This is a genomic window from Photobacterium lipolyticum (assembly GCF_003026475.1).
Lineage (GTDB): Bacteria > Pseudomonadota > Gammaproteobacteria > Enterobacterales > Vibrionaceae > Photobacterium > Photobacterium lipolyticum.
The window spans coordinates 57,672-139,713 of sequence record NZ_PYMC01000013.1; the positions used below are offsets into that span (position 1 = coordinate 57,672).

At 45.1% G+C, this 82,042-nt stretch carries 67 protein-coding genes and 1 riboswitch (1 of these 68 running past the window's edge); of the genes, 30 read left to right on the plus strand and 37 right to left on the minus strand.

Translation table 11 applies throughout. The features are described from left to right. Positions 1 to 694, minus strand: partial view of a purine nucleoside transporter PunC gene (punC, locus tag C9I89_RS16555; protein WP_107284429.1) — the 5' portion only. The gene continues 515 nt to the left of window position 1, outside the view; only the first 694 of its 1,209 coding nucleotides appear in the window; its start codon is at positions 692 to 694; the stop codon falls past the left edge of the window. Positions 695 to 800: 106 nt separating this feature from the next. Between punC and punR the strand changes: the two genes are divergently transcribed. After that, positions 801 to 1,703, plus strand: a complete 903-nt coding sequence (punR, locus tag C9I89_RS16560) for a DNA-binding transcriptional activator PunR (protein WP_107284430.1) — start codon at positions 801 to 803, stop codon at positions 1,701 to 1,703. A gap of 86 nt (positions 1,704 to 1,789) precedes the next feature. Here punR and C9I89_RS16565 read toward each other — a convergent pair whose 3' ends face one another. The 12 genes from C9I89_RS16565 to torC all read right to left on the minus strand — a co-directional run bounded on the left by C9I89_RS16565 (position 1,790) and on the right by torC (position 16,947). Next, positions 1,790 to 2,398 (minus strand): CDP-alcohol phosphatidyltransferase family protein, encoded by a 609-nt coding sequence (locus C9I89_RS16565; RefSeq protein WP_107284431.1) that lies wholly within the window; start codon positions 2,396 to 2,398, stop codon positions 1,790 to 1,792. Further along, positions 2,391 to 3,041, minus strand: a complete 651-nt coding sequence (locus C9I89_RS16570) for an ATP-binding cassette domain-containing protein (protein WP_107284432.1) — start codon at positions 3,039 to 3,041, stop codon at positions 2,391 to 2,393. Before C9I89_RS16570 ends, C9I89_RS16565 begins: the two co-directional genes overlap by 8 nt. Continuing rightward, the gene (locus C9I89_RS16575; RefSeq protein WP_107284433.1) at positions 3,007 to 4,716 is read right to left on the minus strand and encodes an ABC transporter permease; all 1,710 of its coding nucleotides are present in this window, start codon (positions 4,714 to 4,716) and stop codon (positions 3,007 to 3,009) included. Before C9I89_RS16575 ends, C9I89_RS16570 begins: the two co-directional genes overlap by 35 nt. Positions 4,717 to 5,085: 369 nt before the next feature. Next, complete coding sequence (locus C9I89_RS16580; RefSeq protein WP_107284434.1) at positions 5,086 to 6,261, minus strand: ABC transporter substrate-binding protein; 1,176 nt, start codon at positions 6,259 to 6,261, stop codon at positions 5,086 to 5,088. Next, positions 6,258 to 8,537, minus strand: a complete 2,280-nt coding sequence (locus tag C9I89_RS16585) for an FAD-dependent oxidoreductase (protein ID WP_107284435.1) — start codon at positions 8,535 to 8,537, stop codon at positions 6,258 to 6,260. Before C9I89_RS16585 ends, C9I89_RS16580 begins: the two co-directional genes overlap by 4 nt. A 14-nt stretch (positions 8,538 to 8,551) precedes the next feature. After that, positions 8,552 to 9,139 (minus strand): carboxymuconolactone decarboxylase family protein, encoded by a 588-nt coding sequence (locus C9I89_RS16590; RefSeq protein WP_107284495.1) that lies wholly within the window; start codon positions 9,137 to 9,139, stop codon positions 8,552 to 8,554. Between the two features lie 120 nt (positions 9,140 to 9,259). Beyond that, a complete protein-coding gene (locus C9I89_RS16595; RefSeq protein ID WP_245905508.1) occupies positions 9,260 to 9,652 on the minus strand; it encodes a hypothetical protein in 393 nt (130 codons plus the stop codon). A 220-nt stretch (positions 9,653 to 9,872) separates the two neighbouring features. Continuing rightward, positions 9,873 to 10,463, minus strand: coding sequence for a TfoX/Sxy family DNA transformation protein (locus C9I89_RS16600; RefSeq protein WP_107284436.1), 591 nt, complete (start codon positions 10,461 to 10,463; stop codon positions 9,873 to 9,875). Positions 10,464 to 10,586: 123 nt separating this feature from the next. Beyond that, positions 10,587 to 10,689, minus strand: a riboswitch (cyclic di-GMP riboswitch). Between the two features lie 190 nt (positions 10,690 to 10,879). Then, positions 10,880 to 11,884: an HTH-type transcriptional repressor PurR gene (gene purR / locus C9I89_RS16605; RefSeq protein WP_107284437.1), complete on the minus strand. Its 1,005-nt coding sequence runs from the start codon at positions 11,882 to 11,884 to the stop codon at positions 10,880 to 10,882. Positions 11,885 to 12,324: 440 nt separating this feature from the next. Further along, positions 12,325 to 12,978: a molecular chaperone TorD gene (torD, locus tag C9I89_RS16610; RefSeq protein ID WP_107284438.1), complete on the minus strand. Its 654-nt coding sequence runs from the start codon at positions 12,976 to 12,978 to the stop codon at positions 12,325 to 12,327. Between the two features lie 195 nt (positions 12,979 to 13,173). Next, positions 13,174 to 15,705 carry a trimethylamine-N-oxide reductase TorA gene (gene torA, locus C9I89_RS16615; RefSeq protein ID WP_107284439.1) on the minus strand — a complete coding sequence of 844 codons (2,532 nt, stop codon included), beginning with the start codon at positions 15,703 to 15,705 and terminating at the stop codon, positions 13,174 to 13,176. 75 nt (positions 15,706 to 15,780) lie between these two features. After that, the gene (gene torC, locus C9I89_RS16620) at positions 15,781 to 16,947 is read right to left on the minus strand and encodes a pentaheme c-type cytochrome TorC (protein ID WP_107284440.1); all 1,167 of its coding nucleotides are present in this window, start codon (positions 16,945 to 16,947) and stop codon (positions 15,781 to 15,783) included. A gap of 201 nt (positions 16,948 to 17,148) precedes the next feature. On the opposite strand from torC, the gene torR reads away from it, so the two are divergent. Beyond that, positions 17,149 to 17,862 (plus strand): two-component system response regulator TorR, encoded by a 714-nt coding sequence (gene torR / locus C9I89_RS16625; RefSeq protein ID WP_107284441.1) that lies wholly within the window; start codon positions 17,149 to 17,151, stop codon positions 17,860 to 17,862. 422 nt (positions 17,863 to 18,284) lie between these two features. Here torR and panP read toward each other — a convergent pair whose 3' ends face one another. The 6 genes from panP to C9I89_RS16655 form a co-directional block, all read right to left on the minus strand. Continuing rightward, positions 18,285 to 19,931, minus strand: coding sequence for a pyridoxal-dependent aspartate 1-decarboxylase PanP (gene panP / locus C9I89_RS16630; protein ID WP_107284442.1), 1,647 nt, complete (start codon positions 19,929 to 19,931; stop codon positions 18,285 to 18,287). A gap of 153 nt (positions 19,932 to 20,084) precedes the next feature. Then, on the minus strand, positions 20,085 to 21,065 hold the full coding sequence (locus C9I89_RS16635) for a DUF2860 domain-containing protein (RefSeq protein ID WP_107284443.1): 981 nt from the start codon (positions 21,063 to 21,065) through the stop codon (positions 20,085 to 20,087). Between the two features lie 231 nt (positions 21,066 to 21,296). Then, entirely contained in the window at positions 21,297 to 21,809 is a 513-nt protein-coding gene (locus tag C9I89_RS16640) for a hypothetical protein (protein WP_107284444.1), read from the minus strand. 209 nt (positions 21,810 to 22,018) lie between these two features. Further along, a complete protein-coding gene (locus C9I89_RS16645) occupies positions 22,019 to 22,120 on the minus strand; it encodes a MetS family NSS transporter small subunit (protein ID WP_107284445.1) in 102 nt (33 codons plus the stop codon). A gap of 2 nt (positions 22,121 to 22,122) precedes the next feature. After that, on the minus strand, positions 22,123 to 23,604 hold the full coding sequence (locus tag C9I89_RS16650; protein WP_107284446.1) for a sodium-dependent transporter: 1,482 nt from the start codon (positions 23,602 to 23,604) through the stop codon (positions 22,123 to 22,125). Positions 23,605 to 23,980: 376 nt separating this feature from the next. Beyond that, positions 23,981 to 24,583, minus strand: coding sequence for a hypothetical protein (locus C9I89_RS16655; protein WP_245905509.1), 603 nt, complete (start codon positions 24,581 to 24,583; stop codon positions 23,981 to 23,983). Between the two features lie 145 nt (positions 24,584 to 24,728). Here C9I89_RS16655 and cydH point away from each other — a divergent pair, with 145 nt between their 5' ends. Together cydH and C9I89_RS16665 are read left to right on the plus strand one after the other, a co-directional pair. Beyond that, a complete protein-coding gene (gene cydH, locus C9I89_RS23070; protein ID WP_107284447.1) occupies positions 24,729 to 24,818 on the plus strand; it encodes a cytochrome bd-I oxidase subunit CydH in 90 nt (29 codons plus the stop codon). Positions 24,819 to 24,977: 159 nt separating this feature from the next. Then, complete coding sequence (locus C9I89_RS16665) at positions 24,978 to 26,213, plus strand: patatin-like phospholipase family protein (protein ID WP_107284448.1); 1,236 nt, start codon at positions 24,978 to 24,980, stop codon at positions 26,211 to 26,213. Positions 26,214 to 26,292: 79 nt separating this feature from the next. Here the strand turns inward: C9I89_RS16665 and C9I89_RS16670 are convergent, their stop codons facing one another. Further along, positions 26,293 to 27,198, minus strand: coding sequence for a manganese-dependent inorganic pyrophosphatase (locus C9I89_RS16670; RefSeq protein ID WP_107284449.1), 906 nt, complete (start codon positions 27,196 to 27,198; stop codon positions 26,293 to 26,295). Between the two features lie 367 nt (positions 27,199 to 27,565). On the opposite strand from C9I89_RS16670, the gene C9I89_RS16675 reads away from it, so the two are divergent. From C9I89_RS16675 to emrD, 3 genes are all read left to right on the plus strand, one after another. Beyond that, positions 27,566 to 27,931: a hypothetical protein gene (locus C9I89_RS16675; protein WP_107284450.1), complete on the plus strand. Its 366-nt coding sequence runs from the start codon at positions 27,566 to 27,568 to the stop codon at positions 27,929 to 27,931. 358 nt (positions 27,932 to 28,289) lie between these two features. Next, a complete protein-coding gene (locus tag C9I89_RS16680) occupies positions 28,290 to 28,889 on the plus strand; it encodes a GTP cyclohydrolase II (RefSeq protein ID WP_107284451.1) in 600 nt (199 codons plus the stop codon). 416 nt (positions 28,890 to 29,305) lie between these two features. Beyond that, entirely contained in the window at positions 29,306 to 30,487 is a 1,182-nt protein-coding gene (gene emrD / locus C9I89_RS16685; protein ID WP_170107725.1) for a multidrug efflux MFS transporter EmrD, read from the plus strand. Positions 30,488 to 30,591: 104 nt separating this feature from the next. Here emrD and C9I89_RS16690 read toward each other — a convergent pair whose 3' ends face one another. Beyond that, positions 30,592 to 30,918: an HI1450 family dsDNA-mimic protein gene (locus C9I89_RS16690; protein ID WP_107284453.1), complete on the minus strand. Its 327-nt coding sequence runs from the start codon at positions 30,916 to 30,918 to the stop codon at positions 30,592 to 30,594. Positions 30,919 to 31,218: 300 nt separating this feature from the next. Between C9I89_RS16690 and C9I89_RS16695 the strand changes: the two genes are divergently transcribed. Then, positions 31,219 to 31,989 carry a nucleotidyltransferase domain-containing protein gene (locus C9I89_RS16695; protein WP_342750173.1) on the plus strand — a complete coding sequence of 257 codons (771 nt, stop codon included), beginning with the start codon at positions 31,219 to 31,221 and terminating at the stop codon, positions 31,987 to 31,989. A gap of 39 nt (positions 31,990 to 32,028) precedes the next feature. Then, positions 32,029 to 34,407 (plus strand): DNA polymerase II, encoded by a 2,379-nt coding sequence (locus tag C9I89_RS16700; RefSeq protein ID WP_107284455.1) that lies wholly within the window; start codon positions 32,029 to 32,031, stop codon positions 34,405 to 34,407. A 79-nt stretch (positions 34,408 to 34,486) separates the two neighbouring features. On the opposite strand, the gene C9I89_RS16705 is transcribed toward C9I89_RS16700, so the two are convergent. The 3 genes from C9I89_RS16705 to C9I89_RS16715 all read right to left on the minus strand — a co-directional run bounded on the left by C9I89_RS16705 (position 34,487) and on the right by C9I89_RS16715 (position 38,588). After that, a complete protein-coding gene (locus tag C9I89_RS16705; RefSeq protein WP_107284456.1) occupies positions 34,487 to 35,797 on the minus strand; it encodes a glycoside hydrolase family 18 protein in 1,311 nt (436 codons plus the stop codon). 393 nt (positions 35,798 to 36,190) lie between these two features. Then, positions 36,191 to 37,822 carry a methyl-accepting chemotaxis protein gene (locus tag C9I89_RS16710; RefSeq protein ID WP_107284457.1) on the minus strand — a complete coding sequence of 544 codons (1,632 nt, stop codon included), beginning with the start codon at positions 37,820 to 37,822 and terminating at the stop codon, positions 36,191 to 36,193. A gap of 454 nt (positions 37,823 to 38,276) precedes the next feature. Continuing rightward, a complete protein-coding gene (locus tag C9I89_RS16715) occupies positions 38,277 to 38,588 on the minus strand; it encodes a hypothetical protein (protein WP_107284458.1) in 312 nt (103 codons plus the stop codon). A 295-nt stretch (positions 38,589 to 38,883) separates the two neighbouring features. On the opposite strand from C9I89_RS16715, the gene C9I89_RS16720 reads away from it, so the two are divergent. Then, positions 38,884 to 39,138 (plus strand): DUF1289 domain-containing protein, encoded by a 255-nt coding sequence (locus tag C9I89_RS16720; protein ID WP_107284459.1) that lies wholly within the window; start codon positions 38,884 to 38,886, stop codon positions 39,136 to 39,138. Between the two features lie 97 nt (positions 39,139 to 39,235). Here the strand turns inward: C9I89_RS16720 and rplY are convergent, their stop codons facing one another. Together rplY and radD are read right to left on the minus strand one after the other, a co-directional pair. Further along, positions 39,236 to 39,514 carry a 50S ribosomal protein L25 gene (rplY, locus tag C9I89_RS16725; RefSeq protein ID WP_107284460.1) on the minus strand — a complete coding sequence of 93 codons (279 nt, stop codon included), beginning with the start codon at positions 39,512 to 39,514 and terminating at the stop codon, positions 39,236 to 39,238. A 226-nt stretch (positions 39,515 to 39,740) separates the two neighbouring features. Continuing rightward, positions 39,741 to 41,483, minus strand: coding sequence for a DNA repair helicase RadD (radD, locus tag C9I89_RS16730; RefSeq protein ID WP_107284461.1), 1,743 nt, complete (start codon positions 41,481 to 41,483; stop codon positions 39,741 to 39,743). Positions 41,484 to 41,499: 16 nt separating this feature from the next. On the opposite strand from radD, the gene C9I89_RS22570 reads away from it, so the two are divergent. Continuing rightward, positions 41,500 to 41,676 carry a hypothetical protein gene (locus C9I89_RS22570; RefSeq protein ID WP_170107724.1) on the plus strand — a complete coding sequence of 59 codons (177 nt, stop codon included), beginning with the start codon at positions 41,500 to 41,502 and terminating at the stop codon, positions 41,674 to 41,676. 32 nt (positions 41,677 to 41,708) lie between these two features. Here the strand turns inward: C9I89_RS22570 and C9I89_RS16740 are convergent, their stop codons facing one another. Then, positions 41,709 to 42,203 carry a GNAT family N-acetyltransferase gene (locus C9I89_RS16740; RefSeq protein WP_107284463.1) on the minus strand — a complete coding sequence of 165 codons (495 nt, stop codon included), beginning with the start codon at positions 42,201 to 42,203 and terminating at the stop codon, positions 41,709 to 41,711. Positions 42,204 to 42,479: 276 nt separating this feature from the next. Here C9I89_RS16740 and rsuA point away from each other — a divergent pair, with 276 nt between their 5' ends. The 4 genes from rsuA (at position 42,480) to C9I89_RS16760 (ending at position 47,236) form a co-directional block, all read left to right on the plus strand. Next, positions 42,480 to 43,175 (plus strand): 16S rRNA pseudouridine(516) synthase RsuA, encoded by a 696-nt coding sequence (gene rsuA / locus C9I89_RS16745; RefSeq protein ID WP_107284464.1) that lies wholly within the window; start codon positions 42,480 to 42,482, stop codon positions 43,173 to 43,175. Between the two features lie 231 nt (positions 43,176 to 43,406). Further along, on the plus strand, positions 43,407 to 44,597 hold the full coding sequence (locus tag C9I89_RS16750) for a Bcr/CflA family multidrug efflux MFS transporter (protein ID WP_107284465.1): 1,191 nt from the start codon (positions 43,407 to 43,409) through the stop codon (positions 44,595 to 44,597). A 16-nt stretch (positions 44,598 to 44,613) separates the two neighbouring features. Then, on the plus strand, positions 44,614 to 45,285 hold the full coding sequence (locus C9I89_RS16755; RefSeq protein ID WP_107284466.1) for a DUF2913 family protein: 672 nt from the start codon (positions 44,614 to 44,616) through the stop codon (positions 45,283 to 45,285). A 379-nt stretch (positions 45,286 to 45,664) separates the two neighbouring features. Further along, positions 45,665 to 47,236: a BCCT family transporter gene (locus tag C9I89_RS16760; RefSeq protein WP_107284467.1), complete on the plus strand. Its 1,572-nt coding sequence runs from the start codon at positions 45,665 to 45,667 to the stop codon at positions 47,234 to 47,236. Between the two features lie 55 nt (positions 47,237 to 47,291). Here the strand turns inward: C9I89_RS16760 and C9I89_RS16765 are convergent, their stop codons facing one another. Then, a complete protein-coding gene (locus tag C9I89_RS16765; RefSeq protein ID WP_107284468.1) occupies positions 47,292 to 48,752 on the minus strand; it encodes a DUF2867 domain-containing protein in 1,461 nt (486 codons plus the stop codon). Positions 48,753 to 49,262: 510 nt separating this feature from the next. Between C9I89_RS16765 and C9I89_RS16770 the strand changes: the two genes are divergently transcribed. The 6 genes from C9I89_RS16770 to C9I89_RS16795 all read left to right on the plus strand — a co-directional run bounded on the left by C9I89_RS16770 (position 49,263) and on the right by C9I89_RS16795 (position 57,674). Continuing rightward, positions 49,263 to 49,934: an ABC transporter ATP-binding protein gene (locus tag C9I89_RS16770; RefSeq protein ID WP_107284469.1), complete on the plus strand. Its 672-nt coding sequence runs from the start codon at positions 49,263 to 49,265 to the stop codon at positions 49,932 to 49,934. Beyond that, positions 49,915 to 52,374: an ABC transporter permease gene (locus tag C9I89_RS16775; RefSeq protein WP_107284470.1), complete on the plus strand. Its 2,460-nt coding sequence runs from the start codon at positions 49,915 to 49,917 to the stop codon at positions 52,372 to 52,374. Before C9I89_RS16770 ends, C9I89_RS16775 begins: the two co-directional genes overlap by 20 nt. Further along, the gene (locus tag C9I89_RS16780; RefSeq protein ID WP_107284471.1) at positions 52,374 to 53,459 is read left to right on the plus strand and encodes a lipocalin-like domain-containing protein; all 1,086 of its coding nucleotides are present in this window, start codon (positions 52,374 to 52,376) and stop codon (positions 53,457 to 53,459) included. The genes C9I89_RS16775 and C9I89_RS16780 overlap by 1 nt, the downstream gene beginning before the upstream one ends. 124 nt (positions 53,460 to 53,583) lie before the next feature. Then, positions 53,584 to 54,888: an amidohydrolase gene (locus C9I89_RS16785; RefSeq protein ID WP_107284472.1), complete on the plus strand. Its 1,305-nt coding sequence runs from the start codon at positions 53,584 to 53,586 to the stop codon at positions 54,886 to 54,888. Positions 54,889 to 54,982: 94 nt separating this feature from the next. Then, positions 54,983 to 56,149, plus strand: a complete 1,167-nt coding sequence (locus C9I89_RS16790) for a YcjF family protein (RefSeq protein ID WP_107284473.1) — start codon at positions 54,983 to 54,985, stop codon at positions 56,147 to 56,149. After that, the gene (locus C9I89_RS16795) at positions 56,130 to 57,674 is read left to right on the plus strand and encodes a GTPase family protein (protein ID WP_107284474.1); all 1,545 of its coding nucleotides are present in this window, start codon (positions 56,130 to 56,132) and stop codon (positions 57,672 to 57,674) included. Before C9I89_RS16790 ends, C9I89_RS16795 begins: the two co-directional genes overlap by 20 nt. 153 nt (positions 57,675 to 57,827) lie before the next feature. Here the strand turns inward: C9I89_RS16795 and cra are convergent, their stop codons facing one another. After that, positions 57,828 to 58,811 (minus strand): catabolite repressor/activator, encoded by a 984-nt coding sequence (cra, locus tag C9I89_RS16800; RefSeq protein WP_107284475.1) that lies wholly within the window; start codon positions 58,809 to 58,811, stop codon positions 57,828 to 57,830. Between the two features lie 298 nt (positions 58,812 to 59,109). On the opposite strand from cra, the gene fruB reads away from it, so the two are divergent. The 3 genes from fruB to fruA are packed head-to-tail and all read left to right on the plus strand — an operon-like array spanning position 59,110 to position 63,008. Next, positions 59,110 to 60,228, plus strand: coding sequence for a fused PTS fructose transporter subunit IIA/HPr protein (fruB, locus tag C9I89_RS16805; RefSeq protein ID WP_107284476.1), 1,119 nt, complete (start codon positions 59,110 to 59,112; stop codon positions 60,226 to 60,228). Further along, the gene (gene pfkB / locus C9I89_RS16810) at positions 60,228 to 61,247 is read left to right on the plus strand and encodes a 1-phosphofructokinase (RefSeq protein ID WP_107284477.1); all 1,020 of its coding nucleotides are present in this window, start codon (positions 60,228 to 60,230) and stop codon (positions 61,245 to 61,247) included. The genes fruB and pfkB overlap by 1 nt, the downstream gene beginning before the upstream one ends. A 21-nt stretch (positions 61,248 to 61,268) precedes the next feature. Then, positions 61,269 to 63,008 carry a PTS fructose transporter subunit IIBC gene (gene fruA / locus C9I89_RS16815; protein WP_107284478.1) on the plus strand — a complete coding sequence of 580 codons (1,740 nt, stop codon included), beginning with the start codon at positions 61,269 to 61,271 and terminating at the stop codon, positions 63,006 to 63,008. Positions 63,009 to 63,725: 717 nt separating this feature from the next. Here the strand turns inward: fruA and ppsR are convergent. Next, complete coding sequence (gene ppsR, locus C9I89_RS16820; RefSeq protein WP_107284479.1) at positions 63,726 to 64,559, minus strand: posphoenolpyruvate synthetase regulatory kinase/phosphorylase PpsR; 834 nt, start codon at positions 64,557 to 64,559, stop codon at positions 63,726 to 63,728. A gap of 185 nt (positions 64,560 to 64,744) precedes the next feature. On the opposite strand from ppsR, the gene ppsA reads away from it, so the two are divergent. Next, a complete protein-coding gene (ppsA, locus tag C9I89_RS16825; RefSeq protein ID WP_107284480.1) occupies positions 64,745 to 67,117 on the plus strand; it encodes a phosphoenolpyruvate synthase in 2,373 nt (790 codons plus the stop codon). A 326-nt stretch (positions 67,118 to 67,443) separates the two neighbouring features. Here ppsA and C9I89_RS16830 read toward each other — a convergent pair whose 3' ends face one another. From C9I89_RS16830 to C9I89_RS16850, 5 genes are all read right to left on the minus strand, one after another. After that, a complete protein-coding gene (locus tag C9I89_RS16830; RefSeq protein ID WP_107284481.1) occupies positions 67,444 to 68,730 on the minus strand; it encodes a polysaccharide deacetylase family protein in 1,287 nt (428 codons plus the stop codon). Between the two features lie 371 nt (positions 68,731 to 69,101). Then, a complete protein-coding gene (locus C9I89_RS16835) occupies positions 69,102 to 70,541 on the minus strand; it encodes a glyceraldehyde-3-phosphate dehydrogenase (RefSeq protein ID WP_107284482.1) in 1,440 nt (479 codons plus the stop codon). Positions 70,542 to 70,965: 424 nt separating this feature from the next. Next, positions 70,966 to 72,063, minus strand: a complete 1,098-nt coding sequence (locus C9I89_RS16840) for an anhydro-N-acetylmuramic acid kinase (protein ID WP_107284483.1) — start codon at positions 72,061 to 72,063, stop codon at positions 70,966 to 70,968. Between the two features lie 151 nt (positions 72,064 to 72,214). Then, positions 72,215 to 74,071, minus strand: a complete 1,857-nt coding sequence (gene malZ, locus C9I89_RS16845) for a maltodextrin glucosidase (RefSeq protein ID WP_107284484.1) — start codon at positions 74,069 to 74,071, stop codon at positions 72,215 to 72,217. 289 nt (positions 74,072 to 74,360) lie between these two features. Further along, complete coding sequence (locus C9I89_RS16850; protein ID WP_425440421.1) at positions 74,361 to 75,245, minus strand: LysR family transcriptional regulator; 885 nt, start codon at positions 75,243 to 75,245, stop codon at positions 74,361 to 74,363. A gap of 256 nt (positions 75,246 to 75,501) precedes the next feature. Here C9I89_RS16850 and C9I89_RS16855 point away from each other — a divergent pair, with 256 nt between their 5' ends. The 5 genes from C9I89_RS16855 to C9I89_RS16870 all read left to right on the plus strand — a co-directional run bounded on the left by C9I89_RS16855 (position 75,502) and on the right by C9I89_RS16870 (position 79,528). Next, positions 75,502 to 76,716: a glycine C-acetyltransferase gene (locus tag C9I89_RS16855; RefSeq protein ID WP_107284486.1), complete on the plus strand. Its 1,215-nt coding sequence runs from the start codon at positions 75,502 to 75,504 to the stop codon at positions 76,714 to 76,716. Then, positions 76,716 to 77,747, plus strand: a complete 1,032-nt coding sequence (gene tdh / locus C9I89_RS16860; protein WP_107284487.1) for an L-threonine 3-dehydrogenase — start codon at positions 76,716 to 76,718, stop codon at positions 77,745 to 77,747. The genes C9I89_RS16855 and tdh overlap by 1 nt, the downstream gene beginning before the upstream one ends. Positions 77,748 to 78,218: 471 nt before the next feature. After that, positions 78,219 to 78,398 (plus strand): hypothetical protein, encoded by a 180-nt coding sequence (locus C9I89_RS22355; RefSeq protein ID WP_146155081.1) that lies wholly within the window; start codon positions 78,219 to 78,221, stop codon positions 78,396 to 78,398. A gap of 146 nt (positions 78,399 to 78,544) precedes the next feature. Beyond that, positions 78,545 to 78,736, plus strand: a complete 192-nt coding sequence (locus C9I89_RS16865; protein WP_107284488.1) for a hypothetical protein — start codon at positions 78,545 to 78,547, stop codon at positions 78,734 to 78,736. A 603-nt stretch (positions 78,737 to 79,339) separates the two neighbouring features. After that, entirely contained in the window at positions 79,340 to 79,528 is a 189-nt protein-coding gene (locus C9I89_RS16870) for a hypothetical protein (RefSeq protein ID WP_107284489.1), read from the plus strand. 316 nt (positions 79,529 to 79,844) lie between these two features. Here C9I89_RS16870 and C9I89_RS16880 read toward each other — a convergent pair whose 3' ends face one another. Together C9I89_RS16880 and C9I89_RS16885 are read right to left on the minus strand one after the other, a co-directional pair. Beyond that, a complete protein-coding gene (locus C9I89_RS16880; RefSeq protein WP_107284491.1) occupies positions 79,845 to 80,678 on the minus strand; it encodes a class I SAM-dependent methyltransferase in 834 nt (277 codons plus the stop codon). Between the two features lie 167 nt (positions 80,679 to 80,845). Continuing rightward, positions 80,846 to 81,619: a helix-turn-helix domain-containing protein gene (locus C9I89_RS16885; RefSeq protein ID WP_107284492.1), complete on the minus strand. Its 774-nt coding sequence runs from the start codon at positions 81,617 to 81,619 to the stop codon at positions 80,846 to 80,848. Between the last annotated feature and the right edge of the window lie 423 nt (positions 81,620 to 82,042).

Consider the following 82,042-nt stretch of genomic DNA (forward strand, 5'->3'; position numbering starts at 1 on the left):
CCGTCAGGTAGGCAAAGAATGCGGCAGAACAAGCAGCAAAAATAAGCATATTTCCGATGAATTTTTTTGAACCTAGAATTTGCTTATAATCACGACGTAATTGAATGGCTGTCTTTTCATTTGTTTTGCTTATAGGTGCGCTTTCGACCTCTTTTAGTGTCATAACGGCTAAAACAGCACCAAAACCTACCAATGAAATAAAGATGCTACGCCAGCCGAATTGACCTTCAAGCAGTGCGCCGGCCAGTGGGGCAAGAGCCGGGGATAAAGCGACAAGTGGCATGATCGTCGCGAAAATACGCTCTGATACCTTACCTTCGTAGCGGTCAACGACAACAGCCTGCCAGATAACGGTGGCACTACAGGCGCCTAGAGCTTGAGTAAAACGTGCAGCCAGGAACAGTTCGACAGTTGGAGCAAAAGCACATAGTACTGATGCGATGCTAAATAGGGTCATACCACCCAAAAGAACTTTGATACGGCCAACTCGATCCGATAACGGGCCGTAGACCAGTTGACCAAGCGCCATACCCAAAAGGAATATACTTAGAGATAATCCAATAAGTGACTGTGTGGTGCTAAAATCTTCTTGAATAGTCGAAAATGCCGGTAAATACATGTCTGTCGCCAGAAAACCTAACATACTTAGGCAGGCAAACCAGCTTAGGGTGACTTTAGATGGTTGGTTTTTCATTATGGTTTAACTTTATTGAAATAACATTGCTTGCAAGTGTAGTTGTGGTTTTCCTTACTGTGAAACGGTAATATTTCAACATTGCTTTCAAAAAAATTGATTTGATATGTTTTCGTACAATGATCTCCAAGTTATTGATGTTGTTGCTAGGCGCGGCAGCTTTTCTGCTGCCGCAGAAGAACTACACAAAGTGCCAAGTGCAATTAGCTATACCGTTCGGTTAATAGAAGAGCGATTAGTTGTCGATTTATTTGTCCGTATGCACAGGCAGGTGAAATTAACCGCTGCCGGCGAGTATTTTGTCGAAGAAGCACGCAATCTGATCAAACAGATGGAACAGATGCGTTTACAGACCCAGCGGGTAGCCAACGGTTGGTCGCAAAGTGTCTCGGTTGCATTAGATACAGTTGTGCGTGAAAGTCGGGTTAATACCTTGGTGCGTGATTTTTATCAGGCTTTTCCCGATGTCGAGCTGCATTTGACCATGGAGGTGTTCAATGGTGTCTGGGATGCGTTGGCTGATGGTCGTGCTGATATTGCGATCGGTGCAACAGCCGCAGTTCCTGTTGGTGGATATTTCGCTTACCGCGATATGGGGACACTATCCTGGAAGTTTGTGGTCTGCAAAGATCATCCGTTAGCGAAGAGTGAGCATAAACTTGGGCCTGATGAGCTTGCGCAGTATCCTGCCATCTGTATTGAAGATACATCTAGAACCTTGCCTAAACGCGTAACCTGGTTGATGGATAACCAGCGTCGTATTATGGTGCCAAACTGGCACAGTGCCCTGCAGTGTTTAAAGGCAGGGTTAGGCGTATGTGTGGTGCCTGCGCATATGGCGATGCCCCGTATTGAGACTGGAGAGCTGGTGGAAAAGCAATTAGTCAATAAACCGCCGGTCAGTCCGTGTTGCCTAGCCTGGAACACCGAAAATTCGAATCCGGCACTTGATTGGTTACTCGATTATTTGGGTGACAGCGAACAGTTACACCGCGAATGGATGCGTTAGTTCTGATATTGAATATTTTCTCTGAACGGCTAATGATGCGGTTGAAGATACCCGTTATGATAACAATAACGGGTTCGATCAATTTTTTAATCTCTCAACGTCTGATAGCCTGCCCAGATCCGTGTGGCTGTTGTAACCCAGCACAAGCTACCGAATATCCAGGCTATAGTTGAGAAATGCTGTGGCAAGAGGCAGAACAAGATGAAACAGGCAATTGTTTCTGTGCCTTCGGTCAGGCCGCCAATGTAGTAAAGCGATTTTTGTTTATAGACCAGGTTTTCGATATTGAGCTTGCTTGCCATTATGGCAAAAGAGAGGAAACTTGATCCCGTACCGATAAAGGCAAAAATCAAAAATGCACCAGCAACGGCATTAGCGCCAGGATCGGCCAGAACAAAGCCAAATGGCACCATGGAATAGAAAAGAAAATCCAGGGTAATATCAAGGAAACCACCGCAATCAGTTATGCCTTGTTTACGGGCTATTGCGCCATCTAAACCGTCAAACAATCGGTTAATGAGAATAAAAGCCAAAGCCCAGTCATATTGCTGAAAGGCGAGGGCAGGCAGCACCAGTAATCCCAGCAAGAATCCGGTTATTGTTACCTGATTGGCTGTGATCCCAATTTTATCCGGTAGGGCTGCAGCCGATTGTAAAGGCCTGCGGATCATTTTAATGGTATAACGATCAATCATGACGAGTCTCCTTATTCCAGGGCCAGCGTAATACATTACCACCATCGGGGATATCGTCATCGTCATGGGTGACCATCAGCGCTGGAATATTCTGTGCCTTTATTTGCTCAAAGACAAATTGCCGGAAAGCGGTTCGTAATTCCTTATCTAATTTGCTGAAAGGCTCATCAAGTAAAACCGCTTCAGGTTTCGCCAATAAGGTACGCATCAGGCTGATGCGGGCTCGTTGACCGCCTGAGATTTCTGTTGGCATATGATATGCAATTTCTTCCAATCCAATTTGTGCCAAGGTCAAAATGGCGTGTTTTTTCCGGTTACTTCCCTTTATTTGCCGGGGCAGGCCGAAGGCTAGGTTTTCCCATATGTTCAGGTGAGGAAAGAGCAGATCATCCTGAAACAGGATTCCAATTCGTCGCTGATCCGGTTCTAGTTCATTCATTGAACTGTTATTCAGCGAAATTTGGCCTTGCAGGGCAAACGTCGGGCTTAAATGGCCAGCAACCGCACTGAGCAGGCTGGATTTACCGCAGCCACTTGGCCCCATTAAGGTTAATACCTCACCTTGATTGACGGTAAAGGTCACTGACGAAATAAGCGGCGTAGTGCCATTACTTATAGTGAGGTTTTCCACAGATAAGGTCATCCGTGTCGGTACTCCGTTGTTGCTGACTGCGACGGGAATAGTTTCCCGATAGGCGACTGGCAATAAGCGCCAGGGTAAAGAAAACTAAAGGTAGTAACCCTTGTAATAATCCGTAAATAGCACTGACTCGGCGATCTTGCCCGCTGGCTAATGCTACGGCTTCGGTTGTTAAAGTCGAGATACGTCCCGCGCCTAAGATTTGGGTTGGTAGATACTGCGCCAGGCTCACGCTCATCCCAACGGCAAGAGCCAGCCAGATAGCAGGCATCATGAGCGGACGCTTTACTCGCCACCAGGCAGACCACGCGCTTAAGCCTAAACTGCGGGCTGACTGGTCCAGACGAATATCATAGGTTCGCCATGGACCGTCTAATGCCAGATAAAGATATGGAAAAACGAAAAGAACGTGACTCCATATCACCCAAAACCAATAGTGCTGCCCAGTAAACAAGAAAGTGGAAACCTGAATGCCGAACAAAATAGAAAGCTGCGGGATCACCATCGGTAAGGCGATAAGCCAGGTTGGGATTCCTCGCTGGTACTTTTGTCGGTGTTCCAGACAGCCGATAGCCAGCACTAATGCGATAAATGCACTGCTAAGTGCCAGTAAAATACTATTAGATGCCAATTGTATTAATGATTCGCTTTCTTGTTGCCAGAAACGTGTGCTATAGCGGCTTGGCAGCAGATCAGGAAAGCGCCACCGTTGGGCAAAAGACCAGATGAACAGTACTGGTACCACGATGACAGGTACCATCGTAAAGGGCCAGTGCAAGTGAACGCCTGATAAAAATATCTTATTCTTTTTGGATGACGGACCTGAATATTGCCATTGCCGCTTAACATCGAAAAGTAGCCATTCAATCAGACGAGCCAGTGTTAATACGCCGAAAGAAAGCACAAGTAATATGATGGCACCGACAGCGGCCCGGGGGATCTGGGTAAGATCGGGTTCATTAAACCATTGCCAGACTAATATCGCTAATGTTGGCGGGCGTGATGGGCCTAAGATCATGGCGATATCAACCACGGACAAGCCATAAGCTAATACGGCGTAGATAGGCATTCGCATTTTAGGTAGCCACTGAGGCAAAATGACTTTTAGCCAGCTCTCGCTGTGGCTGTAGCCTAGACCGGAAGCAACAGCCTGTAATTGGTTGAACTGTATTTGATGGAGTACTGAAACGCTCATTAACAATAGGAAAGGGGTTTCTTTAATTGCCAGCGCCAGCATCAGCCCGATGCCATACGGATCTTGGATGAGAGCGAACAGTGACGCCGTGTCGATGCCTGCGGTTTCAGCAACGCGGAATAACCATCCTGTCGGGGAAAATGTAAACGCAAAACCAATGGCAAATGCGACATGAGGCAGCGCCAGCATGGGAGCGATCAGATGCTCAATTCGCTGCCAGCGCGAACTGTTCCAGTTCGCCTGTAAAATCAGAAAGCAAAATGTGGTTGCCAACACAGTACTGCCGACACCAGAAAACAGTGTGAGCAATATGGACTGGCCAAGACCAGGCCACTGCAAGGCCGAGGAAAATGCAGACAGATTCGGGAAATCTAAGCCAAGTGCGGGTAACCAGGAAAAAGCCGGAACCGCAATGCCAATTACCCCGGGAAGTAAGGGCAGTGCGCATATCACAATGGTTGCCAGGTAAAGCAAACGGATCATGGCAGGCTCAAAGCGTGAGTGACTTGAGTGCTGTATAAAAATAATAGTTGCATGCGTATCACTGGTCTTCCTGATGAATTATGAGAACAGAGTGCCGAGGTTGCAGGATCTCGACACTCGTATTCTAGTTTCTAGCACTTAACACAGAGGTTTTGAACAGTTCAGTCACCAACCATCGTCATTCCGTAAAGTGAGGAACGAACTTATACGGAATCTAAGACGCACATGGTTAGAGCTGGATCCCGGATATCTCGTTCCTCGATGACGTGCTTAAACTAGTAAAAACTTGTGTGAAAGGGGACTAGTTTCTAGTTTTACTCTCTACTCTCTACTCTCTACTCTCTACTCTCTACTCTCTACTTTCTATAACTAATGCCCGTACCGACGCTGCCATTCTTGTTCAATTGCTGTCAGCCAGCTTGGGTGAGGCTCGGCAACGGGTTTAAATAATGCGAAACCCCGGCTGCCACTATTCAGTGCCTCTTCTTTCAATACCGAAGGATCGCCCCAGATGCTGGTATTTGCTTTACGTGCCTGTGCTTCAGGACTTAGCAAAAAGTTAATTGCAACCTGAGCACCTTCTTTCGCTGATGCGTTCCATGGAATGGCGAGGAAATGAATATTTGATAGTGCCCCTTGGTCGAAAGCATAAGCCTGGGCTGTTTCTGCCAACGTACCGTGTTCAATCGCAGCATTCGCAGCATTAGGGTTGAATGTTATAGCTAATAGTAGCTGCTGATCATCCAATAACTGAATGGTTTCGGTTGTACCTGACGGAAAACGCTGACCTTGTTGCCAGGCAACCGGATGAAGCTGGTCAAGGTACTGCCATAATGGTGCCGTGACGCGGTCAAAGCGTGCTTTATCTTTATTCAGAACAATGGGTTGATAAAGAGCGGGCTTATCATCCGTCAGTTCAATTAAAGCAGCTTTTAAGAAACTGCTACCGTGAAACTCAGGTGGCTGCGGGTAACTGACTTTACCGGGAAATGCTTTCGCCAGGCTCAGTAGCTCTGCAAAACTTTGCGGTGGGTTATTCAGGGTTTGTTTATCATGAATGAAAACGAGCTGTCCGACCCCCCAGGGGGCTTCTAGCCCTTCCGTTGGTTCGGTGAAATCTTCAAAAACCGGCAGGCGCTGATCAACATATTGCCAGTTAGGAAGTTGCTCGACAAAAGGCCCGAACAATAACTTTCCTTGTTTCATTGAACGAAAGTTCTCGCCATTGATCCAAACCAGATCGACACTGCCGTCCCTATTTTTTCCGGCTGTCTTTTCAGCTAGTAATCTTTGGGTAGTTTCTGCGATATCAGCCACTTTTACATGTTTAAGCGTGACATTGTAACGCTTTTTAAGTTGCTTCGCTGACCAACGCAGGTAGTCGTTAATTTCCTGACTGCCGCCCCAGGCATTAAAATAGACCGTTTGCCCGCTCGCTTTACTTTCAATCAGCTGCCATTGCTCAGACTGCTGAGGGGAAGCTTGCTCTGCACTTACCAAACTGGAGGCTAGCGATAGTACCAGCCCCATAACTAGTTTTTTCATTGAATGTCCTTATTCTCGTTTAATGCTGCCACTGATTTTATGTCTGCAGTTTCTTCTGAGTCGGTTGTTTGCGCTTTTATAGGCTCTGACGGGTTATGTTCAGAGACTTTTTGGTGCCGCATCCAGGTGTGATATTTTTTCACCCAAGCTAATAGCGTCTGTGGTGCATTCGCTTGTTTCCAGACACCTGCCGTATACTTATTGGCTTCACTCATGGTCGGGTAGGGATGAACCGTTCCCAATATTTTATTCAGCCCCAACCCGTGACGCATGGCTAAGGTAAATTCAGCGAGTAGCTCACCGGCATTATTGCCGACAATCGTTGCACCGAGGATTTTATCTTTACCTTTCGGGGTGATGACTTTGATAAAACCGTAATCTTCGCCGTCTGTGATCGCCCGGTCGAGATCGTCGATACCATAAGTAACAACTTGATAGTTAATACCCTTTATTTGAGCTTCTTTTTCATTGATGCCGACCCGGGCAACTTCGGGTGAGGTGTAAGTCGCCGCGGGCAATACGGAATAATCGGCTTTAAATTTCTTAAACTGACCAAACAAGCCGTTGACGGCGGCATACCATGCCTGATGTGCCGCTGCGTGGGTTAACTGAAAAGGCCCCGACACATCACCGACGGCAAAAATATTAGGATATTTGGTTTGCAGGTAATCGTTCACCTCAACGGTGCCACGATTTGTTGTCGTAATACCAAGCTGTTCAAGACCAAAACCCTGAACATTTGCCTCGCGGCCAAGGGCAAGCATGACGGCATCAAATTCAATAATGACTTGTTCACCGTTGTTTTCCAGGTAAGCGCGTTGAAGTTGTATGTCATTATCTTGTGTGAGTCCTTGATCAGGTGCTGACTCGAAGCGGATCGCTTTATGACCAAGTCTGATATCAACACCGTCTTTGAGCATGCTTGCTTTGACTAAAAGCGAGGCATCTGAATCTTCGCGAATTAGTAATTGCTCTGCCATTTCGACTAAAGTTACATGGCTACCTAATCGACTAAAGCTCTGCGCAAGTTCGCAGCCAATCGGCCCCCCGCCAAGTACTAGCAAGCGTTTGGGTTGCTGTTTAAGCGACCAGATTGTATCAGACGTTAAGTAATTAACATCTTGCAGTCCTGGAATGTTAGGGACTAATGGACGGGCACCTGTTGCGATAACAATATTACGGGTGGTGATGCGCCTGCCGTTCACTTCCACTTCCCATGGGGAAAGGATTTGTGCTTCGCCTTTGACACAGTTAACCCCCAGTTTGGAATAACGTTCGACTGAGTCGTGGGGTTCGATTTTAGTGATAACGTTATGAATACGTGCCATAACCTGTTCAAAATTGACCTGTGGCTTGTCAGTTGTGATCCCAAATTCATGGGCGCGAGAAATTTCAGCCATGGAGTGCGCAGCACGGATAATCGCTTTTGATGGTACACACCCGGTATTGAGGCAGTCCCCCCCCATTTGGTGTTTCTCAATAAGTGTTACTTCGGCTTTAACTGCCGCGGCAATGTAAGAGCTCACTAAGCCGCCCGCACCCGCACCGATAACCACCATATTCTGATCAAACTGCTCGGGGCGCTGCCAGTCAGCATATACGCGACGTTGGGTAATGATGTTCATGATGAACTTAGCAATGAGTGGGAACACACCCAGCAGTGCGAGAGAGGCCAATACAGGCGCTGAAATAATACCGCTCAATGTTTCAATTTCACCTAACTGAGTACCGGCATTAAGATATACCACGGTACCTGCCAGCATACCTAACTGACTAACAACGTAGAACATACGGGTACTTAGCGGGGTTAAACCCATTAACAGGTTTACCACAAAGAATGGGAACACGGGAATTAAACGCAGGGTGAACAGGTAGAAAGCCCCGTCTTTTTTGATACCGGCATTAATCGGTGCAATACGATTGCCGAATTTGGTTTGTACCCAGTCACGTAAAATAAAGCGGCTGAATAAGAATGCTAAGGTTGCGCCAATGGTGCTGGCAAATGACACCAGTACTAAGCTCCACCAGAAACCAAATAGTGCAGCACCTAACAGCGTCATGATGGCGGCACCAGGCAGTGACAGAGCCGTTACAATCACATAAACGGCAAAGTACACCAGACTAGATAAGAACGGTTGTTCGGCAATCGTGTCTTTTAATGCTAATTGCTGCGCCTTAGCTTGTTCTAGGGTGAAGTATTGCCCCAGATCGAATGCGAACCAGAGCCCTATCAGGCTGATAATCGTAATGAGGAGCAGGAGCTTTTTTCTATCCATGATGACACCTCATGCTATTTAATTTGTGATTCAGCTGTTGATGAATCCTTCTCATCGTCAACTTGTATAGGTAAAGAGCAGAACCCTTGCGAAGGCACATCAAGCGCGGTATTAAATTTGGCGGATAAGTTCTGGAATGCCACTAACGCCGTCAGCTCGACAATACTATCTTCATCAAAGAACTTTTTAAGTTCTGCGAGCATTTCTTCGCTAACGCGTTGGCCCGTGATTGTCATCGCTTCGACGTAGGTTAAAACAATCTGCTCTTGCTCGGTGAATAATTCGCTTTGTTGCCAGTGGGCAAGGGCCTTGATTTTTTCGACAGAGTTGCAGCGTTCGGCGAGTTTCATGCCGTTGGCATCAACACAGAAGGCACAATCGTTAAGTTGCGACACACGAACACATATTAAAGAGCGAATAATAGGAGAGATAGGTGAGGATTTACGATCGAGAAAACCGAAGAACCCCGCAACTAACCAGAACAGTGCCGGGCGCCGTCCCCACAGCAGGGCAGGGTTTAAGACTTCCCCATAATGGCGTTTTTGAAGCCAAAGTAATGGTTTAATAGAAAAGGAATAACGAGGCTTGGTTGAAATACGCACTTTGGATCCTTCTTGCTGTAGTTGTTTTGGCATAACTCAATGCTATACCAACGCAGCAACAAAGACCGGGCTAAGGGTATGAATATTTCAGGAATTTATGAAATATTTCTTATAATTCGATTAGTTGGTGGTTATTTCAACACTTTGAATCTCAACTTGCTGTGCAACCCGCGGATCAGGTCGTTCTGTAGCTAGTAAGTACCCGCAGGCCACTACAGGAATTAAAGCTAACAACATGGTTTTACCAATATGGTAATTGCGATACCAATATTTTTTAGCCCTTATCTTAAGGATCAATCCCCAAAACAGCATCAAAAGGTTAAACGCACCAATGAGGGTAAGAATATCATACAGCAGATGCAACGGTGCAAGCTGGTTGTAAACAAAAAGCATTGTCACAAACGGAGGCAGCAAACTGATAAAAATCAAACTGCGAAGTAGCTTTGGCCACTTACAAAATTTGTCTTTAAATATGTGATCTGTTTGACCCGGGAAAGGCTTGGAGCAGAACATAGCAACCTCTCAGTAAATAATACCTGCCTGATTTTACAAATATTAATATCAATTAACAGCTTATTGATGCATTTATGAACACCTTTGTGAGAGGGTTCAATATTTGACACAGCCTGACATAAGGTATTGTGAACATTTTTGCACATTCGGTTGGGGAGGGGAAAGAAAGTGATAAGTGAGAAAAAAAGAGGCGTGATACGCCTCTTTTATGGTTGATTATTTATGGTAACGCAGACAACAACTCTGTACGTCGCTGTTCTGTGATAACAGACCAATGTTTACCACTGATCGCACCTTCCAATGCCCATAACAACTCGACATTTAATGATTCTTGATGCGTTTGCTGTAAAGCTTTGTAAGCATCAAGTGCGCCAAGGTCAAAGAGTTGTTCAATGGTATCAATGCCAGCTTTCTTTAACATTCGCTCATTGGCTAAACGTAAGTTCGGGAGGTCTTTGATGCGATTAGGACCGGTATTGCTTTTGGTCTCTTTATCTTGTTGGGCTGCCGCGAGAGAACGTTTTGCCTGACAGAGAATTTTATTTGTGTCATTCCACCATTCATCAGGGATAGCATAATGCTTGGTGACAACCGGAAAACCGCGCTTCTTGTACACATATGGTTCAAGACCGGCTTCCTTAAATTCTTTTTCATTTTCAGTATTTGCACGCAAGTGTAGCTTATCGTTCACTACTAGAGCGAACATAGTTTCACCGGCAAAAATACCAAAACCGCCAAACATAGAGCGAGACTTAATGCACTCTAAACAGCCAAATAATTTTAATGAGTTTTTTAGTACTGGTTTATCCATGCTTCTTCTCGGTGAAAATTTTCTTGAGTCACCTAACATCGGAGCGAGGAAATCAGATTAGCAGTTTGCCGAATAGTTTTGTCAAATGTGTGTAAAAATTTGACCATATCAGAGCAAAAATCCATCGGTAACCCCGCTGCCATTAGTTAAGTTAGTTATAAACTACTTGCCTTTTAGGCCGGAAGCTTTGCGTCCCACTCTTTCGGGTGGTTTGCCTTGTTCGTGACTTAGCAAATTTTATCGTAAATAAGGTATTTCTTCAAGCTTTTAAAAATGCGACATTGATCAAGGTTATTTGTTTTTGTATATGCCTAGATCTGTGCCAAATTGAATTGAGTGTTTTTCCTGATGATATATTCATGTCTAAAAAAACCGACAAGTGGTGACTTGTCGGCTTCTTGTTGTGTCTCGCGGGATCAGTTTAAGTCTTTGACTGATTTCCGGATCACTAATTCAGGCGCCATTTCAAACACACGTCGGGCATGATTCTTATCTTTTACGCGTTCCATCAGAATTTCAACTGCCGTTTTACCTAAACGACGTTTAGGCTGGTGGATCGTGGTCAACGGTGGTGAAAAGTATGGTGCTAGCTCAATGTTGTCATAACCGATGATAGAAATATCGTCAGGTACGCGTATACCGGCCTGTTCAAAAGTACTGATCAACGCCATTGCCATAATATCGTTGAAACAAAAGATGGCAGTAGGGCGCTCTTCCATTGCAATATACTGGTTAGCAGCTTCAACAGCTGACTCACATTCAAAGTCGCCTTCAAGAATCCAATCATCATTCACTACCAGATTGGCTTCCGCCATTGCTTTTTTGAAACCTTTTAAACGCTCTCGGCACGTTATTTTATCAACATGACCTGACAGACAGCCAATTTTAACATGCCCATGTTCGATAAAATGCTTGGTAGCAATGTAACCACCAAATTCAGCATTGTCCTGAATCTTATCGGTATGTGGGCTTTCCGGGCCCCAGTCCATGATCACCATTGGCAGATCACTTTTACGTTCAAGCAGATCAAGTAACACTTGATCGAGGTCAGAGCACATAACAAGCAACCCATCGACACGCTTTTCAGCTAGCATGCGCAGGTAATCACGTTGCTTAGATAAGTTACCTTCGGTATTACAAAGGATCAGGGTGTAGCCTTCCTTGTAACAATACTCTTCAACACCGTGAACGACTTCAGCAAAAAATGGGTTGGTTGATTTGGTTACCAACATACCAATGGTGCGAGTCGTATTGCATTTGAGGCTTCGTGCTACGGCACTGGGTGCGTAGTTGAGTTCATCAACGGCGGCCAGTACTTTTTTCTGTGTTGCTTCTGCCACGAAGCGGGTTTTGTTGATCACGTGAGAAACTGTTGTGGTCGACACGCCAGCCATACGTGCAACATCTTTAATCGTTGCCATATTTATTCTTCTAATAATTGTAGGTCAGAAGTCTGATCCGACCGATTCTTAATTGATACCAAATTGAGTAACTACGCAATTGTCAATTACCTATTTATTCAATTTGGTACGATCGGTATTTAACAAAGTATAAAACGTCAAAAAGCCGCTTTTCTAACGAGCGGCTTGATATTAATGCTAGCCTCAAAAGGCGTTTCACTGTGTAATCGCTTGCGTTCACATTTTACTGAGTGTAGCGCACAGTGCAACGTTTCTGTATATCAAGAGGAAATTACTTGATAGACATCAACAAAATTTATGCAATATCAGTAAACCTGATTCATAACAATGCATGGAGAAATGCTGTAAAAATCTGTAATTTGCATTGAAAATTGATTAAAAAAGCCAGTATGTAATTCCGGCAGGGAAGATAGTATCAGTATTTACGGTGGCCGGTGAGGTTATTCTTCTTCACCAGCCAGGAATGCTGAGTCTAATTGACAAAATGCCACTAGCAGATTAACAGCTGCGGTATAGAAGCCAAAATTATCACGTGATTTGCAGGCTTGGGCAAAAATTGGTATCCAGTTCAACAGCATGTTGTTCACAAATGATAACTGTGCCTGCATTACTTCTTCACGCTTTTCATCGTCTTTTTGATGGTTAGCCAAAATAATCAGGTTGCCCATGAAATCCAGTTCGACAGCAATGTGATCTGCGGGTTCATTGAATTCTTTACGTTGAGCAATATTGTACTGCTCCATTAACTTGTTCATGTCTTGCGCCGGCTTATCATTGAGCAGGCCGCTTTCACCGACATACATAGAAGCATATGGCAGTGCGCCTGATTTAGGTGTGCTAAGGAATAAGCCACAAAAATCAGCAGCCAGCTCAAGCTGTGCATCTTCACGTACTTTTAAGCGGTTAATTGCCTCGCGAAATGACTCTACAGGCTGTTTGAGTTCTGGTGTCATACCAAGACCAGACAAGAAGGTGAACATCTCGTCACCGTGATATTCCATAAAATCTTCCGTCGTTAACTCACGAGCTAATAGTGAAGACATCCACCAGTAAATTTCAGCACGTTGTTCGTTGAAAGCAATATATTCTTGCATGATCACTGTCACTCCAGACACTTAAAAACCTATTCACATAAAACATGATGTTGCTAATGATTATATGTGAATAGGTTCTAATTTGGGGTAAAGAAGGGCAATGTTGTTACTCACATCGCCTATAAATTTATCAATAGCCTGCAAACGCAGGCTATTGATGTCTTTTCGAACACAGCTACTCTTGAATAAAACGAGTTATGCTAAGTCCATCGACGGGAAGAGCGGGTTGATATCCGTGACTTCTTTCGGACCGTTGAAACCCGTTACGGCGGGCACCTTACCGATATACTTCTCAATCTCTACCTGCGCAGAGGCTGCAATCGTAGCCTGCGCCAGTTTTGATGAGCCGATATCTTGAGTCAGCACGTTTGGATCGCCGTAAGTACAAAGTGTGCCTGGCTTACCACCTTCTAGCGGGCTGTACCATGCACCTTCGTGGATACGGCAAACACCAGATTTGAAGTCATCGGTGACAACAGCACCAGCCAGCACCTGACCGCGGTCGTTGAAAACTCGCACTACGTCACCAGATTGAATACTACGTGCCTTCGCATCTTCCGTGCTGATGTAAACCGGTTCGCGATCTGCAATCGCATATGTAGCACGGTGTTCTGTTGATGAGCACAGCTGCGAATGAAGGCGGTGGTTCGGGTGCGTACTCTGCATGTTAAGTGGAAATTTGTTCGAACGCGGGCCGCCGTGGCTACGCTCTGTCTTTTCAAACCACATTGGGTGACCCTGGCAGTCATCGTAACCCATGTCTGCAATGGTCTTACAGTAGATTTCAATGAGGCCAGAAGCCGTACCGAGTGGTTCCAGATCCGGTTCTTTACGGAATGACTCGTGACGAACCCACTCCTTACCTTCTGGGAACTCTATAAAGCCTTCGCCTTCCCAGAATTTCTTGAAGTTAGGCATACGAACGCCCAGACCACGGCCCTGCAGGCGAGCACCGTTGTAGATCTGCTCGATCCATTCCATCTGTGTCTTACCTTCGGTAAACGCTTCTTCGCGATTATAGCGACGGCATAGCTCACGGAAGATATCGAAATCATCTTTAGCTTCAAACAGAGGCTCAACCACTTTTGGCAGTGCGATAATACCTGCATTGGAGTGGTTACCATACTGCTCGATATCGTTACGCTCATGAGTGGTTGTTGCTGGAAGGACAATATCGGCAAAACGACAGGTTGCGGTCCATTGGTGCTCAACAGAGACAACTGTTTCCAGCTTGCGCCACGCCTTGATCATCTTGTTACGATCCTGGTGGTGGTGGAATGGGTTGTTACCACAGAAGATAGCCATCTTCATCTCAGGGAATTTTACGTCATGACCATTCCACTGAATGGTTTTTCCCGGGTTTTCGATACAGTCAACGAAACGTGCAACTGGGATGTAGGTCGAGTAACCCTTGTATGAACCATTGTGAATGGGGGCAACACCAGTAACACCACTAAAACCTGACATTAGCGGGCCGTTTGAAGTGACAGAGCCCGCATCATTGTAGTGCCAGCCGAAACCGAAACCACCGCCAGGCAGACCGATCTGACCAAGCATTGCTGCAATAACAACAAGCATCCACGCGTACTGCTCGCCGTGCTGCATGCGCTGTAAACACCACCCACCAATGATTTGAGTACGGCCTGAAGCCATCTGGCGAGCAAGAGCGCGAATGTCGTCTGCTTCGATACCACAGATTTTTTCTGCCCACTCCGGTGTTTTCTCTACGCCGTCTTTCTCTCCGGTTAGGTAGGGAACGAATTGGTTGAAACCTGTGGTGTAGTCAGCGATGAAATCTTTGTTGTACAGGTTTTGGGTATACAGGGTATGTGCGATAGCCAGCATCAACGGAAGGTCGGTTTGCGGGTTAACCGGAATCTGCTTACCACCGACGGCTTTTTGAGTTTCAGACCGAACCGGGTCAACGTAAATGACCTTGATTTCGTTGTTCTTCACTTTTTCAGCCAGCTGCTGATAGTAGGCGTACGGGCTGTGGTCCGGTACTAGCCAGCCAACCTGAAGGTTTTTAATTGGGTCAGAGCCCCAAATTACGATGGTGTCAGAGTGCTCAAGAACCAGCGGCCAAGATGTCTGTTGCTCGTAAACTTCCATTGCACCAGCGACATAAGGCAGAACTACCTGCGCAGCACCTGTTGAGTAGTCACCCATCTTTCCAAGGTAAGTACCATGTAGGCCAAGCGCGCGGCTCATCATCGTTCCTGCAGAGTGCAGTTTACCTACTGACTGCCAACCAGTGTGGCCAGCGTATAGCGCACTTGGGCCGAAGCTGTTCTGTACCCGCTCCATTTCGTGGTAGAAGAAATCCAGCGCCTGAGACCACGGCACACGAACAAAACGGTTGTCACCACGCTGTGTTGTATCTGACTTAAAACCGTGTTTCAGCCAGTCAATACGCACCATCGGGTATTTAACACGAGCCGGATTGTAAACAACTTCACGTACGCCATTGATCATCGGGGTTGGGTGAAGGTCTTTTTCGAAAGGAACGGTATCTACCCAAATGCCGTTCTCAACTTTGGCACGAAAAGCCCCCCAGTGAGAGCCAGAAAGTACTTCACCGGTGAACTTTGCTTGTGTTTCAGATGCCGCCATTGCTTTGCGTGGTGCCAGCAGGCTGGCACCCACGACAGTCGCAGCGCTCGCTGCAACCATTCCAGACAGGAAGCGACGGCGCGATACGCCCTTATTTAGATATTGAGTCGCCATATAGGAAATCCTTAAATTAAAATTCTTTTTGAAGGCGGGGGAGTGTTTTTTATCGTCAGCCCCGTCTATCAGAAATTAGTGTGCGCCAGCGCCGCCAGTGTCTTTGCCGTGATTCTGGAGGTACTTCAATAACGTACGTTCTTCAGTTTTGCTTAGACGGTAATAGGCGCTCATTGCGTTAAGGCCTGAAATCCAACCGTTCGCAGTAAAGTGCGCCGGGTCCGGAGCGGCATGGCAGGCATTGCAAGTTGCACCGTACATGTCTTCTGCGTAGTTCCAGATGGGCTGAATGTTGTCAATCATGTCTTCAGCGGTGATCCAGGCTTCAACCGAAACGTGCTGCCATACGATGTCAGTTGCGCTGTCAGTTTGCTCTTCGATTAGTTGTTCTGATGCCTTCACGTCACCACGGATTGTTGCCTTGAAGACGCGTTTACCCATGTATTCAGTCATCACACGGCCCTTACCTGCTTTTTCAAGCCAGCCGTCAACCTTGATTTTCAGCATGTCATCTTTACGTTCAAGAACCGCAACTTCAGAGGCAGGAAGAAGCTTACCTTCTGTTTTGCCGTTGGCATCAGCGGTTGCATACAGGTCTTTTTCACCAAGAGAGTAAAGTGTCTCAGCTGCTGAACCTTGAGTATTCGCCGTTACCTGAAGCTCTTGGAAATCTTTCTGGAAGCCGCCAGCCATGTTAGGTAGTTCGTGGGCAATACCTTTGTGGCATTCGATACAGTTCATGTCTTCGGCTGCCGCTTTTTTCATCTCAAATGCAGCTTTTGCAGACTGTTTGCTGTGGTCCATATCGTCATATGAGTGGCAGCTCTTACACGTCTTGGAATTCTGGCTGCTCATGCGAGCCCATACGGTTTGTGCCATATGGAGACGGTTGTCTTCAAACTTTTCGGGCGTATCGATTTTACCGGTCACGAAGTGGTGATATAGATCTTTAGCGGCTTCAAGTTTACGGAAAACTTTGCCTGGCAAGTCTTTTGGCTGGTGACAGTCAACACACTGCGCCTGAACACCGGACGCGTTTTTAAAATGGACCGTTTCTTTGTATTCTTCGTAGTTCTGCTCCATGGTGTGGCAAGAGGTACAGAACTCGATAGTCGAAGTGACTTCAAAGCCTTTGTGGACAACAAACGTGCCCGAAAGAGTAATACCGATACCGACTAATACCAACGCAAGAATTGGATACTTGCTGCTTGGTTTAATCAGCTTTTGCCAAAGTTTTTTCATGATGGAAGATTCCAGAAATAATGAATGCCTGCCGTAAAGTACGGTGACGTATAAATTTTTATGGTTTAATCTTAAAACTACGATGTGAAAAAGGTTAAGGGTTGGCATGAACAGTTTTGGGCTGTTTGTGACAGATTATTAACAGGCGATTGTTGTGCTACCGTTTTAAAAGCCTGCTGAAATATAAATAAAGAGATAAAAATGAGTCATCATGTACTTGTTGTAGAAGATGAGATTGTGACCCGTGCCAAGCTTGTCGGGTATTTTGAAAATGAAGGGTATAAAGTCAGCCAGGCGGACAGTGGCGAGCAGATGCGCGAGATTATGGCTGCTGGGAAAATTGATCTTGTGATGCTCGATATTAACCTTCCGGGTGAAGATGGTTTGATGCTGACTCGTGAGTTACGTAGCCGTTCTGAAGTGGGTATTATCTTAGTGACAGGCCGTACAGATAGTATCGATCGTATCGTTGGATTAGAAATGGGGGCCGATGATTATGTCACTAAGCCGTTTGAACTTCGCGAGCTGCTGGTTCGGGTGAAAAACTTGTTATGGCGCATGGCCTTAGTTGAAAAGGCGCGTGATGAAACCATGGTGGAAATGCACGAAGATAACATGATTCGTTTTGGTGACTGGCAGTTTGATATCAATAAACGAGCGCTGACTCATAATGGCCTGCCAGTAAAATTGACCAAGGCAGAATATGAACTGCTAGTCGCTTTTTCCTCGCATCCAAATGTCGTGCTAAGTCGTGAGCGTATCTTGAATATGTTAAGCCATCGCGTAGAAGCGCCTAACGACAGAACCATTGATGTGCTCATTCGTCGCATGCGTTCTAAGATGGAAGTTGATCCGAAAAACCCTCAAATCTTTGTCACCGTTCACGGTGAAGGGTACATGTTTGCGGGTGATTAAAATTCGCTGAAATTGATTGTTTGCAATGAGAAAATCATTATCTATTGCGCTGTCATAACTTGTAATAAATTAGTCAGCATACTTTGAATGCTGGCTTTTTTTCTAGCTAAATATCGGTACAATTTTGATTTCAGACAAGCAATATTAATAAGAGTTAATGGGTTTAACATTCTGGCTTGGTATTGACCATGTAGCTCGCTAATGTATTGGCGTGTTTATATTTGGCAGGTCAATCGAATTAACATGGGGTTCACTTGGTTTGAGTGTGAAGTAGAAGAATATAATTAGATGAATTTTGATGTGGAGCGACTATATCTGCAAATCAGCGCCTGGAAATTCTCGCTGAAACGAGCATCTTGAGGTAACTTGGGTATAAATAAAGCCTGACATTGGTCAGGCTTTTTTAGTTCAAGATGCAGCGTTTATTGGCGCAAAATACGTGCGGTGAGTTGACGTATTTGAGGCAAGCTATGAAGGCTTTCTTGTGCGAGCTCTTTCTGCTCCTCAAGGACACTTTTAAGAATGTCATTTGTCGTTAAAGGATTCGCCAGCACAACCCGGAAAACCGTGGTGATTTTGTGACCCCACTTTTCCGGTGTCAGGCGTGTTCGCGATACAAATGATTTTCCAGATTCACGCTGTCTTTTCTGAATGAATTTTGTCAGATCATTCAGAGCTTCCAGCAATACAAGCCTGTCTCCGGTATTTGCTACCTGAAGGGCTTTTTGTGTTTCCGCAGGCACGTAACGATAGGTCAGCAGGCATAATTCAGGTTCAGTGATAAGTTCAAAATCAGGGTCTTGCTTGATCAGTTCTGCAAAGTATTTGGCCTTTTCAATACTGTTATTGATCAGCATTTCGTAGCCCGGGCGGCTAATAATGTTCATGCTGGCGAACAGCAGCATGGCCATGCCGCTCCGCGATCCTTCTAACGTATGGCTACCCAGATCTTTCGATCCTTTACGTAATATATATTCGGCATGATGCTCAATCGCAGCCACGGAAGCTGGATTCTTGAAAATTACCATACCCGCACCCATCGGCACATACAGTTGTTTATGGGCATCAATCGTTACCGAATCAGCGCGCTCTATTCCTTTGAGTAATGGACGATATTTGTTAGACATCAAGGTCGCACCGCCCCAAGCGGCATCAACATGGAAATGGCAGTCATGTTCAACAGCAATGTCTGCGAGTTGATCAAGTGGATCAATATTGCCTGTTTCCGTAGTGCCTGCTACACCCACAATCGCGAAAGGCTTAATGTTTCTCGCTTTCAGTGAGTTGAGGGTGGCTCTGAGTTCGTCAAGACGGACACGATTATTGTCATCCGTTTTAACCGGAATAACACAGTCGCGACCAATGCCAAGTACATCTGCGGCTTTCTTTAAGGAGTAATGGCCACGTTCAGACACCAACACAGCCAGGTCATCATAGCCGTAATGCTTCATTGCTCGGAATAGTCCTTCCTGGGCAACACCGCGAAATTCGCCGTCAGGCTTCAATACGTTATTACGGGCAACCCAGAGCGCAGTGATGTTTGCGATCGTTCCACCGGAGCAAAACGCACCGAGAGAGTGGTTAGCGCTATGCATCCATTGCTGATAAAAACTCTCGTCTTCATTGAAGATTAAGTTATGGATCATCCCCAGAACCTGACGTTCCAATGGGGTGAATGCCTTTGATGTCTCGATCTTAACCAGGTTTTGGTTCAGACCAATCATGATTTTTGATAGAGGCATCAGAAAATAAGGCAAGGCTGAGGTCATGTGACCAATAAAACTCGGCGCAGAAGTATGCACCGATTGGGCAACCAGCTTATTCAGTAAAAATTGGGTGTGATCGGAAACGAAGGTTGGACTTTCAGGAATATCAGCAGAAGAAAAGTCCTTTTCAATCTCAGCAAGCGGTTTTTCACTCGCGGCAATATGGGTACGCAAAAACTCATTCAGGTTCTGCGATATTTTTTGCTCAATCAATCCTAGGGTTGATTCGGGTGCTTCCGGCACTGTAAAAATGCGATGCAAAGATTCTAACGACGCATCGGCTTTTCTGTTATCCACTGCCATAATAAATTGGTACTTTCGGTTAACTTCCGCAAATTATTGCTAATTTAATGGAATTTGGTATCGATGTCTCGAAAAATTTCCACATTGATATAGGAATTACGTATCAAACTCAGGCGAGAGTATTGATATTACTAATCAGTATTTTGGCTGAAATCAAAATGTATAGTTAACACCAACCGTCATTACAAGTGATTTTTCATCATAAAAATTGATGGTTGAGTTGCTATTGTTGTAACCAATCAATGATACTAGCCCCCAATTATTCCAGCCAAATGGTTTATTGTATGCGTAAGCAAGGAAAGCCCCCCAGCGGTCATCCTCCTGACGTTGATCGAATACCGGGTTGTCACCATCAAATCGGGCAAGATCATAGCTTAAGGTAAGCGCAAGGCTTGCGCTTGGCAACAACTGGATAATCCCTATTTCTGCACCGTAGACATCACTGGCCATTGCTTCACCATCGGCATCTATACGAGTGTAGTTCAACGCACTGCGCAAAAAGCGTTTAGCGCTGATGGGGTAGCGATAAGCACTTTCCAGATACAAGATGTTGCCTTCTCTTTCTAATAACGCTTGCTCTTGAAGAGTATAATTACCTTGGCCACTTTTTTCGTTATCAATCTTTTGCTGGCCCGTGGCGACTTCGACAGAAAAATCAGAGCCTAAAATATTGTCGTATTGAAAGCGTAACCCCTGAATGTTTGAATCGGTCTTTTTGCGAGGCTGATTTTCGATATATGGATCCTGCCATGTTGTCTCACTAAGCAGGCCGGGTAGATAGCTGATACTGATCATGCCGTTTTGTTGCAGCGATTGCCGGTAACCTAATTCAACGTGGAAACGGCCCAAAGCGACATCGGAACGACTTGTACCAAAGAATAGCTGTTTATCAGCACCGCTAAAGGTGTATTGCAGCGAGCCCAAAGGGGCCGTCAGGGCTTCAGTCTTTTTATCACCAGACCGTAACAGTGAGGAGGTTGTTTCATTGTCAGTATTAAACTGCGAAGTCGTTTGGGTAAACCCCGTCAGTAGGGAGATATCGCCGCTAAATCCAGGTTGCCATTTTTGGCCAGGTTGAGCCATAACAGGCGCAGAGGCCAGACAGATGAGCAGGCCTAAGTAAAGAGGCTTCATTTTGATTCCTTATCAAAAAAGAATAATATTTAATGCAATTATTCAAATGGTTAGGGGGTTTATACATAATTGCAGAATATGGCATGTCAGTAAATTGCAAAATATCCACCTTAGCTGAAAACCGCCAGCTTTACAGGTGATTACGAGCTGTACCGAACAATTAATGCAGAGGAAAACTCTCGCCGATAAATATCGACGAGCTTCGCAGGTGACGGTGTTAATCAATCAGGATTATTTACATTCGATGTCAGCGACCTTTGTCATTTTTTCGTTATAGGCGCTAAGCGGCTTATCAATGTTACCTGGATGGGTGAGAAGCTCTGCAAATGCACTACGAAGCTCATAGTTTTTTGCGTGAGGCTTACTTTGGCGATCTTCAAACGCTTTCTTAGCGTAAACACCAAGATCATTTTGTTGCTGCGACAGTTTCTTAACGTCGTTTTGGGTTAGTTGCAGCCAAGATTCAACGGATTGAGATAAGTCTAAGCGACTTTTGTCATTATCTAAATACCAGTCAACGGCTTCGCGGTTGAGTTCAAAGTGATGTTTACGGCCTTCTAAAAACCATTCCCCAACATCTTTAAGGCCCTCGTCTTTCTGTACAGCCAAATCAACCAGGCTTTGATACCAACTAAGCGATGCATCAACATACTGGTGATATTTATCGCTATAGCAACTGCCTGTTGAAGCTAATACAGTACCCGGAAGCAGTACGAATGAAAGAATTACAGCAGGTAACTTCATTGCCTATCCTTGAAATGCCAGTATTGATTGTTGTGTAACGATTGTAACGGGATGATTGTCAAAAAGAAAAGGATTCTTTACAGGAATGATTTGTGGCTAACAATTATCTGTATTGACAACCATTTTTTCGTTGGCGGCAGTTATTAAAAAAGAGGCCCAATGAGCCTCTTTATTTGGTACTAGTTAATCTTATGATTCTCTAATTTGAATTACTTGCCGTTTTTCTTCATTGCCAAGGAGATGCAGTAAGCTGCGCCACCCCAGGTAATACCAAAGCCAAACAGCATCATGATAATTGCACCTGTTGTCATAATTAACCCTCCAGCTGGCTTTGTGGTTTGGATGTCAGGTTGATGACAACTGCAGCTACAAACATTGCTGCAATCAGTCCCCAACCAAGTAGTAGCAAGTCAGACAGCGCGTAGCCACCGTAACCATCACTTAATGTATTTGAAAGATTAGTAATAAGGATCAGTGCCAACATTGCCGGGCTCAGGAAGCGGATACAAACTTCGAACCACTTACCAATGCTGAATTCAGAGAGATTGTTTGCATATTCCCTAATATCAGCCATTTTCAGTAACCAGCCAATCACAATTAATTCGATCAGACAGCTTGTTAGCAGTGCCACGTTATTAATGAAGTAATCAACCAAATCAAGCAGTAGTAGACCCCCGTTTGTTGCGAATGCCATGGATACGATAAAGCCGACACCACATACAACAGATGCGGCTTTCTTACGTGTCCAGTTCAACTTGTCAATGATTGCAGAAGTTACTGCTTCAATGATTGAAATATGTGAGCTCAGGCCTGCAACAACCAGAGCCAGGAAGAACAACGGACCAAGAATGTATGGAGCCGGTAATAAGTTAATAGCAGCCGGAATGGTGACAAAGGCCAGACCTACGCCCGCGGAGACCACTTCTGTCAGAGGTTTGGCTTGTTCCTGTGCCATATAACCCAATACCGCGAAGACAAGAACACCAGCAGTAATTGAGAAGCCACAGTTAATCAGTACTGTCATGAATGCATTGTTATTGATGTCAGATTTTTCTGGCAGATAACTTGAGTAAGCAATCATGATGGAAAAACCGACACTTAGGGTGAAGAAGATCTGTCCGTATGCCGCTGACCATACTTTAGCATCGAGAATTTTGCTGAAATCTGGTTGGAATAGATAGTTAAGTCCATCTAATGCACCAGGCAGGAACAATACCCGAGTGATTAAGCCAAGCACCATAATAAATAATAAGGGCATCATGATCTTACTGGCACGTTCAATACCGCTTTTAACACCGGTAAAGATAGCTGCAAAAGTAATACCCCACGCAAGAATCATTGGAAATGCAATGTGCGTCTGCAGGAAGCCCAGCTTAGTTGGTGAGTTATCACCTAATTGTAAGTATTCGCCAAAGAAGAAGGCATTCGTGTCCGCTCCCCAGCTTTGGGTGAATGAAAAGCCAAGGTAAGAGATAGCCCAGCCAATGACCGCGACATAATAGACCGCAATAACTGCGGCGATAAATACCTGGAACCACCCCAGCCATTCAAGCTTGCCACCCAGCTTAGCGAATGCGCGAGGAGCGGCACCTCGTAGCTTGTGACCCAGAGTAAACTCCATGATCATAAAAGGAATACCGGCGGAAATCATGGCAAAAAGGTAAGGGATAAAAAATGCGCCACCGCCATTTTCATAAGCCATATACGGGAATCGCCAAATATTACCAAGACCGATGGCTGAGCCAACGGCAGCTAAGATAAACCCGGCACGGGAACCCCATTGTTCACGTTTCATAAACATCTCCTTATGTACTGCTATTCTCTATGAAACTTAATTTTATTAGAGATATATTCTCTAATTCATCGTCCTGCTCCGTGGAATATGGATTGATAGACCACGTAATGAGATGAGATTAACCAGAGATAATTTGTAAAGCAATAGATTGCGTGTTTGTTAATGCTGTGGGGTTGTGGTGTTAACGATTGGTTTTTTGCTCTATAGATTATCGAATAGTGGGGTGTGAGGGCATCAAGTTGGCATAAATCACTATATATAACACAAAAAACAGGTGTTAATTTTATTTCAAAACGCTTGTAAAAATGACTGCAAAATAGACAAAAACTAGTAGCTAGGCTCGTAAATAGTATTAAAAGGCCATATAAATTGGTAACTAGAAAGAAAAGCTAACGCCAATATTGGTTTGGACCTGGCTGAGGATTTTTGAATCGACGATTATGTGGCAGGTTTGGTTTCCTGCTGGTAAGTGGCAGATAGCGGTTGTATGGCTGTCGATGAAGTTTGCTAACCAGCGACCTTCAAAAACAATTTTGGCATTTTTATGCACTCTGTATTCAGCCCCGCCAAATAAACCGCCAGAGAATAAGACACTGTTTTCAGACCAATCGGCATCAACAAAGCTTGCGCCTAGGCTTGCACCAAAAAAAGCGCCTAGTTTTGTCTTCGCTTCATAGCGCAGAGAGCTTTGGAAATGTAAGTATGTAAAGGATCCGTCTCCTTCAATCCCTTTCATTTCAGTAGCCTGATGGCTTAAAAAAAGCCCCACACGGCCTGGTTCGACATTTGTTTCTACGGCCATTGCGAAATGTGGGTCGTTTCCTGGCTGAATTTTTATGCCATTTTCATCTTTTATCTGATTAGAAAAGGTATAGCCAATATAAGGCGTAATGTATATTGGTTGCTCGGCAAGAGCATGGGGTGTGACGAAGGCAAATATAATACATCCTAGAACGCATGGTGATGCCGGTAACTTCATTGTTGTTTCTCATTGTTATGCTTCTATATTATGTTTAATTGTGACAGCTATCCTGAAATCTTGCATTTAATTTGATGATAATCTTGAAGTTCCCCCGAACTCAGGTTACTGTTGTGTTAATTTGTTGTTGTGGTTTGGGGGTGGTATGGATAAGGATCTGAAATTTGCAATTATTGCAGCAGTTGTAACATTTACTATCTTGATTGGGTTCGGCCTCACTGCGATTACAGCGTAACCTGTTAGGGTTGTTTAGCTTTCAACATAATTACTGAAACATTGAAAGACAAACAGCCCCTAATGAACGAAGTGTTTTTATGCTTTATTCCGTTTCTGTTTAATAATAGATGTTATTCTGTCGACAGTATGTCCTCGTATTTTTTAACGTGAGTAGACTATGACGAATCATCTGCCGTTCAGCTTAAGTGCCTTTGATTTACAAATGGTAAACGCATTTTCTGCGCAACTGAATAGTGGGCGGAAAAAGAAAATAGCACTTGTTGTGCAAGGGGGAGGACAGAGGGGGATCTTTACTGCAGGTGTTTTTGACTCCTTTCTTGAGGCCGGATTTGATCCTTTCGAACTGTATATTGGCACTTCTGCCGGAGCGCTCAACCTCTCTTCTTTTATTAGCCGCCAGTCTAGTTTTGGCTACAATTTCATTGTCAATTACACCACGGATAATGAGTTTTTTAATCTGTATAAGTATCTCAGTAAACAAAAGCCGATGAATTTAGACTGGGCGCTGGATACGATATCTGCTGAAGGTCTGACACCACTCGATATTGTGACTGCACGGCGAAACTTACAATATCGCCAGGCATTTGCTTGCGCCACCCGTAAAGACACCTTGCAAGATATTTATCTGCCTATGTATCAACAAAACTGGCGTGAGGTGCTTCGAGCGACATGTGCAATTCCTATGTTGTATAACCAGCCAGTAAACTTACAAGACTTGGAATGGGTTGACGGTGGTGTAAGTGCTGCCGTTCCTGTTCAAGAAGCCTGGAAGCGTGGGGCTGATCTTGTTGTTGTGGTAAGAACTGAGCCACTTGAAAATAGTGATGGGGTTGGGGTGTTTGATGATTGGCGCGAGAAGATTGAATCTAGCCTGCCGCAGTATATTGAGAAGCTTAATCTGAACCAGTCGCTGGATAAGTTTAAGTCAATTCACAATGATCTCACCCAGCGCTTTGAACTGTGGAGGGAAGGTTGGAACGATAAGGTTATTAAAAAAGAACAGCAGCGCTTACAAGAACAACAAAAGGTTATATCTGAGTTAATCGAGCCGGAGAAGATGAATGCTGATGGTGGGAAGTGGTTTACTTCCGATAATATCGAGCGCTTTTTGTCTATTACGGGTAAGGGGAAAAGTAGTGAAGTGATTGAGATGCTTGCTCGTTACTATCAGACATGTCGCGAAGTAAATGAATTTCTGATTCAGCCTCCTGAAGGGTTAAAGGTGATTCAAATTGCGCCTGACAAGAGATTGCGCAGCAGAGCGTTACTGAGCGAAAAAGATGATCTGGAAGTTGATTACCGTGAAGGTAAACTAATTGGCCGACAGTTCGTTGAACATTTTGCTGCTGCTCTTAATGAAACAACAAGGCTTAATGAAACAAGCAAGCTTTAAATAAAACGACAGGTTCAAAAACAAAAAGGAACGCAATCGCGTTCCTTTTCAATGGACGGGCAGAAATAAGTAATTTTTATTACGCCAGAACTTTCTGCAGCCAAGGCCAGCCTTGTTTCTTACGGCTTAGTGTGTTTTCCATCATCAGCAGACCATTGTCAGCATATTGCTCTAGGGTTGCATTCCACTCACCTTTGTAAAGCAGGCGAGTAGTGCTGGTTGTGATATCAGTTAGCATAAGTGCAGCCATTGCCAGGCCATCTTCATCACAACGACGCTGAAGATCAGCATTAAGTTCGTCAATCATGCTGTCTACTTGCTCAAGAGTAGCAAGTTCGATCTGACCAACAACAACGTCACGGTTGTTGAATGGGTAAGCTTTAAGATCTTTTTCAACCAGCTGAGAGGCAGAAAGGCCTTCGATATCTGTTTTTGCAATTAACAGATCTTTGATGAAAGCATCAAGATCTTCAATACCCGCAATCGTTGCTAGTTCTGCTACAGCGTCTTTGTCTTTCTGCGTACAAGTAGGGGAAGCAAAGCCAACGGTGTCACTTAAAATTGCTGACATCATCAGAACAGCGAGTGGGCGAGTGATCTCGGCCTTTTCCATCTTGAACAGGTTGAACATGATGGTACAAGTACAACCAACTGGCCAGATCCAAGCTTCTAATGGATTGGTTGTCGTTACATCGCCCAAGCGGTGGTGATCAACAATACCCAAGATCTCAGCATCAGCAATATCATCCGGGCCTTGAGCAAGGTCAGAATAGTCTACTAACCAAATGTTTTGACCAGCTACGCCAGTACACATTTCTGGTTGTTCTACACCAGCTTGCTCCAGGATGTGTTGCGTTTCTCGGTTTAGTTCGCCTTGACGAACGGCTTTAGCTTCCAGGCCACGAGCCTTAAGAAGTTCAGCGCCGACAAGTGCTGAACAGATGCTATCACTATCAGGGTTTTTGTGACCTACAACTTGAATCATGATGTTTCCTTTACTGTGTCAAGTACAGCAAAACCTTGCTGTAAGACGGAATGGGACGAACCTGATCTGCTGATTGTTAAAATCATTGTCAGAACAAGTGATCAAACTCGGGCAATTTTAGATGTTTTTTCACAAATAACAATTAAAGCGGAGCAATAAAAGGTGCAGTTGGCTAAATTGAGAGCTTTTTAGAGCGGTTTTATTCTTCTTACTGTACGAAGACGGTGTTTTATTCGCAGAAGTGTGATCAATCTGAGTATCTGAAATCACACAATAAAATGCGTCATTAATGGCAGGCACTCCCTGATTTCCTTTTTTGACCATAAAGGTGTATATATATTGCAAGTTATTTGTAAGGAATAGTGAAATGCAAGTACGACCAATGTTTTTAAGCATAAGGTTAATGTTACCTGTGGTGATCAGTTTATGGGTACTCGCAGCACATTTTTTGCGTGCAGGGGATATTATTGTCTGCCTTGGATTGGCGATTACACCATTATTGCTTTGTATACAAAAAAACTGGGCTGCACGCACATTGCAAGTCGCCTTGCTGGGTGCTTCATTGATTTGGATGCAATCGACCTATCATATGCTGTCAACTCGTTTAATGATGGGAGAAGATTGGGTCAGAATGTTTATCATCATGGTCTCAGTTATCTGTTTTACCCTTTTATCCGCATGTGTATTTCTGCATCCTGAATGGGAAAAGAAATATGGTCTGAAGCTTAAGTAGTATGACGGTTCTGATCCTTTTAGAGCTATTGCATAATGAGTTCACCATTGTTTTGTTATAATATAACAATCATCATTGATATTCTGAAAGGCAGGAACAGACAACGGATCTTGTTCTGTAGTGCTGTTTTACTGTAATAATTTTAGATATCATCTAGGGAATATAGAGGAATGCCTGTCTGTCGTACAAAGTGATTCGAATCATGCTATTACGATATTTGGGTGTTTGGTGAAGATTATCAGCCTTCTAGGGATGCGAGTTAAGGTACAGAAGTGTACTTTTGCGTTTAAATGGGCAAGTTCTACTAACCCAAATGACCCTGATCCCAGAGGGCCATTAAGAAGTACTTAGGAACAAAATGGTTAATGTAAGGGCGAGAGTGCCTTTTAAAGTCGGCTTGAAGAGTAATATTCCAGCAGATTTACTTTCTTTTAATGGCCTTGAATCTGGCAAAGAACATGTTGCAGTCATTTTTCGTGATGCTGACAAGCAGGCAGAAGTACCATTGGTACGCATGCACTCTGAGTGTTTAACCGGTGATGTATTTCACTCATCTCGTTGCGACTGTGGTGAGCAGTTAGATGAAACCATTGAAAAAATGGGCGAGATCGGAGGTGTTATCCTGTATTTGCGTCAGGAAGGGCGTGGTATTGGTTTGTACAATAAAATCGATGCTTATGAGCTGCAAAGCCAGGGAATGAATACCTACGAAGCAAACAATCATCTTGGTTTTGGTGATGATTTGCGTGATTTCAACGAAGCGGCACTAATGCTAAAAGCACTCGGCATTAATGAGATCCGCCTGATTACCAATAATCCGAAAAAAATTGACGATCTTGAAAGTTGTGGTATCAAAATCGTTGAAGTGGTCGGCACCAAAACACATGTTAAAGACGGCAATGAAAGTTATCTGAAAACAAAAGCGAGTCATGGCAAACACCGGTTCAATTTCGATTGAGAATTTGTCACTCCTCCATGTTATGCTCGGAACGCAGTACTTGATTGAGCTGAAACGTAAAAAATATTGAATAATAGAGAAGCCCCGAGTATTCGGGGCTTTTCTATTTATGGCTCTTTGCTAAATTATTACCCCGCTTTATGCATTATTTTTTCTAATCCAAATCATAATAAAGTTTCGTGCTTGGTGGCACGCTAATTTCTTGCTTGAATATCCTTTCACAATTATTATCACCGCTCTTGAAGTAGAGTTAGAAACTGCTTATGGTGCATAATCTGGCCTTATATATCGCTGGGTGTGCATGCGTAGGGTTATATCCTGCTGGCGGGCGGATTTAATCAAATGCTCGCAAATTTCCTTTATTTTGTTCTGTTGTGAGGGTATAGGTTGTGGTTCAGCAATCTTGTTCTGCTAAAATGGCAAAGTTGTTATTTTTAATTATCATTCTGGCTGCTGTCGGTCAGATGACGCAAACTATGTACGTACCAGCTATTCCTACGATGGCACTTGATTTTGCTGTTAAGTCGTCATACCTACAGGCCGTTATGGCTGCCTATTTAATCCCGTATGGTTTATCTCAATTTGTTTATGGACCGCTTTCGGATCGTGTTGGCCGTCGCCCAGTGATCATTGTAGGAATGGTGATCTTTCTGGTCGGTACGGTGGTCGCATTGTTTGCCCCTACATTTGAGTTGTTCTTGCTGGCAAGTTTTATTCAAGGGGCTGGTACTGGCTGTAGCGGGGCAATGTGTCGAACTGTAACCCGTGATTGCTATGATGGTGCGGCGCTTCACAGAGCAAACAGCCTCGTTAGTATGGGTGTGATTTTCTCTCCGCTCATTGCGCCTGTTTTAGGTGGTTACCTCTCATCAATGTTTGACTGGACTGCCAGCTATCTGTTCTTACTGATATTCGGCGCTGTTGTGACTGTTGCGATGATGGCAATGTTTACTGAAACACTACCCGTAGAAAATCGTCGTTATGAGCGTGTGTGGGTCAGCTATCGCTATGTGCTGGGTAACCGTCGTTTTCAGGGGTATGTGCTCTGTCTGATTGCAACGTTTGCGGGCATCGCTGTCTTTGAAGCTGCTGCAGGGGTATTGCTGGGTAGCGTGCTAAAACTGGATCCGCAAACAGTCAGCTGGTTATTTGTTTTACCATTACCGGGCTACTTAGCTGGCGCATGGCTATCAGCCTCTATGGTTAAGCGAATTGGTAATACTCGTGTGATGAATTTAGGCATGCTCGCGATCTTTGCGGGTGCGTTAACTATTCTGATCCCGGGTATGGCGGGGTTAGTTACCGTAAGCTCATTGATTGGCGGCGCGTTTATTTACTTTATTGGTGCTGGTGTATTGTTTCCCGCTGCAACAACCGCAGCTATTCAGCCTTTTCCTCAACATGCAGGTACAGCAGGAGCCGTACTTGGTGGATTGCAGAACCTGGGGGCTGGCATTGCGACTTTAGCCGCAGCATTCATGCGTGCAGAGGACCAATTCAGCCTCGGTGCGGTACTAACCGTGATGTCTGTTCTGGTAGTAATAAGCCTGTTTTGGGTTCGTCGAAGCCAACAGCCCGATACACCAGTATTAGCATAGGATGTTATTTGAATTAAAAAAGGCGATGCATTTCTACATCGCCTTTTTTATATGCTGAGTTTCTAGTTTCTAGTTTCTAGTTTCTAGTTTCTAGAAATACGATTTTAATCGCGTTTCCATAGAATATGGCAGAACTTATGTTCGGGATCGCGGCTAATCAACATTCTTGCGAATACATCGTCAAGTTCGTCGTTTGCTTCATTAACCAGACCAATACGTACTTCGGCATAGCGTTCTTTGTCGACGTCAAAACCAACATGGCCAGCCCAATCATCATGCGTTTCAACGACTTCAGCAGCGCCACGGTCTTCAAATTGAGCAGTAAAAAGAATAACGTCTGCAGGCTCAAGGCTTTCTGGGGCCATTTCAAGGAAGATGTCGTAAGCCGCTTCAATAACGTCGTCAAAAGAAATTAGGTTTGATGTATCCATGTACTACACATATCTCTGGTTTGTGAGTGAGGGGATATTAGAACATGCTTTATGGCGGCGAGGTAGGGGAAACGGGACATTTCTGGGAAACACAGCCTCTTTTTTACGTTGTTAAGATATTTCGCCGCAGGTGAATCGCTGTGTAAAAATGTGGTGTTGAGAGGTCAGAACTCTGTTTAGTAGGCGAGGTTAATCTGTTTGGTCAACAGAGCCTTAGATTTGGTAGAATACGCGGTAACATTAAGTATTAGTTGTTTTGTTGTAAACAAAAACACAACAATAGAGAGAAAGAGTCTAGTGGTGAAAGGGTTACCCGTATTAGATGGCCAAACGCCTTTTCAACAGGAATATGTACCTGTCTTGTTAGATGCCGTTAAGCAGCTGCGAGCTGGATTTGGGGGGGCGCTTCATAGTATTTATCTGTTTGGTAGTGTCGCACGCCGCGAAGCAGTATGGGGGCAATCAGATCTGAATCTGACTTTAATTCTGCATCGACCACTCACCGATTCTGAGCAGTCGCTGCTCAATACGATAAAGTGGCGAATACCTACCTATCATACCGATGTACCTTCTGTGGAGATTAAAATCGGGTATTTATCGGAAGTGCTGTCTCTTGATGCCATTTTTAAGTGGGGCTTTTGGATAAAGCATTGTTGTCTCTGCTTGTATGGCGAAGATCTGTCGACGCGTTTTGGTTGCTTTGAGCCAAGCTGGGATGTGGCGAAGGCTTTTAATGGTGATATCAAAGATGAACTGACCGTTTACCGCCAGAAGATCATGAAGACGAAAGTGGTCAGTAATTACCTTGAGTATTGCCAGTATATCGCGAAGAAAATGCTGCGAAGCTGCTTTTCACTCGTGATGCATCGAGAAAAATGTTGGGCTCATACGTCAGAACAATGCGCAGAGGCTTTCTTGAATTATTACCCTGATAAAAGCCTTGAAATTGAGCGGTTATTTACCCTTATTAATGGCACACAAGTACCAAAGCGTGCAGCGCTCTTTCTACTTGAGCAGTTTGGTAGCTGGATAGTGACAGAGTTTGAGAAGATAGACCGGAAAATTGGTTAGTCGATATGTTTTTTCTTCATTGATGCTTTTGAGGCTTATTTGCAAACTCACTTAACAGGTTTTGTTTTAACGCGACAAAGTCGCGATTACCACGGTCAGACGGAGATCGTGCTATGGGTTAAAACTGACCATGGTCCCTGTCGTTTAGTTATTCATGGTGATAAACCAGTATGTTTTATCCCTGTGGAAGAGCAGCAACAGGCATCTCAAGCCTTTAGTGCTGCTAATCTCCAGGTACAGTGGCGAGAGGTGTCGCTGCAGAACTTTCAACATAAACCTGTTAATGCTTGTTATACCCATACGGTACGCGACAGCTTACAAATATCACCAATTCTTGCTGCTGAGGGACTGGATGGTTTCGAAACCGATATACGACTTGCCGATCGTTTTTTGATGGAGCGTTTTATCCGGGGTGGAATCGTGTTCACGGGGTTGCCTAAACAAAAATTAGGCTATGTCGAATATTCGGAAGTTAAAGCTAAGGCTGCTGATTATCTGCCCGAATTAAGCGTGGTATCGTTAGATATTGAATGCTCAGAAAAAGGGGTACTGTATTCGGTTGGTTTACATAGCGAGGTGGATAGCCGCGTCATCATGGTGGGGGCGCCTAAGCCTGAAGATCATGATGAGCCATGGATCCAGTGGGTAGATTCAGAGAAAGCGCTGCTGCTGGCACTTGAATCCTGGTTTTCTCAATTTGATCCCGACATCATCATCGGCTGGAATGTTATCGACTTTGATTTCCGTTTATTGCTAAAGCGTGCTGAGTGGAACAAACTGAGCCTGAGAATTGGTCGTGCTAAGCAAATACCGCATTGGCGTCATTCTACCCAAAACCCTAATCAGGGCTTTATTACTATACCTGGACGGGTTGTTCTTGATGGTATCGATACCCTGAAAACTGCAACTTATAACTTTCGCTCCTGGTCACTAGAATCTGTTTCTCAAGAGTTGTTGGGGGAAGGCAAGAAAATTCATAACGTGCATGATCGCATGGCTGAAATTAACCAGATGTTCAGGCACGATAAACTATCGCTAGCTCGATATAACCTGCAGGATTGCAAACTCGTTACCCGTATCTTTGAGCATACCCACCTGCTTGATTTTACAATGGAACGTAGCCGTTTAACCGGTGTGGAGTTAGATCGTGTTGGCGGATCTGTCGCGGCATTTACCAATCTTTATTTACCACAATTGCACAGGGCGGGATATGTTGCCCCTAGCCTTGAAACTGATAACTGGATCGCGAGTCCCGGTGGTTACGTTATGGATTCAAAACCGGGTCTTTATGATTCGGTATTGGTGTTGGATTTTAAATCACTGTATCCCTCGATTATTCGCTCTTTTCGCATTGATCCTATGGGGCTGGTGGAAGGGTTGTTATTAGATGAAGGGAAAGGCAATAACCAGGCTATTGCCGGTTTTCGCGGCGGGCGTTTTCATCGTGAGAAGCATTTCTTACCGCAAATGATCGAGGATTTATGGTCAGCGCGCGATCAAGCTAAGCGCGATGGCGATAAAGCATTTTCACAAGCCATCAAGATCATCATGAATTCATTTTACGGGGTCTTGGGTTCATCTGGCTGCCGATTCTTTGATCACCGTTTAGCATCATCAATTACCATGCGCGGGCATGAAGTACTATCTCGCACCAAAGAGATGATCGAAGAAAAAGGCTACACCGTTATTTATGGTGATACTGATTCGGTCTTCGTCCATTTAGGCCGAAGTCATACCCAAGGCGAAGCCGATTCGGTTGGTGATCAATTGGTTGTCGATATCAATGCAGCGTGGCAAGACCATCTTCGTGAAGAATATAATCTTGATTGCTACCTTGAACTTGAATACGAAACGCATTATCGCAAATTCCTGATGCCAACGATCAGAGGGCAGGATACGGGGAGTAAGAAACGTTATGCGGGATTAGTCTGGCAAGGTGATAAAGAAACGATCATTTTCAAAGGTCTCGAAACAGTCCGTACTGATTGGACGGTACTGGCCCAGGACTTTCAGAAAGTTTTATATGATAAAATTTTCCATAATCAAGATGTTGAAGAATATATTCGTGATTATGTGCAAAAAGCCAATGCAGGTGAGTTTGATGAAAAGCTTGTTTACCGCAAAAGGTTACGACGTAACTTGTCTGACTATCAGAAAAATGTGCCACCTCATGTTCGTGCTGCTCGTATGGCAGATGGCATTAATGAAAAAATGGGCAGGCCGTTACAGTATCAAAATGGCGGCTGGATAGAGTACCTGATCACAGTAAATGGCCCCGAGCCGAAAGAGGCCTTAACCAGCCTGATTGACTACAACCATTATGTCGACAAACAATTGAAGCCAGTCGCCGATGGGATCCTGCCTTTCATCGGACGCACTTTTGATGAAATCACAGCGCCACAGCTGGGGCTATTCTGATGTCACTTGGGCATAGCAATAAAAAATCTGGGATCAACAGGTTTGATCCCGAAACCGCGTCATTTCTTATCTGAGATGATTAAGATTTATCGCCTTTCAACGCTTGATACATGGTTTCTGTCAATTCGCCGGTTGGATCACCGGAAAGCTCCCAGGTAAACATACCGGCCAGGCCTTTTTGTTTTACCCACTCAGTTTTTGCTTTCACAGAACGCTTATCATCAAAACTGATGAATACTTTATTCTCAGGGTGCCACAAGAACGGGGCTTCAGCCGCTTTGTCATAGCTATACTTGTAACCTTGCTCAGGGGTGTAGTTCTGCTTCAGATCCCAGTACATAAAATAGCCCGGTTCATCTTCGTCAGTGCCAAAGCTTGCACCTTTTTCAGAAATGAGTGAGGCGGTTGGCAGTTTACCATCAAAGCCTTGGGTGCCTTCCCATCCACGACCATAATACGCGGCACCAAGCACCAGTTTTTCACTCGGGCTCCCGATTTCAATCATCTGATTGATGAAAGCATCTGCGCCTCCTCCCCACCAGCTCCGCTCTGTGGCATGCAAGTTAGTGAGGTGGCCTGTCTGCTGGCCCCAGCCGCCAAGGAAATCGTAGGTCATCGCAAACATATTTGTCAGGTGAGGCGCAGCGCCAGCCCAGTCGATTTGTGCCGCCTTAGGGCCAACACCAACGGCGGTAGATAGCTCGTAGTCGCGCTTGGTTGTATTTTCCAGTTGATCCAGCTCGGCACGGAGTGTTTTAACCAGAAAGGTAAAGGCGCTACGCTCAGCTGCTTTTTGTTCATCCGGTAATTTTGTATTTTCATTCCACGGTGATGTTGTATGGCCACTGCCGCCGGGGTATTCCCAGTCAAGATCGATGCCGTCAAAAAAATCATATTCTGCAATCAGCTCTACAGCTGTTTTGGCAAAGTGGCGAATATTAGCGTGATCCTTGGCCATGGCATGGAAAGGTTCAGACATAGTCCAGCCACCAAAAGAAGGTAAGATCTTTAGATCAGGGTGCTGTTTTTTTAGTTCGGCTAATTGGGCAAAGTGGCCGTGGTAAGGGACATTAACACTGACATCGCCAAAATTGATATCAAGGGCAGCTTCTCTGTCGACGATAATCGCGCTGAAAGGGGCTTTGTTTTTACATGCTAAAGCGACTTGTTGCTGCACCTTTTCTGATGCGCCTGTATGTGGTCCGCACATACTCAGAAAGGCATAGATCACATGCGTTAGCTTGTCTGCCGGAATATCTTTAACGGTGTAAGGCTTTTGCTCATTCGCATATTGCCAGTCTGCAAAATATCCCGCAATGACTTGTTGATCCGCAAGCGCAGCCGGTGCCAGCAAACTGGCGATTAGCGCTGCTGTTAAAGTGTGTTTCATAAAGAATCCTCGTTGGCGAACGTAAAGATTTTTGATTAAGGGAAGTTATACCGGTCACGTAAAGTAATAATCGCTGAACGATCAGCTATTTATACAATTGGTAGTCGCTGTTTTTTATCAAAATGGTTGCAAATTATTTGCGATGCAAGCCTTGAAACGAGTGGAATGACTGAATGGAGGATTTTTTATTAAGCGGATATCAAGTAATTAAATGATACAACGGAAAATAGAAGACAAAATTGCGAGCTACACCCAAACAACTGCAAGGTGCAGTGTTTCGTAAGAAGGATCAGATACTTTTGCTGACTGGTATAACAAAGCATGGATTTTTGAGCCAAATCCAAGAACGCCACTAGGGGGAAGAAAGCCCCCCAAAAGATGGGGGCATGTAAATCAATTTAGCTTGAAACGTCCCATTGCATCTTGTAATTGCACGGAAAGCTGACTGAGCTCTCGACAAGCTTGTGCCGTTTGTTCTGAGCCTTGCGCCACTTCTTGAGAGGTGACATGAATATTTTCGATATTTCGGCTAAGCTCATCGGCGACAGAATCTTGTTGGCTACATGCGCTGGCTATTTCGCTTCCCATATCGGCAATGTGAGCGATAGATTCTTCAATTGACAACATGATTTGTTGTGAGTGAGTGCCTTGAACCACACAGGTGTCGATACTAGTTTGCGAGCGTTCGGTTGCATCCTTCGCTTGTTTTGCCATTTGCTGAAGTTTTTCGATGATTGCCGTGATTTCACCGGTTGAATCTTGTGTACGTCCTGCCAGTGTACGAACCTCATCAGCGACCACGGCAAACCCACGGCCTGATTCACCAGCCCTTGCTGCTTCGATGGCCGCGTTCAGTGCTAGCAAGTTGGTTTGCTCGGCAATACCTCGAATCACATCAAGTACGACGTTAATTTGTTTGGATTGTTGTTCCAACTCGGAAACGGTTATACCCGTTTGTTCAATGGTTACTGCAACGTTTTGGATCGAATTGACCATCAGTTCATTATCACGAGCGCCTTCTTGTGCTTTGTTATTAGCGCCCGTGGCTTGCGAGGCTGAATCTTCAGTGTTACGCGCCACATCACCAACTGCCGCTTTCATTTCCGTCATCGCGGTAGCAACTTGGGTGATCTGATGTTGCTGCTCTTTCATACCATTAGCTGACATATCTGAAATATGTGTCATTTCTTCTACCGCACTGCTAAGTTGAGTTACGGCGGTGATGATTTCGTCGATCAATTGACGTAGGTTGTTTTGCATTTTAAGAGAAGAGTCGGCCAGTTCACCTAATTCATCGTTGCCGATAGCGTCACGGTTAAGTTTATTTGCTAGGTTACCGTTTGCAATGGAGTTGGCTTGTTCAACCACTAGTCTAAGTGGCCCACAAATAATACGTGTCAGTAGCAATGTCATTACTATCATAATCACTAAAATCAAGATGTTGCTGGTAATAGAAGTGGTATTTAGACTGGTCACCGAACGCAAAATAGAACCGCGATTTTCATCTATAGCGCCTTGTAAAAGGTCGATCAGTACATTGATATCAGATTCGATTCCTTCAAACTGAGAAAGTGATTGGGCTAAAATTGGGTGCGCGGAGGTTTTATCCATTGCAAGCATGGCCTTGTTGAACTTAGCCATTGTACCAATGTAGTGATTCCAACTTGTCAATAACCGATTAAAGGTTTGCTCTTCTTCACCCGGCCATACGCTTTTGCCATACGCTGCAAGACCTGTCTGGATCTCTTGACGAACAAGCTCGTTGCGCTGAATAGTTTGTCTAATTTCTGCTGGGTCGTTAACCGCAAGTACAGCGAATTGAGTACGACGCCAGTAAGACATTTTATCTCTGATCCCATCGACATGTTGCATCGCAGGCAGAGTGTCGTCAGTGAAGTTAAGTAATTCTTGTTTGATTTTTCCTAATTCACTGACAAGGAACAGACCAAGGCCTACGTTGACCACCGCAATAGTTGTAAAAGCAACGGCAATCTTCTTGCCGATAGAGAGGTTTTTTAGAAACATGAATGAGTTACCTTTTATTCTTATTGTCCAAAGTTGCCAGGTCGAGATACATCCATGTATTGAAATGTGAACTGAGTATTTATTTGCGAGGCATGCTATCACGTCATCTATCAATTATCGACACTTAAGTATTTGCTTGGTAAATATCGTGTAAGATAATAATTCTTATGAGGCAAAAGTTTGCTTCAATGGTTGTAGTAACATTTTACGTAAACCATATTTGTCATTCATTTTGGTAGGTTTTCGCAGCAGATTTTCCAGGCAGAGGAGCAAGTGAATTGTAGAAAAAGCACGAAAGGGTATTCAGATTGAGCGGCTTGAGTTCAACCATCTTCGCTGGTAATGCCGAGGAGGTGAGCTGGCATAAGGTGAAATCTGTTGTTCTGACTTAAGCTAATTTGCAATAAAAAACGCGCTAATTAGCGCGTTTTTTGATTAAAAAGATTAGAACCCGTTAATCGAAAAACTCGACATCAATTACCGCTGATTTGCTTGCATGGATTGGGTCAAATTCTATTGCACCACGATGAGGGGTGCATACTTTAAATACGTTACCACAATCAAAAATAGCCAGTACTTGTTCTTTAGTACGGAAGACGTCTGGTAGAAGCTGGCCGATTTCGCATGTACATACTTGGCCTTCATGCAGCCATTGAAGTTTATGAATACGTTGTGACTGAGATGGGGCCGAAATGTGCTGAGCAATAGACGTAAAAACGGATTCTGCCTGAGCAGGGCTAGATGCCGATGGTACAAAAAAATCCATGGTTCCCTCCTGGTGCGTGTAGTGCGTTGGTGGTTATAGAGTCTGATAATTAAACAGACGACACGAACTACTATTGATGGCTACCAATCCTGATAACCTTAAACTCAAATCACCTCAAGTTCCGAGGTGCCTTGGGTATAAACAGTATCAGAATTCAGTATAGTTTAGCAAGAAAAGCGCATAACCAGTCATCAATGCATTGTGAGGAAATACGCGCTATAAACGCGTGTGTAGTTAATACCAACTGGTATAAAATTTAGACTATTATAATTATTATATTGGGGGGAGGGGAGATATGGAACAACTTGAATTTTTTTCTATTCCCAGCCCTTGTGTTGGTATTTGTCAGGTTAATGAGCGTGGTTATTGCAAAGGTTGCATGAGAAGCCGGGATGAACGATATAACTGGCAAAACATGACGCCCGATCAGCAGCGCAATACGATTCGTTTATGCCGTCAGCGCTATCTGCGAATGATCAGACAAGCAAGGGCAGAGAAGGAGTCGGCAGAATCAATATCAGAAGACGATTATCAACAGAGCCTTTTTTGACGGTTTAGTATTAACCTTGAACTGAATCTTATCTGAAATAGTATAAAAACAAAAAAAGCGCCGTTAGGCGCTTTTTTGATTGAGTATGAACCCGCAATTAGATGCGTTTGAAGTCCATGTGCTCAACTTTTGGCTTGTACACGTGACGTTGGATGTCTTGTGGCTTAACCTTAACTTCTTGACCATCAATTACAAGAACAAGACCTTCGTAAAACTCAGGCTTATCCATCTGGTTGATGATATCGCTGTGTACGATCTCGATTGCAACAGGAGCTGCTTCGCCACCGTAAACGATAGCTGGGAATTTACCTGCGTGACGTAGGCGGCGGCTCGCACCTTTACCTAGGTCAGTACGTACTACTGCTTCAAATTTCATATTAAATACTCTTTAATTTCATTAAGTTCACTGAGTAATGCGACCTTACTCAATGTCGTAAAAACGAGCGCGGATAATAGCAATCAGTTTAAGACTTAGCAAGGCTAATTATTGTCTTCTTGAATTAATTAGAAAAATCAATGCGCAGGTGGGCGAATAATCAGCACAGTCTCTGGGAAGGCTCCGGGCTGTTTTACTGTTGTTGTATCCGGTATGCCGATTGGCATTACTCTTTTTTGTACTGGTCAAGATCAAACAGCTTGTCACGAATGACCCAGAAACGACCGCTCTTTCTTGTGATCACAATTTCCGGCGGACGCAACCGGTGTTCATTATTGGCCACTTTAGTTGGCGCCGTATCGGTGAAAGGGCGATGACGATCGACCAGGTGCGGATTAATGAATTTCTTCAAAAAAATTGATTTTTGAGTCTTTGTCGACAGCGGCCAGACTTCGCTGATTTCAGATCCTTCGTCGCTGATATAAATGACTTTAAGCTGAGGCTTATCAAATTTGTTTTTACCTGCTTCAAGGCGCAAATCCACGCATTTCATGATCATGGCATCTTTGAGTTTTAGTGCATCCCGTAATTTTTTATCTGGATCGACCATCACAGCATTACATTGGTGGCAACGGCGGGCAGCGATATCATTATCGGCGCCACACTCCTCGCAATACTTGGCGCGGAAGCGATAACCACATTCTTCTCGTTCGCCGTCATCATCTTCAAAATAGCCCTGACAACGTCTGCCGTAGTGCTCAATCAGAAAGCCTGCAGGGTCCAATTTCCCCCAGAAGCTATTGTTGAAGCCGCAAGCAGGGCAGGGGACCATGATGACTTCGCTATCGCTGTTGGGCTTAGGATCACCGACTTCTGGTTGATACAAGTCATAACAGTTTCCTGCGTACTCCAGAACCAGACAATCTTTTTTTCCCTCAAACAAGCGTAGTCCGCGACCGACAATCTGTTGGTACAGACTGATAGATTCTGTCGGGCGCAGAATGGCGATCAGATCGACATGGGGAGCGTCGAATCCCGTTGTGAGTACCGATACATTGACTAAGTATTTAATTTCCTGGCGCTTAAAGGCATTGATAATGCGATCCCGCTCATCAAGAGGCGTGTCACCCACCACTAATGCAGCATTTTCGTTGTGCAAGTAACCCATGATCTCTTGGGCATGATTTACCGTTGAAGCAAAAACCATAACCCCGCGTCGATCTTTGGCGTAATCGATAACCTGCTCGATGATCATTGGTGTGGCCCGGCTCGATTTTTCTATAACGTGATCTAAATCAGCCTCGCGGTAATGACCGGATGCCGATGGCGTCAGGGTGGAAAAATCATAGCCGATGACGGCCATATCCATGACTTTAGGTTCCGTCAGAAAGTTTTCATCTAATAGATAGCGAATAGGGAGTTCAAAGATACAATCCCTGAAGAAGCGCTCCTGCTCAGTCTTGACTTGCCCCCGGGTGTGGTATTTATAAATCCAGCCCATGCCTAAGCGATAAGGGGTCGCGGTCAGGCCAAGGATTTTAATACCCGGATTGATTTTCTGCAGATGAGAGATAACCCGGCGATAAGCACTGTTTTCATCATCCGGAACACGGTGACATTCGTCGATGACTAATAAAGAAAATTCATTCGCAAATTGCTCCAGGCTATTGGCCATGGATTGCACGGAGGCAAACACCACTTGACGATCCGTTTCTTTACGACCTAAACCGGCAGAAAATATCGACGCTTTCAGGCCATAGCTTTCATACTTACTGTGGTTTTGCTCAACCAGTTCTTTTACATGGGTTAAGACTAAAACTCGTCCCCTGGCTATACGGGCCAATTCAGCGACAACCAGACTTTTACCCGCCCCTGTTGGCAATGCTAATACTGCAGGGCTGCTATTTTTCCGAAAGTAATGAATGGTGGCTTTGACACTGTCTTGCTGATAGGGGCGAAGGGTATACATGTTCGAGCAAATAGTTATGGAAACTGAACAGGCAGTGTACCTAGATACCCAAATCACCTCAAGATGCAGCGTTCAGCGAGAATTCAGCATTTTAATAAAAAGAACAAATGGCGATGGAGAAGCTATGAAAGTGATGAAGGCCAACAGCGTGGTTCAGGAAGATCTCTGGGCCCACGTTTATGAGCCCGGCTAAACGGTCATGAAGCGGTGTTTATGACGCTATGTTTATGACGCTATGGTAAGAGGTACTTCTTCCGGTGTGATAATTTTTGTCATCATGCAGAATTGGCGACGTGGCACAAAATCCTGTTTTTCATAAAAACTGCGTGCACCAGAGTTACCGATGTTTATCTCTAGTGACAGGGCATGTACGCCGCTCTTGGCAAGATGGTGTTCAATTTGAGGGATCAGTTCGGTACCGATACCTTGCTGTCGCCATTCAGGCTTGAGGTAAAATTGATCAACAAAGCCGACACGGCCACCGTGCTCAAGGCTAAAGCTGTAACTGACGATGATGTGACCCGCGATCATTTTCTCGCCTTCATGTTCCACTTCAACAAACCATGCTTGTCCTAATTCCGGATTATTTAGCAGCTGGTGTATAGCTTGGCTTGTCTGCTCAATTTTTTGTGGGAGTGCTTCGTAAGCAAAGAGCTCTTCGACGAGTTTTAATAGCATGTCAATAGAAGACTGACCTGGCGCAACAAGTGAGATTTTCATAGATTAACCTTGGTTGTTAGTCGATTCACTTTTGTTTGACTACTGGTAATACGTAACGAGTCCGTAGAGTGTCCATTCTTTAAGACTGGTTTAGAATAAAAATGTTCCGCTTTTTTGAGCTTAGTAATAGTTCGATGAAAAAGGTGGAAAATTTTGCGATGAGTGTTGTTTTTTACTTATTGGATAACCAGAGATCAGTATACCGGTAAGTTTTTAATGCAAGTTATGACGGAGCTTTTTATAATGCGGACCCTTTTGTAACATGTGGAGCCCGTGATGAGGCTTGATAAATTCTTAGGTACCACTTTGGGTATTACTCGCAAAGAAGCCGGTAAGCTACTGAAAGACAAATTGATTGAAGTGAACGGCGAGATTGTAAAAAACGGTTCGTTCCAAATCACCGACGATTGCGAAGTTGAATTTAATGGTCGTATCTTAGTCTTACAAGGGCCGCGATATTTTATGCTCAACAAGCCGCAAGGTTTTGTCTGTTCGCATGTGGATGACCATAACCCGACGGTTTTCGTTTTAATCGATGAAGTCAGCCCGGAAAAAATGCACGTGGCAGGTCGGTTGGACGGTGATACGACAGGGCTGGTTTTATTAACGGATGATGGCCAGTGGTCACACCGTATTACTTCTCCTCGTCATGTGTGTGAGAAAACGTATCACGTTGAATTGGCAGATCCTGTTCCGGAAGAAACCATTCAGACTTTTGCTGAGGGTGTTCAGCTACGTAGTGAAAAAGAAATAACGCGTCCAGCTAAATTAGAGTTGCTGGGTGAGCGAGAAGCGTTACTGACGATTTCTGAAGGTAAATACCACCAGGTAAAACGTATGTTTGCCGCCGTTGGCAACAAAGTTGTCGGACTTCATCGCCAGCAGGTGGGTAAGGTGGTGCTGGATGACGATCTGGAGCCTGGAGAGTACCGCCCTCTTACTGACGAAGAGATTGCGTCTTTTCTGAAATAATGAACCCCAGACTGCTTTAAGATGCTGAACTTTGCATTTTGAAGTGGTTTGGTTTTATCCCTCCCTCACTCCTCGGGGGATAGCCCGATCGTTTGTGGCTGCTGTTTAATGAAACAGAAATTGATCTATTCCTTATAGGAAAGAATAAAATCGATCAATTCATCGTACTATATCTTTCTTTATTTTTTCCCATACTGTTCTTTGTAAAAAAACAGTACACGTAGTGATTTTATGACCCGACAAGACAGTCAAAAACTGAGCCTGCAATTGATTATAATCCTCGGTGCGATTGCCGCACTCACCCCGCTGGCGATTGATATGTATTTGCCAGCAATGCCCGCTATTGCGAAAGATTTGGCGGTGACTCCCGGCTTGGTACAAACAACATTAACTGCTTATACTGCAGGCTTCGCTATCGGGCAGTTACTGCATGGTCCGCTTGCTGATAGTTACGGCCGTCGTCCGATACTGATCATTGGCATTGTGTTTTTTACCATTGCAGCAGTGATGAGCGCGATGAGTCGCGATATTGTTGAGTTAACCTGGTTCCGTGCCGCACAGGGGTTTGCCGGAGCATCTGCCGCCGTGATTATTCAGGCTCTGGTTCGGGATATGTTTGAGCGTGAAGAATTCGCTCGTACCATGTCATTTGTGACACTAGTAATGACAATCGCGCCATTGGCTGCACCTATGATTGGGGGATATGTATCAGTCTGGTTTGGCTGGCGTTCTATTTTCTGGTTGCTGGCAATATGCGCCGCACTGGTGATTCTGGCGGTGTTAGTGAAAATACCGGAAACGCTGCCTGTCGAGAAACGCCTGCCTTTCCATCTTGGTTCAACATTACGAAATTACGCCAGATTGATGACGACGCCAACCGCGGTTGGTTATGTCTTCTGTAGTGGGTTTTCTTTTGCCGGTATGTTTACGTTTCTTACTGTTGGCTCATTCGTTTATATCGATCTTTATCAGGTTAGTACTCAGAACTTTGGTTACCTGTTTGGTTTAAACGTGCTCTGTCTGATCCTGATGACCGGTATTAATGGCCGGTTAGTGAAGAAGATGGGATCACACTGGATGCTGCGCTTTGGTTTGATCGTCCAATTAATCGCCGGTATCGGATTGATCCTTGGTCAAATGCTTCATCTGGGCTTGTGGGGGGTAGTTATCCCTGTCATGCTTTTTGTTGGCACAATCTCAATCATAGGCAGTAATACGATGGCGTGTTTATTGTCGAAGTATCCGCATATGGCCGGAACCGCCTCATCGTTAGCGGGCACAATGCGTTTTGGTACGGGTACTGTGGTGGGAGGGGCTGTTGCGATGATGCCTGACGCTACGGTCTGGCCTATGGCGTTAACTATGGCGGCTTGTGCATTGCTGTCAGCCAGTTTCTACTGGTTCATGTCCAGAGATGCGTAAAGGTGTAAGGAAAACAATGGCGATTTATTCTCAAGAAATTTATAAGCTGGTAACGGCGGGTTTAAAAGAGCTCGAAGAATCTCAGTTGTCCGGAAAAATACAGAAGAACCCCGTAAGCGAAACGCATTTTCTCAGTGCATGGGTGACAAAAGCTATTAAGCAGCAAGTTTTCGACCGTTGTGTCATAAAAACATTGATGAGCTGGCAGCAGCAAGCTCGCAGTATGGGTAAGAATGCCCAGCTAAAGCAAAATTTTGAACATATTGCAGAAGCCTATGCGGGGATCAGGGGCGATGACGGTAAGGCAATGATCATCACGCGTGATCAGGTTCAGTCGCTTTATCAGGTGCTAGAGCAGAAAGGCTGGCTGGTCACCACTGAGTTTGAAGTAAACCGTAAGGTTACCCATCATACTGAGGGGCAGGCCTCTCTGGTGGTATGCGTGAAGCAATTTCGCGACGTATTTTCTATCCAGGATGAATCGACTGAGCAGGTTGAGTTGGCTAAGCCGCTATCGTTCTATGTTCGCGGCAGCGCACAGGAACTCATTGATACGGCATTCAGCCTGGGGTTACTGTTGTTCAAGGTTACTGATTACAAATCGAAAGTTAAGTACCACGGTGAGTATGTCCTGTATCCGCACAATAACGGTGCTCATTTACCTGAGCTTCCGACACGCGAGATGTAACCGAAATAATAATAATTAGAGTACAAATAGATAGGACACAAAGAAAAAATGGCCAGGGTAAGGCCATTTTTTTGTCTGCAAATTGGCTCTGCTGGATTTTCCATCATTTAGCCTCTTTTATTAAAGCGATATCTAATCCCGGTTGGTATTGTTTATGACTTTTCCATTTGGTGAGGTGGGTGATTATTGACCATTTAGTCATTTCTCATGAAAAATAATCAAAATAAAGATTAGTGTTCTAAGTAACTGATATCGCTTTATCTTTAGTAAGCTCACAATAGGAGCTGTAGTTTTATTGCTGTAATCAATGGTGTTTTTGCTGGATGTGGTCATTAATTGTTGTTAATGTGTCGCCCCTCACACTAATCGTGAGAATTTTATGCAAAGCAGCGCATGCCATATTGGCAATAAATTAGTACCAACATCTACAAATAAATACACAAAAAAACGCCATATTGGCGATAAACTTGTGCCAACGCTAACAATCGGCTTTATCAGCCTGTTTCTTCTGGCGGCACTGTTTGACCTCTCTCGTTTCACCACGTTGATCCAGTCCCTTTTTTCATCGGCAGCCTCACAGTTTGGTTACTGGTGGCAATGGCTTATGGTTGTTAATTTTGCCTTAGCGTTGCTCATTGCAGTAAGTCGTTACGGTAAAACCCGCATGGGAACACAGGCCAAACCCTCTATCGGTACGTTCCGTTGGCTGGCAATGATCATGTGTACGTTACTTGCTGGCGGCGGTGTCTTCTGGTCTGCAGCAGAGCCTATTTATCATTTTATTACTCCCTCTCCAAGCTATAACGGTGTGGTTGGCTCAACCGCTTCAGCCGTTGTTCCGGCACTGAGCCAGAGCTTTCTACACTGGGGATTCCTTGCCTGGTCGGTTCTGGGCACGTTAGCAACCATCGTGCTGATGTATGCGCACCATCAATGCGGCGTCAAACTTCGCCCGAGAGCATTGCTGTACCCGCTACTGGGTGATCGTCTGGAGAACCACTGGCTGGGAGCGGTTATTGATGCTTGCTCAATTATTGCTGTGGCGGCAGGGACGATTGGCCCGATTGGCTTTCTGGCATCACAACTAGGTTATAGCCTGGAAGTGATCGCGGGCATTGAAAATAACGTCTCTTCACAGCTGGCCATTCTGGCTGCGGTTGTTGCGGCTTATTCACTTTCAGCCGCTTCAGGCATGGACAAGGGCTTGCAATGGTTGAGTCGCGCAAATGTTATTGGCGCTTTTGGCTTGCTGCTTGTGATGCTGATCTTTGGTCCGACCCAGTTCATCTTCGAGCAGTTTGGTAATGGCTTTGCCAGCTACCTGACAAACCTGCCTGCAATGAGTCTGACGAATGATTCTGCAGATTGGAATATCTGGTGGACCTGGTTTTTCTGGGGATGGTTCATTGGCTTCGCGCCAATGATGGCAATTTTTATTGCCCGTATTTCTGAAGGCCGCAGTATTCGAGAGCTGGTGCTGGCAGTGGCAATTGGTGCGCCGATCGTGACAAACTTCTGGTTCTCCGTTCTGGGTGGCACAGGAATTTTCCTGGAGCTACAGACACCGGGTATTATTTCGGGGCCGCTAAATGACGCGGGCTTGCCGGCTGTATTACTGGCATCGCTGTCTCAGCTACCTTATAGCAGTATATTGCTACCTGCTTTCCTGGTCTTAACAACGACTTTCGTAGTGACCACCGGTGATTCGATGGCTTATGCGATAGCCATGGTTGTTTCCGGTGATGATAAACCAAGCCGAGTGCACCGTTTATTCTGGGCTATCATTATGGGCTGCGTAGCTGCTGTACTGCTACTTGCCGGAGATGGGGGGCTTAATGCACTCCAATCCTTTATTGTGATCACTGCCGTTCCGGTTTCATTTATTGTTGCTGTAACGCTAATAACAGGTCCGATAGCTGCGATGAAAATGAGTCAGGCGCAAAAGCAATAAATATAGCTTTGATGCTGACAGTAGAAAAGAGGTGCATTCGCACCTCTTTTTTTATTTATAAAGTGACCGATTTACCTTCCTGTGCTTTCGCTTTGCAACGTTTTACCAACGCATGTGTCATGCCTCGGAATATGAACAAGTGGGCCGGCATCATCGTAAACCAGTATAGTAACCCCGAAAAACCTGCAGGGTGCCACCAGGCACGAATATCGACTTCGCGATACTCACCTTTGTCTTCGATGGTAAACTCTAATCGTCCTAATCCCGGGGCTTTCATGCCAAATAACAGGGAAAGAAAACGATAGGGTTCAATGTTAATGACCTTCCATGAATCGACCTGATCGCCTAGTTCAAGTGTGTGTGGATCGCGACGAAAGCGGGTCAGGGCGTTTCCCCCGATCAGATGGTCGAGCCATTCCCGGATCCGCCATAATGAATTGGCATAAAAATAGCCTTCCTTTCCGCCAATCAACTGTATTTGCCGCCACAGTTGTTCGGCGCTAGCATCGGTTTTCAACGTATATCCGGCTTGTTTGGGATAATAGCCATAACCAGGTTGCCAGCGAGCAAGAGCATCGGGATCGAACCCCCAAACACTGCTGCGAACGACTTCTGTCTCGTGGCGAAGCGTCTCTTTCACCGCTTCCTCATACGTTAGCAGGTATTGAGGGATCAATGACTGAATGGCACTACCATCAGCGGGAAGATCGAACCGTAATCCACCGACTAAAGCCCGAGCGATATTAGTTGGAACTGATGTAATGAACTTTAACCAATAGGCCGCTACAGATATTGGTAAAAAAGGCAAGGGGATAAAATGTACATTTTTGCCGATTAACCGGCCAAGTTGACGCATCTGCGATTCGTAGGAGAGCTGCTCTGGCCCAGCAACATCCATTATCTGGTGACGAGAAGGGGTGAAGCGAAGCAGCTCCAGTAAATAATGCAGAACATTGCGTAAGGCGATAGGGGAGCTGTGTGACTTAACCCATTTGGGTGTCAGCATGACCGGTAAATTATAAATATAATCTCGCATAACTTCGAAGGCCGCGGAGCCCGGGCCAATAATAATGCCAGCACGGAGTTCAGTGATAGGGATACCGCTCTCGCGCAATATTTCACCTGTGGCTTTACGGGCGGCTAGGTGTTTTGAGTAACCTTTAACGGATTGCAGTGCGCCGAGGTAAATAACGCGCTTCACTTTGCTCAGTTTTAAAGCCTGACTGAAATGACGTGCAGCATCGAGTTCGAAATCAATAAAATCATGACCGTGGTTCATACCGTGAACAAGAAAAAAAACGGCATCAACATCAGAAAGAAGTGGACGAAGGTCCGTGTTCTGGTTCAAATCCAGTTCGACAAGCTCAATATTGGGGATAGAACTCCACCCTCTTTTCTGAAGCAACTTCAGGTTTCGCCCCGTTGCTTTTACCTGATAGCCACTGTTGGCTAATTCCGGTACCAGATGGCTACCAACATAACCCGATGCGCCAACTACCAGAATTGTTTTGATCATCTGTTGCATGCTCCCTGCAGCAAAATTCAGGTTATGACCTGAAAGCTATTTGGTATGAAAATTCATATTGTCATTAAAACTGTAGTGGATAAATTTTGCCCTGTCTTTCGCATTACAAATTATGCAGCTTTTTAGCCGTACCCTGGTCGATGTTTTAAGGTTGGCCAGCTAGATGCAGCGGCCAGTGGTGTTGCAGATAAGACTATGCTTATTACCGCATTCATGTTCTATGGTGACGCTTCTCGGAAATGTCCTACAATTATTCTAAGCCTTGAATATTATTAAGTCGTTGATTCAATATTCAAAGTTGTTAGTCGCTTGTAGGGTATTTGGCCTTTTTGTAGGCAGTTTGTAATTCATTACATTGAATTTATGGCTCAGGATCTGAAAGTCCTTTCTCGTTGTCTGGCTTTGCTGTAAATTTCACTGTCGGCTGGAATGGCAAACTGTGTCATTTATTCAGTAATATAAATTTTAATTTCAAGACCTTTTTCATTATCGGGGACGTAGATGTTACGACTTGCTAAGCTTTGTAAAGGTTATCAGGATGGTGGTGAATACCATTCCGTTTTGCAGGGTGCTGAGCTTGAACTGGCACAAGGTGACCAACTTGCTTTGATGGGTGAGAGTGGTTCTGGTAAGAGTACCCTATTGAATTTAATTGCAGGGTTAGATTCTGCCGATTCAGGCGAAATATGGATTGGTAATACGCCGATACACAATATTTCTGAGCGTGAACGTACCGCATTCCGTCGAAATAATATTGGTATGGTGTTCCAACAATTTAATCTCTTACCGACTTTGACTATTGCCGATAATATCCGTTTTTGCCGTCAGCTTAAGGGGCTGGATGAAAAGCCCGAGTTGTGGCGACAGATCATCTCTGCTCTCGACCTGATGCCGTTATTAGGGCGCTATCCTGAAGAAATGTCGGGTGGCCAGCAACAACGTGCGGCTATAGCGAGAGCACTGTATATGGAGCCCGAAATTCTGCTTGCTGATGAACCGACCGGTAGCTTGGATGAACGTAATGCGGGCGCGGTGATCCGCTTGCTGACTAATCTGACTCATCAGCTTGATTGTACTTTATTATTGGTCACGCACAGTAAACAAGTTGCTTCACACATGCGTGGTTGTATTCGTCTTCAGGGGGGACAATTGGATGTCAAGCCCCGTAGCTAAAGCACTTTGGGGGCATTACCGTCGTCACCCATTTCAGATATTACTGGTCTGGTTAGGTCTGACCTTAGGTATTGCGCTGTTAGTGGGCGTTATGGCGGTCAACCAACAGGCACGTGAAAGTTACCGTCAAGGTGAGCAACTCTTTTCTAATCCTTTTCCTCACCGAATTCGTCACGTTCAAATGGGGCTCAAAGTGCCGCAGGGTTTTTATGTCCAGCTGCGACGATCTGGTTTTAATACCTGTGTACCGTTTGAGCAACATCGTATTGTTACTGATCAAGGCCGAGACTTTGAAATTGTAGGTGTCGATCCGGTCGCCATGTTCTCTAGTCTCAGAGGCAAAGATCTGGGGCAATATCGAGGTCAAATGCTGGAACTGATGAAACCACCGTATCCAGTGATGATCGGTAGTCAGTTAGCCAGTTATATGGGGGTTGAGGAAGGTCAAAAACTGACGCTGAATAATGGCAGACAAATAGGGCCGTTACGCGTGGTTGGTGATGAGCGCATCGGCGGTCCAAGAATGATCGCAGATATGGCCTTACTGCGCGAATTGCATCCAAGCGCTGGCATTACGACGGTTCTTTGTGGTGAAATGTCACAGAAAAACCTGACAAAACTCGCTCATATACTCCCGCCAGGATTGACTTTAGAACGGCATCAGGGGGCCAAACTTGAACCGTTAACTGAAGCATTCCACCTCAATTTGTTTGCGATGGGAATGCTCTCTTTTGTGATCGGTTTGTTCATCTTCTATCAGGCAATGTCATTGTCATTATCTCAGCGTCAGCCTTTAGTGGGGTTGTTACGCCAAGCGGGCGTGTCGGGCTTTCAGCTGGCTAGCGCGCTGTTCATTGAGCTGATTGTCTGGATTATATTAGGCCTTATTGGCGGTAATCTGCTAGGTCTTTTATTGGCGCAACAATTGCTGCCGTCGGTGGCGGCTACGTTAAGCGATCTCTATAGTGCCAATGTTAGTTTGTCTGTGACCTGGCACTGGCAGTGGGGCGCCGCCAGTGTTGCCATTGCGGTATTTGGCAGTTTGCTCGCTTGCGGTTGGCCAATGATTCGCTTAATTAAAACACCGCCAGCACGTTTAGCAACCCATATGGCTTTAGTGCGTTTTAGCGGACGTGAATTTGCGTGGCAAGCCTTATTCTCATGCATTTTTATTGGTGCTGCTATCGCCGTTTACCAACTGCCTCATGGGCAGTTGGCGGGTTTTGTCTTAATAGCTTGTATCCTGATTGCTTCAGGATTGATGATGCCTTTCTTACTGTGGCAGTTATTCCAGAGACTGGGCTTATTCTTCCGGTCGGCACGTCTGCGCTGGTTTTTTTCTGATGCAGCAGCCAGCCTGAGCTACCGTGGTGTTGCCGCAATGGCCTTTATGCTGGCTCTTGCTTCAAATATTGGTATGGAAACAATGGTTGGTAGTTTCCGCAGTACAACAGAAAGTTGGCTAGGGCAACGTCTGGCTGCAGATATTTATGTTCGGCCATCGCACAATGTTGCTCCGCGTATATCGAAGTGGTTGGAACAGCAACCAGAAGTGGAGCAAGTTTGGTGGCAGTGGAGTACAGAAACCCCCACCGAAGCGGGTACATTAGAGGTCAAGAGTGTCGGAGGCAGCGCCGGTGAGAGAGACGCATTGCTGGTCAAAGTGGCTGAACCTGACTATTGGTATAAGCTGCATAATACTCAAGCTGTGATGGTCAGTGAATCAATGGCATTAAAGCAGGGATGGCGACCCGGAGATAAGATCGAACTACCCGCGCCAATGATAGGTGGTTGGATTATCGCAGGTGTTTATTATGACTATGGTAACCCATATGGGCAGGTGCTGATTTCCAATAGGCACTGGCAGGCTCTGTGGCCGAAAACCGGGCAGGTTGGATTAGCCATTCATCTGGAAGATGATGCTGACAGTACTCAATTAATGGCGAAGATGGGTGAGCGTTTCCGATTGCAACCTGAAAGGGTGCGTAATAATGCCGAGCTGATGAATCAAGCCATGCGTGTATTTGACCGTACATTTATCGTGACCGCAACATTAGGCAAGCTAACGTTATTCATTGCTGTTTGCGGTCTGTTCTTTGCTACTGTTGCCGGTGAGGTTTCACGTCAGCGGCAGTTCGCCCTGCTTCGTTGCATGGGTATGACCGGCCGTGAATTAGCAGCGTTGGGTGGTGGGCAGTTATTAGTTATCGGCCTGATGACAGCGCTGATGGCATTACCGCTTGGTCTTGTATTGGCACAGCTATTAATTGATGTCGTTTTGAAATACTCCTTTGGTTGGACAATGCCTATTCATTTTTTCCCAACAGAATATTTACTGTCGCTGGGAAGTGCTTTACTTGTACTTCTGGCCGCCGGGGCATGGCCAGTGTGGCGCCTTGTTAAACGTTCAGCTATCTTGTCGTTACGAGAGGCGTTTTGATGTCAAAGGTAAAAGAAACACAACACTGGTGGATCACCTCTTTGCTTATTTTTCTTTTGCTGGGTTGCGATCAGGTACAAGATCGTTCAACGACAGCAGAACAACTGACTCAAGCGAGTGGCGATATCTATCAACCTGTTGTTGAAGGCCATCAACTCCGTTTTCCTCGTGATTTTTCAAGTCATCCTGGGTTCAGAATGGAATGGTGGTACCTGACCGCCAACCTTGAGGATGAGAACGGCGAAACGTTCGGGGTTCAATGGACCTTATTTCGTATGGCGACAGGCACTGAAAACGACGGTGGCTGGAAAACACCACAAATGTTCATGGCTCATGCCGTTGTGACATCAGCGAAAAAAAAATGGTTTGCCGAACGCTTTGCCCGTGGTGGTATCGGACAAGCGGGTGTTATGCCCAAACCTTACCGTGCCTGGTTAGATAACTGGTCATGGCGCTCTTTAGGTCAGAGCCCATTCCCCGGTTTACTGGAATTTCAAGATGGTGATATGGCTGCCCGATTGCAGATCAATAACCAAGGTTCGATTGTACTGCAGGGAAAAGATGGGTACAGCCGGAAGCACCGCTCTGAAGATATCGCCTCATATTATTACAGTGCCCCTTTTCTCAAGGTGGATGGTATCCTTGATCTGGATGGCAAACAGTACAAGGTGAAAGGGGATGGCTGGTACGATCGTGAATGGAGCAGCACTATGCTGGCGAAAAACCAACTGGGATGGGATTGGTTTTCTGTTCATTTAGATGATGGAAGTGCCTTGATGCTCTACCAGATCAGGGAAAAAAATCATCAACCATTCTATTTTGGCACCCTTAGCTGGCCTGATGGCAAAGTAGTTCAGTTAGGGCAGGAAGACATTCAGTTAACGCCATTAGGATATACCCCTGTTGAAGGTAAGAGTTTACCCTTAGATTGGCGTATTGATGTACCATCACAACAGATTGAGCTTAGAGCGGAAGTTGTCCGCAAGGAACAGTGGTTACCTTTTATGTTCCCATACTGGGAAGGGCCAATTAAGGTCAAGGGCAGTCATTCAGGACAAGGATTTATGGAATTAACGGGTTACTAATATCAATAAGTATATCGACCAAGCCTTTTGTTATAGCACGCAAACAGGGATGGGAGTCAATTATTGAGCACGAATTGCGTGAGTAAAACCGGCCCGTTAGCCATATAAGTAATAGGATTATTAAGTGGTAAACAAGTTAACTTTTGATGAGCAAGCATTATCGCAACGCCTGATGAACTACAGACGTGAATTTCACCGTTATCCAGAATCGGCCTGGTGTGAATTTTTTACAACCGGTCGCATTGCCGGGCTTCTGGAAAACCTTGGTTTTGAGTTGTATTTTTCTGACAGTATCATTGCCCGTGATGCCATTATGGGACGTGATGAAACTAGTATTGCTGACGCTCAGCAACGCGCTCTGAGTTGGGGGGCGGATGCCAATATACTTTCAAAAATGAATGGCGTTACCGGTATTGGAGCGGAACTTGATACCGGGCGAGAAGGACCGGTTTATGCTTTCCGTTTTGACATTGATGCAGTAGAAGTGATGGAAAGTCAGGACGATTCGCACCGTCCGCGATTTCTCGGTTTTGCATCATTATTGCCGGGGATAGCACACGCATGTGGGCATGATGCGCATGCATCAATAGGTTTAGGGTTGGCAGAAGTGCTGGCAGAAAACAAAGAAAAACTATCAGGCAAGATTAAATTATTGTTTCAACCTGCAGAAGAAGGCTGTCGTGCCGGGAAGGCAATTGCCGAAAGTGGTTGGCTAGACGATGTTGATTATTTTTTTGCAGCCCATATCGGTATGAATGTACCTAGCGGGACATTAGTGTGTGATCCCCAACATTTCCTCTGTAGTTCTAAATTTGATCTCCATTTTAAAGGCAAACCAGCGCATGCCGGTATTGAACCTAATGCCGGGTGCAATGCATTGGCTGCAGCATGCACTGCCGTTACGCAAATGCTGGCAATTCCCCGTCATCGCGATGGTATGACCCGGGTGAACGTTGGCCAGTTAACGGCAGGTGACGGGCGAAACGTTATTCCGGATAAAGCCATATTAAAAGGTGAAACGCGTGGTGAAAATCGCGATCTGAATAACTATATGTACCAGCACGTTGAGCGGATTGCTCAGGCCTCATCTATGATGCACGGTGTTAACGTTGAAGTTCATGCTCAGGGTGAAGCAATAGGCTTACACAATGACATTGAGCTGGTAGAACTACTAGCATCTGTAGGTTATGGCTGTGGTTTCAATAATGTCATTCGTGAAAAAGACTTCGGTGCCAGTGAAGATGCGGGTTATCTGGTAGACCGTGTACAAGCCAAGGGGGGGAAAGCTATTTATTGCATGGTGGGTTCAGATCTGACTGCAGGGCATCATAATGGTGACTTCGATATTGATGAAAGCAGAATGTTACCGGGGGTGAAGTTGTTTACTGCCGTTATTGAACGGCTGCAAAACCGATTCAGAGGAAGTTGATGGGCTAGGAAATCATGCGGAGATAAAGCGGCTTAATTGAGGTGACTTGGGTGTATACAATGATTCACGGGTGCCGATTAAGTGATTACAGATCATGAATAGTTTTAAGAAAATCTTCGATTACATTAATCCGTCTGTTAACCCAGATCTTGAACCGGCCTTTACCCAATGGCAGGAACAGTTGCCGACCCTATGGTTGCTGGGTAAAACCGGTGCAGGAAAATCGTCGTTAGTTCAGGCGCTGACAGGGGATTCTCAGGTGGAGATTGGTAATGGTTTCCTCCCTTGCACCAAGACCGCTGTGAGTTATGACTATCCGGTAAATAACCCCTTATTGCGCTTTCTTGATACACGCGGCGTATCAGAAACTGACTATGATCCCGCTGAAGATACCCAGATCTGTCAGCAGCGAAGCCATGCCTTGATCGTGGTGATGAAAGCAGAAGAGCCTGAACAGAGTGGTGTGATTAATGCCCTTAAAAAAATCAAAAAGTTTGGAGTGATAAAGCAGCTTCTGATTGTTCATACTGCGGTACTTTCCATTGCCGATATCGCTGAACGTGAAAGGGCTATGGCCCATAATCAGAGTCAGGTTGAAGCCGTCTGGGGGAGAACGGCACCGACAGTTGCGGCTGATTTCGCTCCCTCTGACGCAGCCCCCGTTAGTGCTGATGATGCCCGTATTGGCGAAAGTGGTCTTCACGAACTGAAAAATAAGTTGGCAGAGATGCTACCGATCCTCAGTTTGTTGACCAATAAGCAAGCACATGCATCCCGTGAAGAAAGCAATTTTGAAAAACTCCGCTCAGAAGTGTTGTGGTATGCAGGTGCGGCGGGGGCCAGTGATGCGATCCCGGCGGTAGGTCTGGTTTCTGTGCCTGCTATTCAGGGGAAAATGCTGCATAGCCTGGCTAACCAATATGCGGTGGTATGGGATAAACAGTGCTTTATGGAGTTCATTGGCACATTAGGTACCGGCTTTATGGTGCAGTATCTGTCTAAGCTGGGCATTCGCCAGCTGGTGAAGTTTATTCCTGCCTATGGTCAGACGGTCGGCGGTGCAACGGCGGCGGCAATCAGTTTTTCATCCACTTATGCGATTGGCCGGGCAGCATGTAAATATCTGTATCATAAAAGTAAAGGCGAAACTGTCACGAAAGAGGAAATGAAGGCGATCTTTGAGCAGGCTATAAAGGCTGTTGCCAAAATCGAAGCCGGCAGCAGCGGTAAACAGAAGAAAAATGAAACCGATAAAAAATAGCTATCAGTTGATGAGCCGGGTGTCTGATGGCTTTGTACCGTTGATGATCACGGCGATCATTCTGCCGTTTGGCGTTCTTGCTGTCTTTGGTGTGATATCGCTGTTTGAGAATGGCTATTGGTTGCTGTTTTTGATGATTACTGCCGCGTTATGCATCGCAATATTCTTACCGTACCTCTGGCTTCGACGAAAGCATAAAATCGAACGTTCAACCGCTGAAGAGTTTGCGGAAATCATGGTTGAGCCATCACTGCAATGGGCTGACTTTGATCGCCAAGTCTGGCAATCCCTGAATATATTAATTGACCAGCAGTTAGCGGAGGCTGCAGATTGGCCATCGCTACGATCCCATGCGTTTACAGTTGTCAGCGAAGCGGCAAGCCAGTATCACCCGGAGAGCAACGCGAAGGAGCTGGCATTTTCAGCGCCAGAATTTCTGCTAATGGTAGAAGAAGTCAGTCGTCGATATCGTCACTTGCTGCATGATCATATACCGTTTTCTGAAAAGATCCGCATAACCACGCTAAAGCAAGGTTATGAACAGAAAGGTAAGATCCAAACGGCCAAGAAAGCCTATGACATTTACCGCGTTTTTCGCGCGGTAACCCCAGCAGGTTGGATCGCCGAAGCGAGAGGGCAAATTATTGGCCGATTGTTTGATGAAGTCAGCGCAGAAGTACAAGCGAAACTGAAGAAAACCTTATTGCAGGAGGTGGCGTCAGTTGCGATCGATCTATACAGCGGGCGCTTTAAAGCTAAAGATGCCGAGTTGCAACATAGTCACGCTGCAGATTTGGATGAAGAAAGACTGGCTCCTGATATCGAGCCATTGCGTGTGGCGGTTATCGGGCAGGTGAGTGCGGGTAAGTCATCCGTGATCAACGCCATTGCTGGCAGTATAGTGGCTGAAGTCAGCACCCTTCCATCCACTGATCGGGTAACTGTGCATAAATGCGAAGTAGAGGGGATCGAGCTTGTCCATTTGGTCGATTTGCCGGGCATGGATGGTAACCCAAAAACAGAGTCATTAATTTTTGAGCAAATCGTTAATAGTGATTTGGTTTTCTGGGTGCTTAAAGCCAATCAGCCAGCTCGAGCCTTAGATAGCCAATTGAAAATCAAAGTGGATGCTTTCTATGCCGATACGGCTAATCGTTCGAGGAAAAAGCCACAGATCATGGCACTGGTCAATCAGGTAGACAGGTTACAACCGATTCAGGAATGGGCACCACCTTATGATTTTACCTCCGGCAATACACCTAAGGCGATGATCATTAAAGAAGCGGTGGAATATAACCAGGCATTGCTGAACCCCGATAAGATACTGCCGCTGTGTGTCGGAGAAGGCAAAACAGCTTATAACCTTGACCAAATAAATACGTTTTTACAGGCAGCCTATCAGAGTGGTGTGAATACTCAGTTGAACCGACGCCGTTTGGAGCATGATAAGTTAGCACTGGGTGAGCAGGCGAGGCGTCTCTACCGGCTAGGAAAGAAGATGTTTGAGCTGTCGGGCAGAGACTGAACTATAACCAATTCAACAGTAGTGGGTTATATACCCAGCCATCTCAAGATGCAGAGCCCGGTGAGTAACGTTGCCATGATGGAGAACAAGGCACCATTGCGATAGCAACCTTATCGCTCTGGTGCTTGGTTATAATTAATTTAAAATGAACGATTAACGTCGCTTAATCTTCCGGGGGACCACTTCCACACCTGTGCGGTATCGTCCGGCTGTCGCATTAAGTGCTAATTCCAGGGCGCTGTCGGCAATTAGCTCAAATTGCTGAGGAAGGGATTGAATTTTAATCGGCAGAAAATCCAATAAACGGTTGTCACCAAATGTGGCCAGATGGGTTTTTGCCATCAGCGCCGGATTGGCCAGCAGACAATCTAATACACCTTCAAACAAGGTATAAGAGGTGGCAAGAATGGCATCCGGCAAGTTGTTGCTATCTATCCATTGCTGTACCTGATATTGACCTTGTTCCTGACTGAAGTGATCGCCGTAAGCAATCAGCGTTTCAACATCGGGATGGTGGGAATGGATCGCCGCAATGAAACCTTGCTCACGCTCTTTTGATACCCCAAGTTCTGGCACTGCACCGATCAGGCCGATACTTTTTATCTCTTTCATCAGCAGGGCTTGAGTAAGCTCATAAGCCCCCTCTAAATCTTCACTGATCACGCTGGCGAAGGCTTCATCATCTAAGGCTCGGTCAAGCGCTATTACGGGTACACCTCCTGCCTGGATTTTTTTATAGAAGTCATGATCGGCAGGCAGGGCACTTGCTACTAACAGTGCATCGATACGACGGCTGAGCAAGGTCTCGGCGACTTTCATTTCGGTTTCAATATCATCATCAGAGCAGGAGATGATGAGTTGATAGCCCGCCTTTCTTGCATCACGTTCCAGTAATTTTGCCAGTTTTGCGTAACTGCTATTTTCCAGATCCGGGATGATCAATCCAAATGAGCGGCTGTTTCCCGCACGCAATGATTTGGCGGCATGATCAGGACGGAAGTTAAATTGATTAACAACAGCCATGACTTTCTGTTGGGTTTTTTCACTGATCCGGTACTTGCTGGCTTTGTCATTAATGACATAGCTTGCAGTAGTACGCGATACACCAGCAAGTTTTGCAATTTCATCTAACGTCATCGTGATTTCTTACTCTTCACCGGAATATTTGTGCACTTGATCATATATTCGCAAATGATCCTGCACGGAACAATTGCAATAATAGCTGAAAGCATTCAGCATGTCAGGTGAAAGGTTTCAGCAGAGCTTTAAAAAGTTCATCGGTTCTGCTGAGACTTTTAAATTGCTGAAAAGCTGAATCGGTTCAGCTTTGGTTGTTGTATAACCTTATAACTTAACGACGGGTCGAGATGAGCCTTGAGTTCATCAAAAAGAAGACCGAAGTAGAAGACAGAAAACTGTCATATGGAGTGAATTCATGTTGTCACTATCACAGAGCGATATTCAGTTAAAACAAGCCGCCCCTGATAAACAAGAGGCGATAAAGGCGCTAGCCGACAGCTTAGCAAATCAGGGGCTGGTTGAGGCGGGTTATGTCAATGGGATGCTGGCTCGTGAAGCTCAGAACTCGACATTCCTGGGGAATGGAATCGCGATCCCACACGGTACAACGGATACACGTGGTTTGGTCAAACAAACGGGCGTGAAGGTCCATCATTTCCCGCATGGTGTGGATTGGGGCAATGGACAAACCGTTTATCTGGCTATCGGTATTGCGGCTAAATCTGATGAGCACCTTGGCATTCTGAAGCAATTAACGAAAGTGCTTTCAGCTGATGGCGTTGAAGAGAAACTAAAGCAGAGCGACAGTGCAGAAGGCATAATTGCGATTTTAAACGGTGACGAGCAGCTAGAAGCTGAATTTGATACCGGGTTGGTTCAACTGGATTTCCCGGCAACAGACTTGATCCAGTTAACTGCCGTTGCTGCTGGTCTGATCAAAAACCGCAAGTTTGCTGATAACGGCTGTGTCGCAGATGCGATTGCTTCAGGTACAACTTACCTCGGTCAAGGATTGTGGCTGGCAAGAAGCAATAAAGAGGTGGTGAAAACGGCAATTTCTTTTGTTACGCCGTCTCAGTCTTTTGAAGAAGACGGACAGCCAGTTAAAGGTCTATTGATGGTTGCGGCTTGTAATGCGGCTCACCTGAAGAATTTGGAGTATTTATCTCAGGTGCTTTATAAGAACCAATCAGCAAAATTGTTTGCCGCAACAGAAGAAAAAGTGGTTTCACTATTAACCGAAGAGACGATTGAGGGTTCGACAGAAGTCTTCAAAATCCTCAATTCACACGGTCTGCATGCCCGTCCTGGTGCGATGCTGGTGAGCGTGGCAAAGAAATTCAATTCAAATATTCAGGTGCTTAACCTATGTGGTGACGGAAAGTCGGCAAATGCGAAGAGCCTGATGAAGGTGATTGCTCTGGGTGTGAAACACGGTCATCGACTGCAATTTACGGCGCAAGGTGATGATGCTGAGCTGGCACTGGAGTCAATTGGACAGGCAATCGCGGATGGCTTGGGTGAGGGTAAGTAATGACTGATTTAAATAGCCCTGATTTTTGTCAGACCGCGTCACACAAACCAAAGGTTGTCACTGTTACGCTAAATCCAGCGTTGGATTTAACCGGCAGCCTGAATACGCTGACTGCCGGTACCGTTAACGTCGTGAACAAAGGCAGTTTGCACCCGGCCGGTAAAGGCGTAAATGTTGCAAAAGTACTGGCTGAGTTAGGTGCCGAGGTTACTGTTACTGGTTTATTAGGCGCAGATAACCAAGAACCATTCCGTCAGCTTTTTGAAGAGCTGGGTGCAGCGGATAAGTTTGTTCGCGTTAAAGGTGCAAGCCGCATCAACGTAAAACTGGTTGAGCAAACCGGTCAGGTCAGCGATATCAACTTCCCGGGGGTTGCGGTATCTGAAGACGATATCATCCGTTTCGAACAAACATTGTTTGAACTGGTAGAAAGCCATGATGTGTTTGTTATCGCGGGTAGCTTACCTGTTGGTATTACACCTGAGATGTGTGCGGGTTGGGTATCGCGTCTACATCAATTAGGTAAACAAGTCTTGTTTGATAGCAGTAAAGCGGCATTAGCGGCTGGTCTGGACGCAAATCCATGGTTGGTAAAACCTAATAATGAAGAGCTATCGGAATGGGCTGGGCGTGAATTAACGTCAGAAGCAGAATTTACAGAGGTTGCTGAACAACTGGCGCAAAAAGGAATTGCCAATGTGGTGGTGTCTTTAGGTGCTGAAGGTGTGATGTGGTTGAGTAATAAAGGATGGTTACGTTCGCAACCACCCAAAATGCAGGTCGTCAGTACCGTGGGTGCCGGTGACACATTAGTGGCCGGTATGTGCTGGGGGCATCTGAATCGCTGGAACAGAGAAGAAACTCTTCGTTTTGCAACGGCATTGTCGGCTTTGGCGGTGGCTCAAGTTGGAGTCGGTGTTGAAGATATTGAAACCGTGCTGGCGATGAAAGAAAGAGTGCAACTGTCAAAATCAGATCTTACTGAAAAGATCGGATCTAACAATTACGTGAAGTGCTAACAAGGATCAGAGGGTATTAAGATGAATATTGCAATCGTAACAGCTTGCCCCAGCGGTATTGCAAACACCGTCATTGCTGCAGGCCTATTAGAAAAAGCGGCAGCAGAACTGAAGTGGAACGCTGATATTGAATGTCAGTCAACGGTTACAGCGGTGAAATCTCTGACTTCTGCTCAGATTAAAGCCGCAGACTGCATTGTTATTGCTGCAAGTACCGCAATTGATAAATCTCGCTTTGCAGGTAAAAGAGTCTATCAGTCAGACGTTGCTGAATGTTTTGCTGAGCCAAAAGTTTACTTGCAACAAGCAGCAGAAAAAGCAATCGTGCTATCCTCTTCGGCGGCTCAGCAAGCCGTCGCTGAAACGGTGGTTGGATCCGGGAAAAAGAAAATTGTTGCAATTACTGCCTGCCCGACCGGTGTCGCGCATACTTTTATGGCGGCAGAAGCACTGGAAGGTGAGGGTAAACGTCAGGGACATGATATCAAAGTTGAAACCCGCGGCTCTGTGGGTGCAAAAAACCAGCTAACGGCAGAAGAAATTGCGGCGGCTGACCTGGTTGTTATTGCGGCTGATATTGACGTCGATCTTGCCCGATTTGAAGGTAAGAAACTATACAAAACCAGTACCGGTCTGGCTCTGAAGAAAACCTCACAAGAATTAGACAAAGCGTTTGCAAGTGCTGCGATTTATAAGCATGAAGCAGGCAATGCATCCGCCGGTGATCACAAACAAGAAAAAACCGGGGCTTATAAGCACTTGATGACCGGCGTATCACACATGCTGCCGTTGGTTGTTGCGGGCGGCTTGGCGATTGCGTTGTCTTTTGTCTTTGGTATCGAAGCATTTAAAGAAGAAGGTACGCTGGCAGCTGCGCTGATGACTATTGGTGGTGGTTCGGCATTTGCGTTGATGGTGCCTGTTCTGGCTGGTTTCATCGCCTTTTCGATTGCTGACCGTCCGGGCCTGGCTCCTGGTTTGATTGGCGGTATGTTAGCAAGTTCAATCGGTGCCGGTTTCCTTGGTGGTATTGTTGCCGGCTTCCTTGCGGGATACAGTGCAAAACTGATTGCCGATAAAGTGCAGTTACCTCAGTCGATGGAAGCGCTCAAACCTATTCTGATCATTCCGCTGGCAGCGAGCTTGATCACCGGTCTTATCATGATTTACATCGTGGGCGGTCCGGTTGCTGCTGCTATGACAGGGCTGACTGAATTCTTGAACAATATGGGTTCTGCGAACGCGGTACTGCTGGGCATCACCCTTGGTTGTATGATGTGTTTCGATCTGGGTGGCCCGGTAAACAAAGCGGCGTATACATTCGGAGTCGGTTTGCTAGCGTCACAAACTTACGCGCCAATGGCAGCAATTATGGCGGCGGGCATGGTACCTGCGCTCGGTATGGGGCTGGCAACATTCCTTGCAAAAAATAAATTCAACGCAAGTGAATCAGAAGCGGGTAAAGCGTCCTTCGTGCTTGGTCTGTGCTTTATCTCAGAAGGCGCGATTCCATTTGCAGCTCGCGATCCGATGCGCGTGATCCCTAGCTGCATGGCGGGTGGTGCGTTAACCGGTGCACTGTCTATGCTGTTTGGCGCAAAGCTGATGGCACCACATGGTGGTCTGTTCGTCCTGTTGATTCCAAATGCGATCACCCCTGTACTGATGTATCTGGTTGCGATTGCGGCAGGCACACTGTTAACCGGTGTGACTTATGCGTTCCTTAAAAAATCAGAACAAGAGCAGTTGGTGACAGCGTAACACTCAACAGCCGTAATCCATTCTTTGAGAAAATATAGACATCTAAACTAGAGTCAAAATAAAAAAGCCCCGGCACCGATAATGCCGGGGCTTTTGCCACCGCTGCCTACATGAATTATGTGCATTTACTGCGTTCAGTATCTCTCATTCTGATTATTGATACTAAAAACTGGCCGACTATTCTTCCCCGGAGTGTGCAATTTATCAATTGCAAAAGCACAATAAGAAAGCCTGCACCAGTAAATACGTTTTGTTTTGTAGGTGTTCCTTGCGGTATAGAAGCGTTTCCGCTTAATGCGCAGGTGTTACTTGTTGTTATTGTTATCCCCAATGTTGTTGCTGTTGTTGTAATTTATTTATGAATCACAAAGTAAGCATATTACAAGAACTAGGGCTTTTTTGATTAATACTTAGGTAATAATTGAACTTATATTAAGGTCATGATATTTATGTGAATTTATGCTCTCATTTATGAGATTTTTATCATTGATAGCATGTGATTAGGATTTAGTCGTACCATTTTATCATTTTGAATCAGGCAATTAATGATATTCAGACAACAACCATAGAACAGTGTAGGAAGCGTCTTGAAGAATAGAAATGCCGGTCGCTTGTTGGTTTTCACAAAGCCAAATCAGCATTTCCTGTTAGTTGTAATCAGAGCGGTATCTGCCACGTAATCTGATGCTTATTTTTAGATGATTAAAATGTTTATAGTTAGCACATTTTGCGTTTTAGGCCGCTGATATCCAGCAAGCGAGTCGAGATTTCTTCGACTGACAGCGATGATGTATTGAGGTAGGGAATGGCTTCACGACGGAACATGGCTTCAACTTTATTCAATTCACATTCACATTGTTGTCTGCTGGCGTAATCACTATTTGCATAGCGCTCATGACGAATGGCAACCAGACGTTCGGCATCTATGGTCAGGCCATAGGTTTTGTAGCGATAAGGCTCAATAATCGCAGGCAGCTTCAAGCTTGCCATGTCTTCCGCTATGAAAGGGTAGTTGACGGCACGGATACCAAATTGCATGGCTAAATACAGGCAGGTTGGGGTTTTTCCGCAGCGAGAAACACCCAATAAAATCACATCGGCCTGATCAAGATTATTCAGCGAAATCCCATCATCATGCGCTAAGGTATATTCAATTGCGGCTATACGATCCTGATAGCTTGCAGCGTCTCTGTTAATACTACGTGAGCGTTGTAGCTGTGGTTGCGGTTCGAGTTGCAAATCATTTTTTAATGACTCAACCAGTACATTCAGAACATCATAAAAATGTGCCTGACTTTGTTCAATGATAGTTTTCACTTCAGGCAATACAATCGAATAAAAGACTAGAGGCTCTACGCCTGTGGACTCAAATGATTGATCTATAAGGCTTTTAACCTGTTCCGCCCGTTCATTTGTTTCAATGAAAGGTAGGGTGGTCTGACGAGTTTCGAGAGGAAACTGCCCCAAAATAGCGTGTCCGAGTGTCTCAGAAGTAATCGCTGTCGCATCAGAAATGTAAAACACATCACGAAAATTGGATTTGCGCTGCATATAAAGTTGAATCCTTAAAATTATTCTGTAACGTTAGCCGTATCAATACTTATAACAATAACCTTACAGGGCATGGAGATCAGCCCGGCTATTGTGGCGCAGTATTTTTTTAACTGCTAACGCAATCGTTGTCGTTGAGATCTTGCCCACATTTAACGCTGAGTCCAATAACAAGGAGATTGACCGTGCAACAGAATGTTGTTTGGTACGATGCTTTATCAATGAACGATGTTGATAAAGTGGGTGGAAAGAATGCTTCACTGGGTGAGATGGTTGCCAATTTAGCCAATGCGGGTGTGAAAGTGCCGAATGGGTATGCGACAACATCCTACGCATTTAACCAATTTCTAGAAGCGGGCGGCTTAAACAAGCGTATTTATGGCCTTCTCGACACGCTTGATGTGGATGATGTCAATGCGTTGAAAGCGGCGGGTGAAACTATCCGTAATTGGGTTCTGGCCGCGCCTTTACCCGCAGATCTGGAACAGGAAATCAGAGATTGTTATGTCGAATTGGGTAGCGGTGATGGCCAATTGTCAGTTGCTGTTCGTTCATCGGCCACAGCAGAAGATCTGCCAGATGCTTCGTTTGCAGGTCAGCAAGAAACCTTCCTCAATGTTTGTGGTATTGAGTCTGTTATTGAAGCGGTAAAACATGTATTTGCTTCACTGTTCAATGATCGTGCTATTTCATATCGTGTGCACCAGGGTTTTGATCATGAAGGTGTAGCCTTGTCTGCTGGTATTCAGCGCATGGTACGTTCTGACAAAGCTTCGTCTGGCGTTATGTTTACGCTTGATACTGAATCAGGTTTTGATCAGGTTGTCTTTATTACTTCTTCATGGGGATTAGGCGAAATGGTTGTTCAGGGTGCGGTTAACCCTGATGAGTTCTATGTTCATAAGCCAACATTACAAGCCGGAAACCCTGCGGTGGTTCGCCGTACTATCGGCTCAAAACTGATCAAAATGATCTATTCCGAAGGCACCGCTTTGGGTACTCAAGTTGAGGTTGTTGATACGTTAGATGAAGAGCGTAACCAGTTTTCGTTAACTGACAAAGAAATCTCAGCCCTTGCCGAGCAGGCATTGATCATCGAAAAACACTATGGCCGCCCGATGGATATCGAATGGGCTAAAGACGGTGTGACCGGTGAGCTGTTAATTGTGCAGGCACGCCCTGAAACGGTTCGCTCTCGTGACGATCAGCAGATGATGGAGCGTTTTCACCTTAATGCTCAAAGCACGCCTTTAATCGAAGGCCGTGCGATCGGCCAGCGGATTGGTACGGGCAAGGTCCGTGTTGTCTCTGATTTAAGTGAAATGGATCAGGTCCAGAAAGGTGATGTGCTGGTGGCTGATATGACTGATCCTGACTGGGAGCCGGTCATGAAGAAAGCGTCGGCGATTGTGACAAACCGTGGTGGTCGTACTTGCCATGCTGCAATCATTGCGCGTGAATTAGGTATTCCGGCTGTCGTGGGTTGTGCTTCGGCGACAGCTAGATTGGCGACAGGTCAACTGGTTACGGTTTCATGCGCCCAGGGCGAAACTGGTTTTGTGTATGAAGGAGAGCTTGACTTTGAAGTGCGCCGCTCTTCAGTTAGCAATCTGCCTGATTTGCCACTTAAAGTGATGATGAATGTCGGTAATCCTGACCGGGCATTTGATTTTGCTTGTATTCCAAATGAAGGGGTCGGGCTGGCGCGTCTGGAATTCATCATCAACAAGATGATCGGCATTCACCCGAAAGCACTGTTAAATTATGACGAGCAGTCGGCAGAGCTAAAAGCTGAAATCGACCGTCGCATTGTGGGTTATGAAAACCCGGTAGAGTTCTACATTACGAAACTCACCGAAGGAATTTCTACCCTTGCTGCTGCTTTCTGGCCCAAGCGTGTAATTGTGCGTATGTCAGACTTTAAGTCGAATGAGTATAGTAACCTGGTTGGTGGTAGTGGCTTTGAACCAACGGAAGAAAACCCGATGCTTGGCTTCCGTGGCGCTTCTCGTTATATCTCACCGCAGTTCCAGGATTGTTTTGCGCTTGAGTGCGAAGCGATTAAACGTGTGCGCGAGAAAATGGGATTAAAGAACGTTGAAATCATGATCCCATTTGTGCGTACCGTGAGTGAAGCGGCATCGGTTATCGATTTGCTTGCGAAGTTTGATTTACGCCGTGGTGAGAATGGCCTGAAAGTGATCATGATGTGTGAATTGCCTTCAAATGCGATTCTGGCGGATGACTTCCTGAAGTACTTTGACGGCTTCTCGATTGGTTCTAACGACATGACGCAATTAACCTTGGGCTTAGACCGGGATTCTGGTGACATTGCCCACATGTTTGACGAGCGCAATGCTGCAGTTAAAGCCCTGCTGTCGATGGCGATTAAAGCTGCGCACAAGGCGGGTAAGTATGTCGGTATTTGTGGCCAAGGACCATCGGATCATGAAGATCTGGCTGATTGGCTGATGGAACAAGGCATTGACTCGGTCTCGCTGAACCCGGATACCGTGGTTGAAACCTGGGTACATTTAGGGAAGAACAAATCAGCATAAAATGAAAGGTCGTTGCGCAATGTTCGTAATTTGGTTGTGAACATTGCAATAAATACAAACTAAAAAAGCGTGAAGGTTAACCTTCACGCTTTTGCTTTCAGCAGAGTGCAGTTTTAATCAGATGACAAGTACTCTTCCACATAAATTATGAACAGTTGAAGTTCCTAAACACGTCATCCCGGAATAGAGGAACGAAATATCCGGGATCCCGTTCTCATCTTCTGCTCCTTAGATTCCGTATAAGTTCGTACCTCACTTTACGGAATGACGAAGTTTGGTGACAGAACTCGTTAAAATTCCTGTGGTGAAGTATTAGTTACAACTGATTAAAGCTGAGTAAATAGTGTTGGCTCTGTGCTTGGTGTCCAGGCTGCTTGTGAAGTATGAGCAGCATTAACAACGTAACGGTTACCCATATAACTTACAACATCACCTTCGTTATAGCTTACATTAGCAGTCCATACCGTTGTTGGCATGCTGTTAACCCATAAGCTCGATGTTGAAGAAGGCGCCCAGTCAGCTTGTGCTGTATGGGCTTTTACTGCCTTATAGACAGTATCTTGGTGAGTGACATAATCACCTGCTGCATATGAAACACCTACAGACCATGCAGGTGCATAGTTGTCCATAGTATCAAATACATAACCTGCTTCTTTGGCGATTTTAATAAACTTCGCTAGTTTAGGTAGGTTTTGAGTTGCCCCCATACCACGCTTGCCATCTTCAAACAGGAAGTCGTGCGTTAGAACGATTACCTTGTCAGCATGCAGAGATGTACCACATGGGAAGTTCTGTGTTTTTGAGTTTACAGGGTTGATAGTTGTCGGCGCACAGGCATTGATAGCTGCATCAACGTAGCCTAAGAATGCATCAGCTTCCGTCAGGCTGTTTGCTGGCATAGCGATACCCCAGTTTTCAGGTGCCCAATCGACATCCCAGCCATGGAGTCGGTAGTTTTTATTGGTAAGAATTTCTGCAACCTGAATAGAAGTGCGAACGCTGTTTGAAGGGTTTTGCGGATCACACACATAACCGGCTTCCCACGGTTTGAAATCATCTGATGTTGCACACAGGCCATCAGCCTTGAAAGTGTTGGTCACACGCCATGCATTGGTGTACGGCAAGCGAGCCAACTTATCGCCTTTGTAGTTAGGGTAGCTGTTTACGTTCGGAATATATGATTCAATGACTTCTAAGTTTTTATCAAACATAGATGCATCATATACGGCATCCTGATATGAATCGATTTGGTGGTTGCCTGTTACGTTACATGCAGCGGCGCTGTTATCACCATTTGCATCAACACAGTTATGTACCATATGGTCGTAGCTGTGGTTACCTACAACATGACCAGAATCTAATACGTATTTGAAAGCGTCGAGTGCTTTATCTTCATTTTCATCGGCAATACCGTCTAAGTGCCAACCATTGAAATAAAATGTTGCTTTGATACCGCCTTCATTAAGGACATCGATCAAAGGTGCTGTCGCATTGACAGGGCCGTCATCAAAAGTCAGGTAAATTGTCCCTTTAGGCGCAGCCTGAGCGGCCATTGAGCTTGCTAAAATAGTTGCGGTGCACAATGTAGACAGAACTGTTTTTTTCAATTTCATTTTATATCCTTTCTTTATTAGAGAGTCGCTTAGATTCCGTTGAGGGACTCAGCCCCACATGCCAGTAAATGAATCTGGTATGTTATTGATTTAATACACACGTAATGCGCATAAAAACCGCGGTAAGTATGAGATGCGTACTGTGCGAACTCAATAACACCGAGAATAATATATTTATCAACATGATGTATCTGCGTCTGATATCACTGATGCTTTGTGGGGAATGGTTTTTTTACAGGGGAAAATAAGATCAAGGCCGCACTGTGGTTTTTGTTGTTAATTATGAGGATGACATAATTTATGAGAGATGAGAAAGCCGCCTCGTGATCGAAGGCGGCAAAGAACAAGAGTTTGTTGTTATAGCTTAAAAGTTACTTAAGCATTGGGTAGGTCTTATAACGGACCCCCATCATTTGTTCCATACAATGAACTACCTGGCAGCTGTAGCCAAATTCATTGTCATACCAGATATACAGTACGCAACGGTTATCCTGGGCTATGGTCGCCACACCATCAACAACACCCGCATGGCGAGACCCGACAATGTCACTGGATACGATTTCGGTCGATTCAGTGAAGTCGATCTGACCAGACAGTGGCGATACCAGCGCCATGTTACGTAAGTAGTGGTTTAGCTCGTTGGCGGTAACATCTGATTCTAAATTCAGGTTCGCAACGGCCATTGATACGTTTGGCGTTGGTACGCGAATGGAGTTGCCGGTTAATTTACCTGAAAGCTCAGGAAGAGCTTTGGCAACGGCTTTGGCGGCGCCTGTTGAAGTCAATACCATGTTAAGCGATGCGGAACGCCCACGGCGATCACCTGAGTGGAAATTATCAATCAGGTTCTGATCATTGGTAAATGAATGAACAGTTTCAACATGACCGGAAGTAATACCGTACTTATCGTTGACCGCTTTTAGTACCGGAGTGATGGCATTGGTGGTACAACTTGCGGCTGAAATGATCTTGTCATCTTCCAGGATAACCGACTCATTGACACCAAAGACAACATTTTTGATATCGCCTTTGCCTGGTGCGGTAAGCAGTACTTTTTCAGCCCCCTTGCTGGCAAGGTGCTGGCTGAGTCCTTCACTATCCCGCCAAATACCCGTGTTGTCGACGATTAACGCATTATTGATACCATAGATAGTGTAATCAATATCGGCTGGACTGTTCGCATAGATGATTTGAATGAAGTTACCATTAGCAATAATGGCTTTGCGATCTTCATCAACAGTAATACTGCCATTGAATGGGCCATGAACAGAATCTCGGCGCAAAAGACTCGCTCGTTTTTCTAAGTCGCCATGCTTGCCCCCACGTACCACAACGGCACGTAAACGAAGCGGATAACCCGGGCCACTCTTTTCAATCAGGAGGCGAGCCAGTAAGCGGCCAATACGGCCAAAGCCATAAAGTACCACATCACGGGGTTCAACAGATTGTGTGCTACTCAGTGACTCTGTTAGCGCAGTCTGTAAAAAGTCATTTAAACCGCGTTCCTCGTCTTGATCTTTCCAATATGCATATGCTAACTGACCAATATCAACACGACAAGGAGACAGGTCGAGCTCCGTAAGTGCTTTAATGACAGGAAGGGTTTGGGTTGGAGATAAAGCCTCACCGGTATAGCGACGAGCAACGCGGTGCGCTTTGATAATGTCGATGGTAGAAGCATTAACTAATTGGCGACCAAACAAAAGGACTTCAACGCCTTTTTGCCGGTATAGCTGACCAAGAAGTGGTGAGATGGATTCTGCATTCGTTTGGCTCGTTTGCCAATCAAGAAGGTATTTTTCCGGACTCATTATTACTTAGCACCTTTCACGTTTTGGTAACTATTAGTCTCTTTGCTATGGCATAAAATAGCGTCGAGCTAAACAGTTACAGGGGGAAGTTGGATAAAATGTCACCAAAAAATCTTGTTGTTTTTATGTGGCGGAAGTGTAACGTTTGCGTCGTTTTTCTCCTAGTAAAATTAATGACTGATAAATGTGATCTTTGCCGGGATAAATGGGTAGCAATAGTCATATAAACAGCAGGCCTATCTGTTTTAATGCTGATTATCAGAGGACTTATTTTTTAATGATTTGTGTTGGTATGTTATTTTTTTTGCAATCTCTATGCGGTTGCAGATTAAAAAATAGATATGAGATGTAGAAAAAGAAGCCCAATCCATGTTGCGGGTTGGGCAAGGTGATTGGGGATAAACGAAGCAGGGTATATAAGCGATTACGCTGGGTAAATCGCTCCCAGAGTGGTTGGCTTACTGGCCCCTGTGACTTCTGGTAAATTTCCGGGCTGGTTATGAAGTGTTCGATAGGCGAGCCAGGCAAAAGCCATGGCTTCCATATTATCGATATCAACACCCCGATCTGCTGTTGTCAGTACCTCCCAATGTGGTAATAACTCACTCAATCGTTGCATCAATTGTGGATTGTGAGCACCGCCTCCACAGACTAACAACTCTCCCGGACTCTGTTTACTTATATCGTTGGCAATGGTTACGGCAGTAAATTCTGCTAACGTGGCCTGGACATCCTCAGGGAGAAGGATACTGTCAGTAAGATGCCGCTCTAACCATGGTAAGTTGAAGAGCTCTCTCCCCGTACTCTTTGGGGGGGGCAGCTGAAAATATCTGTCATTAAGCAGCTGTTCCAGAAGGGGCTGATTAACTGAACCGGTCTTTGCCCATTGTGCATTTTCATCATAGGGCAAGCCTTTGTGCTTATTGATCCATGCATCCATTAACATATTGCCGGGCCCGGTATCAAAACCAGTAACGGGTGTGTTTGGTGTCAAAACGGTGATATTGGCAATGCCACCAATGTTTAAAATGACTCGGGTAATGGCGGGATCATGAAAGAGTTGTTGATGAAATGCAGGGACGAGTGGTGCTCCCTGGCCGCCCAACGCCATATCTTTACGCCGAAAATCGGCAACAGTCGTAATGTTGGTTTTGGCTGCAATGATGTTGGCATCACCTAGCTGCATGGTAAAGGCGTATTGAGTCTCGGGCGAGTGGAATACCGTTTGTCCGTGACAACCGATGGCTTTGACTGATCTGGCCGAGGTTCCTGTTTTTGTCAATAACGCTAATACAGCATCGGCGAACAAGTGACCTAAACGATGGTCAAGTTCACCAATAGTCTGAAGATTTGTTGGCTGACCCAAACAAATATCAAGCAGGGCCTGTTTCAGGTTGGCATCCATAGGAAACGAATGCTCACCGAGCAAACGAATATCAGTGCCGTCAATTTCAACTAAAACAGTATCGACACCATCCATACTGGTGCCAGACATAATGCCTATATAACGTTCAAGACCCATAAGTTCCTCAGCCATAACAAGGGAATAGAACCCCCTATAAATAACAACCAATGTAAACTGAAGGGATCAAGATGGAAAGGGTAATCAGCCAATGGCCGAAGCTAATTTCGGCCATTGTGATTGTAAATCAATAATCAGAAATGCGAGATCCTCAGGAATTCGACAGCAGCAAGCCTTCTTTGCCTGCCAGTGTAATTGCCAATGAACCGTCTTTTACCTGCCACTCATCATCTGTCAGGCAGTCTTTCAGTGAGCCTGATTCAATACCGAGCTGCCAAACCGGTAAGTGCAAGGTTTTGGCACAGGCGCTGTTGTTGATCAGGCAAATAACGCTCTCGTCGTTTAGTGTTCGCGCAAATGCAAAGTGCTGATTTTCTGCCAACAGCCATTGCAGGCTGCCTTGCTGTAGCGCATAAGATGATTTCCGTAAACCAATTAACTGCTGAAGATAGTCAAAGGTCGAATGAGAATTTGTCGTACGTTCCCACGGGAAGCAACGGCGGTTGTCGGGATCCTGGCCGCCTTGTAAACCAACTTCCGTGCCGTAATACAGACATGGTGTACCGACATAAGCAAACAACATTAACAGTGCCAGATGCATGGTTTCGTGGTCGTCGTTAAGCATCGACAGGAAGCGCACGGTGTCATGGCTGTCGAGTTGATTCAGCTGAGAAAGCTGGTTTAACCAGGGCAGTTTAATGCGTGCTTCGTTTAACCAATCCATCAGCTCAGGGGCGTCTATCTGGCAAGGGTGATAGGCAATATCCTGTCTGGCAAAGAAGGCGCGAACAGGGTGGGCAAAACCATAGTAGTTCATGGCGCCATCTTCTTGATCTCCTTGCAACCAATTCGACGCCTCAAAGAAGTGCTCGCCCAGTACGTAACAATCGGGGTTTGTCGATTTGGCCGCCTCGCGGAACGCTTTCACATAATGGGCGTTATTCTCCGCACCGGCCCCTTCACCTAACATGTGAATAACATCAAAACGCCAGCCATCAATATTATAAGGAGGGCGCAGCCAGTGCTTGATGACGGCATCTTCTCCGGCGTAAATATAATTCTGAACATCCGGATTTAAAAAATTGAGTTTAGGCAGTGTCGGGATGCCATTCCAGCTGACATATTGATTAGAATCGCCGGTGAACTGGTAATGGTGACGAAAACCCGAATCCGGATGAGCATAGGCACCAAGCCCCTGCGTTTGGTTATTGCGCTGGTACATATCAAACCACGGATGATCGACCGAGGTATGGTTATAAACGGCATCCAGTACGATTTTCATTTTACGGTTATGAAGGTCGTTAACCATTCCAGCAAATTGTGCGTTAGTGCCTAGATGCGGATCAATATTGAGATAATCGGTTGTATCGTATTTATGGTTGCTCGGTGCGGTAAATATCGGGTTCAAATACAGTGCCGTGACGCCGAGATCTTGGAGGTAATCAATGTTGTTCTGGATCCCTCGTAGATCGCCGCCATAAAACTCACTCGGGCCATCAGCACTATGATCGGAAACCGGATCGCCCCATTTTTTTGCGATGGTCGGGCGCTTATCTCCCTGTAAACAGTACTCATCAGATTTAACGCTGATCTCTGGTTCACCATTGGCAAAGCGGTCTGGAAAGATCTGATAGAAAACTTGCTGTTTTACCCATGCTGGTGGCTGATCTTCACGGTTGTATTTGAAATGACTTTCCTTGCCCGGAATGCGAGGAGAAGTACCACAGCCGTGCAGCCACCATTGCCGACTGTTTTGCATCACTTTGAAACAGTAGTGAGTCGTGGCTTTGTCTTTATTTAACGGAATATCGCCATACCAGTATTGCAGGCGGCCTTTGATTTCACCACGCTCCATGTCGATCAGTCGCTCTTCATTATCAGGCTCGCAACGAATAAAGATCGCAGAAATCAAGGTGCCGGCTTCACTGACTAACGTTAATTTAAGGCTTTGCGAAGTAGGGCTAAGCCAGTGGTTATCCTGACCGTGGTAAAGAAATGGCGTCTTCATTGTTATTATCTCTGCCTGTTTCAGCTATTGGATGCTCAATTGATTCATCTATAAGTTAGCAACTTTTGAGGACAAGGAACTCACCCCAGGTCAAAAAAATAGAGGAGTAGGGGAACAGGCGTAGAAAATGTGTTTCAGCCTTAAAATCAGGTACGAAAACAATATTATGTTTAAAGTGAGGGTGTTTCTATTTGTTGCTAAATATTGCATCGACTTGGGCGCATTTGCATTTTAAGCTGGTTTGGGTATAGACATCCCGGAACCAATGAGGATGACGTTATGAGCGCTTTTACTGAGATAAATGTTCAGAGATATAATCGATAAATGCACGAAGCCTTGCTGGCATATACTTAGTCTGGGCAAATTGAAGGGCAATATCCCCTTGATAATTGCCTTTGATCGTCCAATCTTTTAGTACTTCTTTAACCGTGCCTTCTTCCAGTGCCTCTTTGATTACAAAATCAGGGAAAATACCAATGCCTAAACCGTCTTTCACGCCTTTCAAACGCATCTGAGAGTGGTTTACGGCGTAGCGTCCTGTAACACTCACGGTGTGAAATTGGTCGTCTTTGACGAAGTCCCAAATATGGTCGGTGGCGGTTTCACCCAGGTAGATACAATCATGATCAAGCAGATCGGTTGGCACTTGCGGCTCGCCACGTTGTTCAAGGTAATCAGGGCTTGCACATAAGGTTAGATTTACTTTACCAATCTTTTTATTCACCAAGGCTTCTGAAGGGCGTTCAGTTAAACGAAAAACCACATCAATGCCTTCAGAAAGGATATCAATCTCACCATCAGAGGCTTTTAGTTTTAGCTGAATATCAGGATATTGCGTAAGAAAAGGGGTCACTAAGGGTTGCAAGACTATACTCAGAAAGGCTTTTGGCGCAGCCACGGTGAGCATGCCTGATGGAATGGTATGCTCATAGTTTGCAATCTCGACAGCCTGCTTAGCAGCATTGGTCATGACCTTGCATTGTTCATAAATTTTAGTGCCAGATTCACTGATCATTAACTTACGGGTAGTGCGCTCAATTAGCTTGACCGAAAGAGACTGTTCGAGGCGCGAAATCTGTTTACTTAACGCAGATGGCGTGACGCCAAGCTTCTTTGCTGCAGCCGTATAACTGCCTTCATCAACAACAATAATGAAGACTGCGAGATCAGGCATTAATGCGATAAGTCTGTTTGTGTCCACGGATTTGTGCCTCAAGTTCAACAATCATTTTCCACGTGAGGGGATAATAGTTGTAATGTACTTGAATTAGAATGTTTAAAGTTAAATCGAAGAGTTAATTGCACGATTTATTAGCTAATCATCATATTGATGAGCGTTAAGCACCTTTGTTAGCGTGGTCTATTATTCGTTAACAGAGCAATTCGCTGGATAGCTATTTCCCCAAAATATAATAAATGTGAGGAACACTATGTCTGCTGCATTCTACGATCAAATCAACCAGCAAATCGAAGACGTAAAAGCTGAGGGTTTATACAAGTCTGAGCGTATCATTACGTCAGCGCAAAAAGCGGCTGTTTCTATCCTTAACAAAGATGGTGTTGATACTGGTGAAGAAGTTCTGAACTTCTGCGCGAACAACTACCTTGGTTTAGCCAATCACCCTGAACTGATCAAAGCGGCAAAAGCGGGTATGGATGAACATGGCTTCGGCATGGCATCGGTGCGTTTCATCTGTGGTACGCAGGATTCTCACAAAGAACTAGAACGAAAACTGTCGGCCTTTCTGGGTACTGAAGACACGATCCTGTACACCTCTTGTTTTGATGCTAATACCGGCCTGTTTGAAACAATCTTAGGTCCTGAAGACGCCATTATCTCTGACGCCTTAAACCATGCCTCTATCATCGATGGTGTTCGCCTTTGTAAAGCCAAGCGTTTCCGTTATGCCAACAACAATATGGCAGATCTTGAAGCGCAACTGATTGCCGCTAAAGAAGCGGGTGTTCGTCATACACTGATCGTTACTGACGGTGTCTTCTCGATGGACGGCGTTGTTGCTAACCTTCCGGCAATTTGTGACCTTGCAGATAAGTACGGTGCGCTGGTGATGATCGATGATTCACACGCAGTCGGCTTTATGGGCGAAAATGGTCGTGGTACACACGAGCACCACAATGTAATGGATCGCATCGACATCATTACCGGCACATTGGGTAAAGCGATGGGCGGTGCTTCGGGCGGTTATACGTCTGGCAAGAAAGAAGTGATTGATTGGTTACGTCAGCGCTCTCGTCCGTACTTGTTCTCGAACTCAGTGGCCCCTGCGATTGTTTCTGCATCGATTCGTGTTATCGACCTGCTTGCTGAAAGTGGTGACCTGCGTAAGCGTCTATGGGAAAACTCAGCACACTTCCGTACCCGTATGACTGAAGCTGGCTTCACACTATCTGGTGCAGATCACGCAATCATTCCAATTATGCTGGGTGATGCGAAAATAGCGGCTGAATTTGCAGAACGTGCACTGGCGAAAGGTATCTACGTCGTCGGTTTCTCTTTCCCTGTCGTACCAAAAGGTCAGGCGCGTATTCGTACCCAAATGTCTGCGGCTCATTCACCGGAGCAACTAGATCGCGCAATCGATGTGTTTATCGAAGTTGGCAAAGAGATGGGGATTATCAAATAATGAAAATTAAAGCGCTATCAAAACTAAAGCCTGAACAAGGCATCTGGATGACCGAGGTAGACAAGCCTGAAATGGGCCACAATGATCTACTTATCCGTATCAAGAAAACAGCGATTTGCGGTACTGATGTACATATTTACAACTGGGACGAATGGTCACAGAAAACCATACCGGTACCTATGGTAGTCGGTCATGAGTATGTCGGTGAAGTGGTTGGCATCGGCCAGGAAGTCCGTGGTTTTGAAATCGGTGACCGTGTATCTGGCGAAGGCCATATTACATGCGGCCATTGCCGTAACTGTCGCGGTGGTCGTACGCACCTGTGCCGTAATACGACAGGTGTAGGTGTAAACCGTGAAGGTGCATTTGCTGAGTATTTGGTCATTCCGGCATTTAATGCATTTAAGATCCCTGACAGTATTTCTGACGATCTGGCATCTATCTTTGACCCGTTTGGTAACGCTGTTCATACGGCACTATCATTCGATCTCGTGGGTGAAGACGTGCTCATTACCGGTGCCGGCCCAATTGGTATCATGGCAGCAGCTGTCGCTAAGCACGTTGGTGCCCGCCACATTGTTATCACAGATGTGAACGAATACCGTCTGGATCTTGCTCGTCAGATGGGCGTGACACGTGCGGTTAATGTTGCACAAGAGAAGCTTGAAGATGTGATGGCTGAGCTGGGCATGACAGAAGGTTTCGATGTCGGTCTAGAAATGTCTGGTGTGCCATCGGCATTCAACAGCATGTTAACGAACATGAACCACGGCGGTAAAATTGCACTGCTGGGCATTCCACCATCAGATATGGCGGTAGACTGGAATCAGGTGATTTTTAAAGGCTTGATTATCAAAGGTATCTACGGTCGTGAGATGTTTGAAACCTGGTATAAGATGGCAAGCTTGATTCAGTCTGGTTTGGATTTAACACCAATTATCACGCACCACTACAAGATTGACGATTTCCAGCAGGGCTTTGACATCATGCGTTCTGGCATGTCCGGCAAAGTTATCCTTGATTGGGAATAAGTCGTACTACTCGACGACATAATTAAATTTTGGCGAGCCTCTGGTTCGCCTTTTCTTCATCTAAACAAACTTGATATTTCATAAGAAAGCCTGATTCATTGCTGTGCATCTGTTATTTATCGAGACATAAGACTCCATCTCGATGGAGTCTTATGTCTCGGTGAGTCCGGTGAGAAAAAATTTCAGCAGAACAATTTAGACACTTATATTTAAGGTATTTCTTATAAAATGCTTTTTCTATCAAAGTCCTGTGTATTTGATTAAACACAACATCGTCATTACAAGATGGGCACTTTTCATGGATTTGCATAGAATCCTACCTTATCGCGAATAAAAAAGGAGATTTATGCAGAAAGAATACAATATGCATCCATATGACTAATGGGCGGTGTGAGTATTCTGCAACGTGAGTAGCAAAATTTCAGATCATGTCGACAGCGAACAAACATGCTAATAAGGTATGAATCGAAAATGCGAATGCAATATTTAGCCACCGTAGAAATTTGTCATTTATCACTAAAGCCAATATTGGCGTCTGAACTCATTGTAGTAAGCCACTTTGTTCATCGGGTTGTAGGTAAAAGCTATGCCGAAGGGGTGAGCGATGCCCTGCTATGGGTAATGGGGAAAATACCGCCGCCGGGTGAGTAAATAAGCGAAACATCGCCTTTGATTGAGCAGTAAAAAGGGATAAACAACAACAAGAAGAAACAGAACAACAAGAAAAAGAATGTTGATGGTGTTTAATGTGGCGTGTACAATAAAAAACACCATTCATAATTCCTGGTGGGTCATTCATGCTCTTTAAACCTCAATTACTTGTTCTATTTACCGTAACTTTATTTTTGACTACTGCTTGTGTAGCAACACGATATGCTGATGATCAGGAATGGAAGGTGATGAATATGCAAGAAAAAGTGCTTAACGAACGTCGAAATGCGTGTGCTATTGAAGGTGATGGTGCTTGTATCATTTATGATAATGACTGAGCAATTATTTTAATTTATCGTAATCCCCGTAAAGCGTCTTAAGCTGAAAGGTCGCCTCTTGGCGGCCTTTTTTGTATCTGTATTGAAGGTGTCGCAGCCGTGTTCGAATTTGGAATTTCCGCCAGCTGAGATTTTTTACACCAGAGCTTACAGTGCTACATGGTTGGAAAAAGACGTTTTAGCTCAATATGGTCTTATGGTTCATGTTTTGATAAGACGACGAAAATTGTCTTATTGCCGAAAAGTCGTGATAGGCGATAAGGCACGGCAACGACGAATAAGAGGCTCGGGGTGGGCCGCGGGCAGGGTAGAGCGGGCGAGAATCAACTTTTAGACGATAATTTCGTGCGCTCTCAGTCGGTCGCGCTTATGCTCTTAATGTCACCGCAACAAAGCTGATAGCATGATAAATACCTTTTTGTTAATAAATCCCCCGTATCTCCAAGTGCCAAGCTTTTTTTTTGCTTTCATAGGCGGTAAAGGGCGAGGGCAGTTTGACTGCACGAGTTGGCCGATAGGCTGGAAACCAACGACGGGATCTTGCCGGCTATCAATCCAGACCAGTCACCACACTAGAGACCGAGAAGTAATCAGGAGAGCGTTATGTTAACCATTAACGACGACGACACCATCACCCTCAAAACCGACGACTATGAGATCGCGTTTCACAAAAGCGAACTCGGCAAGCGCGTCAGCTACAACCATGAAACCGGCCAGCTGATTTTAACCGATCTGCCTGATGGACTGATTGAACAAATCGAGCAGGCACTGCAAGAGAGGGATGTCACATGAAGGATGCCGAGCTGCTCAACTTCCGCCATACCTGCAAGGCCGTGGTTAGGAGTGTCAGATGCAGATACTCAGGCAATTTATCAAATTATGGCTAATTTCCTGACTGCAGACGAAAGCTCCTGTATCTGAAGCTAAGCGATGGAAGGAGTTTTTGGTGCAACCGTGTGGGTGAAAAGGAGCTAAGCGTTTTTAAATGGATTTAAACGGTGTCATATCGTGCCAATGGGTTTTCCGTACTTTCCTAATGTCAGGCTGTAAATAGGTGATGCACGGAAACTCCAAAAAGCTTGTTCTATTGGAAGGTAACTAATTGCGTTTATGACTTCACTTTAGCTATGACGCCGAATGAAGAGCTATTTGATTCTTCTGTATCAAATCCATTTACGATTTCTATTACCTCGAAACCACTATCAGCAAGTTCCGCACGAATGCTCTCATGTGTAAAATACTGCATCCAGTTGTAGATATGCCATGTGCGATAATCTTCAATAATAGTGTAATGATCAAGCGAGACACGATCATCTTCGTAGCGAAATGCATTGTGGAAAGCGTAATATTTGTTATTCGACCAAAAGCGATGCATGTAATTTGGCGCGAATGAGCAATGCTCAGCGAACGTATCAAATGCTTCGATTGAAGAAACGTCGAATATAAATCTACCATTGGGCTTTAGGCATTCTCGCACTTGGCTATAGAGTTTTTGACGTTGGGTTGGCGAGAGGGCACATAAATCACAATAGATTAATGTTACCAAATCTTGATCTGAAGGTAGTGAGGCCTCAAGATAGTTCGCAACTTCGTAAATGATGTCCAACTGATGTTTAGAGGCAGAGCCTTTGGCATATTGAATTGAACTGTCAGAGAAATCCAAACCATGAACCTTTGCTCCTAGCTGAGCATATTTTTCCGCATATAGTCCTGGACCACACCCGAGGTCACAGATCGATTTTCCATTCAATCCAAACTTCGCATCTAACCATGCAACAACTCTATCTATTGCTATCATAGGACGAGATGCCATTGGCGTATCTTGGCTTAAGTGAGCTTTCAACATTTGGTTGGCAAGGTATGGTTCTGTCCATAATTTGTCGGTGGTATAAACAGAGAAGACTTCTGGCTTCTGATGTATTTGGGTTAATTCTTTGAACATGTAATCAATCCTATTGCTTACGAAGAATATTTCTATCGTGTGTTGGTTTCAGTGCATGCTAAAGGAATGAGGCTATGCCGTATTGAATAAATCAGACAGAACAGATTACTTTTGAGGTCATTTACAGACGTGTTGAATCATTAAAGCGGTGTGAGAGAAATTTATTGCTAGAGAAGTATTTCTGTATTTAACTTTTTTTGTAGTAGGGAGGGGGTCAGGCCCATGTGGTTTTTGATTTCTCTTGTCATATGGGCTTGGTCTGAAAAACCACAATCCATTGCTATAGATGAAATGGCATAACATGGGTTAGTCAGGCAGTCAATCGCCCGTCTTAACCTAACTATGGATGAAAACTGCTTTGGAGATAACCCCACAGCATTCGTGAATTTTCTGTTGAGAGTTCGTTCTGACACTTTTACCTGATGTGCAATGTTGTTGATTTGCATGATACCTTGAGCTTCGTGTATTAAGCTTAGAATATCTGAAACCATTGAAGATTTTACCTGCGATGAAGTAGCACAAACATGTTGGTTAATATCTGTGATTAGCTGACTTATATTGTTTTTGTCACTACAAAGGTTTTCGAGCCAAGGTATATGTTCTACTGCATATTTCCCATATTGGAGGCTACCTGAGATTTTAGATAGTGGCGTTTTCAGGAAAGCACCTGCAGAACCAGCTCTCAATCGAAGTCCGATGAAACCTTGATGGGCATCAACCCTTATAAAGTGAGCTTTAGTAAAAGGAGGTGAGATTAACGGGATAATATTGCTTAACTCTCCTCCCACCTGAACATCGAATGTAAAGATGAGGTCTGCTCTACCATCTGGAACGATATGGTGTTGATTCTCTTGAACGTTGTAGTAAGTCCAAACGGCTTCGACGCTTTCGTTTTCTAGCGCATCAATCTCAACTTCATTGAAACCAATTTGAAAATCCATAGAGCTCGACCAATGGTAAGTGAGTGTTAAATGGCTTTAGGAAGCCTAGATTTGAATAGTATCATTACTTTGCTCCGGCCGAAAAATTAATGTAGGGGATTGATGTTGGCCGATTGGCCTGATGCAAGCGAGGTGGTCTCTGAATTGATGATCATGTTGCACCATCATTAACCTCTACTTTTCCGTGAAACTAAGCAAAAATTCTCTTAGCTGAAGGAAAGAGTTCTGGTAATTATAAACCCCAGAACTTATCCGAAGGTAGAAAGTAGATCTAAAGTTCTAACACGGAAATGGTTGACCATATATGGTCACCTCCCGGCTTGCAAGGCATCTGGTTCAATAAAAGGGACAGGTTGGCTTCCATATATCCGGCCTGTATATGAGATTATCATCTCTGGCCTTGATGAGACATTCGCGCATATT

Excerpts from the sequence above, each read along its gene's own strand:
- punR (WP_107284430.1), top strand. The coding sequence starts at position 801 with ATGTTTTCGTACAATGATCTCCAAGTTATTGATGTTGTTGCTAGGCGC.
- C9I89_RS16565 (WP_107284431.1), bottom strand. The coding sequence starts at position 2,398 with ATGATTGATCGTTATACCATTAAAATGATCCGCAGGCCTTTACAATCG.
- C9I89_RS16570 (WP_107284432.1), bottom strand. The coding sequence starts at position 3,041 with ATGACCTTATCTGTGGAAAACCTCACTATAAGTAATGGCACTACGCCG.
- C9I89_RS16575 (WP_107284433.1), bottom strand. The coding sequence starts at position 4,716 with ATGATCCGTTTGCTTTACCTGGCAACCATTGTGATATGCGCACTGCCC.
- C9I89_RS16580 (WP_107284434.1), bottom strand. The coding sequence starts at position 6,261 with ATGAAAAAACTAGTTATGGGGCTGGTACTATCGCTAGCCTCCAGTTTG.
- C9I89_RS16585 (WP_107284435.1), bottom strand. The coding sequence starts at position 8,537 with ATGGATAGAAAAAAGCTCCTGCTCCTCATTACGATTATCAGCCTGATA.
- C9I89_RS16595 (WP_245905508.1), bottom strand. The coding sequence starts at position 9,652 with ATGTTCTGCTCCAAGCCTTTCCCGGGTCAAACAGATCACATATTTAAA.
- C9I89_RS16600 (WP_107284436.1), bottom strand. The coding sequence starts at position 10,463 with ATGGATAAACCAGTACTAAAAAACTCATTAAAATTATTTGGCTGTTTA.
- purR (WP_107284437.1), bottom strand. The coding sequence starts at position 11,884 with ATGGCAACGATTAAAGATGTTGCACGTATGGCTGGCGTGTCGACCACA.
- torD (WP_107284438.1), bottom strand. The coding sequence starts at position 12,978 with ATGCAAGAATATATTGCTTTCAACGAACAACGTGCTGAAATTTACTGG.
- torA (WP_107284439.1), bottom strand. The coding sequence starts at position 15,705 with ATGGCGACTCAATATCTAAATAAGGGCGTATCGCGCCGTCGCTTCCTG.
- torC (WP_107284440.1), bottom strand. The coding sequence starts at position 16,947 with ATGAAAAAACTTTGGCAAAAGCTGATTAAACCAAGCAGCAAGTATCCA.
- torR (WP_107284441.1), top strand. The coding sequence starts at position 17,149 with ATGAGTCATCATGTACTTGTTGTAGAAGATGAGATTGTGACCCGTGCC.
- panP (WP_107284442.1), bottom strand. The coding sequence starts at position 19,931 with ATGGCAGTGGATAACAGAAAAGCCGATGCGTCGTTAGAATCTTTGCAT.
- C9I89_RS16635 (WP_107284443.1), bottom strand. The coding sequence starts at position 21,065 with ATGAAGCCTCTTTACTTAGGCCTGCTCATCTGTCTGGCCTCTGCGCCT.
- C9I89_RS16640 (WP_107284444.1), bottom strand. The coding sequence starts at position 21,809 with ATGAAGTTACCTGCTGTAATTCTTTCATTCGTACTGCTTCCGGGTACT.
- C9I89_RS16645 (WP_107284445.1), bottom strand. The coding sequence starts at position 22,120 with ATGACAACAGGTGCAATTATCATGATGCTGTTTGGCTTTGGTATTACC.
- C9I89_RS16650 (WP_107284446.1), bottom strand. The coding sequence starts at position 23,604 with ATGAAACGTGAACAATGGGGTTCCCGTGCCGGGTTTATCTTAGCTGCC.
- C9I89_RS16655 (WP_245905509.1), bottom strand. The coding sequence starts at position 24,583 with ATGAAGTTACCGGCATCACCATGCGTTCTAGGATGTATTATATTTGCC.
- cydH (WP_107284447.1), top strand. The coding sequence starts at position 24,729 with ATGGATAAGGATCTGAAATTTGCAATTATTGCAGCAGTTGTAACATTT.
- C9I89_RS16665 (WP_107284448.1), top strand. The coding sequence starts at position 24,978 with ATGACGAATCATCTGCCGTTCAGCTTAAGTGCCTTTGATTTACAAATG.
- C9I89_RS16670 (WP_107284449.1), bottom strand. The coding sequence starts at position 27,198 with ATGATTCAAGTTGTAGGTCACAAAAACCCTGATAGTGATAGCATCTGT.
- C9I89_RS16675 (WP_107284450.1), top strand. The coding sequence starts at position 27,566 with ATGCAAGTACGACCAATGTTTTTAAGCATAAGGTTAATGTTACCTGTG.
- C9I89_RS16680 (WP_107284451.1), top strand. The coding sequence starts at position 28,290 with ATGGTTAATGTAAGGGCGAGAGTGCCTTTTAAAGTCGGCTTGAAGAGT.
- emrD (WP_170107725.1), top strand. The coding sequence starts at position 29,306 with ATGGCAAAGTTGTTATTTTTAATTATCATTCTGGCTGCTGTCGGTCAG.
- C9I89_RS16690 (WP_107284453.1), bottom strand. The coding sequence starts at position 30,918 with ATGGATACATCAAACCTAATTTCTTTTGACGACGTTATTGAAGCGGCT.
- C9I89_RS16705 (WP_107284456.1), bottom strand. The coding sequence starts at position 35,797 with ATGAAACACACTTTAACAGCAGCGCTAATCGCCAGTTTGCTGGCACCG.
- C9I89_RS16710 (WP_107284457.1), bottom strand. The coding sequence starts at position 37,822 with ATGTTTCTAAAAAACCTCTCTATCGGCAAGAAGATTGCCGTTGCTTTT.
- C9I89_RS16715 (WP_107284458.1), bottom strand. The coding sequence starts at position 38,588 with ATGGATTTTTTTGTACCATCGGCATCTAGCCCTGCTCAGGCAGAATCC.
- C9I89_RS16720 (WP_107284459.1), top strand. The coding sequence starts at position 38,884 with ATGGAACAACTTGAATTTTTTTCTATTCCCAGCCCTTGTGTTGGTATT.
- rplY (WP_107284460.1), bottom strand. The coding sequence starts at position 39,514 with ATGAAATTTGAAGCAGTAGTACGTACTGACCTAGGTAAAGGTGCGAGC.
- radD (WP_107284461.1), bottom strand. The coding sequence starts at position 41,483 with ATGTATACCCTTCGCCCCTATCAGCAAGACAGTGTCAAAGCCACCATT.
- C9I89_RS22570 (WP_170107724.1), top strand. The coding sequence starts at position 41,500 with ATGGAAACTGAACAGGCAGTGTACCTAGATACCCAAATCACCTCAAGA.
- C9I89_RS16740 (WP_107284463.1), bottom strand. The coding sequence starts at position 42,203 with ATGAAAATCTCACTTGTTGCGCCAGGTCAGTCTTCTATTGACATGCTA.
- rsuA (WP_107284464.1), top strand. The coding sequence starts at position 42,480 with ATGAGGCTTGATAAATTCTTAGGTACCACTTTGGGTATTACTCGCAAA.
- C9I89_RS16750 (WP_107284465.1), top strand. The coding sequence starts at position 43,407 with ATGACCCGACAAGACAGTCAAAAACTGAGCCTGCAATTGATTATAATC.
- C9I89_RS16755 (WP_107284466.1), top strand. The coding sequence starts at position 44,614 with ATGGCGATTTATTCTCAAGAAATTTATAAGCTGGTAACGGCGGGTTTA.
- C9I89_RS16760 (WP_107284467.1), top strand. The coding sequence starts at position 45,665 with ATGCAAAGCAGCGCATGCCATATTGGCAATAAATTAGTACCAACATCT.
- C9I89_RS16765 (WP_107284468.1), bottom strand. The coding sequence starts at position 48,752 with ATGATCAAAACAATTCTGGTAGTTGGCGCATCGGGTTATGTTGGTAGC.
- C9I89_RS16770 (WP_107284469.1), top strand. The coding sequence starts at position 49,263 with ATGTTACGACTTGCTAAGCTTTGTAAAGGTTATCAGGATGGTGGTGAA.
- C9I89_RS16775 (WP_107284470.1), top strand. The coding sequence starts at position 49,915 with ATGTCAAGCCCCGTAGCTAAAGCACTTTGGGGGCATTACCGTCGTCAC.
- C9I89_RS16780 (WP_107284471.1), top strand. The coding sequence starts at position 52,374 with ATGTCAAAGGTAAAAGAAACACAACACTGGTGGATCACCTCTTTGCTT.
- C9I89_RS16790 (WP_107284473.1), top strand. The coding sequence starts at position 54,983 with ATGAATAGTTTTAAGAAAATCTTCGATTACATTAATCCGTCTGTTAAC.
- C9I89_RS16795 (WP_107284474.1), top strand. The coding sequence starts at position 56,130 with ATGAAACCGATAAAAAATAGCTATCAGTTGATGAGCCGGGTGTCTGAT.
- cra (WP_107284475.1), bottom strand. The coding sequence starts at position 58,811 with ATGACGTTAGATGAAATTGCAAAACTTGCTGGTGTATCGCGTACTACT.
- fruB (WP_107284476.1), top strand. The coding sequence starts at position 59,110 with ATGTTGTCACTATCACAGAGCGATATTCAGTTAAAACAAGCCGCCCCT.
- pfkB (WP_107284477.1), top strand. The coding sequence starts at position 60,228 with ATGACTGATTTAAATAGCCCTGATTTTTGTCAGACCGCGTCACACAAA.
- fruA (WP_107284478.1), top strand. The coding sequence starts at position 61,269 with ATGAATATTGCAATCGTAACAGCTTGCCCCAGCGGTATTGCAAACACC.
- ppsR (WP_107284479.1), bottom strand. The coding sequence starts at position 64,559 with ATGCAGCGCAAATCCAATTTTCGTGATGTGTTTTACATTTCTGATGCG.
- C9I89_RS16830 (WP_107284481.1), bottom strand. The coding sequence starts at position 68,730 with ATGAAATTGAAAAAAACAGTTCTGTCTACATTGTGCACCGCAACTATT.
- C9I89_RS16835 (WP_107284482.1), bottom strand. The coding sequence starts at position 70,541 with ATGAGTCCGGAAAAATACCTTCTTGATTGGCAAACGAGCCAAACGAAT.
- C9I89_RS16840 (WP_107284483.1), bottom strand. The coding sequence starts at position 72,063 with ATGGGTCTTGAACGTTATATAGGCATTATGTCTGGCACCAGTATGGAT.
- malZ (WP_107284484.1), bottom strand. The coding sequence starts at position 74,071 with ATGAAGACGCCATTTCTTTACCACGGTCAGGATAACCACTGGCTTAGC.
- C9I89_RS16850 (WP_425440421.1), bottom strand. The coding sequence starts at position 75,245 with ATGCCTGATCTCGCAGTCTTCATTATTGTTGTTGATGAAGGCAGTTAT.
- C9I89_RS16855 (WP_107284486.1), top strand. The coding sequence starts at position 75,502 with ATGTCTGCTGCATTCTACGATCAAATCAACCAGCAAATCGAAGACGTA.
- tdh (WP_107284487.1), top strand. The coding sequence starts at position 76,716 with ATGAAAATTAAAGCGCTATCAAAACTAAAGCCTGAACAAGGCATCTGG.
- C9I89_RS22355 (WP_146155081.1), top strand. The coding sequence starts at position 78,219 with ATGCGAATGCAATATTTAGCCACCGTAGAAATTTGTCATTTATCACTA.
- C9I89_RS16865 (WP_107284488.1), top strand. The coding sequence starts at position 78,545 with ATGCTCTTTAAACCTCAATTACTTGTTCTATTTACCGTAACTTTATTT.
- C9I89_RS16870 (WP_107284489.1), top strand. The coding sequence starts at position 79,340 with ATGTTAACCATTAACGACGACGACACCATCACCCTCAAAACCGACGAC.
- C9I89_RS16880 (WP_107284491.1), bottom strand. The coding sequence starts at position 80,678 with ATGTTCAAAGAATTAACCCAAATACATCAGAAGCCAGAAGTCTTCTCT.
- C9I89_RS16885 (WP_107284492.1), bottom strand. The coding sequence starts at position 81,619 with ATGGATTTTCAAATTGGTTTCAATGAAGTTGAGATTGATGCGCTAGAA.